The organism is Nonomuraea sp. LPB2021202275-12-8, from assembly GCF_037044575.1.
Classification (GTDB): domain Bacteria; phylum Actinomycetota; class Actinomycetes; order Streptosporangiales; family Streptosporangiaceae; genus Nonomuraea.
The window spans coordinates 1-83,963 of record NZ_JBAHWD010000040.1; the positions used below are offsets into that span (position 1 = coordinate 1).

An 83,963-nucleotide genomic window follows, 5' to 3' on the forward strand; every position below is an offset into this window, starting at 1 on the left:
CGCGAAGCGGACCTTGACGGTGACGCGGGTGGCACGGCGGCCCGCGGCCGCGGTGTCGGCGGCGACCTGCTCGGCGAGGGTGGTGATCGCGGCGGTGATGCCCGCCGGGTCGGTGAGGTCATGGGTGAAGGTGGTCTCGCGGCTGTGGCCTCGGGGGATCCACGGGGTGGTGACGACTTCGGCTTCGCCCTTGCCCAGGGCGAGATAGCGATACCAGGGGCCGTTGGTCGGACCGAAGCGGGCGGCGAGCTCCCGGGGGTCGGCGGCGGCGAGCTGGGCGACGGTGTGCAGGCCGAGGCCGGCGAGCTTCCTCGCGGTCCTCGCGCCGATTCCCCAGAGGGCGTCGGTGGGGCGCTCGTTCATGACCTCGGCCCAGTTCGCGCTGGTGAGGCGGTAGACGCCGGCGGGCTTGGCGAAGTTCGAGGCCAGTTTGGCCTGGTGTTTGTTGTCGCCGATGCCGAGGGAGCAGTCGAGGCCGGTGCGGGCGCGCACGGCCTGCTGGATGGCGGTGGCGAGGGTTTCGGGCTGGTCGGTGCGGGCGCCGATGAAGGCTTCGTCCCATCCCCACACCTCGACGTCCACGGGGAAGTCGTCCAGGGTGGCCATCACGCGTTCGGAGGCGGCCTCGTAGGCGGGCGGGTCGCTGGGCAGGAACACGGCGTCGGGGCAGCGGCGCAGGGCGGTGCGCAGCGGCATGCCGGAGTGGACGCCGTGTTCGCGGGCCTCGTAGGTGGCGGTCGCCGCGACGGTGCGCGGGCGGGTGGGGTCGCCGTCGCCGCCGACGACGACGGGCCTGCCGCGCAGCTCGGGATGGCGCAGGAGTTCGACGGCGGCGATGAACTGGTCGAGGTCCAGGTGCAGGATCCAGTCCCTGGTGGACATGGTTTCCAGTATGCGAGGTCAGGGTGCGGTGGTGTGCAGGAGGTCGTCGCGGTAGATGAGGGCGCGGCGCGGCACCGCCCAGGCCCGGGTGCCGAGGCGGGGTTCGTCGCCTTCGGGGACGACGGTCTGGATGAGCGGGCCGGCGGTTTCGAGGGTGACCAGGGTGCTGGTGCCGAGGTTCTCGAGGACGGAGACGGCGCCGGGGAAGGCGTCGGGGCGTTCGGTGGTGGTCAGGTCGGTGTATTCGGGGCGGACTCCGTACACGATGTCGGTGCCGTCGGGCAGGCCGGTGGGGGAGGGGAGGGTGGCGCCCGCGACGTGGAGGGCGCCGTCGGCGATCTTGCCGGGCAGGAGGTTCATGGGGGTGGAGCCGATGAACGCGGCGACGAAGGTGGTGGCGGGCCGCTGGAAGACGTCGGTGGGGGAGCCGACCTGGACCATGCGGCCGTTGGACATGACGGCGATGCGGTCGGCCAGGGCGAGGGCCTCGGCCTGGTCGTGGGTGACGAAGACGGTGGTGACGGCGAGGTCGCGCTGGAGGCGTTTGAGGAAGGTGCGCGCTTCGAGGCGGAGGCGGGCGTCGAGGTTGGACAGGGGTTCGTCGAACAGGAAGGCCCGGGGGTGGCAGGCGATGGCGCGGGCGAGCGCGACGCGTTGCTGCTGGCCGCCGGAGAGCTGGCTGGGGCGGCGGTCGAGGAGGCCGCCGAGGCTGAGGGTGGCGGCGACCTCGGCGGCTCTGGCGGTGCGCTGGGCGCGGGGGACCTTCTTGATGCGCAGGGGGTAGGCGATGTTGTCGGCGACGCTCATGTGGGGGAAGATCGCGTAGTCCTGGAAGACCATGGCGACGTCGCGGCGGCCGGGCGGCAGCGAGGTCACGTCGGTGTCGTTGATGCGGATGGTCCCCGAGGTGGGGGTCTCCAGGCCGGCGATGGTCCGCAGCAGTGTGGTCTTGCCGCAGCCTGATGGGCCGAGCAGGGCGAAGAACTCGCCGTCGGCGATGGTGAGGTCGATGGCGTCGAGGGCGCGCACGCCGCCGGCGAACACTTTGGTCAGGCCGTGCAGGGAGATCACCGCTTGATCCCTCCGTGGAAGCGGAAGCCGTACCTCTGGGAGACGAACAGGTACATCGCCACCACCGGCAGCGAGTAGAGCAGGGAAAAGGTGGAGATGAGGTCGAGCTTGGGTGCGCCGCCCTCGGTGAAGAGGGTGTAGAGGATGACCGAGCCGGGCGCCTTGTCCGGATCGCGCAGCAGGATGAACTGGAACAGGAAGCCGCCCCAGACGCTGGCGAGTGCCCACACGGCGATGGTGGCCAGGCCCGGCCGGACGAGCGGGACCACGATGTGGCGCAGGATCTGCAGCGGGGAGGCGCCGAAGACGCGCGCGGACTCCTCGTAGGAGGTGGGCGTCTCGTCCATGAAGTCCTTCAGGATGAAGATCCCCGCGGGCAGCAGGCCGCCGGAGACGACGAGGATGACGCCGAGATGGGTGTCGATGAGGTCGAGCCGGGTGGCGAGCTCGAAGACGGGCACCATGGCGGCGGTGCCGGTGACGACCGACGACAGCAGCAGGAGCAGATAGAGCAGCAGGTCGCGGCCCGGGACGCGGACGCGGGAGAGCGCGTAGGCGGCGAGCGCGGCCAGGACGACGACGAGCGCGGCGGCCCCGCCGCCCTGGATGACGGAGTTGCGGATGGAGCCGAGCGCGTAGGGGTTGTCGAGGATGGCGGCGAAGTTGCGCAGCGTGAACTCGGGGATGGAGGTGGTGATGGTCGGTGTCGCGTCGAAGGGGGCGCTGGCGAGCCAGAGCATGGGCAGGGTGAAGAGGGCGAGCGTGACGGCGATGAAGACGGTGGAGGCGAGCCGTCCGATGGTGTGCCGGATCATGGCATGCCGTTCATGCTGGGGGTCCTCCCGCGGCGGCGACCTCCTGCTGTCGCCGCTGGCCGCGCAGCAGCCGCAGGTAGGCCAGGGCGAAGACGAGGTTGATCAGCAGGATGAGGAAGGAGATGGCGGCGCCGACGCCGAGTTCGCCGCCCCTGAGCGCGACGTTGTAGACGTAGATCGGCAGGATCTCCGAGCGGCCTTCCGGCCCGCCGCCGGTCAGCACGAACGGCGTGAAGTCGTTGAACGTCCACAGGCTGATGAGCAGCAGGTTCGTCAGGATGTGCCGCCGGATGAGCGGGAAGACGACGTCGCGGAGCTGCTGTGGCACGCTCGCGCCGGCCAGGCGGGCGGTTTCCAGGTGGGAGGGCGGCACGTTCTCCAGCGCCGCCGAGTAGAGCATCATCGAGAAGGCGGTGCCGCGCCACACGTTGAAGACGATGATCGAAAGTAGCGGGTGGTCGAGCAGCCATGCCATGCCCGGGGTGTGCAGGAGCGCGTTGAGCGTGCCGTCGTCGCGGTCGAGGAGGGCGAACCACAGGAACCCGACGACGGTGCTGGGCAGGATCCACGACAGCAGCACGACGCCCTCCACGGCGCGCCGCACCCAGCCGGTGCGGGTGCGCAGGATCCAGGCGAGACCGAAACCGAGCCCGGCCTGTCCGAGGATGGCCGAGCCGCCGACGTAGGCGAGGGTGAGCCAGAGCGAGGTGAGGAACTCGGGGTCGGTGAGCGCGCCGACGTAGTTGTCGAGGCCGACCACCTGCGGGTTGGCGGCGGCCAGGCCGGTGAGCCTGTAGTCGGTGAGGCCCAGATAGATGGTCCACAGGGCGGGGAAGACGAGGAAGACGCCGATGAGGACGAGGGCGGGCAGGACGAAGCCGATCGCCCTGCCCCTGCCGAGCCCGGCGGCGTCAGCCGGCGATGTTGGCCGCACCACCGACCAGCCCCTCCAGTTTCGCCTGGTAGGCGGCGGCCGCCTCGTCGGCGCTCTTGCCGCTGACCACGTCGGCGGTGGCCTCCTGGAGCAGGACGGAGACCTGCGGGTAGACGGCCAGCCCCGGCCTGTAGGCGGTGATGGGCAGCACCTCGTCGGCGATGTAGCGCAGCATGGGATCGCCGGTGAGCACCTCGTCGTTGACGTCGGTGCGGGAGCTGATGCGCACCTGCCCGGCGAGCTGCGAGGTGGTGGCGGCGGCCGTGTGCATGAAGGCGAGCAGTTCCCAGGCGAGCCTGGGGTTCTTGGAGAACGGGTTGAGCACGCGGACGGCGCCGCCCGACATGCTGGCGTGGTCCTGGCCGCGGATGCCGGCACCGGGCGTCTTGGCGGGGATCCTGGCGTAGCCGACGGCCTGGTCGCGGTTCTTCATGGGCGCGACGCCGGCGTTGGGCTCGATCACGGAGCGCCAGAAGTAGTCGCTCTCGGCCAGGATGGCGATCTTGCCCTGGGCGAACTGGGCGAAGGACTTGTCGCGGCCCTTGGCCTCCTGCTGGAGCTTGGGGTCGCCGAGGCCGCTGCCGCCGTAGATCTGCTGGTAGAAGCCGAGCACGTCCTTCATGGCCTGGTTGGCGCCGGTCCACTTGTCCTGGGTGTAGATCTCCGCCCCGGCGCCCGCGAGCAGGGGCAGGACGCCCTGCATGGTGGTGGCCTCGCCCATGGCGCTGCCGGCGTTGATCTGGATGGGGGTGGGCACGCCCGCGGCCTTCAGCTTGGTGCCGGCGTCGATGATGTCCTGCCAACTGGTGGGCTGCCAGGTCTCGGGCAGGCCGGCCTTGGCGAACAGGGTCTTGTTGTAGAACAGGACGCGGCCGTCGGTGCCCTGCGGCAGGCCGTACTTCTTGCCGTCGAAGATGCCCAGCCCCTGCACCGCCTGCGGGATCTGCGACCAGCCCTCCCAGGAGTCGACGGCGGCCCCGCCGACCTCCGCCAGCGGCTTGATGTAGCCGGCCTGGGCGAACTCGCCGACCCAGATGCCGTCGACGTCGATCACGTCGGCCCCGGTCTTGGACTTGAGATCGAGCGCGAGCTTCGTCTTGTACTGCTCGTCGTCGACGCCGCTCGGCTGGAAGAGCACCTTGACGTTGCGGTGGGTCTTCTCGAACTCGGGGATGACCCACCGCTTGATCCAGTCGGCGGACTCGGAGTTCTTGCCCCCGGAGATGGAGTTGGCGGCGATGGTGAGGGTGATGCTTCCGCCTTCGGAGGGGGTGCCGGTTCCGCAGGAGGTGAGCGCCAGGGCGGCGATGGCCGCGATCAACGCAGGTCGGCTGGGGAGTCGCATGTCGGCCTCCTGTGCAGGACGTGCAGACATACCGACAATCGCACGGGCGGTCGTGGGCGTAAAGAAACGATCTGGTGAACGGTTCGCCGTGAGCTGATCGTGGGAAGTGCAGACAGCGACGCAAGAACAGTAGGGTCGCCCTAGGGACACTGACATTTGGAGGGAGTCGCGTGGCATCGCACAGGGATCTGCCCGCCGGCTTGAGACACCAGCTTTTCCAGAACACAGGGAGTTCCTCGTTCACGGATTTCGTCGGCTCATATGCGCCCGAGCTGCTGCCGCTGCGGAATGAGGTGCTGGCCACGCCGATCGGTGACCAGGTCCCGCACGCGACGACGATCGTCGCCGCTTCCTTCGCCGGTGGCGTGGTGATGGCGGGCGACCGGCGTGCGACGTCGGGCAACATCATCTCCCAGCGCGACATCGAGAAGGTGTTCCGCACTGACGACTACTCCTGCATGGGCATCGCGGGCACGGCCAGCACCGGCATCGAGATGGCCAGGCTCTACCGGGTGGAGCTGGAGCACTACGAGAAGCTGGAAGGCCGCACGATGTCGGTGGCCGGCAAGGCCAACCGGCTGGCGACCATGATCCGCGGCAATCTCGCCATGGCGATGCAGGGTCTGGTGGTGGTGCCGTTGTTCGCCGCCTATGATCCCGCCGTCGACGGAGGCCGGATCTTCAGCTACGACGTGGCGGGCGGGCCCTACGAGCGCGACCGGTTCGACGCGATCGGCTCGGGTTCGATCTTCGCCCGGGGCTCGTTGAAGAAGCTCTACCGTGACGCCGCCTCGGCCGACGACATGGCGATGACGCTGATCCAGGCGCTGTACGACGCGGCCGACGACGACTCGGCGACCGGTGGTCCCGACGTGACGCGGAAGATCTGGCCGATCGTGTCGGTGATCGACGCCGACGGTTACCGGCGCCTGAGCGATGAGCAGGTGACCGGCTACGTCGAGCAGATGCTCGAGGCTCGCCTGATCTCCCCTGACGGCCCCATCGCTCCGCTGCGCTAGAAAGGACCACCCCACGTGTCGATGCCTTTCGGATATGCGTCCCCAGAGCAGATCATGCGGGACAAGGCGGACTACGCGCGCAAGGGGATCGCGCGGGGCCGCTCCGTCGTCGTGCTGCAGTACGTCGACGGCATCCTGTTCGTCGCGCCCAACCCCTCCAAGGCGCTGCACAAGATCAGCGAGATCTACGACCGCATCGGGTTCGCCGCCGTCGGCCGCTACAACGAGTTCGAGGAGCTGCGGCTGGGCGGCATCCGCTACGCCGACATCAACGGCTACACCTACGACCGCTCCGACGTGACCGGCCGCGGCCTGGCCAACCTGTACGCCTCCAACCTGGGCCGGATCTTCACCGATTCGATCAAGTCGCTGGAGGTGGAGGTCGTGGTGGCCGAGGTGGGCGACGAGCCCGAGGGCGATGCCATCTACCGGTTGACGTTCGACGGCTCGGTGTTCGACGAGCACGGCTTCGCGGCGATGGGCGGCCAGGCGGACGCGGTGTCGACGCGGCTGAAGGAGCGCTACCAGGAGTCGATGTCGCTCTCGGCGGCGCTGAAGGTGGCGCTGGCGGCGCTCACCGAGCCGGGCGGCGAGCAGCCACCGGTGGCGCAGCTGGAGGTGGCGGTGCTCGACCGCAACCGGGAGCACCGCAAGTTCCAGCGCCTGACCGGGCCGCGCCTGGAGCGCCTGCTCTCCTCGGCGTCGCCCGCTCCGTCCGCGCCCGCGGAGCCGTCCCCGGAGCCGTCCCCGGAGCCGTCCCCGGAGCCGGACGAGAAGCCGGACGAGAAGCCGCCTCCCACCGGCCCCGACGGTGACGTGGACGACGGCTCCTCGCCGCTGTAGCGCGCGCGGCCGCCGGCGCCTGCGCGCGCCTGCGGCCGCCGCCTATCCGCCGGTGCCGCGTGGGTGCGTACGCGGTGCCGGTGTGCGGCACGTGGACGGAGTCCGTACGGGGAGGCTGACGTGCGGCGATAGCCGACACCCTGTTGGGTGTGATTTGTATCACTATGCTCCCCCTGAACTCCGGACCATGACCACCCATCGAATGTTCCGTGAACACACTCATGCGCAGCCTCCTGGCGAGCGGTGCCGCCGCGGCCGTGGTCCTGACGTCCGGCGCGGCGGCCGACGCCGCCGCGCTGCCGAAGTACAAGGCCCCGAAGACCTTCGGGACCACCTTCCAGGCGGATCCCCGGCACGACTTCACCAAGCGCATCCACTCCCGGCACAACGGCATTCTGCGCGGGTGGATCACCCACGTGAGCGGCTCCGTCGCCGAGTACGAGCCGATCAGGTGGAAGAAGGGCACCGTGACCGAGGGCCGGTTCGTCGGCCCGCCCGAGGGCGACGCGCGCGCCTACGCCTCGCCCATCGCCAAGAACGTGGTCTTCCTGTCGGCGCTCGGCTGCGGGTCGAAGATGACCGGCCTGACGGTGAACCGCAACACAGGGCTGGGCAGCAAGCGCTGCTCCAGGACGGACCTGATCAAGCGGTCCAAGGGCTTCCAGCGGCCCGCGCTCATCACCGTCCACAAGAGCAAGATCGTCAAGGTGCAGGAGATCTACACGCCCTGACGCGGGCCGCGCCCCACGCGCCGGGCAGGGCCGCCCGAGGGCGCGGAACCAGCAGGTGAGCAGGGGTGCGCGGAAAACACCCGAAGAGATCTCTCCCGTTGGCCGATCCGTGGGCATAGTGTGAGGTGATGGATCGTCGCATCTTCGGGCTGGAGAACGAGTACGGCGTGACCTGCACGTTCAGGGGACAGCGCAGGCTGTCTCCGGACGAGGTCGCGCGCTACCTGTTCCGGCGGGTCGTGTCCTGGGGCCGATCGAGCAACGTCTTCCTCCGCAACGGCGCACGCCTCTATCTCGACGTGGGCAGCCACCCTGAATACGCAACCCCTGAATGTGACAACGTCATCGAGCTCGTCACCCATGACAAAGCCGGTGAGCGCATCCTCGAGGGCCTTCTGGTCGACGCCGAGAAGCGGCTGCGCGAAGAGGGCATCGCCGGGGACATCTACCTGTTCAAGAACAACACCGACTCCGCCGGCAACTCCTACGGCTGCCACGAGAACTACCTGGTCGGCAGGCACGGCGAGTTCGGCCGCCTGGCCGACGTGCTGATCCCGTTCCTGGTGACGCGGCAGATCATCTGTGGCGCCGGCAAGGTGCTGCAGACGCCGCGCGGGGCCGTCTACTGCGTGTCGCAGCGAGCAGAGCACATCTGGGAGGGCGTCTCGTCCGCCACCACCCGCTCCCGGCCGATCATCAACACCCGCGACGAGCCGCACGCCGACGCCGAGCGGTTCCGCCGCCTGCACGTGATCGTCGGCGACTCCAACATGAGCGAGACCACGATGCTCCTCAAGGTCGGCGCCACCGACCTGGTGCTGCGCATGATCGAGGCGGGCACGGTGATGCGCGACCTGTCGCTGGAGAACCCGATCAGGGCCATCCGCGAGGTCTCCCACGACATGACGGGCAGGCGCCGCGTGCGTCTGGCCAACGGGCGCGAGGCCTCCAGCCTGGAGATCCAGCAGGAATACCTGTCGAAGGCGCAGGACTTCGTCGACCGGCGCGGCGGCGACGCGATCGCCCGCCGGGTGCTGGAGCTGTGGGAGCGCACGCTGCGCGCGGTCGAGACGGGCAACCTGGACCTGGTGTCGCGCGAGATCGACTGGGTGACGAAGTACCAGCTGATCGAGCGCTACCGCAAGAAGTACGACCTGCCGCTGTCGTCGCCCAGGGTGGCGCAGCTCGACCTCGCCTACCACGACGTGCACCGCAAGCGCGGCCTGTTCTACCTGCTGCAGAAGCGCGGCTCGGTGGAGCGGGTGGCATCCGACCTGAAGATCTTCGAGGCCAAGTCGGTGCCGCCGCAGACGACCAGGGCGCGCCTGCGCGGCGAATTCATCCGCAAGGCGCAGGAGAAGCGGCGCGACTTCACCGTCGACTGGGTGCACCTCAAGCTCAACGATCAGGCGCAGCGGACGGTCCTGTGCAAGGACCCGTTCCGTAGTGTGGACGAAAGGGTCGACAAGCTCATCGCAGGCATGTAAAGAAGCGGGTTTACCTCGGCCCTACCGGGAGTCAGATAGTGTTGCGCGAATCTGACGTCTTTCCGAGGGAAATCCATGCGCCGCGCTCTGGCCGTCCTGGCCGCCGTGCCTTTGATCTTCTTCGCCGCCGCGTGCGGCTCCGACACCCCGGCGGCTCCGGCCGCCGGGGGCGCGTCCGCGTCCGCGGGCGCGGGGGTGAAGGTCACCGGCAATGTGGGCGCCAAGCCCACGGTGACCTTCCCCTCCGGCTCGCCCGCCACGAAGTCCTCCTACGAGGTGCTGACCGCGGGGACCGGCCCGGCGGTGAAGTCCGGCGACAAGGTCATCGTCAACCTCACCGTCTACAACTGGGACGGTAAGGAGAACGCCTTCCAGGGCTCCTCCTACGACACCAAGGCTCCCGAGACCATCCCGGTCAACGAGCAGCTCCCGCAGGTGCTGCGCGACGGCTTCACCAAGGTGAAGCACGGTGGCCGGCTGCTGGCGGTGATGGCCAGCGACTCCGCGCCCCAGCAGCAGCAGGCCCAGCCGGCCCAGCCGACGAAGGTGTTCGTGCTGGACGTGGTCGGCGCGCCGCCCGAGCCGCTGAAGGCCGCCACCGGCAAGGCGACCGACCAGAAGCTCAAGGGCGTCAAGGTGGAGAGCCCGGGCGGCGACAAGGCGCCCACGCTGAGCACCAAGACGAGTGACAAGCCGTCGAAGGAACTCGTCGTCAAAACGCTGATCGAGGGCACCGGCCCGAAGGTCCAGCCGACGCAGACGCTCACCGTCCACTACACCGGCAAGATCTGGGGCACCGACAAGGAGTTCGACTCCAGCTGGGCCCGGGGCGAGCCGGCGGCGTTCCCGCTGGCCAACGTCGTCCAGGGCTGGCAGAAGGGCCTGGCCGGGGTGCCGGTCGGCAGCCGGGTCGTGATGAGCATCCCGCCGGACCTCGGTTACGGAGCCCAGGAGCAGCAGGGCATCCCCGCCAACAGCACGCTCGTGTTCGTGGTGGACGTTCTGTCGGCTTACTGACCTTCGCTCCCATGGCGCGGTAGCATCGCGAGGCCCGGTGGCGTGACGCCGCCGGGCCTCGCCGCATGGGAGGACGCCGATGCGCCGCCACACCATCGCGCTGCTGCTGGCCCCGCTGCTCATGCAGGCCGCTTGCACCGGATCGGATGCGGCTGATCCCGCGCTGAGGGTGGGCGGCGCGTTCGGGGCCAGGCCCACGGTCGACTTCCCCGACGGCAGGCCACCGGCCGGGCTGCGGATCGACGAACTCGCCGCCGGGCGGGGCGCGGCGCTGGAGACCGACGACGTGGCGATCGTCGAGTACACCGCGCACGTCTGGGACGGCGGCGACAACCGGCTCGTGGACTCCACTTTCACCCGCGGCGCCCCCGCTGCCTTCCCCGTCGGCCATCTGCCGCCCGGCCTGGACCGGGCGTTGCGGGGGCGCAGGGTGGGCAGCCGCGTCATCGCCGCGATCCCGCCCGGCGACAGCTACGGCGCCCATCCGCCGAAGGGCGTCGGCCCGGGCGACGAGCTGTTCTACGTGGTGGACATCCTCGGCGCGCACGGCAGGGGCGCCGCGGTCGAGGCGGCCGGCGGCTCGCTGGCGGGCGTGCGCGTCACCGGCGCCGCCCGGCCGCGGTTGTCGGTGCCGCGCACCGCCGCCCCGCCCCGGTTCGCCGCCAAGGTCCTGTCCCGCGGCTCCGGCCGTGAGACGGAGGCAGGCCGGCTCCTGGTCGTCCAGTACGAGGGCGTGATCTGGAACGGGCGGCGCGTCTTCGACTCCACCTGGAGCTCCGGCAGGCCGGAGGCGTTCAAGATCGGCGACGGGAGTGTGATCAGAGGGTGGGACCGGGCGCTGCTGGGCGTGCCCGTGGGCAGCCGCGTCCTGATGATCGTCCCGCCCGCCGACGGCTACGGCACCTCCGGTCACCCGCCGTCCGGCGTCCGCCCCGGCGACACCCTCGTATTCGTCGTCGACATCCTGGCGGCGTACTGACCGGCCGGGCAGACGATCCCCGCGAGCAGGCGGGTTGATCGGCCCTTGCACCGGTCGTGCTGATCTGGTTCCAATGGACGGCATGATCCGTGCCTTATCAGCATTTGTCGCCATCTGTGGCCTCTTGTTTGGCCTGACGCCCGCGGCCTCGGCCACCGCCCGGGAGGCCGTCGCGGGCCCCGTCGCGGGCTCCTTCTCGGCGCCGCCGCCGTTCTGCCAGAAGGTGCGCTCGTGCGTGGTGGGCGGGGACACGGGCTGGACGTGGGTGCACGCCGCCGCCTCCTCTGCACGCAAGGGCCGGTCGGTGGCCGCGCGCCTGGTCCGCAACGCCAAGGCCGTGCACGAACGGTACGGCGCGCCGGTGGGCGTCTCCATCTACGTGATCAAGAAGGGCGCCTGCTGGAGCAAGTACGGCAGGTCGGAGCGGCCGCCGAGCCGCGCCTGCACCCTGAAGCGGGTCGTCAAGAGGTTCTGACGTTCCGCGGAGCGAGACCGCGCGCCGCCCGTCCTAGACTTCGATCGTGAGCGAAGACGACCTCCAGGCGCTGGCGCCGCTGCACGATCCCGTCCGGCGGAGCCTGTACGAGGCCGTGGCGGCCCATGGCGGCGAGGTGGGCAGGACGGAGGCGGCCGAGGCCGCCGGGGTGTCCAGGACCCTCGCCGGTCACCACCTGGACAAGCTCGTCGAGGCCGGGCTGCTGGAGGGCGGCTTTCGGGCGCCGGAGCGCAAGGGGCCGGGCAGCGGCAGGCCGGCCAAGGTCTATCGCCGGGCCGGCGGCGAGGTGTCGGTGAGCCTGCCGCCGCGTGACTACCTCTCGATCGCCTCGGTGCTGGCCGACGTGGTGGACGCGCTCGGCGCCGAGGAGCAGGCCGAGCAGGCGGCCCGCTGGGCGGGGGAGCGGCTGGCCAGGCGGCATGGCGGCGAGCCGGTGGAGTCGGTGCTGCGCGGGCGCGGCTACGAGCCCTATGCCGCCGACGACGGCGCCCTGCGCATGCGCAACTGCCCCTTCCACGTGCTGTCGCACGAGCAGCCGCTGCTGGTGTGCTCCATGAACCTGGCCCTGTGCCAGGGGCTGCTGACCGGTCTCGGCGACGACTCGGACCGGGTGCGGCTGGATCCGCGCCCGGGGGAGTGCTGTGTCACCCTTTCTAAAACAAATGTAGATTGACATAGAAGCGATGGGGGTGATCTGCTGAGCGTCATGCATCTCGCCCAGCTCAACATCGCGCACCTGCGCGCGCCCGTCGACTCGCCCGAGCTCGCCGAGTTCGTGGCCCTGCTCGAGCCCATCAACGATCTCGCCGACCGGTCGCCCGGCTTCGTGTGGCGGCTCAAGGAGAGCGAACTGGACCCGACCGCCACCGTCGTGCACGACTACGGCGACCACCTGCTGGTCAACTTCTCGGTCTGGGAGTCGCTTGACGCGCTCTGGAACTACGCCTACCGCAGCGGCCACCTGGAAGTGCTGCGCCGCCGCAGGGAGTGGTTCCACCGGACTGCGGAGCCGTACATGGTGATGTGGTGGATCCCCGAGGGGAGCATTCCGACGCTCGCCGAGGCGATGCGGCGGCTGGAACGCCTCAGGACCGACGGGCCGAGCCCCGAGGCCTTCACCTACAAGGACTCCTACGCCAGCAGCGAGGCGGCGAACCTGCCCGCCGCCGCCGAGGCGAGGAAGTAGGCCAGGTCCTCCTCCAGCCCCCTGCCCATCGTCGACAGCCTGACCGGCGAGGCGCGCAGCGCCTCGTGCAGGCCGTCGACCGGGACGGCCACCAGCTCGTGCCGGACTGCCAGCAGCTCCGCCTGGTCCCTGACCCGCTCGCCGAATTCGCCCGGCAGCATCGGCACCGGCACCTGGGCGCGTGTCAGCGCCACCCGGCCGTAGGCGGTCAGCGAGTGGTGGGAGACGCCGAGATGGCGCTCGCGCCGGTCGCCCTCGCTGACCCGCAGAGCCGCCACCGGCCGCCCCAGCAGCACGGACGCCGCGTTGATCGCCTCGCCGGCCGACACCCCCGAGAACCCCCAGCGGGTGCCGGTGCCCAGGTTGCCCGGCCCCTGGGTGACGATCGCCACGTCCGCCTCCAGCACGTGCCTGGCCGCCAGCAGCCCGGTGTGGGTGGTGACCGCCTCGACGTCGCCGCCGAACGCCTGGCCGACCGTGACCACCCCGGACAGCCAGCCGATCTCCCGCAGGCGTGCGGCCGCCATGGAGAACCAGGCCGGCAGCGCCCCGCCGTCCAGCATCACGTACGCCACCCGGACGTCGCGGGACGCGGCCTCGTACAGCCCGCACAGGATCGGCGGCAGCGCCGAGTGCAGGTCGGCGACTACCACCGGCATCCCGTCGACCGAGTCCGCCTCGCGCAACCGGTCATGGAAGGGGGAGTCCTGCTCGTCCGCGCCGAGCACCGTGGCCTGCAACGGCGTGTAGCGGGCCTTCACCAGGTGCCCGGGGCCCTGCGGATCTTGCGGCAAACGGTTCGGTACGGCCACCACCATGGCGTAACCTCCCGTACCGAGACCCATCGCGAGTGCCGTCGTGTTGAGCAGCACCTCGTCGCCGGGCTCCGGGCGGCCCACCAGTGCTGGATAGGCCAGTGCCCGGTACAACGCGCCAGGCTCCGCGCCCGGCGCGTTGTCCCCCTCGGGGACGGCGACCTCCAGCTCCATCGCTCCCGGCCACTCGCGCCGGATCCGCACAACCTCGCCCTTGCGCCATCTGATCACGGGGGCAGGGTAGCGTCGTTGAAGGAGGAGTGAGCAGATGTCGCGCCGTAAGACCGAGCGGTTGCTGAACCTGGTGATCTGCCTGCTCGCCACCCGCCGCCCGCTGTCGGCCGAGCAGATCCGGCACGCCGTCCCCGGCTACGACCGCGACGGCGACGAGGCGTTCCAGCGCATGTTCGAACGGGACAAGAACGAGCTGCGCGAGATCGGCATCCCGATCGACGTGGTGCGCGATCCGTGGGAGGACGAGCCCGGCTACCGCATCGAGCGGCAGTCCTACGAGCTGCCGGAGATCGTGCTGGAGCCTGACGAGGCCGCCGTGCTGGGCGTCGCCGCGCAGGTGTGGCAGCGGGCCAGCCTGGCCGAGGCGGCCTCGGGCGCGCTGCTGAAACTGCGCGCCGGCGGGGTCGCCACCCATGAGACCGTCGGCGGCGGCGTCGGGGGAGGGGCGTTGGAGCTGCGGGTCGACACCCGCGACCCGGCCTTCCCGCCGCTGTGGGAGGCCGTGCGCGACCGGCGGGTGGTCCGCTTCGACTACCGCAGCGCGGGCAGCGAGAACACGCACACCCGCACCGTGGAGCCCTGGGGAGTGGTGAGCCGCCGCGGCCGCTGGTATCTGGCCGGGTTCGACCGTGGGCGTGACGCGCCGCGGGCCTTCCGGCTCAGCCGCATCACCGGCCAGGTCTCCTCCGTGGGCAAGGCCGGCGCCGTCGAGGTGCCCGAAGGCGTCGATCTGCGGGCCATGGTGGGCTTCCCTGACGAGCCCGCGCAGATGCGCACCGCGCTCGTCAGGGTCCGGCGAGGCGCCTGCGAGGGCCTGCGCCAGCTGTCGGCCGCCGTGCACGCGGGCACCGACGGGTGGGACGAGGCGGAGCTGCCCTTCACCGACCCGGACCGGCTGGCCGGATGGATGGCCAGCCTGGGAGCGGACGTCGAGGTGGTCGAGCCGCCGGACGCCCGCGAAGCCGTCATCCGCCGACTGAAGGGAGCCCTGGCATGAGCGGGTCCGCCGACCGGTTGCCGAGACTCCTCGCGCTCGTCCCCTACCTGATGTCGCACCCCGGCGCGCAGGTCGGCGAGGTGGCCGAGGTGTTCGGGCTGAGCGAGAAGCAGCTCATCGACGACCTGCAGCTCGTGTGGATGTGCGGGCTGCCCGGTCACACCCCCGGCGACCTCATCGACGTGTCCTGGGACGGCGGCGAGATCGTCATCGACAACGCCGACACCATCGCCAGGCCGCTGCGGCTGGGCATCGACGAGGCCAGCGCGCTGCTGGTGGCGCTGCGCATGCTGGCCGCCACCCCGGAGCTGGCCGAGGTGCGCGGCGACGCGCTGCCCAGGGTGGTGGCCAAGCTGGAGCAGGCCGCCGGCGAGGGTGCGGCCGTGGTGAGCAACCAGGTCGCGGTGGACGTGGACGCCGCCCCCGACGCGCTGCCGCGGGTGCGCGAGGGCCTGACCAGGCGGCGCAGGCTGTCGCTGCGCTACTACGTGCCCGGACGCGACGAGGTGACGCCGCGCGAGGTGGACCCGATGCGGATCGTGATCGCCGACGGCCGCAGCTACCTGGAGTGCTGGTGCTACCGGGCCGAGGCGATGCGGCTGTTCAGGCTGGACCGGATGCTCGGCGTGGAGGTGCTGGACGTGCCCGCCGACCCGCCCGCCGAGGCCGAGCCGATCGACGTGGCGCAGGGGGTCTTCCGGCCGTCGCCGACGGACGAGCTGGTGGAGCTGGAGGTCACCCCCGCTGGGCGGTGGGTAGCGGAGTACTACCCGTGCGAGCAGGTGACCGAGCTGGGCGAGGGCCGGCTGCGGATCGCGCTGCGCGCCCGCGACCAGGACTGGATCGTCAAGCTGGCGCTGCGCCTGGGCGACACCGGCCGGGTCGTGGCGCCCCCCGCGATGGCCGTCAGGGTGCGCGAGGAGGCCGACAAGGCGCTGTCCCTGTACGCTCACCGGGCATGACGTGGATCCTGTTGTCGGGCGGGCTCGGGGTGGCCGGGCTGGCCGTTCTCGCGATCACCGGACGCCGCGTGGCGCTCGCGGCACGTAGTCTGGACAGGGAAATCGCCGAGGCGCGTGCCCAGCTCGAGCCGAGGCAGGCCAGATTGCGAGGCCCTGGGGGGTGAGACCATCGCCCGGGCAGCGTACGATCGTGGCTGAAAGAACAGTCGCACCAAAAAGGACGTTCCATGTCGATGCCCGGAGCCACTGAACTCATCATCATCGCAGTCGTGCTCGTCCTGTTGTTCGGTGCCAAGAAGCTGCCGGAGATGGCCCGCGGCATCGGCAGGTCGATGCGCATCCTCAAGTCCGAGACCTCGAAGCTTCGCGACGACGACGATGACACGACCGTGCAGGCCCAGCCGATCGCGGAGCCCACCGCGCAGCCCCAGCCCCAGCAGCAGGTGACCCCGCAGTCGATCCCGCCCGCGCCCGCACTCTCGGCGGAGGAGCAGGCCCGTCTGCTCGAGGAGCAGGCGGCCAGGCTGCGCGCCAGTGCCGGCCAGGCCAACAAGCAAGCCTGACCTATTCCTCCTCCTCACCTGGACCGCTAGATGGCGCTGCTCAAACGGTCGAGTAACCAAGGCTCAGCCTCCGCCGACCCCGAGGGTCGCATGCCGCTCATGGAGCACCTGCGTGAGCTGCGCAACCGGCTGCTCATCGCGTCGGTCGCGGTCGTGGTCGGCATCATCATCGGCTGGTTCGTCTTCGACCCGGTGTGGGCGTTCATCAAGGCGCCCTTCTGCGAGACGCCGCAGGCCCAGCAACTGCGCGACGGCACCTGCACGCTCACCTACGGCGGCATCTTCCAGTCGTTCTTCCTGACGTTGAAGGTGTCGGCCATGGTCGGCCTTCTCGTCTCCTCGCCCGTCTGGCTCTACCAGGTCTGGGCGTTCGTCACCCCCGCGCTCTACCGCAACGAGAAGCGCTACTCGCTGACCTTCATGGCGCTGGCGATCCCGCTGTTCATGGTCGGCGCGGTGCTGGCGTACCTGATCATGGACACCAGCCTGGCGCTCATGCTGGGGTTCGCGCCGAGCGACGCGGTGGCCACGATCCAGATCGACGAGTACGTCGACTACGTCCTCATCATGCTGGTGATCTTCGGCATCTCGTTCGAGCTGCCGTTGCTGCTGGTGTTCCTCAACATCATCGGTGTCCTGTCGCGGGCCACCGTGACGAAGCACCGGCGCACGATCATCTTCGCGATGTTCGCGTTCGGCGCGGTCATCACGCCAGGCGGCGACCCGTTCGCCATGGTCGCCCTCGCGGTCCCGATGATCGTCCTCTACTTCGCCGCGGAGCTGTTCATGTACATCCGCGAGCGGCGCGCCCCCGACCAGGAGGACTTCTCCCACCTGGACGACGACGAGGCCTCGCCACTAGAAGAGGATTCCAGTTCTGCCCGATAGGCGATAAGTTCCGGGCGTGGCCCCTCAACTAGCCCTGCTCGTCAACCCCACCGCCCGTGGCGGCAGGACACTACGCCTGCTCGAACCCGTGGCCCGCCGCCTGCGGGCGGGCGGGGCCGAGCTGTCGGTGATCGTCGGCGAGGACGCCGCCGACGCCCTCGAACGGGCCTGCGCCGCCGTGGCCGAGCGTCCCGACGCGCTCGTGGCCTTCGGCGGCGACGGCCTGGTCCACCTGGCCGTGCAGGCCGTGGCGGGCACCGACGTGCCGCTCGGCATCATCCCCGCCGGGACCGGCAACGACATCGCCACCGCGCTGGGCGTGCCGCGCAAGGATCCGATCGGCGCGGCCAGGACCGTGCTGCGGATGCGGCCGCGGCTGGTCGACGCCGCGTGCATCCGCTCCGGCGCCGCGGAGGAGCTGTTCGCCGGGGTGGTGTGCTGCGGGTTCGACTCGCGGGTGAACGAGCGCGCCAACCGGCTCACCTGGCCGCCCGGGATGGCCCGCTACCTGGTCGCCACCGCGCAGGAGCTGCGCGCGTTCGAGCCGATCCCGTTCCGGGTCACGCTCGACGGCGGGGAGCCGATCGAACGGGAGGCCATGATGGTGGCGGTGGCCAACACCTGCTCCTACGGCGCCGGCATGATGGTGTGCCCCGACGCGCGGCCCGACGACGGGCTGCTGGACGTGGTGATGGTGGAGGCGCTGTCCAAAAGGGAGTTCCTGCGGGTCTTCCCCAGGGTCTACCGGGGCACCCACGTCACCCACCGGGCCGTGTCGGTGCGGCGGGCCAAGACCGTCGTCCTGGAGGCGCCCGGCGTGGTGGCCTACGCCGACGGCGAGCGCGTCGGGCCGGTCCCGGTCACGTGCGAGATCCGGCCGGGGGCGCTGCGCGTCCTCACCTGAGCCGCCCTCGGTGAAGGCGCCTGGACGGGATGATCTCGGCAGGACGGCAGGGGCGGACCGGAATGGCGATTTCGGTAGGCTGACGGTTATGACAACGCCAGCGGAACGCTACGCGGCCTTCCGTCAGAAATACGCGGACGACGGGGCCGCTCTCAGGTCGTTCCGGGGCCTGTACGACTTCGAGCTCGACGACTTCCAAATAGACGCCTGCCGGGCCCTCGAAGCCGGCGACGGCGTCCTGGTGGCCGCCCCCACCGGCTCGGGCAAGACGGTCGTCGGGGAGTTCGCCGTCCACCTCGCCCTGGAGCAGGGCCGTAAGTGCTTCTACACCACCCCGATCAAGGCGCTGTCCAATCAGAAGTACAACGACCTGGTCAAACGGTACGGCACCGCCAAGGTCGGGCTGCTGACCGGCGACAACAGCGTCAACGGCGAGGCCTCGATCGTCGTCATGACGACCGAGGTGCTGCGCAACATGCTCTATGCCGGCTCGGCCACGCTGGCCGGGCTGGGTTTCGCCGTCATGGACGAGGTCCACTACCTGGCCGACCGGTTCCGCGGCGCGGTGTGGGAAGAGGTCATCATCCACCTGCCCGAGTCGGTCAGGCTGGTGGCGCTGTCGGCGACGGTGAGCAACGCCGAGGAGTTCGGCGAGTGGCTCGGCGAGGTGCGCGGCGACACGACCGTCATCGTCGACGAGCACCGGCCGGTGCCGCTGTGGCAGCACATGATGATCGGCAACCGGATCTACGACCTGTTCATGACCGACGACGAGACGCCGCGCATCAACCCGACGCTGATGCGGGTGACGAGCGACGCCGAGCGGCTCACCGCGGGCCGGGGACGGCGCGGCTACGGCAGGCCCTCCAGGTCCCGGCCGCCGGACCGGGCCCAGGTGATCGAGAAGCTCGACGGCGAGGGGCTGCTGCCGGCGATCACGTTCATCTTCTCGCGGGCGGGCTGCCAGGCGGCCGTCCAGCAGTGCCTGTACGCCGGGATCCGGCTCACCACCGAGCGGGAGCAGCACGAGATCCGGCAGCTCGTCGACGAGCGGACCGCGCATCTGCCGGACGAGGACCTGGCCGTGCTCGGCTACCTGGAGTGGCGCGACTGCCTGGAGCGCGGGCTGGCGGCGCACCACGCGGGCATGCTGCCCGCCTTCAAGGAGGTCGTCGAGGAGCTGTTCACCCGTGGCCTCGTCAAGGCGGTGTTCGCCACCGAGACGCTGGCGCTGGGCATCAACATGCCGGCTCGCAGCGTGGTGATCGAGAAGCTCGACAAGTGGAACGGCGAGACCCACGCCGACCTCACTCCGGGCGAATACACCCAGCTCACCGGCCGGGCGGGGCGGCGCGGCATCGACGTCGAGGGGCACGCCGTGGTGCTCTGGCAGCCGGGCATGGACCCGCTGTCGGTGGCGGGCCTGGCGGGCACCCGCACCTACCCCCTGCGCTCCAGCTTCCAGCCCTCCTACAACATGGCGGTCAACCTGGTCGGCCAGTTCGGCCGCGAGCGTGCCAGGGCACTGCTGGAGGAGTCGTTCGCGCAGTTCCAGGCCGACAGGGCGGTCGTCGGGCTGGCCAAGCAGCTGCGCAAGCACGAGGAGGCGCTGGAGGGCTACCAGGAGGCGATGACCTGCCACCTGGGCGACTTCACCGAATACGCGGGGCTGCGCAGGCGGCTGTCCGACCGCGAGACGGAGCTGTCCAAGCAGCGCGGGGCGGCGCGCCGGGCGGCGGCCGTGCGGTCGCTGGAGGCGCTGCAGCCGGGCGACGTGATCCGGGTGCCCGGCGGGCGCAGGGCCGGGCTGGCGATCGTGCTCGACCCGGGCCGCAACCCCCGCGGTTACGGTCCCAGCCCGCTGGTGCTCACGATCGGCAAGCAGGTCAAGAAGCTCGACCCGGCCGACTTCCCGGTGCCGGTCGAGCCGATCGAGAAGCTGCGCATCCCGAAGAACTTCAACGGCCGCTCGCCCAAGGAGCGCGCCAACCTCGTCTCCACGCTGCTCGCCAAGCTCGGCGACCGGGACCTGGGCAAGCCGGCCAGGGCGCGCGACCACGCGGTGGAGGACGACGAGATCAACGACCTGCGCCGGCGCATCCGGCAGCATCCGTGCCACGGCTGCGACGAGCGCGAGGACCACGCGCGGTGGGCCGAGCGCTACTACAAGCTGCTGCGCGAGACCGAGGGACTGCGCCGCCGCGTGGAAGGCCGCTCGCACGTCATCTCGCGCACCTTCGACCGGATCTGCTCGGTGCTGGTGCAGCTCGGCTATCTGGAGGACGAGACCGTCACCGACGAGGGCCGCCGGCTGGGCCGCATCTACACCGAGCTGGACCTGCTCACCGCGGAGTGCCTGCGCAGCGGGCTGTGGGAGGATCTCGACCCGGCGGAGCTGGCGGCGTGCGTGTCGGCGCTGGTGTTCGAGTCGCGCCAGTCGGAGGACGCCAGGCGGCCGAAGCTCCCGGCCGGCCGTGCCCAGGACGCGCTGACGGCGATGATTCGGCTGTGGGGGGAGCTCGAGGGCATCGAGTCCGACCATGGGCTGTCCACCATCCGCGAGCCCGATCTCGGCTTCGCCTGGGCGGCGTTCCGCTGGACCAAGGGGCACAACCTGGACGCCGTGCTGATGGACGGCGTCAACGGCAACGAGCTGGCCGCCGGCGACTTCGTACGGTGGATCAAGCAGCTGATGGACCTGCTCGGCCAGCTCGGCAACGCCGCCCCGCAGGGCAGCAAGATCAGGCAGACGGCGACCAAGGCCATGGACGGGATGCGCCGGGGCGTGGTGGCCTACTCGTCGCTGACCTGAGGCTCACCGTGCCAGCCGCTCGGTCTGGCGTTGAGCACCGCGATCGTCCGGGTGATGTAGTCGGCGATCGCGGCGAGCTCGCGCTCGTCGTAGCGGGTCATGAAGGCGGTCATCTCCTCGCCCAGCTCGGCGAAGATGCCGGCGAGGAGTGGCGGCCGAGGAGCGGCGCGAGCTCGTCATGGCGGTGCTGGTCTCGGTGAAGAACCCCACCGTCATCGCCTTCACCTTCATCTGGATGATCGGCGTGGCGCGCCGCCTCATGCTGGACGGCACCCCGCAGATCAACGAGCCGCGCGCGGCTCGTTGACGCGGGTGCGGTCGCTCAGACGGACCAGGAGGCGCGCTCGTTCAGCGTGGCCGGGTCGAAACCGGCCATCTGCTTGTAGCGCAGGGCGATCTCCTCGAGCTCGGACAGGGGCATGACCTGCTCGATGTCGTCGAAGCCGCCGGGGGCGCGCTCGTGGGCCAGCCGCATGACGACCTCCGGGCCGTCCTTGCGGTTGGCGTGCACGATCTCGGTGCACATGGGGCGGCGCCGGCTCTCGTAGAACTCCAGACCGCGGCCGGTGGCCAGGGCGTTGGCCAGGACGCGGGCGTCCACGATGGACTGGGTGCCGCCGTTGGAGCCCGTGGGGTACATCGGGTGGGCGGCGTCGCCGAGCAGCGTGACCCTGTCGGTCGACCAGCGCGGCAGCGGGTCGCGGTCCACCATCGGATACTCGTAGACGGCCTGGGCGCTGGAGACCATGCCGGGGATGTCGAGCCAGTCGAAGCGCCAGTCGGCCACGTGGTGGAAGAACGTGTCGATGGCGACCTCCCTGTTCCAGTCGCCCCGCGGGACCGTCTCCGGGCCCTGGCGCTGGATGGCCCAGTTGATGAGCACGTTGCCGTCCTCGTCCGGCGGCGCGATGGGGTAGACGACCACCTTCTGCACGTCGTCACCGGCCATCAGCATGGACCTGCCGGTCATGAACGGCTTGCCGATGGTGGTGCCGCGCCATAACACCTGGCCGCTCCACAGAGGCTCGCCCTCCTCGGGGAACATCGCGGCGCGCACCGCCGAGCGGATGCCGTCGGCACCCACCAGCAGGTCGGCGTCGTGGTCCAGCCCGGTGACCGGCGAGCCGGTGACGACCGAGTCCGGCCCGAGCCGCTCCTTGACGGCCTCCAGCAGCATGAACTGCAGCCGTCCCCGGTGCACGGAGTACTGCGGCCAGCGGTAGCCGGCCGCCACGCCGCGCACCTCCGACCAGATGGGCTGGCCGTAGCGGTTGACGAAGGTGAGATCCGCCGTGGCCACGCCGATGGCGGCCATACGCTCGCCGAGGCCGAGCTCGGTGAGCTCGCGCACGGCGTGCGGCAGGATGTTGATGCCGACGCCGAGCGGCCGGAGCTCCTGGACGGACTCGTGGACGACGACGTCGGTGAAGCCGGCGGCATGCAGGCTGAGGGCTGTGGTCAGCCCGCCGATTCCGGCTCCCGCGATGAGAATACGCATGAGATGGACCTCCCGTTGAGACGGCCACGACATTGCCGTAATCGGCGGGAGGAGCACAAGACCTTGATCAGGAGAGCGTGAAACGGACCTCGCGGGTCGCCGGGTCCGCCTGGACGAGCCGCACGGTCACCTGCTCGCCGAGCGGCAGCTCACCGTCACAGCGCGCGATCACCGCGGGATCGGCGAGCTGCACCAGCCCGCCGCCGCGCTCGGCGTCGGTGTCGATCACCATCGCGCCGAACGCCTGCCCGACCCGCTCGCGCAGCACGAACGCCTCGACCAGGTCCACGCACGCGCGCTCGGCCGCCCCCGCCCGGCGGCCACTCGCCGACATCACCTCCGGCAGTGCCGCCAGCGCCGCCCGCACGTCGGCCGGAACCGGCTCCCCGGCCGCGACCGCCAGGCACACCTCCGTCGCGTAGCGGTCCACCAGCCGCCGCAGCGGCGCCGTCACATGCGTGTACGGCGCGGCGACCGCGGCGTGGTCCGCCAGCTTCGGCGGCGCCCCGTCGAAGGCCACGTAACCGGCGCCGCGCAGCAGCACCCTCGCCTCGTGCAGGAACGCCGCCTGCTGCGGGACCTTCGCGTCCAGGCCGTGCACCACCGCGCCGTAGGAGGCGCCCTCAGGCCAGGGCACCTCCAGCGCCTCGGCCACCCGCCGGACCTTGGCCAGGTCGCCGGAACGCGGTGCGGGCAGCACCCGCAGCACGCCGATCTCCGCGTCCAGCATCATGGCGGCCGCGGCCATGCCGGTGAGCAGGGAGATCTGGGCGTTCCACGCCTCGGCCGGCAGCGGCAGCCGGTATTCGAGGCTGAACCCGCCGTCGGCGGGCACCATCTCCTGCTCCGGCGTCGGCAGCGTGACGCCGCCGCGCTCGCGCTCCAGCTCCAGCCTGAGCCGGCCGATCTCGGCCAGCAGGTTCAGCGTGCCGTCGGCGGTGCCGGTGTCGACGGCCGCCTGCACATAGTCGTAGTCGAGCCGCTCGCGGCTGCGTACCAGCGCCCGCTGCACGTCGGCGCCCACCGTGACGCCGTCGGCGTCGAGGTCGATCCGCCACACCACGGCGGGCCGGGTCGCGCCGGGCAGCAGGCTGGCCGCGCCCTCCGACAGCACCCGCGGGTGCAGCGGCACGTTGCCGGTCGGCAGGTAGATCGTCGCGCCGCGGGCGCGGGCCTCGGCGTCGATCACACCGCCCGGCCGCACGAACGCGCCCACGTCGGCGATCGCGTACCAGACGCGGTAGCCGCCGTGCAGCCGCTCGAGGTGCAGGGCCTGGTCGAGATCCATCGAGCCGGGCGGGTCGACGGTGATGAACGGCAGGTCCGTCAGGTCCTTGCCGCCGGGTCTCGGCACCTCGGCCACCCACTCGGCCTCGTCGAGCACGGCCTGCGGGAACTCGCCGGGCAACTTGAGCTCGCGGCGGATCCGGTCGAAACCGTCTTGGAGGCGGGCGGGAACCTCGCCAGGGACCTGAATGCTGGTACTCGACACGCGCTCAACCTACAGCCGGATCACCGCCGCAGTACGTCAAGCAGGCGGTTGAGCGGGCTGTCCAGGCCGTAGCGGTCGGCGAGCCGCACCAGTTCCTCGGGGTCGCGGGGCTTGGCGGGCAGAGTCAGATCGGCGGACGGCAGCGGCGCGTCGGGCGCCACCTTCACCACCGCCGGGGCCACCGTCAGATAGTCGCGGGAGGCGGCCAGCTTGCTGCGGCTGCCGGCGGGGAAGCCCTCCGTGACGCCCTCGTCCAGCGCGGCCAGCAGCGCTTCGAGCGAGCCGAAGCGGGTGATGAGCGCGGCCGCCGTCTTGTCACCCACCCCCGCGACGCCGGGCAGGCCGTCGCTGGGGTCGCCGCGGAGCGTGGCGAAGTCGGCGTAGGCGCGGCCGGGCACGCCGTACTTGGCCGTCACGAACGCCTCGTCCACCAGCTGCAGGTTGCGGAGGCCGCGCACGGTGTAGAGCACGCGGACCGGGCGGGCGTCGTCGACCAGCTGGAACAGGTCGCGGTCGCCCGTCACGATGTCGACCGCGCCCGGCGCCTGGTGGGTGAGGGTGCCGATGACGTCGTCGGCCTCGTAGCCGGGCGACTCCAGCCGGGCGATGCCGACCGCGTCGAGCACCTGCTCGATCACCGGGATCTGCGGCACCAGCGTGTCGGGCACCTCCTCGGTGTGGCCGTGCGCGACCCGGTGCGCCTTGTAGGTGGGGATCGCCGCCACCCGGAAGGCGGGCCGCCAGTCGGCGTCCATGGTGGCGGCCAGCTCGCCGGGCGAGTGCTGCCGCACCAGGGTGGCGATCATGTCGATGAGGCCGCGCACGGCGTTGACGGGCATGCCGTCCGGGGCGGTGATCGACTCCGGGATGCCGTAGAAGGCCCGGAAGTACAGCGACGGGGTGTCCAGAAGCATCAGCACTAGCCCAGTATGCCCACCGCCAGCAAGCACGCGTCGTCTTCCGGATTGGGGCCGCCGATGTCGGCCAGGAGCTGGTCCAGCCCTTCGTCGAGATCGCAGCCCGGCAGCTTGCAGGCCGCGGTCATGGCCAGGTCCAGGCCCTCGTCGATGTCGCGGTCACGCCGCTCGACCAGCCCGTCGGTGAACATCAGCAGCAGGTCGCCGTCGCGCAGCTCGGTCGTGGCAAGGTGGTACGGCCGGTCGCTGGCGGCGCCGAGCAGCACGCCCCTGGGCGGGCAGAGCTGGGCCGCCACGCCGTCGCGCACCAGGATCGGCGCCAGATTGCCCGCCTGCCCCCAGGTGAACACCCCGGTGGCGGTGTCGAGGTGCCCGATGATCGCTGTGGCCGTGGTGTCGGCCAGCCGGTGCAGCACCAGGTCGTTCAGCCAGGCCATCAGCTGGTTGGGCGGCGCGCCGGTCATGGTGAGGCCGATCAGGGCGTGCCGGAGCTGCGCCATGTGCGCGATGGCGGGCAGGCCGTGACCGGACACGTCGCCGATGGCCAGCAGCGCCCGGCCGTCGGGCAGCGCCGCGGCCTCGAACCAGTCGCCGCCGAGACTGGCCGTCTTCTCGGCCGGGACGTACCGCACGGCGATCCGGGTGCGCGGCAGGTCGAGGCAGCCGACCGGCTCGGGCAGGATCGCCTCGCGCAGCGCCAGCATCACGTGGCGCTCCTCGGCCGCCTGCACGCGCGCCTCCAGGAGCTGGCGGCGCGACTCGGACATGATGCGCTCGGCGCGGCGGCGGCCGGTGATGTCCTGGATGACGCCGTGCACGCCGGTCGGCCCGCCGGGGGCCATGAGCGGCTCCAGCACCATGCGCAGGCTGCGCACGTCGCCGGCGCCGCGCCGGATGCGGAACTCCGCCTGCACCGGCTCCACGCCCTGCGTGACCGTCCACAGCAGCTCGTCCAGCGCGGCCAGGTCGGCGGGCTCGACATGGTCGGCCAGCTCGGCCAGGCGCAGCGGCCCGTCGCCCGGATCGCGGCCGAAGATGGCGTAGACCTGCTCGGACCAGATGATGCAGCCGGTGCGCAGGTTCCACTCGGCCCAGCCCATGTTGCCCAGCCGCTGGGCGTGTGCCAGCCGCACCGCCAGCAGCTCGGCGTCGATGTGGCCACCGACCCCCGCCGCCGGGCTCATCGGACGATGCTGGTGACCTCCGATGACATCGACCATGGTCTCACTCTCGTACGGCGCGGGAACGGGACAATTAACCCCACAATACGTGATCGATCGTGAACGCAACGTAGCTATAGCTTGCCGTGTTGTGAGACCTTTTCGCGGATTTTAGGCGGCGTGATCCGAGTAGATTGTGCCTGTGACGTCCTCAGACTTGTACCCCGTGTCCCGCCTCGCCGCCGTCCAGGAGGCCACCGCCAAGGCCGGCATCGACGCGCTGCTGCTGACCCCCGGCCCGGATCTGCGCTACGTCAGCGGCTACGACGCCAAGCCGCTCGAGCGGCTGACGTGCCTGGTGGTGCCGGCCGCCGCGGAGCCGTACATGATGGTGCCCCGCCTGGAGCTGCCGGCCGCGCAGGCCTCGCCCGCCTCCAGGCTCGGTCTGGACTTCGTGGCGTGGGACGAGACCGAAGACCCCTACCGGATCGCCGCCCGCCGGCTCGGCGACGTGGCCAAGGTGGGGCTGGCCGACCGGATGTGGGCGATGTCGTCGCTGCGCTTCCGCGACGCGCTGCCGGGCGCCGAGCAGGTGCTGGCCGGCAGCGTGCTGCGGGAGCTGCGGATGCGCAAGTCCCCGGCCGAGGTGGCGGCGCTGCGTGAGGCGGGGGAGGCGATCGACTCCGTGCACCGGCAGGTGCCCGGCCTCCTGCGCGCCGGCCGCACCGAGCGGGAGGTGGCCCGCGACATCGCCGAGGCCATCCTGGCCAGCGGCCACGACACGGTCGACTTCGTCATCGTCGCCTCCGGCCCCAACGGCGCCAGCCCGCACCACGAGGTGTCCGACCGGGTCATCCAGGCGGGCGAGCCGGTCGTCGTCGACATCGGCGGCCAGCTCCACAACGGCTACTGCTCCGACTCCACCCGCACCTACAGCGTCGGCGAGCCGCCCGCCGACTTCGCCGCCTACTACGAGGTGCTGCGCCGCGCCCAGGCGGCCGCCTGCGACGCGGTGCGGCCCGGCGTGCCGTGCGAGTCGATCGACGCCGCCGCCCGCGAGATCATCGCCGAGGCCGGCCACGGCGAGCTTTTCATCCACCGCACCGGCCACGGCATCGGCATCGAGACGCACGAGGAGCCGTACATCGTCGCCGGCAACGGCGAGCCCATGGAGGCCGGCTTCGCCTTCTCCGTCGAGCCCGGCATCTACCTGGCCGGTCGGCACGGCGCCCGCATCGAGGACATAGTCGTGTGCACCGAGTCCGGCGGGGAGCGGCTCAACAACACCACGCGCGAGCTGGTGATCGTCTAGCCGGTCAGATTGTCGGGGGCGATCGCTAGCGTCCCGGGCATGTCCGTTGCCGCCCTGGCGCGCCCAGCGCCCGGTGCGACCCCTCAGCGGCGGACACGGCGGAGGTGGCGGCGTGAACCCGTGGCAGGAGGTCCTCGAGCGGATCGAGGCCGGGGCCAACCAGGAGCTGGCGGAGTTCGTCTCGACGCTCGGCGAGCTCGGCCGCAAGGCGGTGGCGGTGCAGTTGCCCGGCCATGTGGCCGGGCGGCTCGGCGAGGGCATGGACGGCCGGCGGGAGATCGAGGACCAGGCGGCCGGGCTGCGCATCGCGGGCGCCGCCTGCCTGGGCGGGGCGGCGCAGGTGGCCGCCTGGCTCAATCGGCGGGAGTTGCGCCGCGTGCTGGGGCCGCGGACCGACGCCGCGCGGATCCTGTCACTGATCAGGGACCGGCCCGCCCCGTGGCGCAGGGAGCTGGCCGTGCGGCTCGTGGGGCGGCTGCGCCAGACGCGCGGCACGGGCGTCGGCGCACGCGTCGAGGTGGGCACCGAAGCGGTCCCCGGCTGGCACGTCGCCGCCGGGCTGGTGGCGGAGACGGGGATCGAGCCGCCGGACGGCGACGCGTTCGTGGCCGGATGGGCGTGGCAGCTCGCCGAGGCGCACCGGTGGGAGCAGCCGCCGCCGCTGTGCGAGGACCCGCTGCTGGACGTGATGGTTCCCCGGTTGTTCCGGTCCGCGGGGGTGGCCGGCGCGCTGGCCTGGAGCGAGCGCCGCAAGCGCGGCGTCTCGGCGATCGCCTCACTGGCCGCCCTGGCCTCGCAGGGGCGGGTGCCGCGCGAGGTGCTGCTCGGCGGTTGCGCCGGGCGGTTCGTGGCAGGGGGAGTCGCCGGTGAGCTGACGCCCTTCGTGGAGCTGTGGCATCAGCTGCGGCCGGAGCCGAGCGAGATTCCGGTGCTCGGCTTCGTCCGGCTGCTGCCGTCGGCGCCCTCGCCGCTGGTGCGGCTCGCGATCGAGGAGCTGCGGCGCGCCGACGAAGCCGGGCTGCTCGACGACGAGCTGTTCGCCGACGCCGTACGGTCGCTGGCGTTGCGGCCCGAGAAGAGGTACGTCTCCGCGGCGCTGCAGTGGATCGCCGAGGCGGGGCGTTCCAGGGCCGACGGCGCCCTGGTGGCACTCGCCACCGTGCTCGGCGAGGACTCGCCCGCGCTGCGGGATCGGGCGGCCCGCTTACGTTCACGGTGACGGGGGCCGCTCGCGCGGCCTACGCCGGATTCCTGCTTCGCATGGGGTGGTGTCGGGTTCCTGCTCCGCTCGGGCCCGTGCACCTTGGTGGTGCTGGCGCTGGTTGTGCCGGGCACGCCAGGGTGTCCCGGCCTCTTCTGCGACGTCGATGTATCAAATCCGTCGCCGCGCCCTCTGGGAGTGCAAGGGGCAAGGGAGGGAGACGGGATGTTCGTCGGGAGGATGGCGGAGCTCGCCTTGCTACGCGCGGAACTGAGCCTGGCGCGCGTCGGGCCCGCTCGCAAGGTGGTGATCGAAGGGCCGGAGGGGATCGGCAAGACGGCCCTGATCCGCCATGTCCTCGACGAGGCCGCCGATGTGCGGGTGCTCGCCGCCAGCGGGGAGGAGAACGAGCGGCAGCTCAGATTCGGCCTCGTCCGCCAGCTGACGGACGAGGTGGCGGGGCAGGACACGTGGACCGTCGGCCAGGCCATCTGCGACGTGATCGAGCGGTCGCAGGCCGGCGGGCCCGTCGTGGTGCTCGTGGACGACGCCCAGTGGGCCGATCGGCCCTCGCTGCGAGCGCTCGGCTACGCGCTGCGCCGCCTGCGCGGCGGGCGCGTGCTGGTGCTGATCGCCTGCCGGGACATCGCCGACCCCTGGCTGCCGGAGGGGCTGCGGCGGCTCCTGGCGGCCGACGCCACCCGCCGGCTCTGCCTCGGCGGCCTGTCCGCGGGCGAGCTGGCCCGGCTCCCGGTGCTGGGGCGGCCGGGCGCCGGGGTGATGGCGCAGGCCTGGTCCGATGGCGCGGGGTGGGGGACCCGCGACCGGTTCGGCGACGCGGGGGCGCGCCCGCTGGACTGGCCGGGGGGCGTTGGTGCGGGTTCGCTGGACTGGCCGGGGGGCGGCGGAGCGGGTTCGCAGGACGGGCTCGGCGGCTCGGAGCGGGTGGCGGGCGCCGGATCACCGCCTCGAGGGGACGGGGCGGGGCCGGGGGAGCCGGCGCGCGAAGGAGGCGGCTCCGGGCAGGCAGGCGGCCACGGGCGCGAGGGTTCCGGGGAGCCGGGACACGACCCGTCGGCGGGTGTGCCGGAGCCGTCGCGGGCAGGGTCGGCGTTCTCCGGGCGGCCGCTGTCCGAACGGGCCGCGGCGCGGTTGCACGCGCACACCCTGGGCAACCCGCTGCACGCCCGTGCGATGCTCGCCACCTTCCCGGTCTCGCTGCTGGCGGATCCGGGGACGAGGCTGCCGGCGCCCGAGACGTACGCCCGCCCCTTCATCCGGCGCCTGCGCTCCTGCGAGGACCGCACGCGCGCGCTGATCGCGGCGTGTGCGGTCCTCGACGGGCACTGCACCCTGTTCGCGGCCGCGACGGTGTCACGCGCGCTGCCCGGCACGGCGGCGAGGGGCCGGCCCGGCCACCCGCGAGGGGGGACGGCGAGCCGCGGGACGAGGCTGGTGGCGAGGGTGGGCGCAGAGCTGGGAGACGAGTCGGAGGCGGGGATCGCGGCCGAAGGGGATCCGGTGGCCGGAGGCGCGGGAGCGGCGGCGAGTGCCGGGGACGAGGTGCTGGACGCACTGGAAGAGGCGGTGGCCGCCGGGCTGCTCGTGGAGCTGCCCGGGCGCGTGATCGCCTTCCCCGACCCGCTGGCACGGGCCGCCGTCTATGGCCGGCTCGGCGCCGGGACGCGCGCCCGCCTGCACCTCGCCGCCGCCCGGTTCGTCGACGACACGGGTACGGCGCTGCGGCATCGGGCGGCGGCGGCCGGAGGTCCGGACGAGGTGCTGGCCGAGGAGCTCGGCAGGTTCGCGGCCAAGGAGGCGCAGCACGGGCTGTGGCACGACGCCGCCACCCACCTGGAGCTGGCCGCGGGGCTCACCGAGTCGGCGGTCAGGCGCGACGAGCTGAGGACGGCGGCGCTGGAGCATGTGCTGCTCGGCGGCGATGCCGTGCGGGCGGCCGAGCTGGCGGCCGCGCCGAACGTGGACCCGCGGCCGGTGCGCCGGTACGTGCTGGGGCGGCTGGCTCTGGCGTGGGGGCGGCTGGATGAGGCCGGACGGTTGCTGGCCGACGCCTGGCCGCATCGGGAGCCGGGGTTCGCGGCCGACACCGCGGAGCAGCTCGCCTGGCTGCACCTGCTCAGGCACGACAGACAGGAGGCGGCCAGGTGGGCGCGGCTCGCCATCGAGCAGCCGATCCAGGGGGCCGCGGCCCGCCCGTTCGACGTGCTCGCGCTGAGCGGCGAGCCGTGCCCTGGGGCGCCCGCCGACAGCGTGGCCAGGGCGGTCGGGCTGCTGCGCGACGACCACGTCGACGAGGCGCGCGCGGTGCTGGGCCGGACCGTGGCGGCGCTGGGCAAGGCCGGGCTGCCGCACCACCGGCTGCTGGCCGTCGCGCTGCTGGCGGTGGCGGAGTATCGCGACGGGCGGTGGGCGGACGCCGTGGAGCGGGCCGAGCGGGCCGTCGCCGAGGCGGGCGAGCTGGGGCAGCGCTGGCTGCTGCCGTGCCTGCGAGTGGTGTGCGTGGCACCGCTGGCGGCGCAGGGCGAGCAGGAGCGGGCGCTCGCGCACGCGGGCGCGGCCCGGTCGGTGGCGCGCCGCCAGCACAACGCCCTCGGGGAGGCGCAGGCCGATCTGGCGATGGCGCTGCTGGGTGCGGGCGCGGCGGCGCCTGCCGTGGCCGACGCCTTCGCGCCGGATCCGAGGCCGCAGCTCGTGGAGACGTTCGTGGCCGAAGGGGCGCTGGACGAGGCCGAGGCCGTGCTCGCCGGGATGGACGCCGCCGGCGCGGGGCCCCGGGCGCGTGCCCAGCGGGCCAGGCTGGGCGGCCTGCTGCTCGCGGCGCGGAACGTTCCAACGGACGCGGAGGAGAGTTTCGCCGCCGCGCTGGCCCTCGTGGAGGCGGGGGCGTGCCCGATGGAGGAGGCGCGCGTGCTGCTCGACCTGGGCCGTCTGCTGCGCCGTACGGGCAGGCGGAGGGCGGCGGCCGAGCGCCTGCAGGCGGCTCGGGCGATCTTCGCCTGGCTGGGCGCCCGCCCGCTCGTCGCGCGGTGCGCCCAGGAGCTGGAGGCGTGCGGGCTGGAGCCGGCCGTGACGGCGCGGCTGGGGCTGACGCCGCAGGAATTCAGCACCGCCACGCTGGTGGCCGACGGCCTGACCAACCGGCAGATCGCCCGGGAGCTGCTGATCAGCGTCAAGACCGTCGAGTACCACATCGGCAAGATCTACATCAAGCTGGGGATCGGCTCCCGCGTCGCGCTGGCGGCGAAGCTGGCCGAGTACGGGGAAAACCCTAGGTCGCACCCTGGCGCGGCCGGCGGGCCGCTCTCGTAACGTAGAGACGATCAACGGCGCCGCGCCGGAGGAGGGGACCGGCGCGGCGGGGGTGCCCCGGCTCGCGTTCCAGGCCCGGAACGGGGACGCGAGCCGGCAGGCGAGGTCGCGGAGCGTGCGCGCCGTTCGCGCGTACGGTCCGGGCACGTGCGCGACGCCGCCACGCGCGTGCCCGGATTGGCCGCGCGGGGTCCCTCGACACGCCGCGGAACCAGACGCGGCGAGACAGGTGCGGACCTCAGCATGGCCAGGGAGCACCTGCGGGGCAGGGCGCGGTGAGGCACGGGCCGCTCTCGTGAGGCCGTCAGATGCGGATCCACGACGTGACCACGGGACCGCCACGGCGCGGGGTGACGCGCAGCCGCAGCGGGCCGGGGGAGAGCGCGTCGGTGGTGAAGCGGCCCAGCTCGTCCGAGCGCAGGCGCGTCTCGGAGTCACGCCGCTGGACACCGATCTCGGCGGGCTCGCCGGGCTGCACCCGCCCCACCAGCCGCGCGCCGGTCACCTCCAGCTCGACCACCACCTCGGCCGCCCGGAACGTGAGCAGTCGCGGCCGGCCGTGGCCCCGCACCCGGGTGGCGCTCTCCTCCTCCCAGGAGTCGAAGGCGAGCAAGGCCAGCTCGGCGTCGAGGGTCCTGAGCGTGAACGCCTGCATCGCGTCATCGAGCAGTTCCGGCGGCACGGGGTCCAGCAGGTCGGCGATGGCGCGCAGCTCGTTCTCCAGGCCGAAGTCGTCATCCATGTCGTTCACCCCGAACTCCCCGTCACTCCGCGGCGCGCGAGCAGCACGCCGAGCCGCCTGAGGCAGCGGCCCCGCATGGGGCCGACGCTGCCCACCGCGATGCCGAGGCCGGTCGCGACCTCCTGGTAGGTGGGCCTGGGCGAGGCGATGAGGACGCGCAGCAGGCGGCGGCAGCGCTCGGACAGCTCCTGGAAGGCCGCCCACACCTCCTGCGCCCGCTCGGCGTCGGCGACGGCCTCCTCGGCCTCCAGCAGCGCGTGCTCCGGCGAGCGCTCGTCCACGTCCAGCCCCATCAGGCCCACGTCGCTGACCGGGATGGACCTGCCGCTGGTGCGGATGACGCGTAACGCCTCGTTCCTGGCCGTGCTGGCGAGCCAGGCTCCGGCCTTGCCGGGGTCGCGGATCCGGGTGAGGTGCTCGGCGAAGCGGAACCACGTCGTCTGCGCCACGTCCTGGGCGTCGGCGGCGCCGGGCAGGTAGGCGCGTGCCACCGACCAGACCAGCCCGCTGTAGCGCTGGTAGAGCTCCTTCCACGCGCCGGCATCCCCTCCCGCGGCTGCCCCCACGAGTGCTGCGGTGTCGTCCACGGCGGTCCTTCCCTGTCCAGGGGCGGAAGCCTCATGATATTTCGTGAGACGCTCCAGGACAGGGGGCTGGTGCCTCACCGGGGGTAACCGCTGAGATCCGGTACGGCCAGACGCCCCTCCACGAGCTGCCGGGCCGCCTCCCGCGAGGAGATCCGGGCCTGCGACATCCGGGCGGCGATGAGCCCGGCGATGATGGGGGTGGCGAACGACGTGCCGCTCCACTGCGCCAGGCCGCCGAAGGTCGCCTTGTCCCCGTCGTGCATCGGGGCGACGCAGGCGCAGCCGGGATAGAGGCCGTGGGCGTGGAACCGGCAGCCGGTGCGGTGCGGGTAGCCGTACTCGTACGGCCCGGAGGTGAAGGCGTTCACCAGGCGCTCGCCGGGAGCGTAGAGCGTGACCCAGCTCCCGTGGTTGCTGAAGCAGGCCCGGCCGAGCCCGTCCTCGCGCAGCGCGCCGACGGAGATCACCATGTCGCCGGAGGCGTTGATCGGCTGGCCGGCGTACGCGGCGGGCCAGAACGGGTCCGTGACGCCGTCGTTGCCCGCGGCGGCGACCAGCACCGTGTCCGGGTGCCGGGCCAGCTCCGCCATGAAGTCGGCCAGGCCGAGCAGCGCCCGCGCGTTCTCGGTCCTGGTCCCGGCCGACAGCGAGATGACGTCGGGCCAGCCGTGGGTGTCGAGCGCGTCGCGGATGACGAGGCCGAGCTGGTCCTCCATGACGGCGCCGCCGTAGGGGAAGGCGTTGAGGACGCGCACGTCGGCGCTCGGCGCGGTGCAGCGCACGATCCCGGCGATGAACGTGCCGTGGCCGACGTACGGCTTGATCAGGCCGTTCGCGTCGAGCTCTTCGCCCGCGGAGGTGACGTCGCCGTCCACCTGGGGGATCTCCGGCACGCCGGAGCTGCCCGCGAGCCACTGGTGGTCGAGGTAGTCGTGGACCAGGCCGGTGTCGATGACCGTGACCCGTGCGCCTTCGCCCAGGTCGTGCGCGGCTCTCGGCGGTCTCAGCGGCTCGGCGCTCGGGACCGGCTCGTCGCCGGGGCAGAGGTTGACCCCGGCCACGGTCACGAAGTGCACCGGTGTGGCCCGTACCTGCCGTCGGGTGAGCTCGTCGGCGACCAGCCGGGGGCTCCTGTCGCCGACGTACAGCCTGCGGACCGAGACCCGGCCGGCGTCCTGCTCGGGAGGCCAGGTGACGCGGAGCTCGGCGTCGCCCGGAACGAGTTCCTGGACGAGGTCGGCGGCCTGGTCCAGGTCGGCGGCCGGGACCAGGACGTGTTCGTCGAGGTGGGCGAACTCCGGCAGGACGGATGAGTCCGGCGCGGCGCCCCGCGGACCGGCCACCGCCCGCATGCCGTCGGGCAGTGCCGCGTTCAGCATCTCGAGCTGGGCCCAGAAGCGGGTGTCGCGCTCCGGTGTGCTCATCGTCGCTCCTCCTGGAAGAAAAGGGCCTATGCCTGTATGAGCAGCCGGGGAGGCGGATGATACATCCGTGGACGTGAGGGGGCCTCGGACCTACCATCGATGGGTGTCCGGAGCCCGGGTTCCCGACGATCCGCACGACGTGCTGGCCATGGTGTTCGCGCGCCCCCAGGAGGCACTGAAAGCGGCCAGGGCCATGCTGGCGAGCGGGCGCGGGCCGTACGACTCCTCGATCGCCCGGCAGGCGATCGGCATCCTGCACCGGGAGTTCGGCGATCTGCGGGCGGCGATCCGCGAGCTGCGGCAGGCCGTACGGCTGGCGCGGCTGGCCGGCTCGCCCGACCGGGAGGCCGACGTGCTGGCCACGCTCGGCATCGCGCTGGTGCAGCACGGCAGGACGCGTTCGGGCCTGGCGGCGCTGGACACCGCGGTCTCGCGCGCGAACGGCACCACCCGCGCCCGGGTGCTGTTCCGCCGCGCCGGAGCGCGCTGGATCCTCGGCTGGCACCGCGAGGCGCTCGGCGACCTCAGGCTCGCCGCCCCCGCGCTGCGCAGGGCCGGCGACACCGTCTGGGCGGCCCGGGCGCTGACGCTGCGCGGGCACGTACAGCTCGCCCTGGGCTCGGTCGAGGGCGCCGACGCCGACTTCCGCACAGCTCAGGGGATGTTCGCCACCACCCGGCAGGAGCACGACTCGGTCGTCGCCGTCCAGAATCGCGGGGTGGCCGCCTTCGTGGCCGGTGACCTGCCGGCCGCGCTGGACCTGCTCGACCAGGCCGACGAGGGGTTCCAGAAGCTCGGCACGCCGATGCTGGACCTGGTCGCCGACCGGTGCGCCGTGCTGCTCGCGGCCGGGCTGGCGCGCGAGGCGCTGGAGCACGCCGACGGCGGGCTGCGGCTGCTCGCCCGGCTGCGCGGCCAGGCCACCCGGCGGGCCGAGCTGCTCCTTCTCGCCGCGCGGGCCGCGCTGCTCGCCGCGGACCCGGCCACCGCCCGCGAACGCGCCGCCGAGGCTCGCACGCTGTTCGCGGGGCAGCGGCGCGAGTGGTGGGCCGAGCACGCGCGGCTCATTCTCGTGCAGGCCTGGCTCGCCGAAGGGCAGGCGACGCCGCGGCTGCTGGCCACCGCCCGGAGGCTGGCGACCCGGCTGACCGAGCTTGGCTCGCCCGAGGTGTGGCAGGCGCACCTGCTGGCCGGGCGCACCGCGCTGAGGCTCGGCGACCACGGCGTGGCCGAGCACCACCTGGCCGCCGCCGCGCGGGCCCGGCACCGCGGGCCCGCCACGTCCAGGGCCGGCGGCTGGCTGGCCGAGGCGCTGCGCGCCGACGCGGCCGGGCAGCCGCGCCGCCTGCTGCACGCCTGCCGGTCGGGGCTGGACCTCATCGAGGAGCACCGGCTCACCTTCGGCTCGTCCGAGCTGCGCGCGCTGGTCACGGCGCAGGGCGTCGAGCTGGCCAGGCTCGCCCTGCGCCACCTGCTGCACGCCGGCCGCAGCCGGGAGCTGCTCGCCTGGACCGAGCGGTGGCGCGCCACCGCGCTGGCCGTGCCCCCCGTCCGCCCGCCGCACGACCAGGAGCTGCTCGGCAGGCTCGCCGCCCTGCGCCGGCTCGACCACCTGCTCGCCACGGCCCGCTCCGGCGGCGCGGCCTCGGCCGTCACCCTGGAGCGCGACCGTGGGCGCCTGGAGGCGCAGGTGCGGGCCAGGACGCTGCGCATGCGCGGCCCCGGCGAGCGTGAGGATCGCGCGCCCGGATGCGCGCAGATCCCCGCCGCGCTGGGCGCCGGCGGCGTGCTCGCCGAGCTCGTGGTGATCGACGGCACGCTGCACGTGCTGCTGTGCGCTCGCGGGCGGGTGCGCAGGCACGAGGTGGGGCCGGCCTCGGACGCGGTCGCCGAGATGGAGTTCGCCCGCTCCAGGCTGCGCCGCCTCGCCTACGAACGCCACCCCGACCAGGCCGAGCTGGCCGAGCTCGGGCACCGGCTGGAGGCGGCCGTGCTCGGGCCCGTCGCCCGCCGGCTCGGCGGCGGGCCGTGCGTGGTGGTGCCGCCCAGCATCCTGCACGCCACGCCGTGGGGGCTGCTGCCGTCACTGCGGCGCACCGCCTTCAGCGTCGCGCCGTCCGCCGCGGCCTGGCTGCGCGCCCGCGCCGCGGCCCCGCCGCCTTCCGGCGGCGTCGTCCTGGTCCGCGGTCCGGCCGTGGCGAACGCCCCGGCCGAGGTGCGCGCCATCGCCGAGCTGTACGGCGGCTCCGGCGCGGAGCCCGACCACGGCCTTCCCCCACAGGCGCGCAGTGAGGCTGACGGCCGGACCGGCTCGCTCGCCCCGGTCACGGTGCTGGCCGGTGGGGCCGCCACCACGTCGGCCGTGCTGACGGCCATCGACGGCTGCCTGCTGGCGCACCTGGCCGCGCACGGCACGTTCCGGTCCGACAGCCCGCTGTTCTCCTCGCTGCACCTCGACGACGGGCCGCTCACCGTGTATGACCTGGAGCGGCTGCGCCGCGCCCCCTACCGGCTGGTGCTGTCGAGCTGCGACTCGGCGCAGATGGCCGCCGTCGGCGCCGACGAGCTGCTCGGCCTGGCCACCGCCCTGCTCCACCTCGGTACGGCCGGCATCGTGGCGAGCGTCGTGCCGGTGAACGACGAGATGGCGGTGCCCGTCATGGTCCGCCTGCACGCCGGCCTCAGACGTGGTCTCACGCTGGCCGAGGCGCTGTGCGAGGCCCGGGGCGACGACGTGTCGTTCGTCGCCATCGGAGCGGGCTGACCGGGGCCACGCTGCTGTACCTTGATCGGATGCTCGTGATCATGTGACAATTCACCACACAGGGGTAACCGCGGGTATTGGGGGAGTCCTCGCTCATGATCCGAGTGCCGATCGAGCGGACCTAGGGATGCCGGGCGGCGAGCCGGACATGGCGTTCGAGCTGGGCCGGACCTGTGCGCTGGCCGCCGAGTGCGGCAGGGACCTGCGGCGTTGCGCCCAGATGTACGGCGGGCTGTTCCCGGCCGCGGCCTTCGACGGCGACTTCTACACCGCGCGGTCGCTGGCCGCCGCGTTCAGCGCCCCCTGGGCCACGGCCGACAGGTTGAAGATCGCAAACCGGACGGCACTGTGGGTGCTGGCCCTCGACCGGCTCGTGGACCACACCGCCTCCACCCGCGACCAGGTGAACGCGCTGATCCGGGACTGCCTGTCGGTCGCCGACGGCGCGGCGCCGAGGACGGCCGTGACCCGTTTCCTGGCCGACCTGCGTGACGAACTGGCCACGGTCAAGGAGTTCGGCGACCTGCGCTGGCTCTGGCGGGACCAGCTCGCCAGGATGCTCGCCGGGATGGCCAGGGCGTGGGTGTGGCGTGACACCGGGGCCGAGGTCACGCTCTCGCGCTTCGTGGACAACGCCGACAGCCGCGGCAGCTGCTTCGTGGATCTGTCGCACTGGATCTACGCCGGCGACGGGTGGTCCAGAAGCCATCTGGAGGAGCTGCGCACGGTCAGCGGGCACGTGCAGCGCTACCTGCATCTGCTCGGCGACCTGGCCTCCTACCGGCGGGATGTGAGCTGGGGCGACCTCAACGTGCTCATGCTCGGCGTCAGCAGGGGCGAGGTGACCGAGGCGATGGCCGACCTGGCGGGCGAGGCGGGCGAGCTGATCGGGCGGGTGCGGGGACGCAGTCCGCGCGCGGCTGACTACTTATGGCGACAAATGGGTTTTAACGCTGGTTATCACAATATTTCCGGCTATTCGGGCTCTTCAGGCTATGGGCGTCATGAGTAACGAGAAGGTCAGATAGCATGACAAGCTAGCTTTACTGCTGCCAGAATCCTGGGCGACGAATGAGGCTATAAGCGTCAAACGGTGACATGTTGATTTCTGAGGATGTCTGGCGCTTGAGTGGAATTTGTGGCATTGCTAAGGTGTCTCGATGCCAGGCAGGTGGATCAATTTTGCTCGACGCCTTGACAGGAGCCACTGACTGCGGCGCCGCGGGCTGAGAGTGCCGGCGCGGAAGGAAGTACAGGCGGTGCTGGATGGATTTCGGTCGCTCTGAACGGTGGCGGCTGCCCACCCCGATCAAGATTCTGATCGCGGGTGGCTTCGGCGCGGGCAAGACCACCATGGTGGGGGCCGTGTCGGAGACCCGGCCGCTGCGCACCGAAGAGGCGCTCACCCACATGGGCCTGCACATCGACGACCTGGCCGGCGTCGAGGCCAAACCGACCACCACCGTGGCCATGGACTTCGGCCGCATCACCATCCGCGGCGACTACATGCTCTACCTGTTCGGCACCCCCGGCCAGGAGCGTTTCCTGTTCGTCTGGGACGACCTGGCCCTCGGCGCGCTCGGCGCCGTGGTGCTCGCCGACACCCGCCGCCTGGCCGACTGCTTTCCGGCCATCGACTACTTCGAAAAGCGCCGCCAGCCGTTCGTGGTGGCGCTCAACTGCTTCGACGGCGCCCGTCCCTTCACCGTCGGCGAGGTGCGCCAGGCGCTGGGCCTGGAGCCGGGCGTCCCGATCGTGCGCTGCGACGCCCGCAGGCGCGACTCGAGCAGGGACGTGCTCGTCACACTCGTGGAGCACGCCCTGCGGATGGGCGCCTCCCCGGTCGGGACAATGTCGTGACCTCTACCGGCTACCTTTGACCGATGGAGGAGATCGACCGCCGGATCGTCACGCTGCTGGCAGAGGACGGCCGGATGAGTTTCACCGACCTGGCCAGGGAGACCGGGCTGTCGGTGTCGGCGGTGCACCAGCGGGTGCGCCGCCTGGAGAAGCGCGGCGTGCTGCGCGGTTACTCCGCGATCATCGACTACGACGCGATCGGGCTGCCGCTCACCGCGTTCGTGTCGATCAAGCCGATCGACCCGGCCGCGCCCGACGACGCCCCCGACAGGCTGGCCCACCTGACGGCCATCGAGGCATGCCACAGCGTGGCGGGCGACGAGAGCTACATCCTCAAGGTGCGGGTCGCCTCGCCGGTGGCGCTGGAGGAGCTGCTGCAGCAGATCCGCGCCGCCGCGAACGTCTCCACCCGCACCACGGTCGTGCTCAGCACCCCGTACGAGCACCGCGCCCCGGACGTGAAAGGAACGGGCGAGCCGGCCGCCGCCGAGTGAAGCCCCGGCGCTCTCCGGCCGGCTGCGGTCCCGCCTCCCCGCCTCCAGGGGCGGCGCGCGGTACGGGTTGACCATCCGGGCCTCATGAGCCGCCGGCGGCCGACCTCTCCTTGCGTTCGCGGAGCATGTCCAGGCGGTCCATGGCGGGGGTGGCGGTGACGCCGTGCAGCACGACCGAGGCCAGCACGGTGAATCCGACCACCGCCCACAGCTCCTCGGCGGGGACGCCGAAATCCGCCTGGCCCAGCGCATAGGCGAGATAGAACAGGGAGCCGATGCCGCGGATGCCGAAGAACGAGATCACGACACGCTCCCGCGGCCCGGCGGAGCCGCGGAGCTGGCTCAGCCAGCCCGCCAGCGGGCGGATCACGAGCAGCAGCAGGACGCCGACGGCCGCGCCGCGCCAGGTGAGCGCCGCCAGGCCGCCGCTCGCGACGAAACCGCCGAGCAGGAGCAGCAGCCAGGCGGTCAGCAGCCGCTCGATCTGCTCCACGAAGCCGTGCAGGATGTTGTTGTAGCCGTGGCCGCGCTCGGCGTTCCTGATGGTGCACGCGGTGACGAACACCGCGACGAAGCCGTAGCCGTGCGCGAGCTCCGTCAGGCCGTACGCGAGGAACGTGGCGGCCAGGGCGACGAAGCCGTCGCGGTGCTCGGCCAGCCGCAGCTTCTCCTCGCCGGCATGGAAGAAGAGCCGACCGAGCAGTTTGCCCAGCAGCAGGCCGCAGATCACCCCGGCGGCGGTCCTGTAGAGGACGTCCACCAGGGCCCATTCGCCCACCCAGCCCGCGCCGCCCACCGTCGCTACGGCGATGGCCGCGTACACGATCGGGAAGGCCAGCCCGTCGTTCAGGCCCGCCTCGGAGGTCAGCGCGAAGCGGACCTCGTCGTCGGCGTTGGCCGCGTCGACCGGTTCGCCCACGCTGACGTCTGAGGCGAGCACCGGGTCGGTGGGCGCCAGCACCGCGCCGAGCAGCAGCGCCGCCCCGAGCGGCCAGCCCAGCAGGAAGAAGGCCACGGCGGCGACCGCGGCGACGGTGAGCGGCATCGCCCAGCCGAGCAGCCGCCAGGTCGTGGCCCAGCTGTGCAGCCCCGCCCGCCGGTTGATCGCCAGCCCCGCCCCCATCAGGGAGATGACGACGCAGAGTTCGGTGATGTGCTCCAGCGCGACCCGGTGCGCGATCGGGTCGGGCTCAGGCAGCCCGATCGGCAGCATGAACAGCAGAACGCCCGCGACCAGGTAGGTCAACGGCAGGGAGACCGCCCGCCGGGCGATGATGCCGGGCAGCAGGGCGGCGAGGAGGGCGGCGGCGCCGCCGATGGCGAGGAGGAGATCGGGTGTGGACATCGATGACCTAGTGCCCCATAGATCACCCCGCATCCCATTCGATAAGAGATTTTGACGCGCCTTCCGGAACCGGTCAGCCGCGGGGCTCGCCGAACGGCCTGCGGGGCGCGGCGGCGACCCCCCAGCGCCTCGATCATCGACGTCACGGTACGGGCCGCGGCCCGCCTCCGATCACAGCCAGTCTCAGCTCTTGTCTCCCTGTCATCGCGAGTCGAAGACCTCGTCCCGGACGGTTCTCAGGGCGAGGTCGAGCGCGCCGGCGAGGACCGGGTTGCCCTCCAGGTCCGAAAGGCGCACCCGAGGGCGGGGGATGGTCAGGGTGTGCAGCTCGTCCTCGATCAGCTCGCGCAGCACCTCGCCGCCCGACAGGGCCACCCCGCCGGTCAGCACGATCAGGCCCGGATCCACGACGGAGGTGATGGTGGCCAGCCCCATCGCCATCCGCGCCGCGACCTCACGCAGGGCCGCCCCGGCCTCGGCGGCGTGGGCGCCGGAGCCCGCCACGGCGGACACCGCGTTCGCGACCGCCTGGCGCGGGTCCGCGCCCGCGACGCCGTGCGCCCGCAGCACGCCCAGCACGGCCGATCCGCCGGTGAGCGCCTGGTAGCCGTGGTCGGCGTACCGGCCGGTCTCGCGGGCGGTGGGCGCGCCCGGCGTGGGCATGTAGCCCACCTCGCCGGCGCCTCCGGTGGCGCCGCGGTGCATCCGGCCGCCGAGCACGATGGCCGCGCCGATGCCGTCGTCCGCCCACAGCAGCACGAAGTCGGGCACGCCGCGCGCCGAGCCGTGCGCCTGCTCGGCCAGCGCCACCAGGTTGACGTTGTTCTCCACCGAGACCGGTACGCCGAGGCCCTCGCCGAGCGTCCGCTCCAGGTCGTCGATGTGCCAGCCGGGCATGTCCTCGGCGGTGGCGTAGCCGAGCCTGCCGGACGCGGGGTCGAGCGCGGCCTGGACGCCGATCACCACCCGGCGCGGCGGCTCGGGCGGGCGCGCGCCCGCCAGCGCCGCGCGCAGCCGCTCGGCCAGCGTGCCCCGGGGCCGCGGCGTGGTGGTCAGCGTGTACTCGCCGACGACCGTGCCGGCCAGATCGGCCACCCGGGCCTCGATGCGGGTGGAGGTGACGTCGAGCGCGGCCGCGTACGCCGCCTCGGGGTTGATGCGGTAGACCTCCGCCGTACGGCCCGGCAGGCCCTCCCTCACGCCGTCGAGGACCACCAGGCCCGCCTCCCGCAGCCGGGACAGCAGCTGGGAGGCCGTCGGCTTGGACAGGCCCGTCAGCGTGCCGATCTCGGGGCGGGTCAGGGGGCCGCGCTCGAGAAGTACGCGCAGTGCGGCGCGATCGTTGATGGCGCGTAGCAGACTGGGAGTGCCCGGCACGGGATCGCTCACTGTCACCTCTTCACCCCAGCAGTTAGGAAACTTTCCTAACTGAAGGAACGTAAGGAGGTGAGGGGTATTCGGTCAAGAGTCGAAACCGAGCCGTGATCGTCGCGGGGAAGGGGGATCACGCGGAAGAGTGGGAGTGCCTCGACAGGCATGCTAATGTCGTCGTTTGTCGTAACAACAAGCAGAATGGCCCGGAGTGTCCCATTAACCACATTAATGGTCAGGCGGCAACGCGTCAAACAGAGCTCGCCAAGGAGCAGACGTACGTCACCCGTCTCTACGACCGTCTCGACGTGCTGCGCGAGCGTACCCAGGGACAGCTCAAGGAAGTGCTGGCGGCCGGCGCCGTCGGGACGATGCAGAACCGGTCGGAGCGCGACACCTTCGCCGAAATGTACGCCACCAGGCTGGCCCGGCTGTGGGCGGTGGAGCGCGGACTGGTCTTCGGCCGGCTCGACCACGCCGACGAGGGCCGGCTCTACATCGGCAAGCTCGGCCTGACGGACGACGAGCAGGAGCGGCTGCTGATCGACTGGCGCGCCCCCGTGGCGCAGCCGTTCTACCGTGCCACCCCCGCCGCGCCGATGGGCGTGACCAGGCGCCGTCATCTGCAGACCAAGGGGCGCGTGGTGAAGGTCGTCGAGGACGACCTGCTCGACTTCGACGCGCTCACCGACGACGACCGCGCCACGCTGAACGGCGAGGCCGCGCTGCTGGCCGCGCTGGACGAGCGGCGCACCGGCCGGATGCGCGACATCGTCGCCACCATCCAGGGCGAGCAGGACCGCGTCATCAGGTCGGACCTGAGCGGCGTGCTGGTCGTCCAGGGCGGCCCCGGCACCGGCAAGACCGTCGTCGCGCTGCACCGGGCCGCCTACCTGCTCTACACGCACAGGGAGCGCCTGGAGCGCCGCGGCGTGCTCATCCTCGGCCCGAACCTCACCTTCCTGCGCTACATCGAGCAGGTCCTGCCCTCGCTCGGCGAGACGGACGTGCTGCTGTCGACGGTCGGCGAGCTCTACCCCGGCCTGACCGCCACCGCCAGGGAGCGGCCCGAGGTGGCCGCGCTCAAGGGCGACCTGCGCATGGCCGAGGTGCTCGCCAGGGCCGTCCGCGACAGGCAGCGGGTCCCGCGCAAGCCCGTCGAGCTGAACCTGGGCCGCTACACCCTCACCATCGACCGCAACATGCTCGAAGCGGCGCGCAACAAGGCCACCCGCGCCCGCCGCCCGCACAACCAGGCCCGCACCACCTTCGTCAGGTCCCTGCTCAACGCCCTGGCCAGGCAGGTGGCCAAGAAGCTCGGCAAGGGGCTGATCGACGAGGACGAGCTGGCCGACCTGCGCGAGGAGCTGCGCACCGAGCCGGTCGTCAGGTCCGCCCTGAACCGGCTGTGGCCCTACCTGACCCCGCAGCGCCTGCTGCTGGGCCTGTACGGCTCCGCCGAGCGGCTCGACCACGCCGCCTCCGCGCTCTCCCCGGCGGAGCGGGCGCTGCTGCGCCGCGACGGAGCCGGCGAATGGACCGAGTCCGACGTGCCGCTCCTCGACGAGGCGGCGGAGCTGCTCGGCGAGATCGACGAGCAGGTGCTGCGCGCGACCGCGATGCAGGCCGAGGAGGAGCTCGCCGCGGCCAGGCAGGCAGAGGAGCACGAGCGCGAGGCCGAACTCGCCTACGCCCGCGAGGTTCTCGAGCTGACGGGCCTGTCGGACGTCATGGACGCCGAACGCCTCGCCGAACGGCATCGCGGCGAGGGCCCCTATCTCACCACCGCCGAGCGGGCCGCCGCCGACCGCAACTGGGCCTACGGCCACGTGATCGTGGACGAGGCGCAGGAGCTGTCGCCGATGGCCTGGCGCTCGGTCATGCGCCGCGTCCCCACCCGGTCGATGACGATCGTCGGCGACATCGCGCAGACCGGCTCGACCGCCGGGGCCCGATCCTGGGGCGAGGTGCTCGACCCGTACGTGGCCGGGCGCTGGCGGCAGGAGCGGCTGACCGTCAACTACCGCACGCCGGTGGAGCTGATGGCGCTCGCCTCCCGGGTGCTCGCCACCATCGATCCCGCCCTTGAGCCGCCCGCCTCGGTGCGCGAAGGCGGCGTCGAGCCCTGGGCGGCGCCGCTTGCGGCGCTGCCCGAGCTGGTCAAGGCGGAGGTGGGCGAGGGCGGCAAGGTGGCCGTGGTGGTGCCCGACGCGATGCTCGCCGAGCTGGGCGAGACGGTCCGCGGCGCGATCGAGGGCGCGGTGGTGATCGCCCCGGGAGCCGGCCGGGCCCGCGGCGCGGCGGCGCTGGACGCCCCCGTGGCCGTGCTCGCGGTGGCGGACGCCAAGGGACTGGAGTTCGACTCGGTGATCGTCGCCGAGCCCGACCTCATCGCCGCGCAGTCGCCACGCGGACCGAGCGACCTCTACGTCGCCCTCACCCGTGCCACGCAACGGCTCGGAGTCGTCCACGAACGGCCCCTGTCCGAGGCGCTGAGCGGCTTGCCAAGCCACTCGTCCGGTCCGGCAAATGGGGTTTAGCGCGCTTTAGCCGGGCCGGCCAGGACGCGCCCACCTGCGAAAACTTGATGTTCTTGCTGATCGGGACACGGTTGACATCTGAGGTGGAGTCGGTAGTTTGCTGCCCAGTCCAGCACGGGACTTGGCCGGTTGGCCGTCTCTGACATCGTCGGATCCTGCGCCCGTGACGGAGCGAAACTCCGTCCACACAGCCAGGTGCAGGGCCGTCGGTCCGTCGAGTCGGGGCACCCCAACCGGGCGGGGGGTTGGACCCGGGACGGGCCCGGGAGCCCAGTAGACAACGGAATTCCGCGCTCGCCGCCGACGAGACGGATCCGGTCCGAAGGGTTTCCGGGCCCTCTTCCCGCTCTCGTGCGCAGGATCGGCAGTGCGCCGGGTGGTCTCGTCGGCAACGGGATCACCCTGCCGCGCTCCCGCCCGGCAGACGGCGTGATCACCTCCGCCGCGCCGTGACCCGATCGCGCCCCCGGGGCGGTAGCGTTTCGCAAGGAAGGCGTGCGAAAACGCGAGGAGAACCCGCAGTGGTGCAGGAAAAGACGGGCACATCGCCCACCCCCGCGCGCGACTCGGCTGCTCCCGAGCCGGTCGCGCCCGAGACGCGGCGGATCCTGCTCGCCCGGGTGGCCGCCGCCGTCGCCGGCGGCGTGCTGCTCTACCTGTCCTTCCCGCCGCTCGGCTGGTGGCTGTGCGCGCCGCTCGGGCTCGGGCTGGTCGTCGCCTCCCTCTACCGCGCCCGTCCCCGGCGGGCCGCCTGGGTGGCGTACGTGGCCGCGGTGGCGTTCCTGCTGCCGGCGCTGGCCTGGGTGCGGACGATCGGCGACGACGCCTGGCTGATGCTGGTGGGCATCGAGAGCCTGTTCTACGCGGCCCTGGCGGTGCCGGTGTCGCTGGTGTTCAGGCTGCGCCTGTGGCCCGTCTACTTCGCCGCGCTCTGGGTGGCCATGGAGTGGCTGCGCAGCCTGGTGCCGATCGGCGGCTTCCCGTGGGCGCGGGTGGCCTTCAGCCAGGGCGAGTCGGTGTTCACCCCCTACGCGGCGCTGGGCGGCGCGCCGCTGGTGTCGTTCGCCGTGGCCCTGTGCGGCGCCCTGCTCGCCTACGCGCTGCTGCGGCCCGCCGCGGGGATCAGGCAGGCGATCCCGCTGGCGCTCGCGTTGGCGGTGCCCCTGCTCGGCCTGGCCGTGCCGAGGCCGGCCGACGAGGGACGCACCGTCAACGTGGGCATCGTCCAGGGCAACGTGCCCGGCCGGGGCATGGACGTCCTCGGCGACGAGCCCGCCGTCGTGCTGAAGAACCACGCCGACGAGACCAAGCGCCTGGCGCAGGCCGTGCGCGACGGCAAGCTGCCCAAGCCCGACGTGGTGGTGCTGCCGGAGAACTCCACCGACATCGACCCCTACCGCGACGCCTCCGCCTTCCAGACGATCGACGAGTCGGTCAAGGACGTCGGCGTGCCGACGCTGGTCGGCGCCGTGGTGGCCATCGGCGACGAGCACCGCGCCACCCGCAGCCTGGTCTGGGACCCGGTCACCGGCCCGGGCGCCTACTACGACAAGCAGCGGCTCGTCCCGTTCGGCGAGTACACCCCCTTCAAGGACCTCGTGCTGGCCCTGTACGACCGGGCCGCGCGGGTCGGCAGGCAGTCCGTCCCCGGCGACCGGCCCGGCGACCTGAAGCTGGGACCGGTCACCATCGGCGCGGTCAACTGCTACGAGGTGGCCTACGACGACACCGTGCGCGGCACCGTACGAGCCGGAGGCACGCCCGTCGTGGTGCAGACCAACAACGCCTCCTACGCGCTGTCCAACCTGCCGGCGCAGCAGCTCGCCATGTCCAAGCTGCGGGCCGTGGAGCACAACAGGGCGTTCGTCACCGCCGCCACCACTGGCATCTCTGCATTTGTCACGCCTGACGGTAAGGTCTCCTGGCAGACCCGCGAGCTCGTCGCCGACATGACAGTGGTGACGGTGCCGGTGCGCACCGAGCAGACGATCGCCACCAAGGTCGGCGCGGCGCCCGAGTGGGCTCTGATGGTTTTGGGAGCGGCGGCGGCCTTCGCCGCCGTGTGGCGCAGGCGGCGCGACGACCGGATGGGGAATGGCTGACGATGGAGACTCTTGGGCGGGTGCTGGTCATCGTCCCGACCTACAACGAGCGCGACAACCTGCCGAAGATCACCGAGCGGCTGCGGGCCGCGCTGCCCACGGCGCACCTGCTGGTGGCCGACGACAGCAGCCCCGACGGCACCGGTGACATCGCCGACGAGCTGGCCGCCGCCGACGACCATGTCCACGTCCTGCACCGGCCGGCCAAGCAGGGGCTGGGCGCCGCCTACATCGCGGGGTTCCGCTGGGGTCTGGCCGAGGGCTTCGACGTGCTGGTGGAGATGGACGCGGACGGCTCCCACCAGCCCGAGGAGCTGCACAAGCTGCTCGGGGCGCTGGCCGACGGCGCCGACCTGGCGATCGGGTCGCGTTACGTGCCCGGCGGCCGGGTGACCAACTGGCCGGCCTCGCGCGAGTTCCTGTCCAGGGGCGCCAACCTCTACACGCGGATCATGCTCGGGCTGCCGGTCCGCGACGCGACGGCGGGCTTTCGCGCCTACCGGGCCGCCACGCTGGAGAAGGTCGGGCTGGCCGACGTGGAGTCGCAGGGCTACTGCTTCCAGGTCGACCTCACCCTGCGTACGGCCCGGCACGGGCTGCGGGTGGCCGAGGTGCCGATCACGTTCGTGGAGCGCACGATCGGCACCAGCAAGATGGACGGCCGCGTCATGGCCGAGGCGTTCTGGCGCGTCGCCCAGTGGGGGATCACCGGCCTGCCGGCCAGGCTGCGCAGGCGGCGCGGCTGATCGGCTCCTGTCCCGGGAGCGGAACGCATCGGCCGCACCGGGCGTTGTCCTAGCTGTAGACGCGTGCTGAATCGAGGGAACGATGCGGCTCCTGCTTTTCCTGGCCTTCCTGCTGGTCCCCGTGCTGGAGATCTGGCTGCTCATCCAGGTGGGCTCGGTGATCGGCGGCTGGCCGACCGTGGGCCTGCTGGTCGTCATCAGCCTGCTGGGCACCTGGCTGATACGGCGCGAGGGGCGCAGAGCGTGGCGCAACCTCCAGGACTCGCTGCAGTCGGGCAAGGTGCCCGACCGCGAGCTGGCCGACGGCGGGCTCATCCTGGTGGGCGGCGTGCTGCTGCTGACGCCGGGGTTCTTCAGCGACGTGCTCGGGCTGATGTGCATCCTGCCGTTCACCCGGCCGGCGATGCGGCGGCTCGGCACGTGGTTCTTCGACCGGAGGGTCAAGAAAATGGCGGCGGCCTCGCCGTACGCGAACCTCTTCCCGGCGCCGCCCGGCGCGGCGGCGCGGCCGGACGCGCCGCAGGCCAGGGTCGTGCACGGTGAGGTCATCCGCGAGGACCCCGACGCCTAGCCGGCGCGGCTCCATCCGGACAGAGAAAAACCCCCGGGCCATCAGCCCGGGGGTTTTCACCGTGAGATTTCGTCAGGCGCTCTTGCGACGCTGGGCCCGCAGGACCGCCAGCCTCTCGTTGAGCACCTCTTCCAGGTCCTCGATGGACCTCCGCTCCAGGAGCATGTCCCAGTGTGTCCGCGGGGGCTTGGTCTTCTTCGACTCCGGTTGCTCGCCGTCCACCCGCACCGCGGTCACGCCGCACATGCGGCACTCCCAGGTCGCGGGGATCTCGGCCTCGGCGGCAAGCGGAACGTCGAAGCGATGGCCCTTTGGGCAGGTGTAGGACACCTCCTGGCGGGGGGCCAGATCCGTGTTACGGTCGTTCTCGTAGCTGGTTGCCCCGAGCCGGGTGCCACGAAGCGCGCGCTCGCCCATGTTTAAATGCCTCCTACAGGGCCCCCATGCGTGGGGGGTCTGTCTCCCACGGTGTGTAACGCTTGGTACCGTGATGGGATTCCCATCTGCGGCGTGATCCAATCGCACTACCGGCGAGCAGTTGGCGGCACGTGCGTCTCAGGGGTCAGGAGCCGCGGTTGGCCAGCAGGGGGACGAGCGTGCGATCGCCGATCCGGGTCATCGCCGCCAGCGGCTTGACCGCCGCCCCGACCAGCAGCGGCAGGCCGCGCCTGCCCGTCGCCCGCGCCAGGCCGGTGCCCAGGGCGGCCATCATGGCAGTGAGGGCGGGCAGTGGCCGGATCCACAGCGTGATCTCCTCGACCAGGCCATGCTCGTCAAGGCGGACGAGCGCGGACTCCTCGAGCTCCTGACGGCCCACCCGGGCGGTCGCGGCCAGCATGCGGGTGCGGTCGTCGCCGACGTCGGTGTGATAGCGCAGGTCGCTCACCACGTCGAAGACGACCGCGAACAGCCCGCGCAGGGCTCGATCGCCCTCGAACCGCGCGGTGGCGCTCAGCGGGGAGTGGAACACGACACCGGGAGCGAGCGTGTCCATGAGCGCGTCGAGATCCTTGGCCTCGCCCGCGTCGCGGTAAGCCCTGACCGGTGAGTCCTGAATGTGAACTGACATGAGTTCACTTTATCAACCCACTATGCTGGGTCCATGAACAGGTTCGGGGAGATGCACTGCTCCATCGCGCAGGCCGTCGGCGTGGTCGCCGAGCCCTGGACGCCGCTCATCCTGCGTGACCTGTTCCTCGGCGTGCGCCGGTTCGACGACCTCGCCGAGGACCTAGGCATCTCCCGCAACCTGCTGACCCGGCGGCTGGACCACCTGGTGACGGCCGGCGTGGTCGAGAAGCAGCCCTACCAGGAGCGGCCGGCGCGCTACGAGTACGTGCTCACCGAAGCCGGGCGCGACATCGTGCCCGCCCTGCTCACGCTGATGGCCTGGGGCGACCGCTGGGCCACCCCGCCCGGCGGCCCGCCGGCCCTGCTCGTGCACTCCTGCGGCGAGCAGTTCACCCCGGTGGTCACCTGCCCGCACTGCGGCGGTGAGGCCAACGCCGAGACCGTCCTGGCGGTCCGGGGCCCCGGAGCAGCCCAGGGCCCCGGCACGATGGTCCTGGCGGCCTCCTGAGTCCCGCTTCAGATTCCCTTCGGGACCTCGTTGCCGGCGGCGCGGATGGCCTTGGGAAGGTTGACCAGCGCCAGGAGGACGAAGCCCGCCACGAAGAAGACGATCATGGACAGGATCGCGATCCGGAAGCTATTGGTGAGCTGCAGCGCGATCGTCACCGTGAGCGAGCCGATGAAGGCCGAGCCCTTGTCGCTGATCTGCAGCAGGCTGAAGTACTCCGCCTCCTTGCCCTTTGGGATGACCTGGGAGAACAGCGAGCGCGACAGCGCCTGGCTGCCGCCGAGCACGATCGCGATGGCGAACGCCATGAGGTAGAACTGCACCGCGTCACCCTCCCGCACGAACAGCGCCATCACCACGATCACCGTCCACAGCACCAGGCTGCCCAGCACGGTGCGCTTGGTGCCGAAGCGGCGGGCCAGCGAGCCCAGCAGCAGCGCGCCGAAGAACGCCACGAACTGCACCATCAGGATCGCGGTGATCTGCACGGTCCGGTCGAGCTTGAGCGCCTCGGAGGCGAAGGCGGCGCTGTTGCCGATGACGGTCTGGATCCCGTCGTTGTAGACCAGGTAGGCCACCAGGAACAGCAGCGTCAGCGGATACTGACGCAGCCCCTTGAGCGTGCGGCCGAGCTGGCGGAAGCTGCCGCCGACCGAGGCGAGCGCGGTGCGCTCGTGGGCGGGGACGGGCCGGTTGCGCAGCCGCAGGAGCGGGACGACGGTGAACGTCGCCCACCACAGCCCGGCCGACATCATGCTGATGCGCACCGAGTCGCCCTCGGACAGGCCGAGGCTCTCGTGGCTGAGGTAGAGCGCCAGGTTGAGCGCGAGCAGCAGCCCGCCGCCCAGGTAGCCGATGGCCCAGCCGCGCGAGGAGACGTGGTCGCGCTCCTGCGGGGTGGAGATCTGCGGCAGGAAGGAGTCGTAGACGACGATGGAGGAGCCGTAGGCCAGGTTGGCGATGACGAACAGCACCCCGCCCAGCATGTAGCGGTCGCCCTCGACGAAGTACAGGCCCATGGCGGCCAGCGCGCCGACGTAGGCGAAGACGCCGAGCAGCTCCCTCTTGCGGCCGGTGTGGTCGGCCAGGGCGCCGACGATCGGCAGGAAGACGATCTGCAGCAGCACCGCCGCCGTCATCATCAGCCCGAAGAAGGCGGCGGGCCTGATGTCGGCGCCGAGCACGTCCACGTAGCCGAGACCGGGGTTGTCGGCTGCCAGCCGGTCGAAGCCGTCGACGCAGGTGGCGGCCGCGATCTGGGGGAAGTCCTTGGCGCAGGCGGCGGTCTTGGCGACCGGGATGATGTACGGGCCGAGGAAGACCGAGATGACCGTGGTGTAGAAGGCGGAGTTGGCCCAGTCGTAGACGTACCAGCCGCGCTGCTCGCGCCTGCGGGCCTCGGGGGAGCCGAGGGAGGAGTCGTCGGTGGGGTCCGCGGGGGGTGCGGGAATGGGCATGTGTCGAGTCGCTCCTAGGCGGCCATGCGGCCGGGATGCCACTGGCCGCGCCGTTCCAGCACGTCGCGCAGCCCGGTGATGTTGTCGGTCATGATGCCGTCGACGCCCAGATCGAGCAGGTGCTCCATCTGCGGGGTGTCGTTGATCGTCCACACGTGCACCTGTATGCCGACGGCGTGCGCCGTGCGGATCAGGCTGCGGGTGGTCACGCGCAGGCCGCGAAAGCCCACCGGGACCTGCGCGCAGGGGATGCCGGCACGCGACAGGCGGGCCAGCATGCGGCCGTAGCCGGACGTGGTGGCGGCGGCGCGCAGGGTGGCGACGCCGCGCGGCCCCAGCGCCGAGCAGACCTCGCGCCCGAGCGCCGCCCTGGCCAGCACCAGGCGCTCGTCGGAGAAGGAGGTCAGGCAGATCCGGTCGTAGGAGTCGGTGCGCCTGATCGCCCCGGCCAGCGGCGCGATCGCGGCGGCCTCCTTGACGTCGATGTTGAAACGGATCTCCGGCCAGCTGCCGATCAGGTCCTCAAGCAGCGGGATCTCGTGCCGGCCGCCGATGCGGGCCTGCTTGACCGCGCTGTAGGGCAGCTCGGAGATGCGGCCGCGCCGGTCGGTCACCCGGTCGAGCGTGTGGTCGTGGAAGGCGAGCAGCACTCCGTCGGCGGTGGCGTGCGCGTCGGTCTCCAGGAAGGTGTAGCCGAGCCGCACGGCCCGCTCGAACGCCGCCGCCGAGTTCTCGGCTCCTTCGGCGGCGCCTCCCCGGTGGGCGAAGGCCAGCGGGCCCGGATGGTCGAGAAAGGCGAATCGACGGCTGAGCACGGTGTGAAGTATGCCTTCCGCGCGCGAACATTGTGGTTACGAATCGGGGAGATTCTGCCATTCCTGGCGGCGCGCCTCAGCCAACGCGATGGCCGCGGCCACCGAGACGTTGAACGAGCCGACCCGCCCGACCTGGGGGATGTAGCAGACGCCGTCGGCGGCGTCCAGCAGGGCGGGGGAGCAGCCGTGGTCCTCGCTGCCGACCACCAGGCACACGTCGCGGGCCAGGTCGGCCCTGTGCAGCGGCACGGCGTCCCCGGTGAGCTCGATCGCCAGCACCGTGTAGCCGTCGTCCCTGGCCGCCTTGACGGCCTCGGTGGCCGGCACCGGATCGTGCCAGGTGACCAGCCGCTCGGTGCCGAGAGCGGTCTTGCCCGCCTTGGGGTTGGTCGGCGGGGTGGCGTTGCCGGCCAGCCAGATCGACTCGACGCCGAACGCGGCGGCGCTGCGGAAGATCGAGCCGACGTTGAACGGGCCGGTGACCGACTCCAGGATCAGCGCCAGCCGGTTTCCGGTGCTCCTGCGCCAGGTGCGGTTGAGCCGCTTGACGTCGGTGGGGCGCAGCTGCCTTCTCATCGTTGCACCTTCAGGATTCGGTAGGCGGCCCGGGAGGCCTCGCGGGAGGCCTGCCACCCCTGCTCGCCGAGCCAGCGCTGCAGGGAGTCGGAGCCGAGGTGTTTCTGGACGACCAGGTGGGCGACGCCGTCGGGCGCCAGCCGCGACAGCCATCTGGTGAGCATGTCGTGCAGGGCCGCCTTGCCGATGCGGATGGCGGGGTTGGACCAGATGGCCTTGAACGTCACGTCGGGGGGCATCTCGTCCACATGCACGGACCGTACTTTGTAAAGGCGGGCGGTCTGCGCGTTGCGCGCCGTGAGCTCCAGGCTGCGGCGGTTGACGTCCACGGCCCAGACGGTCGCCTCGGGGGCCCGCGAGGCCATGGTCAGCGCGATCGGGCCGTAGCCGCAGCCCAGGTCGAGCAGGTCGCCGCGCTGGGGCGGCGGCGGGACCGTCTCCAGCAGGACACGGGTGCCGAGGTCCACCCGCTCCGGCGAGAACACGCCCCTGTCGGTCTCCAGCCGCAGGTGCAGGTCGGGCAGGACCAGATCGACCGAGCCGGGTCTGCTCGCGGTCTTCGGATCCTCGGAGAAGTAGTGGGCCACGTGGGAAAACGTTACGGGATCCGGGTACCGAACAGGACCGCGGCGCCCGCCACCAGCAGCCCGAGGATGATCGCGGCCACGATGAACAGCTGCGTGATCTCCTGGTTGACCAGCTTGAACCCGAGCGAGGTGCCGATCTGCTCGTAGACGTCGCGCAGTTCGCTGCCCGACTCGGCGCTGTAGGCCCGGCCGCTGGTGCCCTCCGACAGCGCCTGCAGGGTCTGCTTGTTGACCGGCACGTTGACCGGCCTGCCGTCGATGGAGACAGTGCCCTCCTGCGTGCCGTACGCGATCGTGTTGACCGGCACGCGGGCCTGCTGGGCGGCGTCGGTGGCCTCCTTGACCGAGCGGCCGGAGGTGTTGTCGCCGTCGGACAGCAGCACGATCGCGGCGGGCGGCGGGTCGGTGGCGGCGTCCTGGTCGAAGGAGCGCACCGAGTCGAGCGAGTTGAAGACCGCCTCGCCGATCGCGGTGCCGGGCCGGGTGGTCAGGTTGCCGATGGCGGTCGCCACGGCCTGGTGGTCGGTGGTGGGCGAGATGACCACGTTGGCCGAGCGGGCGAAGGAGACGACGCCGACGTTGAACCGGTCGGGCAGTTCCTCGACGAAGGACTGGGCCGCTGCCTTGGCGGCGGTGATGCGGTTGGGGTCGACGTCGCCCGCGTCCATGGACAGCGACACGTCGAGCGCGATCATGATGGTGGCCCGGTCGCGCGGCACGCGTACCTCGTCGGCGGGCTTGGCTGCGCCGACGACCAGCAGCGACATCATGAGCAGGAACAGGATCGGCGGCACGTGCCGCCGCCAGCCGGGGCCGGCCGGTGCGACGAGGTTGAGCAGGGCGAGGTTGGTGAAGCGCACGGTGTAACGGCGCCGCGCGAACTGCGCCGCGACGTACCCGGCCACGACCAGCCCCACCAGGGCGAACAGCCAGAGCCAGGCAGGCGACAGAAAAGTCACGGGGTCACCTTCCGGGGTGCCAGGTGGCGGGTGCGGCGCTGGCGCAGGACGAACTGCGCGATGTCGAACACCCAGTCCCGGTCCGTGCGCAGCACGAGGTGGGCGACTCCGGCGCGGCGCAGTGCGGCCCGGGTGCCCTCGCGCTGCAGCGCGGCCGCCTCGGCGTAGTCGCGGCGGACTTTGGGTGAAAGGTGCACTTCGCGTACTTTCCCGGTCTCGGGGTCGGCGAACGCGACGCGGCCCACGTCCGGCAACTCCAGCTCACGCGGGTCGATCACCTCCACCGCCAGCACCTGGTGCCGGGCCGCCAGCCGCCTGATCGGCCGCTCCCACGGGCGCTCGGACGCCGGGTCCAGGTCCGGCCGGGCGTCGATGAAGTCCGACACCACCACCCGCATGCCGCGCCGCCTGCGGGTGGCGGCCAGCACGTCGATGCCCTCGGCCAGGTCCGGGGGGTCGGGCACCACCCGGCCGCGCGGCGCGTCCATCAGCGAGTGCAGCAGCCCGTACAGCGCCGGCCTGCCGGTGCGGGCCGGCATGCGGTGCACGAACTCGTCGTGCAGCACCAGCGCCCCGAACCGGTCGCCCATCCTGCTGGACAGGAAGCCGAGCGCGCCCACCGCCGCCACCACCAGGTCGCGCTTGTCGCTGTCGGCGGTGCCGAAGTCCATGCTGGGCGACAGGTCGGCCAGCGCCCACGTCTCCAGCTCGCGGTCGGCGATCAGGTCACGCACGTGCGGCACGGTCGTGCGCGCGGTGACCGCCCAGTCCATGCGGCGCACGTCGTCCTCGCCCGGCACGTAGACGCGGCTGTCGCCGGCCTCGCTGCCGGTGCCGGGGAGCAGGCCCTGGTGCGCGCCGTGCAGCAGCCCGTCCAGCCGCCTGGTCACCACCAGTTCCAGCCGGCGCAGCGCCTGCTCGGCGGTGTTCACCTGCCGCTCACCGGCTCTGGTTCCAGACGACGAGGGGCGGCGGGACGGCGTGCAGGATCTGCTTGACGACCTGCTCGGGGTCGACACCGTCGGCCAGCGCGTCGAAGGTGAGCATCAGGCGGTGCGACATCACGTCAACGGCCACGTCGCGCACGTCGTCGGGCAGCAGGTAGTCGCGCCCGCGCAGCACGGCCAGCGCGCGCCCGGCCGCGACCAGGCCCAGCGTGGCGCGCGGGCTGACGCCTATCTCGATGGTGTCGGCGAGGTCGGCCAGGCCGTACTCGGCGGGGGAGCGGGTGGCCATGACCATGCGCACCACGTAGTCGGCGACGAGCTGGTGCACCGAGACCCGCTCGGCCGTCTCCTGCAGCGCCATCAGCTGCTGCGGGTCGAGGACGCGCGCGGGAGTGGGCGGGGTGACGCTCATGCGGTGCAGGATCTCCAGCTCCTCGTGCGCGCTCGGGTGCGGCACCCGCACCCTGAAGAGGAAGCGGTCGCGCTGCACCTCAGGCAGAGGGTAGACGCCCTCGGACTCGATCGGGTTCTGGGTGGCCAGCACGATGAACGGCTTGGGCAGCGGGTGGGTGACCCCGGCGAGGGTGACCTGCCGCTCGGCCATGACCTCGAGCAGCGCCGACTGGACCTTGGCCGGGGCGCGGTTGATCTCGTCGGCGAGCAGGAAGTTGACGAACACCGGGCCCAGCTCGACGTCGAACTTCTCGTTGGAGGGGTGGAAGACCCTCGTGCCGACGATGTCGCTCGGCACCAGGTCGGGAGTGAACTGGATGCGCGCGAACGTGCCGCCGACGACGGTGGCCAGGGTGGACGCGGCCAGCGTCTTGGCGACGCCCGGGACGCCTTCCAGCAGGCAGTGGCCGCGCGCCAGCAGCGCTACGACCAGCCTCTCGACCATGTGGTCCTGCCCGACGATGACACGCCGGACCTCGTCGAGGGTTTGACGCAGCACAGCCGCGTCCGTTCCGCCTGGCTGTTCTTCGGCGACGCTCATGACGCTATTCCACCAAAGGTGCCGCAAACGTGCACGACGCCACGTCTGTGCTTTCATGGCAGATGTGGCCAGTCCGCTCCAGTTCGGTGATCCGCCACGGCTCGGGCCGTTCGTGGTGCAGGCCCGTCTGCACTCCGCCCCGGCCGGCTTCGTCTATCTCGGCCAGGCCCCGGACGGCCGGGCCGTCTCGCTGGCCGTACTGACCAGAGGGGCGGCGGTCGACGCCGCCGCGCGGGACAGGTTCGTGACCGCGCTGCGGGAGGCCGCGGCGACGGACCGCACGAGCGTGCGGAGCTGGCTCGGCTGGACCTCGAAGACGCAGGCCTCCGTCGTCGAGGACGTGCCGCCGGTGCTCGGCATGAACACCGGGCACGCGCCCTGGGTGGCCGTCCCGTACGTGCCGGGCAAGCCGGGCGCCGAGCGGTTCCTGGAGCCGGTGATGGTGGGCGGGACGCTCATCGGGCTGGCGCACGGCCCGGACTTCGTCCCCTACTGGCTCACCGACCGGGCCCCCGCGCTGGCTCCGCCGCGGCTGCGCAGGCCGCTCACCGAGACGCGGCGGCGGGTGCTGATCGCCGCGGCCGCGCTGCTGGTGCTGCTGGTGCTCATGGCGACGATCGTGCTGCTGATGCTGCTGCTGGGCAGGTCCAGCGGCGATCCGATGCCGAGGCAGCTGCCGCCGACCGTGTTCCAGCCGACGGCGCCGCCGACCCCGGCCACGCCCGAGCCGCGGGAGCCGACCCCGTCGCCGACCCAGTCGCCCTCCCGCAGCGGCGAGGAGACCCCCGGACGGTCGCCGGGCGACGACTCCTCGCAGGAACCGCAGCTGTGACTTGAGCCTGACGTGACGTGAGGCTCTAGCGTCCCGCGGTATGAGATTCATCGTTCACGACACCGTCACGGCCATGGCCGAGCTGCTGCGGCAGCCGCTGGAGCGGCGGCCCGACGGGCTGCGGGAGCTGCTCGCGCCGATCCGCTCCGCCATCCCGATGCCGGGAGACATCGTCGGCATCCACCACCAGGGCGGCGGTTTCCGCGTCGACGCCGACGACCCGCGTTACCTCGACGCCCTCGAGCGGCTGGCCGCCGCCGACGTGCTCGGCCAGGTCGAGCGGGAGCTGACCCGCGCCTCCGCGGCGCTCGGCCACCTGGAGCAGGCCGAGTCGCTGCAGGTGATGTTCGTGATGGGGAATCCGGACGACGAGCACCTGATGAAGGTCACCGGCGGCTACTACGGCATGGGCGGGGCGCCCGGCTGGCTGTATGTGCTCGCCTGGCCCGACGAGGACGTCATCGGCAGGATCGCGCACTGCGCCGTCCACGAGTTCCACCACAACGTGCGCTACACCAACGTCGAGTGGGACCCGGCGACCGTGACGGTCGGCGAGCACGTGGTGGGGGAGGGGCTGGCGGAGGCGTTCGTCCGGGAGCTGTCCGGGCCCGAGGCCATGGGACCGTGGTCGGCCATGGTGACCGGCAAGGAGTTCGACCTGGCCCACGAGCGGATCATGGCCGACTTCGACCTGGAGGGCATGTGGCACACGCCCGCCTACGTGCTGGGCGACAGCGTCATGCGGCGGCTCGGGCAGGAGCCGAGGGGGATCGCGGACATGGCGGGCTACGCGGTGGGGTTGCGCCTGGTGGACGCGCATCTGGCGGCCACCGGCATGACGGTGGCCCGGTCCACGGGGATCCCGGCCGCCCAGCTCGTGCCGAGATAGCTCGCCTTTCGGCGGGACGGTCAGCGAGGTGAGACGAAGCCCGACTCGTAGGCGGCGATGACCGCCTGGGTGCGGTCGCGGGCGTCCAGCTTGGTGAGCACGTTGCCGACGTGCGTCTTGACGGTCTCCGGGCTGACCGTCAGCTCGGCGGCGATCTCGCTGTTGGACAGTCCTCTGGCCATCAGGCGCAGCACGTCACCCTCGCGGCCGGTCAGCCGGCCGATGCCCGGCACCGCGGCGACGGGCCGTCGACCGGCGAGGGCGCGGATGGCGGCGGGGAACAGGAGCGACTCCCCGGATGCCACCAGCTTGATCGCCCGCACCAGCTCGTCCGGCCGGGCCCGCTTGAGGAGGAAGCCGCTGGCGCCCGCCCGGAGCGCGTCGTAGACGTGGTCGTCGTTCTCGAAGGTGGTCACCACCAGCACCTTCGGCGCCTCCTCCAGCGCCACGAGCCGGTGGGTGGCCTGGATGCCGTCGACCGCCGGCATCCGCACGTCCATCAGCACCACGTCGGGCCGCTCGCGGCGTACCACGGGCAGCACCGCCGCGCCGTCGGCGGCCTCGCCGACCACGCTCAGGCCTGGCTCGGAGTCGATGATGACGCGCAGGCCGGTGCGGATGAGGGCCTCGTCGTCGGCGATCACGACCCTGATTGTCATGAGGACGACCGTAGCGGGAGCCGCACCGACACCTGCCAGCCGCCCTCGACAGGTCCGGCGTCCAGCTCGCCGTGCAGCAGCCGGACGCGTTCGGCCATCCCGGCCACCCCTCTGCCGCCCCCGCCCGCCCCGTGCCCGCCGTCGCGGGCGCCGGTCCGGTTGGTGACCTGGAGGTCCAGCACGTCATCTCGGACGCCGGCCGCCAGGTCCACCGGCCCCCGGCCGTGTTTGATCGCGTTGGTGAGGGCCTCCTGGACGATGCGGTAGGCCTCCCGCGACACCATGGCGGGGATGCCGGACAGGTCGCCCACCTCGCGCCGCACCTCGGCGCCCGAGGCGGCCACCAGCGCGTCGAGATCGCCGAGCGTCGCCTGCGGCGTCCTGCCGTCTCCCGCGATCGCGGCGCCGTCCCGGCTTCTCGCGTCGCCGGGTGTGCCGCCCCGCCCCTCGCCTTCACGCAGTACGCCCAGCACGTGGTCGAGCTCCTCCAGGGCGGCGCGGGCGGACTGCTCGATCGCCGCCAGGGCCGATCTGGCCGTGGCCGGGTCGTGGTCGAGGACCCTGCCCGCGGCGGCGGCCTGCAGGGTGACGACGCTGAGCGCGTGGCCGACCGAGTCGTGCAGCTCCCGCGCCAGCCGGTTGCGCTCGGCCAGGGTGCGGGCGTGCTCCTCGGCGGCGGCGAGCCGTTCGGCCGGCGTGGGGCCGAGCAGCCTGGGGGCGAGCCTGGCCAGCAGCTCCCCGGCCCCGGCCGCCACCGCGACCAGCAGGGCGAGCGCCGCCAGCCCCGACATCGCCCAGCCGATCGCGGGCCACCCGGGCTCCACCGTGATGCCCAGCATCTCCGTCGGGGCGCCGGTGAACGGCAGGGCCAGGCCGAACACGGTGAACGGCACGACCGCCAGCGTGAATCCGCTGACGATGCCGCCGATCGCCAGGTGCAGCGTGAACCAGGCGGCCGTGCGCCGCCGCTCCTGCCAGGACCGGCGGGTGTGCCCCGGGCCGGCCGGCGCGGTCTCGACGCGGGCGCCCAGAAGCCCCTGCGCGGCGTTCACCTCTAGGGAGCGCACCGGCAGGAACAGCCCGGTGAGGGCGATGACGGGCAGCATCGCGCCGAAGACACCGATCTGCACGGGCAGCAGCAGGTTGGCCGACTCGCCCTGCGCCACCCCCGAGATCAGCACGCCCGTCATCATGTACGGCATCAGCATGGCCCCGCCCAGGATCAGGCACGCCCACCGCCGGGCCAGCGACCGGTTCAATCTCACACCCGCGATTGTATGTCGACCTTTATTCGCTCACGGAGGAATGCGCCTTCAGAGAAATGCGCCCCGAGCGAAAAGATTCCTTAATTCGCGACGGTCGCGACTAGCGTCGTCGGGGAAATAGGTTCGACAGAAAGGCGACGCCCATGACGGAGACTCAGCGCACGCAGTGGCCTGACCAGCTCAGCCAGCGACTGCTGCAGCAGCGCATCCTCGTCCTCGGCCAGGAAGTCGACGACGACATTTGCAACCGGCTGTGCGGCGAGCTCCTTTTGCTGGCGGCCGAGGATCCCAAGCGGGACATAACTCTGTACATCAATTCACCGGGCGGTTCCGTGCACGCCGGCATGGCGCTGTACGACATGATGCAGTTCATTCCGTGCGACGTGGCGACGGTCGCGATGGGCTTCGCCGCCTCCATGGGCCAGTTCCTGCTCTGCGCCGGCGCCCCGGGCAAGCGCTACGCCCTGCCCAACGCCCGGGTCGTCATGCACCAGCCGCTCGGCGGCATCGGCGGCTCGGCCACCGACATCCAGATCCAGGCGGAGAACCTCCTCTTCACTAAGCGCCGGATGGCCGAGATCATCGCCCGGCACACCGGCCAGCCGCTGGAGCGCATCCAGGCCGACTCCGACCGGGACCGCTGGTTCACCGCCCAGGAGGCCCTCGACTACGGCTTCGTCGACCACATCGCCGAAGGGATGAACTGACATGAGCGGACGCTACGTGCTGCCCTCCTTCACCGAGCGCACCTCCTACGGCATCAAGGAGATGAACCCGTACAACAAGCTCTTCGAGGACCGGGTCATCTTCATCGGCACCCCCATCGACGACACTTCAGCCAACGACGTGATGGCGCAGCTCCTCACCTTGGAGTCGATCGAACCCGACCAGGACATCAACATGTACATCAACTCGCCCGGCGGATCGTTCACCGCGATGACGGCCATCTACGACACGATGCAGTTCGTCCGGCCGGAGATCCACACGGTCTGCATCGGCGAGGCGGCCTCGGCGGCGGCGGTCCTGCTGGCCGCGGGCACCCCCGGCAAGCGCGCGGCACTGCCGCACGCCCGGGTCCTCGTCCACCAGCCGGCCACGGAAGGCGGCCGCGGTCAGTCCAGCGACATGGAGATCCACGCCAGGGAGATCCTGCGGATGCGTGACCAGCAGGAGGAGATCCTCGCCCGGCACACCGGCCGGACGCCGCTGGAGATCAGGAAGGACATCGAGCGTGACCGCATCTTCACGGCGGAACAGGCCCGCTCCTACAACCTGATCGACGACATCTACGCCTCGAGAAAGCGCACCCTGACGACCACCCGCTGACCCCGCCGCGTGGGCCCCGCCGCTCAGCGCGGGCGGCGGCCTACCTGGAGCCGGACGTGGGTGGCGAAGGCGTGCAGTGCCATGCCGTGCTCGGCACCGTCCCCGGGCCGCCGCCGCGCACCATCAGCACCCGGCACGCGTTGAGGACGCCGTAGCAGGGGGACTCCTGGAGGCCGCCGTCCAGCACCTGGGCGAGGTCGTCCAGGATCGCCGCCAGATAGTCGGTGTGCGGCACCGGCGCGAAGACGGCGGCGGCCGGCGGGCCGAGCAGGGTGACACCCCGCCGGCGGGCGACGGTGATATGGGCGGCCAGGTCGGGGTCGGAGCGGGTCGTGCCGTGGTCCACCGCGCCGGCGAAAGGCCCGCACGGTCGCGGGCGGTCAGGTGGAGGTGCGGCGGCGGAAGAGCAGTGCCGCGAGCGGCAGGCTGATCACGACGGCCGCGGCGAGCCAGACGGCGGACAGCCGACCGGCGTCGCCCATGGGCTGGTCGAGCAGGAGGGCGCGGAGCGTCTCCACGATGGGGGTGGTCGGCTGGTACTCGGCGAAGCCGCGCAGGAGGGGCGGCATGGTCTCCGCCGGGACGACGCCGTCCGAGAGGTAGGGGAAGAAGATGACGGCGAAGCTGAACGCGCCGGCCGCCTGGGAAGAGGTGACGAGCAGCCCCCACACCATCGCGATCGAGGACACCGCCAGGATGTAGCCGGAGACGAGCGCGAGCACGAGGGCCCATTCGGCGATGGTGGCGTCCGGGCGGAAGCCCAGCGCGACGGCCACGGCCAGGGCGATGGCGGTGGCCGCCACGTTGCGGACCAGTGAGGCGACGACGTGGCTGGCCGGGACGGTCCAGCCGCTGATGGGCAGGGTGCGGAAGCGGTCGATCATGCCTCCGGTCAGCTCCTCGGAGATGTTCACCGCGGACAGCGCGGCGCCGTAACCGCCGGCCATGAGCAGGACGGTGGGGACGACGAAGTCGATGTAGTCCAGGCCGCTGGAGCCGGTGGTGATCGCGCCGCCGAAGACGTACACGAACACGATCATGATGAGGACCGGCAGGGCGATGTTCACCAGGAGGGCGTCGAGCGTGCGGGCCTCGTGGCGGAGCGCGCGGGTGATGAGGCGACCCAGGTCGGCGAGGGCCGTCGCGGCGGACGGGGGGCGGACCGCGCGGGTGGGCGCCGGGGTGGTGCTGGTGGTGGTCATGCGGTCACCGCCGTGAGTTCGAAGAAGACGTCGTCGAGGGTGGGGGTGCGCAGCTCCGTCCGCTCGACCGGGATGCCCGCCCGGTGCAGGAGGTCGAGTGCGCGGCGCAGGTGGTCGGGGTCCTGGACCGCGAGGACGATCTCGCGCGCGTCCGGGTCGAGGTGGGGGCCGGCGTCGCCCGTCGACAGGGCGGCGGCGGCGCGGGGGAGGTCGTCGGCGCGGGCGAGGCGCAGGGCCAGGCGTTCGGAGCCCACCTGGCGCTTGAGCGCGGCCGGGGTGTCGTCGGCGACGACGCGGCCGGCGTCGATCACCGCGATGCGGTCGGCGAGCTGGTCCGCCTCCTCCAGATACTGGGTGGTCAGCAGGATGGTCGTGCCGGAGGCGAGCAACTCGCGGATCACCGACCACAGCTCCGCCCGGCTGCGCGGGTCGAGGCCGGTGGTGGGCTCGTCGAGGAAGAGGATGCGCGGCGCGGCCACCATGCTGGCCGCGAGGTCGAGGCGGCGGCGCATGCCGCCGGAGTAGGTGGCGACCCGGCGGTCGGCGGCGGCGCCGAGGTCGAAGCGGTCGAGCAGGCCGGCCGCCCGGCGGCGGGCCTCGCGCCTGCCCAGGTGATAGAGGCCGGCGAACAGCTCCAGGTTCTCCCTGCCGGTGAGCAGGCCGTCCACGGTCGCCTGCTGGGCGGTCAGGCCGATGTCACGGCGCACCGCGGCTCCCTCGCGCGTGACGTCGTGGCCGCCGACCGTGGCGGTGCCGCGGTCGGGCGCGAGCAGGGTGGTCAGGATCCGGACCGTCGTGGTCTTGCCGGACCCGTTCGGCCCCAGCAGGGCCTGGAGGGAGCCCGCCGGGACGGTCAGCTCCACGCCGGTGAGCACATGGGTGTCGCCGAAGGATTTGTGCAGGTCGCGGGCGTGGATCGCGATCCCATCTTCTGCGTGCGCCGTACTGTGTATCGCATACATAGTTATTACGCTATATCACGTACACAGTTATGGGAAGGGAGTCCGATGGCGGAGGAGCTGGCGCTGCCGACCGTGGTGGCGCGCATGTGGGGGCGCGAGCCGGTGACGCGCAGGGGGCCGCGACCGCGGCTGGACCTGGCGCGGATCGTCGCCGCCGCCATCGAGATCGCCGACGTGGAAGGGCTGGCCGGGCTCTCCATGGGCAGCGTCGCCGCCCAGGTGGGCGTGGCGACCATGGCCCTGTACCGGTACGTCGGCAGCAAGGACGAGTTGCTCGTCATGATGGCCGACGGCGCCGTGCCGCCGCCGCCTGAGCGGGGAGACCTGGCCTGGCGCGACTACCTGGCCGTCTGGACGCGGGCCAACCGCGACTTCCTGCTCGGCCGCCCGTGGATGCTGTCCGTCGACCGCCTCACCCCGCCGATGGGGCCGAGGCGCATGCTGTGGCTGGACCGCGTGCTGGCCGCCCTCGCCGACACCGCGCTCGACGAGGGGGAGAAGATCAGGGCCGCGACCGCGCTCACCGGCTACGCGCTGGCCGACGCCTCCCTCGTGCTCGGGATGCGGCCGGCGGACGCCGAGGACGGGGTCGGCGGCGCGGCCGGGTACGGGCGGGTGCTCGCCGAGCTGCTCGAGCCGGAGGCCTATCCCGCGCTGTCGGGGGCGGTGCGCTCAGGTGTCTTCGAGGGGGTCGAGGGCTGGACGGAGGACAGCGACTTCGTGTTCGGCCTCGACCTCCTGCTCGACGGCATCGAGGCGCTGAACGCGCGACGGTCGTAGGGGCGGTAACCGTACAAACGAGGAGGAGTTATACGCTTCTTCCGTTTGTCGGGGGAATCTGGGGAGCCGCGTGCCGCTGGAACAGGTGCTCATGTTGCTGGTGGCGGCGGCGGGGGCCGGATGGGTGGACGCCGTCGTGGGCGGCGGCGGGCTGCTGCAACTGCCCGCGCTGATGGTGGCCGGGATCCCGCCCGTGCAGGCCATGGCGACCAACAAGTTCTCCTCCGTCTTCGGGACCGCCTCGGCGGCCGTCACGTACGCGCTGACCACCAAGTTCGACCGGCAGGTGGCGCTGCCCGGGGCGGCGCTGGCGGTGCTGAGCGCCGGCCTCGGGGCGTCGGCCGCGGCGGCGATCTCGGCAGAGGTGCTGCGGCCCGCGGTGATGGTGATCCTGCTGGGAGTGGCCGCCTTCGTGACGCTGCGGCCCGCGCTCGGCGCCGTGGGGCATCCGCACCTGCGCACCAACGCCAGGGTCGCTGTCGCGGTGGCCGTCGCCGGCGTGGGCATCGCGTTCTACGACGGCATCATGGGGCCGGGTACGGGGACGTTCCTGATCATCGCGTTCACCACGATCCTCGGGCTCGACTTCGTGTCCGCGTCCGCCTCGGCGAAGATCATCAATACGGGCACGAATCTGGGGGCCCTGTTCGTGTTCGGCTGGCAGGGGCACGTGCTGTGGGGGCTGGGGCTGGGCATGGCCGCGTGCAACGTCGCGGGCGCCCAGCTCGGCGCCAGGATGGCCATCAGACGAGGTGCGGGGTTCGTCCGGATCATCCTGCTGTGCGTGGTGGTGGTGATGGTGATCAGGCTCGGCTGGCAGCAGTTCGGCTGAGCGCTCAGGCCGGTGCGCGCGTGCGCAGGGCGGTGGCGGCCAAGGCCACGAAGGCGGCCAGCAGCGCGGGCAGGGCCAGCGCTCGGGGCAGGCCGGTGAGCTCGGCGGCGGCGCCGATGAGCACCGGGCCCGACAGGAAGCCCAGGTAGCCGATGCTCGCCGCCCTGGCCAGCGCCCGGCCGGCGAACGCCGGGTCGCGGTGGCCGGCGGCGGAGAACACCTGGGGGACGATGCATGACAGCCCGGCGCCGAAGCAGCCGAACCCGACCACCGCCGCCACCGGATGCCCGACGAGCAGGGACACCCCGAGCCCGCAGGCGGCCAGCAGGCCGCAGCCCCGCACCAGCCGCACCGGGCCGAACCGCGCCGCCAGCCGGTCCCCGGCCAGGCGGCCCGCGGTCATCATGACGGAGAACGCGGCATAGCCGGCGGCGGCGAACCCGGCGGAGGCGGCCAGGTCCTCGCGCAGGTAGACCGAGCTCCAGTCGGCCGCCGCGCCCTCGCCCACCAGGCAGCAGAAGGCGAGCACGCCGAGGAACACGATGCCCCTCGGATGCCCGGCCCGCCCGCCTGCCCTGGCCGCGTGCGCCGGCGGTGAGCGCAGCGCCCACCGCGCCGCCCACGCGGCGAGCCCGGCGATCATCACACCGACCGACCAGAACGTGGCGGCGGGCGACAGTTCCAGGTGCGCGAACACGCCTCCGACCGTGGCGCCCGCGAACCCGCCGATGCTGAAGACGGCGTGGAACGACGACATCATCGGCCGTCCCCACGCCCGCTCCACCTCCACGGCGTTGGCGTTCATGGACACGTCCAGCACCCCGTGCACGATGCCGAAGCCGAACAGCGCCAGCGCCAGCGTGAGCAGGTTCGGGGCGTACGCGATCGGTACGAGCACCACCGCGTGCAGCAGGGCGGCGGGCAGCATGACACTGCTGCTGCCGTAGCGGTCCACGAGGGGACCGACCGCCTGCATGCCGGCGACGGCCCCGGCGGCGATGGCCAGCAGGGCAAGGCTGAGCTGCCCGTCGCCGAGCCCGAGGTTCTCCTTGATGGCCGGGATCCGGGCCGTCCAGGTGCCGACGGCCGCCCCGGCGAGCAGGAAGAGCAGGTAGACGGCGACGCGGGCGCGGGTCACGCCGGCTCCTTGACCAGGCGTACGGTGACCCCGGCGGCGAGCAGGGCGTCGTGCTGGTCCCGCGGGACGGCGTCGTCGGTCACCACCACGTCCAGCCGCGAGATGGGGCACACGGCGCCGAACGCCGTCCGCGAGAACTTGCCCGAGTCGCAGACCACGATCACCCGGCGGGCGGCGGCGATGGCCGCCTGCTTGACCGCCACCTCGGGCAGGTCGTGCGCGGTCAGGCCGTGCTCCGACGACAGCCCGCAGCAGCCGATGACGGCCGTGTCGAAGCGCAGCGCCCTGATCGAGGTCTCGGTGAGCGGGCCCATGAAGTTCAGCTCGCCGGGGCGTACCTCGCCTCCCGGCAGCACGAGCCGCACGCGCGGCGCGGACGCCAGCAGCGACACCGCCTGCAGCGCCAGCGGCAGCACGGTCAGGCGGCGGGTCAGCAGGCTCCGCGCCACCTCCAGGGCGGTCGTGCCGCCGTCGAGGACGACCGCCTCCCCGTCGGCGATCAGCGCGGCCGCCTCGGCGCCGATCCGCTGCTTGGCCTCGACGGCCTCCCGCTCGCGGATGCCGAACGGCGGCTCCTCGCCACGCAGCAGCAGCGACAGCGCGCCGCCCCGGATCCTGCGGACCACCCCCTGCTGGGCGAGCTCGTCGAGGTCGCGCCTGATCGTCATCTCGGACACGCCGTGCTCCTCGGCCAGGTCGGCGACGGAGACGCTGTCGTTGGCGCGCAGGGTGTTCATGATGCGATGTAAACGGTCCATATGTTCATTCAAACATGGTCAATGTGCGCAATACAATTGCCTCATGCGTGCCAGCCGCCTGCTCTCCCTCCTGCTGCTTCTGCAGACGCGCGGCCGCATGACCGCGACCGAGCTGGCCGAGGAGCTCGAGGTGTCGGTGCGGACGGTCTACCGCGACGTGGAGGCGCTGTCGTCGGCGGGAGTGCCGGTCTACTCCGACCGCGGGCCGGCGGGCGGCTACCAGTTACTCGACGGCTACCGCACCCGGCTGAACGGCCTGACGGTGGAGGAGGCGTCGTCGCTGTTCCTGGCCGGGTTGCCCGGACCCGCCGCCGAGCTGGGGCTGGCCGAGGTGGCGGCCAACGCCGAGCTGAAGCTGCTGGCCGCGCTGCCGCCGGAGCCGCGCTCGCACGCCTCGCGGATGCGCGAGCGGTTCCTGCTGGACGTGCCCGGGTGGTATCGCAGCGCCGACGACGTGCCGCACCTGGGCGAGGTGTCGGAGGCCGTGTGGGAGCAGCGGCCGCTGCGGATGACCTACAGGCGCTGGGGTCAGCAGGAGGTCGAGCGGCTGGTCCACGCCTACGGGCTGGTGCTCAAGGGCGGCTCCTGGTACATGGTCGCCGCCCCGCCCGGCGGCGCCCCGCGCACCTATCGGGTGGCGCGCGTCCTCAGCGTGCGCACGCTGCCCGGCCGCTTCGACCGGCCGGACGGGTTCGACCTGGGGGAGTTCTGGCGGGCGTACGCGGTGGAGTTCCGCGAGCGGATGTACACCGCGAAGGCGGAGATCAAGGTGGCCCCCGGCATCGAGGAGCTGCTCGCCTACACGCTGGGCGCCGACGTGGTGGCGGCGGCGCTGGCCGAGGCCGCCGAGCCCGACGCGGAGGGTTGGCGGACCCTGACCGTGCCCGTCGAGTCGATCACCTACGCCCGCTGGCTGCTGCTGCGCCTCGGGGCGAGCGTGGAGGTCCTCGGACCGCCGGAACTGCGCGTCCTCATGGCGGAGGCGGTCGCTGAGCTGGGGAAAATGTATAGATGAAACCCGGCGTCGTCTGACACCATGCCCGGCATGACGATCTGGTTTGAGCAGGCGGGTTCGGGCGAGGCGGTGGTGCTGCTGCCTTCGAGCGCGGCCGACGCGGGCATGTGGGACGCGCAGTGGGAGCCGCTGGCCGAGCGCTTCCACGTGATCAGGGTGGACTACCGCGGCTTCGGCCACACCCCCTACGCGGCGGAGCGGCCCTACAGCGACTCGGGCGACGTCGCCGAGGTCCTCGCCGAGCTGGGCGTGACCAGCGCCACGCTGGTCGCCTCCTCCTACGGCTGCCGCGTCGCCCTGGAGCTGGCGCACCTCGCGAGCCGCCTGGTGCTGATGAATCCCGGCTCCGACCTGCCCAAGACGTCCGACGTGAAGGCCTTCGGCGAAGAGGAGGACCGGCTGCTGGAGGCGGGCGACGTCCAGGCCGCGGCCGAGCTGAACGCCCGCACCTGGCTCGGCCCCGCGGCGGACGACGCCACCAGACGGCGGGTGACCGCCATGCAGCACCACGCGTTCACCGTGCAGCTCGCCGCCGACCCCGAGCCGTCACAGTTCGCCCCCGGCCACACGCTCGCCGAGATCCAGGTGCCCGCGCTGGTCGTCACCGGCCCGTACGACCTGCCGTACTTCCGGCAGAGCGCCCGGCACGTGGCCGCCGAGCTGCCGCGGGCCGAGCTGGTCGAGCTGGACTGGGCCGGCCACCTGCCCGCGCTGGAGCGGCCGCAGGAGGTCACGAAGCTGCTGCTGGACTACCTTTAGAGCATGACGAGCGATCTGGCGACGCTGATGCGGCAGGCGCAGGACGACGATCCGCTGCGCGCGCTGGAGGCCACCACGGCGCTGCGCCACGAGATCGAGCGCATGGAGGCCGTCCACGTGCGGCGGGCCAGGGTGGCGGGCCTGCCGTGGGCGCAGATAGCGCACGCGATCGGGGTGACCAAGCAGGCCGTGCACAAGAAGTACGGCAAGCGCTAACCCCACTGCTCGGCGAACCAGCGCAGCGCGATCTTCCAGGAGTAGCCGCGCCGGATCCGGCCCGCCACGGCCGGAGGCAGCGTGTCCAGCCCCCGGTGCTCCAGCAGGACCTGGGTGCCACCGTCGACGGCGGCGAACGCCACCTCGATCTCCATCCGGCCGGTCGGGTTGAGCAGGTCGGCCCAGACGAGGCGGCGCGGCGGCTCCCAGGCGAGGATCCTGCCGGTGTCCACGTGGCCGCCGTCGGACCACACCTCGCGCAGGAAGCCGTCCTCGAACCGGATCGCCACCGCGCGGTCCGGGTCGACCCAGCTGTGCGGGCCGCGCACGTACCAGCGGTCGATCTCGTCGGTGAAGACGCGGAAGGCGGTGCCGGGGTCGACCGGAACGGTGATGCTGGCCTGGACCGCGTTCACCGCGGATCACGTCCCTGGGTGCCCTCGACATGGTCCTTGAACGAGCCGAGCTGTTCGGCCCAGAACGCCTGCACCTGGTCCAGCCACGCCTGCAACGCCGTGAACGGCTCCTGCCGCAGGGTGTAGAGGCGCAGCCGGGCGTCGTCGCCGCCGGCCTCGGCCCGCACCAGGCCGGTCGCGCGCAGCACGCGCAGGTGCCTGCTCAGGGCGGGCGCGCTCATCTGCACGGCCTGGGCCAGCTCTCCGGCGGGCCTGGGCCCGTCGCGCAGCAGGTCGACCACCCTGCGCCGGGTGGGATCGGCCAGCGCGGCGAGTGTCGCGTCCAGATCGTTAACGTTGCTGTTAATCTTTGACCACTTCCGTTATGCTGTTAATACTTAACGATAGCGCCAAATATTGCGGAGGTACGGATATGGCCGTCCAGCTCGGTTACTACACCCTGTCCGTCGGCGACCTCGACCGGGCGGCCGCCTTCTACGGCGCGCTGTTCGGCTGGGAGTTCAAGCGGGAGCACGAGACCTACCTGCATGTCACCAACACGGCGGTGCCGATGGGATTCACCTCGGGCGGCCCGTCGTCGCAGCCCGAGCTCTACTACTCCGTCGACGACGTCGACGCGGCCGCCGAGCAGGTGCGCAAGCTCGGCGGCTCGACGGGGGAGATGCTGGAGAGCAAGTCGGGGCGTGGCTGCACCTGCACCGACGACCAGGGCACCGTCATCAGCCTCTGGCAGTCCGCCCCCGGCTTCTGACGGCTCAGTCGGGGACCTTCACGGTCGCGATGCCGAGGGTGCTGGTCATCGGCAGCAGGCCCGCCCCGAAGACGGCGCCCAGGAACGGGCCGGCGAGCTGGACCAGCCGCTGGGCGCGCTCCTCGCCCAGGGCCCGCCAGGGCTCGGCCGCCAGCTCGTCGGTCATCCGCTCCACCTGGTCGCGCAGAGCCCGGCCCCGCTCGGTGGCCTGTCCCGAGGCGTCGACGAGGCCGCGGGCGATCAGCCGCTCCTGGGCGGCGGCCCACTCCTGCTCACTCCAGCCGCGCCCGGCGAAGTTCGCCACGGGGGCCGCGCCGATCGCGGCGAAGGAGACGAGTGACTCGCAGGGGTCGAGGTCCGCCGTCAGCAGCGCGGCCAGGTGGCCGTCGCCGCGGTGCTCGCGCAGCACCGTGGCGGCGTGCCAGAGCGCCAGGTGCGGCTCCTCGGGCCAGGGCAGGTCCAGGTTGGCGGCGGCGAACGGCCGGGCGGCCACGGTCACGCTCTCGGCGGCCCGCCTGGCCAGCTCGGCAGCCTCCGTCACCTCCGGGCCCGCCACCCGGTCGCCGAGCAGGGCGCGGTAGGTGCGGTCCACCGCCGTCAGCCTGGCTGCCAGAACCTGCCGCGGGGTCGCGGTGTCCCAGATGGTGGCGAAGTGCTCGGCGATCATGCTCGGGCTGAAGCTGTAGTAGGCGGCGGTGGCCAGCCTGGTGCCCGCCGTGCCCAGCGGGGCGGTGCGGTAGGCGAAGTAGCTGGGCCAGCGCGACTCCACGTCATAGCCGAGCGCGGCCGCCTCCTCGAAGGCCTCGGGCGAGAAGTACAGCACCGCGTGGATGGGCTCCATCTGGTGCCACATGCTGCGTGCAAGCCGGGAAATGGCAGACATGGCGAAAAATCCTCACTGTCTAGATAAGCTATGACAGTGACGATAGAGGCATGGCGCATCACTGGTCAATCCCAAATAGACAGTTATGTTGGCCGTTGGGCCGAGCTGGCGGTCATCCTGGTGAACGAACTGGCCGTGGACCGGGCGCGGGGCCGCCGCATCACGCCCCCCACCGACGGCCCGGCCCGCGCGGCCGCCCTCAGAGCCGTCGACGGCACCCCGGCCTCTCCGCTGCGGCCGGGCCGTGAGCTGACCGGCGAGGACGCCGATCGGCTGGCGGAGGTGGCGGCGGAGCTTCGGCCGGTCTTCGGCCGGGACCCGGCGGCCGCCGCCCTCGTGAACGCGACGCTGATCCGGCACGGCGCGGTCCCGCACCTGTTCGGGGACCCTCCGGTGCTGGCCTTCCACCGCGAGGACGCCGACCTGGTCGACGGGTGGGCCGCGAGCGCGGCCACCGCTCTGGCCATGGTGATCGGCGTCGGCCAGGGGGTGCGGCTCCGCTCGTGCGAGGCGGACGGGTGTGACCTGGTCTTCTTCGACGTCACCCGCAACGCGTCCCGCAGGTTCTGCGGCCTGTCGTGCCAGAACCGCGCCAAGGCCAGCGCCTACCGCGCCCGGCGCCGAGCCTGACGCCTCTGGAGGGAGACGGGCCGTCTCACGGTGCGGGCCAGGCCGCACGCTGCAGGCGGGCGGTCAGCGTGCGCAGGTGCTCGACCAGCTCGGGCGGCTCGCGGACGTCGAAGTCGAAGCCGAACGCCGCCACCCACACCGCGAGATGGTCCAGGCTGTCGGAGCCGATGCGCAGCGTGCAGGTGCGCTCGTCGACGGGCTCGACGACGCCGAGCGTGGGCGGCACCTCGCCGGCGACCTCGTCGGCCGGGCCGTGCATGGTCAGCACCGCCTGATAGCGGTAGCGGCCTGCGGTCATGCTCGCGGCCAGATAGCGGGCCACGTCCTCGTCGGGCAGCGCCCGCCCCTCGAAGCGGGGACCGCGCGGCACACGCAGGCCCAGGCGGTCCGCCCGGAACGTCCGCCAGTCCGACCTGCCCATGTCCCACGCGAACAGGTACCACCGCCGGCCGCCGCTCACCAGCCGGTACGGCTCCACGTCCCGCGCGCTCGCCGTGCCGTCGTCGGAGACGTAGTCGAAGCGCAGCCGCTCGCGGTCGCGCACGGCCGAGGCGATCGCGGTCAGCACCGACGGGTCGACGGTGGGGCCGGCGGCCGGCATGATCACCAGGGCCGAGCTGAGCGTGCCCACCTGATAGCGCAGCCGTGCGGGCAGCACCTGGTCCAGCTTGGCCAGCGCCCGCACGGACGTCTCGGCGATGCCGGTGATCGCGCCGCCCGCCGCGGTGCGCAGCCCGACGGCCACGGCGACCGCCTCCTCGTCGTCGAGCAGCAACGGAGGCAGCGAAGCCCCGGCGCCCAACTGGTAGCCGCCGCCGACGCCGCCGGTCGCGTCGATGGGGTAGCCGAGACCGCGCAGCTTGTCGACGTCACGCCGTACGGTCCGCGGGCTCACCCCCAGCCGGTCGGCCAGGTCCGTGCCGGACCAGTAGCGATGGGCCTGCAGCAACGCCAGCAGGCGGAGCAGCCGCGCGGAGGTCTCCAACATGGGTTCGATTCTGCCGCCGCTCGCGGACAGGAGCTGACCGCGGTCCCTCCTAGCGTCTAAGTCAAACGGAAGGAGATCATCATGACCATTCTTGTGGCGGGCGCCACCGGCAACGTCGGACGCCCCCTCGTCGAACAGTTGCTGGCCGCCGGGCACCGGGTCCGCGCCCTCACCCGCGACCCCGCGCGGGCGGACCTGCCCGCGGGCGCGGAGGCGGTCGCGGGCAACCTGGCCGACGCCGCCAGCCTGTCCGCGGCCTTCGCCGGCGTCAGCGCCGCGCACCTGATCAGCTTCGACGCCGCGGACTTCGCCCCGCTCCGCAACGGCCCCGACATCGTGGCGCTGGCGGTGAAGTCCGGCGTGCGCAAGGTGACGGTGCTCAAGGGGGATGTGGCCAAGAGCCCGCTGGAGGAGGCCGTCGAGGTCGGCGGCCTGGAATGGACCCATCTGGCGCCGGTGGAGTTCATGTCCAACGCGCTGGAGTGGGCCGAGTCGGTCAGGGCCGAGGGCGTCGTGCGCGAGGCGTTCCCCGACGCCAAGAGCGCCATGATCCACGAGGCGGACATCGCCGCGGTGGCCGCCGCCGCGCTGACCGGTGACCGGCACGCGGGTCGGGAGTACTGGCTGACCGGGCCCGAGGCGCTCACCCCTCCGGAGAAGGTGCGCACCATCGCGGAGGTCCTCGGCCGTGAGGTGCGTTATGTCGAGCTGAGCCGGGACGAGATCGTCGAGGAATGGCGGCGGGCGGGCTACTCGGACGCGGACGTCGAGTTCTTCCTGACCATGCGCACCGACCCGCCGGCGGCCGGCTACACCGTGCTGCCGACGGTGGAGGAGGTCACCGGCAGGCCGGCGCGGACGTTCGCGCAGTGGGTGCGGGAGCACGCCGCGGCCTTCGGCGGCTGATCAACACCGAAGGCCACTGATCAGAGCCCCCGCCCGGTGATGCCGGAGGGGAACTCGCCGGCCGGCGGCCCCGGCGTCGGGACATGGACAGCGCCGTCCGCACCGTACGGATCGCACCGCTCCAGCTCGGCGGCGGCATGCGCCACCGGGCGACCGTCGAACACGACACGACGGACCAGCAGGCATCTGCCATGAAACGTCAGCCGGGCGTTAGCGTGACCCATCAAGACCTCCGTGCAGTGGTGAAGTCGGCAACTCCACCACGCCCGGAGGTCTTCTTGATGATCAACTACCTGCGACCGCGTGTCACCAAGATCTTGGCCGAGTACAGCTAGCTCGGCGCGCGGTCGAGCCGCCATCGCCCACCGACGGTGATGACGACCTTGGGCGGCAGCGGCAGCTCGTGGAAGCGCGACTCGTTGGAGTCCATCTGGTAGCCGGCGGTGTTGGGATAGACGAGCAGGTCCCCTGCCCCCGGCCGGCCGGGCAGGGCGATCCTGCGCCAGGTGAGCATGTCCGGTTCCAGGCAGCTCGCGCCGCCCACACAGCTCTCGAACGGCCCGCCCGGCCTGACCGGCACGGGCGCCCTCCTCGGCGCAGCGTTCGACGAAACAGGCCGCCTTCTTGGCGTAGTGGATCTGGCCCTCGACGCCGTCGAGGGCCGCGCGAAAGGCGCGCAGGTTGGCCGAGAAGCGGTCGGGGAACAGCACGTGGAACGGGCCGCGCAGGCCGTAGGCCAGCTCCTCCAGCAGCCCGCCGCCCTGCTCCAGCAGTGTCCGAGCCTGGCGCGACAGCAGCGCCGTCACCGCCACAGCTCGATCACCTGCCCCAGCCCGCGCTCCTCGGCCGCCTCGGCGAAGCGGTGGCCGAGCGACAAAATTAGGCAGGCTAACCTAAGTTGTTGGACGGTGTTCTTGCGAATTCGCGGACGGTGACCTGCGGATACGTCCCGCACCCGGCCCCGCCGAAAAATGCAGGAGCGCGCGCGTGGCCCGCCGTGATCATGGGCGGTCGCGACCTGGAGCTCGTCGCCCGCCACTGCGCCATCGAGGACGGCAGGCCCGGCTGGGCAGGCGATGCCGCCGCTCTCGGCGCCCGCGGATGATCGGCCGGATTCGGCCGTCCGAGGCATAGGAGGGGGCCTGGTGGGTACTAGGGCCGCTACCCCTTCAACCCAAGGCGCATCACGATGGCTTCGAAGCGGCAGGCAGGACAGAACGGTTCCCGGGTCGCCCTGGTCTCACTGGGCAGCGACCTGGTCCGGTGCGGGTTACGCACCATGCTGCGCGAGCTGGAGGCGCTCGACGACGTGCTCGACAGCCCCGACTTCGACCAGAGCATGGAGCTGCTGCACTCGGGCAGGATCACGCTGCTGGTCCTGAGCAACGGCACCGAGCCGCGGCAGCCCGAGACGCTCGCCCGCGTGGCCACCGATCGCGGAGTGCGGGTGCTGCTGCTGTTACGGACGGCCAGCGACCAGGCGCTGGCCCAGGTGGCGCCGATCCCCGCCGACGGCTACCTGCTGGAGAACGCGCTGACCCACGAAGCGCTGATGAGCGCGCTGGGCGACCTGGACAGCGGGCTGGTGCCGATGCCCGGCCCGGTGGCCCGCAAGCTGATGGACCAGGTCAGCTCGGCCGGCCCGGACGAACCCCAGCCCTCCGCCGAGCCCCGTGCGCGCGAGAACGCCACCCCGCTGACCTGCCGCGAGCTGGAGGCGCTGACCCTGATGGCCGAAGGGCTCAGCAACAAGCAGATCGCCCGCCGCCTCGGCATCTCCGAACACGGCGCCAAACGGCACGTCGCCAACATCCTGGCCAAGCTCAACTGCTCGAACAGGACGCTGGCGACGACGGTGGCGCTCAGTCGCGGACTGGTTCCCGAGCCGGGGACGGCCCGGCGGGCTCGCCGCTGAGCCCGCGCTCCAGGGCCGCCACCCCTCGCAACGGCGCCCTGGCCTTGAGCAGCATCTCCTCGAACTCCGCCTCGTGCTCGGAGTCCAGCACGATGGCGCCGCCCGCGCCCACGGACAACCAGCCCCGGTGCGCCACCGCGGTGCGGATCACGATGTTGAGATCCGCGGTGCCGTCCAGGCCGAAGAAGCCGATCGAGCCCGAGTACACGCCGCGCGCCCGCCCCTCCAGCCGGTCGATGATCTCCATCGTGCGCAGCTTAGGCGCCCCGGTCATCGAGCCACCCGGGAAGCACGCCCGCGCCGCCTGCACGGCGCTGACGCCCTCGTGCAGGTGGCCGCGGACGGTCGAGACGAGCTGGTGCACGGTCTCGTACGACTCCACGGCCATGAACCGGGGGACGCTCACCGATCCGATGTCGCTGATGCGGCCCAGGTCGTTGCGGAGCAGATCCACGATCATGAGGTTCTCCGCCCTGGTCTTGTCGGAGGTCGCCAGCTCCTCGCGCAGGGCGGCGTCGTGGCGCGGCTCGGGGTCGCGCGGTGCGGTGCCCTTGATCGGCTTGGATTCGGCGATCCGGTCCCTGCCGACCTTCAGGAAGCGCTCGGGGGACGAGCACAGCACGTGCATCTCGCCCAGGCGCAGGTAGGCGGCGTAAGGGGCGGGATTGAGCCGCCGCTGGGCCAGGTAGAGGTCGTACGGGGAACCGTCGAAGGGGATCTCCGCGGTGTCGGTCAGGCAGATCTCGTAGCTCTCCCCGGCACGCAGCAGCCGCAGGCACTCCTCGATGTCGGCCAGATAGCGCCCGCGCGGCCGCACCAGCCACGGCTCCGGATCGAACTCCAGGTTGGGCCGCGTGGCCGGCCGCGCGACCTGCCCGCGCTTGCGGCAGACGGCGGCCGCCTCGGCCACCCAGGCGCGGGCCGCGGCCCGGCTGTCATTCCCGCCGTCGGTCAGCGCCACCGCCCAGGTCTCGCCGCTCTCGTGGTCGATCGCCACCAGCCTGGTCGCGGACATCCACACCGCGTCGGGGAAGGGCGAGACGTGCGCGGCCGACGCGCCGCAGTCACGCTTGAGCTCGTAGCCGAAATAGCCGACATATCCGCCGTTCAGATCGAACGGCAGCGCCGGATCGCTCGGCATGGCCCGTGCCTTCAGACGGGCGTCCAGCACGTCGAAGACCGAGGAGAAGACGGCCGAATCGACGCCGCCGGAGCGCACCAGCACGCTGTCGGATCCCGGCCGGCAAGACAGGATCTCGCCGTGCGGGCCGCCGGCGTCGCCGAGATAGGAGAAGCGGGCCAGCCCCGGCTCGGCCCGGCTGCTGTCCAGCCAGAAGGAGTACGGCTCGGCCGCGAACAGATCGCCGAAGACCTCCTCGGCGTCAGAGGCGCCGTAGACCCGCTCGGCCTCCAGCGACCAGCGCGACCCTCCCGCGGGCCGCGACGCCGGGACGGCCACGCCGGTCCCGGCGGTCCCGGCGTGCTCCGCCGCCAGGTCGCGGAAGTTGCGCATCAGCGTGGGCCCGTACTCGGTGGAGATCGACTCCGGGTGGAACTGCACGCCCCACCAGGGCATCGTGCGGTGCCGCAGGCCCATGACGACCGAGTCGGCGGTCCACGCGGTGATCTCCAGGTCGTCCGGCGCGGGCGTGGCCACGCAGAGCGAGTGGTAGCGCACCGCGTGGAAACGCTGGGGCAGGTCGCGGAACAGATCGCGGCCGCAGTGCCTGATCTCCTCCACGTAGCCGTGGATCGGCGCGGGCGCGGGCACCACGTCGGCGCCCGACAGCCAGGCCAGCGCCTGATGGCCCAGGCAGACGCCCAGCACGGGCAGCCCGGAGTCACGGATCAGCTCGAGCGCGCAGCCGACGTCGCGGCCCTGCTGCGGGCGGCCGGGGCCGGGGGAGACGATGAGCGCGTCGAAACGGCTCAGGTCCAGATCCGCCCAGCCGGGGTCGTCGTTGGTCAGCACCACCGGCTCCACGCCGTACGCCTGGGCGGCGAGCTGGAAGAGGTTGTAGGTGTAGGAGTCGTAGTTGTCCACGATCAGGGTGCGCACGGCGACTCCAGCAGGTGGCGGGCGGGCAGGACGGCGCGGTGCCGCACGGCCTGCCGCCACTGCGCGGTCCGCGCCGGCGCCGCGAGCCTGGCGGGCGTCGAGCGGCCGCCGGCGTCGACCCAGGCGCGCACCGGGCGCAGCCCGTGCAGGGCGTTGACGGTCCAGGCCTCCAGCCGCGTCAGCTCGGCCAGGCTCACCCGCTCACGCCTGATCGGGCAGCGCCAGTCGTCGGCCAGCCGTTCCAGATGGATCCTGGTCACCGACGGCAGCACGGGCAGCCCGGCCTCGGGCACGCACAGCGTGCCGCCGCGCCACCACACCAGCGCGCTGTGGGCGGTCTCCAGCGCGGTGCCGTCGCCGTCGTAGAGCACGGCGTCGTCCGCGCCCGCCGCCCTGGCCCGATCCCGCAGCCCGGCCAGGACCCGCAGATCCGGGCCCTTGACCGTGGGCCGCGAGCGCGGGTCGGGCTCCGGCGGGATCCAGAGCGTCACGTCCTCGTCGGACGGCCCCGGCCACGCTCTGGGCCACAGCGCCAGCCGGGGCTCGGCCCCGCCGTACGCCTCGATCCGGGGGAACCAGAGGCCGTGCTCGGGCAGCCAGAGCCGCACCGCGTCCAGGAACCGGTCGATCGTGGTCAGCTCGGGCACCAGCTCCGCGCAGGAGCACAGGAACCGCCGCTCGTGCAGTCCCAGCCCGCGTACCCGCCCCTCGGCGACCAGCCAGGAGTCGACGACCGAGGGCTCGCCCGGCCGCCACCACGTGGCGGAGGTCAGGCCGGACGACTCGTTCCAGACCATGCGCTCGCTCGTGCGCTCGTCGGCGCGGACAGTCATGCGCTCACCACTCTCCCTCGCGCACCGCGAAGCGGCGCAGCTTGCCTGTCGGGGTGCGCGGCAGCCGCGGGCAGAACCGCACGCTGCGCGGCACCTTGTACGGAGCCAGCCTGCGCCTGGCCAGGCCGATCAGCTCGCTCTCCAGTCCGATGGCGTTCTCCGGCCGGATGACACCTACCCCGTCCGCCTGAGAGGGCACCGCGCCCGGCCGGGGCGCCGCGTCCGGCTGGGCGGGCACCACGAAGGCGCGTAGTTTGCGCGCGCCGCGCTCGTCGGGGATGACCGCCACCGCGACCTCGGCCACCGCCGGGTGCTCGGCCAGCACCCGCTCGATCTCGATGGGGGAGACGGTGATGCCGCCCACCATCTCCATGTCGTCCACGCGCCCGCAGTGTTTCAGCGCGCCGCCGTCCACGTATTCGGCCAGGTCACCGGTGCGCAGCCAGCCGTCGCGCAGCGCCCGGGCGGTCTGCTCGGGACGCCCCAGATATTCGGTCATGACCGAGGCGCCGCGCACCCAGATCTCGCCCTGGCCCAGGGTGACCCGGGCGCCGTTCCTGCCGCGCAGCACGATCTCGTAGCCGGGCAGCGGGCGGCCGATGGTGCCGGGCTCGTCGCGCCAGGCGGTGTTGGAGCAGTAGGCGTGGCCGACCTCGGTCGAGCCGAGCTGGTCCAGCACCGGAGCGGAGAGCAGCTCACCGACCCTGGCTCCCAAGGTGGTGGACAGAGGCTCGCCCGCCGAGACGGCCAGCCGTACCGAGGAGAAGAGCTCAGGCGGGCACTCGGCCAGCAGGTTGGCGTAAGCGCTCGGCACCCCGTACAGCAGCGTCACGCCGTGGCGCGCGACGATCTCCGCGGTCTCCGCCGGAGCCGTCCGGTGCGGGACCAGCACCGCGGAGGAGCCGGAGAAGAGCGGGAAGACCAGCGCGTTGCCCAGGCCGTAGGCGAAGTAGAGCTTCGAGATCGACAGCGTCACGTCGTCGGGGCGCACGCCCACCACGCCTTCGCCCGCCGCCCGCTGGTAGCGGGCGAGGTCGGCGTGGCGGTGCAGCGCCGCCTTGGGCAGGCCGGTCGTGCCGGAGGTGTACTGCGCGTACAGCGGTGTGTCGCCGGTGACGCACGCGGCCGGTCCGGTGGGGGCGCTCGCGGCCAGCCGGATCAGCCGCTCGCCCGTCAGCACCGCGGGGCCGTCGAAGCGGCCGGTGAGACGCTCTTCCGTCACCACGAGGCCGGCCCGGCAGTCACCGGCCATGAAGGCGTGGTCGTCCGGGGACAGGTCGGGATTGATCGGGATCGCGACCGCGCCGAGCCGGGCCGCGGCCAGGAACGCCGTCACCCACGCGATGCCGTCCTGCATCGCGATCAGCACCCGGTCGCCGGGCCGGACGCCGTGGTCGACGAGGACGGAGGTGGCGCACGCGGCCAGCGTGTGCACGTCGCCGTGGGTCCAGGAGCGCTCGGCGGTGTGGAAGGCGGGCCGCTCCCACCAGCCCTCGCGACGGGCTTTCGCGGCCAGGTGGATCGCGCAGTTGGCGGTCCCGGTCGGCGTGCCCTTTCCGGCGTCCTTCGCGGCGGCCGGCAGGTGAACGGGTTCGCGGCCGGGCAGGACCTCAGCCATGACGGGACCTCCCCGGCAGATCGCGGGAGTCTTCCGGCGGGACGCGGGAGATGGGCGGCGTGCCACGGGGGCGGCCCGGCAGGCCGAGCGGGGCGACGAGGAGGGCGCCGTCCACGGGGCCGACCGGCCACCAGCCGTGGCCGACCAGGTCGGCGAGCGCGTCGTCACGGTCGTCGGCCAGCGAGGTGGCGACCAGGGTGCCGAGCAGCCACAGGATCGCGCCGGACATCGCCAGCGCGTCGCCGTCACCGGGCTCGGCGGGTTCGAGGCGCGGGGTGGCGACCAGCATCGCCACGTGCTCGGCCAGCTCCAGCCGGTCCTCGCGGCCGTCTGCGACCAGCCGCGCGCGAGCCTCCGAACGGCGGCTCTCCAGCCATGCCAGCCAGCCGGGATCGACCCGATCGAGCAGTGCGGCGGGCACGTCCTCCACCTGCCGCACCGGCATGCCCTCCACCTCGCCCGGCGTGTGGCTCCCGCTCGGCGGGCGGGCGGACAGGGCGTGCAGCAGGGCGGCGACGCGGTGGCCGCCTGGACCGAGGTCGGCGGCGAGTCCTTGGGGCGGGGCGCTCAGCTCGAAGTACCGTGCCATCGCGTCTCCACCTCCGGAAAGTCCAGCCCGAGCTCGTCGCAGAGCAGCACCCGGGTACGACGGACGAACTCCGCGCGCGACTCGTCGTTGGTCAGCCGCTTGATGCCCCACCTGCGGAAGATCTCGTTGTTCCTGGAGTCGCTACGCCCGAAGAAGGGCAGCGTCATCTCGATGAGATGGTGCGCCGACGAGCGCAACCGCTCGTGGACGGCCGGATCGGCGGCCAGCTGCTTTGCCGTCGTGGCGCCGAATCCGACGTGAAAGCGCTCCTCGGGCATCAGCGACCGGCACAGCTTGCGCAGCGGCAGGTACGAGCATTCGCACAGGTCTTCCATCAGCACGACCTCGGCCAGGTCCACGATCGCCTTGGTCATCACGTATCCGGTCCACGACTCCACCTGATAGTCGAAGACCGACAGCGGTGCGCGATTATGCGCGTCCGCCAGGCCGAGCTCGTTCGCGAGTTTGTTGAACTTCAGATGATGGCCGTACTCCTCCATGGCCATTCTGCAGGCGAGCCATTTCTCGCGCGGGGTGGGCGCGAGTGAAATGGAGGGCTCGTCGAACACCGCCGCGCCTGCCGCTTCGTTGCGGACGTGGCTGGTGATGATCTTGCCGAGAGCGGTGACGTACTCCTCGCCGAGCGCGTGCGCCGCGGCGGCGTCGGGGACGTCCTGCGTGAGCGTCTGCGGCACGTCGCCTCCCTTCCAGACTTACCGGTGGAAGCTAAATGCGCACCTGGAGCACGGGCAAGTGCCCGGATGGCCACCTCGAAAGAGGGGGCCCGACTTCGCCTCGCGGATCGAAAGGGCACGTTTATCGTGTCTCCGCTGAACAGCCGTTTCCGGTCGGGCAGCAAGGTAAGGCGAACCTAAGCACAGAATGGCTAGTGGGCAGGCTTAGTCAGAAATTTCGAGATTTGTCGGCCGTTGGCAGGCATGCCAGCGTTATATGCCATGACGGAAACGGCGATGCGTCAGCACCATGTGCCCGTGCAAGGCAGGGTGCTTCCGGCCGAGGATCTGGAAGCGCCGGTGAGCGAGCTGACCGGGCTGCCCTGCCGCGCCATCCAGACCGTCCAGGGCGGAGGCCTGATCCTGCTGGCGGAGGCCGCCCCCGGAGCCGAGCCGCCGGCGCGCCGGGTGCGGGCCGCCGTCCTGGACGCCTGCGGCGCGGTGGTGGAGACGGTGGTGACGACCGATCCGGGGTCGCTGACCGGCGACCGGGCCGAGCTGGTGACCCGGTACCGGCGCAACCTGCTGCCGGTGCGCGCCGTCGACACGCTGACGATCCCGCCCGGCGCACCGGTGCCCGACACCCGGGACCGCCGCGCCCGCGATCTTCCGGCCGCGCAGGCCCCGCGCGAGGCGCGGAACGCCCGCCCCGCCGCGGCCTCGCGACCCGTCCTCAGCCTGGAGGAGATCGCACGCGCCGCAGCCGAACTCCTCGGCATCCCGCCGGAGGACGTCGACCCCCACGAGGACCTCATCGCCCAGGGCATCGACTCCATCCGCGTCATGCAGCTCGCCAACGACTGGCAGCGCCAGGGCATCAAGGTCAAGTTCGCCGACCTGGTGGAGTCTCCCACGGTCGCCGCCTGGCACGACCTGCTCCGGTCGAGCGGCAGCACCGCCCCGCCGCCCCCGGAGGCCGAGCCGGTCGACCGCCACGCGCCGTTCGGTCTCACCCCGCTCCAGCACGCCTACTGGTTCGGCCGCCGCGACCGCCAGGTGCTCGGCGGCGTCGGCTGCCACTTCTACGTCGAGTTCGACGGTCACGACATCGACCGCGACGCCCTGGAGGGCGCCGCCCACGCGCTGTTCGAGCGGCACGACCTGCTGCGCGCACGCTTCCTCGACGACGGCACCCAGCAGATCCTGCCCCGCCACCCGTGGCCCGGCCTGACCGTCCACGACCTGCGCACCGCGCGGGACACCGAGGCACGCCTGCTCGGCCTGCGCGAGCGCCTGTCGCACCGGCGCCTCGAGGTCGAGCGCGGCGAGGTGCTCGATCTGACGCTCTCCCTGCTGCCGGACGGCGCCTACCGCCTGCACGTCAACGTCGACCTGCTCGTCGCCGACGTCCGCAGCATCCAGATCCTGCTGGAGGACCTGGCCGGCCTCTATCGGGGCGCGGACCTGCCTCCGCTGGCCTACGGGTTCCCCGACTACCTCGCCGAGCGTGATCGGCTGCGCGCGGACGACCGTGAGGCCGACCGCCGCTACTGGGCCGGCCGGCTGCCCGAGCTGCCCCCCGGCCCGCGCCTCCCGCTGGCCGTCGAGCCAGAGAAGGTGGCCCGGGTACGGGTCGTCCGCCGCGAACGCAGGCTCACCGCCGAGGAACGGGAGCGGCTGGCCGGGCGGGCCCGCGCGCACGGCGTCACGCTGCCAATGGTGCTGGCGGCCGCGCTGGCCGAGGTCGTCGGCACGTGGAGCGGCGAGCCACGGTTCCTGCTGAACGCCCCGCTCTTCGACCGGCAGGTGCTGCACCCCGACGTGGAGCGCATGGTCGCCGACTTCACCAACCTCATCCTGCTGGAGGTGGACCTGTCCCGGCCGCAGACGTTCGCCGAACGGGTGGCGTCCTTGCAGGCCCGCTTCCAGCGCGACATGGCGCACTCGGCCTACTCCGGCGTCGAGGTCCTGCGCGACCTCGGCCGGGGCGGCCGCCACGACCGGGTGACCGCGCCGGTGGTCTTCACCAGCGCGCTCGGCATGGGCGACCTGGTCGGCTCGGACGTGCAGCGCAGCCTGGGCGGCCTGGGCTGGATGCTCTCGCAGACGCCGCAGGTCTGGCTGGACCACCAGGTGGTCGAGGTGGACGGCGGTCTGCTGGTCAACTGGGACGCCGTCGAGGAGCTCTTCCCGCCCGGCGTGCTGGACGGCATGGCGGACGGCTACGACCACCTGCTCGGCTGGCTCCTGGAGCACGACTGGGACGCACCCGCACCGCCGCTCGTGCCGTCGTCGCGGCTCGGAGCCCGGACGGCCGCCAACTCCACCGCGGCGCCGCTGCCGGAGGGCGCGCTGCACGCGCGCTTCTTCGAGCGTGCCCGCCGCGATCCAGCTCGTGTGGCGATATGTCCGGATATCACGTATGGCGAGCTGGCCGAACGGGCGTTGCGCGTGGCGGGTTACCTGCGCGGCCGTGGCGTACGGCCCGGTGAGGCGGTCGCCCTCTGCCTGCCGAAGGGGCCCGATCAGGTGGCGGCGGTTCTGGGCGTGCTCGCCGCCGGCGCTCTCTATGTCCCCGTCGGTCTCGACCAGCCCGAGGCTCGCAGGGAGCAGATCATGCGGCGCGCCGAGGCTCGCCTCCTGCTGACGGACCTGCCCGATGCGGCGCCGTTGGTGGGTCCGGTGGAGGTGGATCCGGGGGCGGGGGCGTATGTGATT

86 protein-coding genes and 1 pseudogene are annotated in these 83,963 nt (G+C 72.2%); 44 read left to right on the forward strand and 43 right to left on the reverse strand.

What is annotated here, in order from left to right; translation table 11 throughout:
* The 5 genes from V5E28_RS41820 to V5E28_RS41840 all read right to left on the reverse strand — a co-directional run.
* Positions 1-882: DNA polymerase IV (locus V5E28_RS41820; protein ID WP_336215481.1), on the reverse strand; the 882-nt coding region annotated here is incomplete at its 3' end.
* Between the two features lie 18 nt (positions 883-900).
* Complete coding sequence (locus tag V5E28_RS41825) at positions 901-1,953, reverse strand: ABC transporter ATP-binding protein (RefSeq protein ID WP_336215483.1); 1,053 nt, start codon at positions 1,951-1,953, stop codon at positions 901-903.
* The gene (locus tag V5E28_RS41830) at positions 1,950-2,768 is read right to left on the reverse strand and encodes a carbohydrate ABC transporter permease (RefSeq protein ID WP_336215484.1); all 819 of its coding nucleotides are present in this window, start codon (positions 2,766-2,768) and stop codon (positions 1,950-1,952) included. Before V5E28_RS41830 ends, V5E28_RS41825 begins: the two co-directional genes overlap by 4 nt.
* 10 nt (positions 2,769-2,778) lie before the next feature.
* Complete coding sequence (locus V5E28_RS41835) at positions 2,779-3,705, reverse strand: carbohydrate ABC transporter permease (RefSeq protein WP_336215485.1); 927 nt, start codon at positions 3,703-3,705, stop codon at positions 2,779-2,781.
* On the reverse strand, positions 3,680-5,047 hold the full coding sequence (locus V5E28_RS41840; RefSeq protein ID WP_336215486.1) for an extracellular solute-binding protein: 1,368 nt from the start codon (positions 5,045-5,047) through the stop codon (positions 3,680-3,682). The genes V5E28_RS41835 and V5E28_RS41840 overlap by 26 nt, the downstream gene beginning before the upstream one ends.
* Positions 5,048-5,217: 170 nt before the next feature.
* On the opposite strand from V5E28_RS41840, the gene prcB reads away from it, so the two are divergent.
* The 9 genes from prcB to V5E28_RS41885 all read left to right on the forward strand — a co-directional run bounded on the left by prcB (position 5,218) and on the right by V5E28_RS41885 (position 12,805).
* Positions 5,218-6,066: a proteasome subunit beta gene (gene prcB, locus V5E28_RS41845; protein ID WP_442945954.1), complete on the forward strand. Its 849-nt coding sequence runs from the start codon at positions 5,218-5,220 to the stop codon at positions 6,064-6,066.
* A 21-nt stretch (positions 6,067-6,087) separates the two neighbouring features.
* On the forward strand, positions 6,088-6,909 hold the full coding sequence (gene prcA, locus V5E28_RS41850; RefSeq protein WP_336215599.1) for a proteasome subunit alpha: 822 nt from the start codon (positions 6,088-6,090) through the stop codon (positions 6,907-6,909).
* A gap of 209 nt (positions 6,910-7,118) precedes the next feature.
* Positions 7,119-7,640, forward strand: a complete 522-nt coding sequence (locus V5E28_RS41855; RefSeq protein ID WP_336215488.1) for a hypothetical protein — start codon at positions 7,119-7,121, stop codon at positions 7,638-7,640.
* 128 nt (positions 7,641-7,768) lie between these two features.
* Entirely contained in the window at positions 7,769-9,127 is a 1,359-nt protein-coding gene (gene pafA / locus V5E28_RS41860; RefSeq protein ID WP_336215489.1) for a Pup--protein ligase, read from the forward strand.
* A gap of 75 nt (positions 9,128-9,202) precedes the next feature.
* Entirely contained in the window at positions 9,203-10,144 is a 942-nt protein-coding gene (locus tag V5E28_RS41865; RefSeq protein WP_336215490.1) for an FKBP-type peptidyl-prolyl cis-trans isomerase, read from the forward strand.
* Positions 10,145-10,223: 79 nt separating this feature from the next.
* On the forward strand, positions 10,224-11,123 hold the full coding sequence (locus V5E28_RS41870) for an FKBP-type peptidyl-prolyl cis-trans isomerase (RefSeq protein WP_336215491.1): 900 nt from the start codon (positions 10,224-10,226) through the stop codon (positions 11,121-11,123).
* Positions 11,124-11,247: 124 nt separating this feature from the next.
* A complete protein-coding gene (locus V5E28_RS41875) occupies positions 11,248-11,598 on the forward strand; it encodes a hypothetical protein (RefSeq protein WP_336215493.1) in 351 nt (116 codons plus the stop codon).
* 46 nt (positions 11,599-11,644) lie between these two features.
* A complete protein-coding gene (locus tag V5E28_RS41880) occupies positions 11,645-12,292 on the forward strand; it encodes a helix-turn-helix transcriptional regulator (RefSeq protein ID WP_336215494.1) in 648 nt (215 codons plus the stop codon).
* Positions 12,293-12,325: 33 nt separating this feature from the next.
* The gene (locus V5E28_RS41885; RefSeq protein ID WP_336215495.1) at positions 12,326-12,805 is read left to right on the forward strand and encodes a DUF3291 domain-containing protein; all 480 of its coding nucleotides are present in this window, start codon (positions 12,326-12,328) and stop codon (positions 12,803-12,805) included.
* On the opposite strand, the gene V5E28_RS41890 is transcribed toward V5E28_RS41885, so the two are convergent.
* On the reverse strand, positions 12,751-13,851 hold the full coding sequence (locus tag V5E28_RS41890; protein ID WP_336215497.1) for a DUF3866 family protein: 1,101 nt from the start codon (positions 13,849-13,851) through the stop codon (positions 12,751-12,753). The genes V5E28_RS41885 and V5E28_RS41890 overlap by 55 nt on opposite strands.
* A gap of 37 nt (positions 13,852-13,888) precedes the next feature.
* On the opposite strand from V5E28_RS41890, the gene V5E28_RS41895 reads away from it, so the two are divergent.
* From V5E28_RS41895 to V5E28_RS41925, 7 genes are all read left to right on the forward strand, one after another.
* A complete protein-coding gene (locus V5E28_RS41895) occupies positions 13,889-14,851 on the forward strand; it encodes a helix-turn-helix transcriptional regulator (RefSeq protein WP_336215498.1) in 963 nt (320 codons plus the stop codon).
* Positions 14,848-15,813: a helix-turn-helix transcriptional regulator gene (locus V5E28_RS41900; protein ID WP_336215499.1), complete on the forward strand. Its 966-nt coding sequence runs from the start codon at positions 14,848-14,850 to the stop codon at positions 15,811-15,813. Before V5E28_RS41895 ends, V5E28_RS41900 begins: the two co-directional genes overlap by 4 nt.
* On the forward strand, positions 15,810-15,977 hold the full coding sequence (locus tag V5E28_RS41905) for a hypothetical protein (protein ID WP_336215500.1): 168 nt from the start codon (positions 15,810-15,812) through the stop codon (positions 15,975-15,977). Before V5E28_RS41900 ends, V5E28_RS41905 begins: the two co-directional genes overlap by 4 nt.
* Before the next feature lie 63 nt (positions 15,978-16,040).
* On the forward strand, positions 16,041-16,376 hold the full coding sequence (gene tatA / locus V5E28_RS41910) for a Sec-independent protein translocase subunit TatA (protein ID WP_336215501.1): 336 nt from the start codon (positions 16,041-16,043) through the stop codon (positions 16,374-16,376).
* Positions 16,377-16,475: 99 nt separating this feature from the next.
* Positions 16,476-17,264, forward strand: coding sequence for a twin-arginine translocase subunit TatC (gene tatC / locus V5E28_RS41915; RefSeq protein ID WP_336215502.1), 789 nt, complete (start codon positions 16,476-16,478; stop codon positions 17,262-17,264).
* A gap of 16 nt (positions 17,265-17,280) precedes the next feature.
* Positions 17,281-18,168, forward strand: a complete 888-nt coding sequence (locus V5E28_RS41920; protein ID WP_336215503.1) for a diacylglycerol/lipid kinase family protein — start codon at positions 17,281-17,283, stop codon at positions 18,166-18,168.
* A gap of 88 nt (positions 18,169-18,256) precedes the next feature.
* Entirely contained in the window at positions 18,257-20,980 is a 2,724-nt protein-coding gene (locus V5E28_RS41925) for a DEAD/DEAH box helicase (protein ID WP_336215505.1), read from the forward strand.
* On the opposite strand, the gene V5E28_RS41930 is transcribed toward V5E28_RS41925, so the two are convergent.
* Positions 20,962-21,093, reverse strand: coding sequence for a hypothetical protein (locus V5E28_RS41930; protein WP_336215506.1), 132 nt, complete (start codon positions 21,091-21,093; stop codon positions 20,962-20,964). The genes V5E28_RS41925 and V5E28_RS41930 overlap by 19 nt on opposite strands.
* Before the next feature lie 35 nt (positions 21,094-21,128).
* Here V5E28_RS41930 and V5E28_RS41935 point away from each other — a divergent pair, with 35 nt between their 5' ends.
* Positions 21,129-21,287, forward strand: a complete 159-nt coding sequence (locus V5E28_RS41935) for a hypothetical protein (protein WP_336215507.1) — start codon at positions 21,129-21,131, stop codon at positions 21,285-21,287.
* Between the two features lie 15 nt (positions 21,288-21,302).
* Here V5E28_RS41935 and V5E28_RS41940 read toward each other — a convergent pair whose 3' ends face one another.
* The 4 genes from V5E28_RS41940 to V5E28_RS41955 form a co-directional block, all read right to left on the reverse strand.
* Positions 21,303-22,478, reverse strand: coding sequence for a flavin-dependent oxidoreductase (locus tag V5E28_RS41940; protein WP_336215508.1), 1,176 nt, complete (start codon positions 22,476-22,478; stop codon positions 21,303-21,305).
* A 67-nt stretch (positions 22,479-22,545) separates the two neighbouring features.
* The gene (locus V5E28_RS41945) at positions 22,546-23,970 is read right to left on the reverse strand and encodes an RNB domain-containing ribonuclease (protein ID WP_336215510.1); all 1,425 of its coding nucleotides are present in this window, start codon (positions 23,968-23,970) and stop codon (positions 22,546-22,548) included.
* Positions 23,971-23,990: 20 nt separating this feature from the next.
* Positions 23,991-24,884 (reverse strand): 5'-3' exonuclease, encoded by an 894-nt coding sequence (locus tag V5E28_RS41950; protein WP_336215600.1) that lies wholly within the window; start codon positions 24,882-24,884, stop codon positions 23,991-23,993.
* 5 nt (positions 24,885-24,889) lie between these two features.
* The gene (locus V5E28_RS41955) at positions 24,890-26,071 is read right to left on the reverse strand and encodes a PP2C family protein-serine/threonine phosphatase (protein ID WP_336215512.1); all 1,182 of its coding nucleotides are present in this window, start codon (positions 26,069-26,071) and stop codon (positions 24,890-24,892) included.
* Between the two features lie 193 nt (positions 26,072-26,264).
* Between V5E28_RS41955 and V5E28_RS41960 the strand changes: the two genes are divergently transcribed.
* The 3 genes from V5E28_RS41960 (at position 26,265) to V5E28_RS41970 (ending at position 31,890) form a co-directional block, all read left to right on the forward strand.
* The gene (locus V5E28_RS41960) at positions 26,265-27,359 is read left to right on the forward strand and encodes a M24 family metallopeptidase (RefSeq protein WP_336215601.1); all 1,095 of its coding nucleotides are present in this window, start codon (positions 26,265-26,267) and stop codon (positions 27,357-27,359) included.
* Positions 27,360-27,471: 112 nt separating this feature from the next.
* Positions 27,472-28,578 carry a hypothetical protein gene (locus tag V5E28_RS41965; RefSeq protein WP_336215513.1) on the forward strand — a complete coding sequence of 369 codons (1,107 nt, stop codon included), beginning with the start codon at positions 27,472-27,474 and terminating at the stop codon, positions 28,576-28,578.
* 207 nt (positions 28,579-28,785) lie between these two features.
* On the forward strand, positions 28,786-31,890 hold the full coding sequence (locus V5E28_RS41970) for a LuxR family transcriptional regulator (RefSeq protein ID WP_336215515.1): 3,105 nt from the start codon (positions 28,786-28,788) through the stop codon (positions 31,888-31,890).
* Positions 31,891-32,194: 304 nt separating this feature from the next.
* Here the strand turns inward: V5E28_RS41970 and V5E28_RS41975 are convergent, their stop codons facing one another.
* The 3 genes from V5E28_RS41975 to V5E28_RS41985 all read right to left on the reverse strand — a co-directional run bounded on the left by V5E28_RS41975 (position 32,195) and on the right by V5E28_RS41985 (position 34,643).
* Positions 32,195-32,641, reverse strand: a complete 447-nt coding sequence (locus tag V5E28_RS41975; protein WP_336215517.1) for a hypothetical protein — start codon at positions 32,639-32,641, stop codon at positions 32,195-32,197.
* Complete coding sequence (locus V5E28_RS41980; protein WP_336215518.1) at positions 32,638-33,219, reverse strand: RNA polymerase sigma factor; 582 nt, start codon at positions 33,217-33,219, stop codon at positions 32,638-32,640. Before V5E28_RS41980 ends, V5E28_RS41975 begins: the two co-directional genes overlap by 4 nt.
* A gap of 74 nt (positions 33,220-33,293) precedes the next feature.
* Positions 33,294-34,643, reverse strand: coding sequence for a S8 family peptidase (locus V5E28_RS41985; protein ID WP_336215521.1), 1,350 nt, complete (start codon positions 34,641-34,643; stop codon positions 33,294-33,296).
* A 103-nt stretch (positions 34,644-34,746) separates the two neighbouring features.
* On the opposite strand from V5E28_RS41985, the gene V5E28_RS41990 reads away from it, so the two are divergent.
* The 4 genes from V5E28_RS41990 to V5E28_RS42005 all read left to right on the forward strand — a co-directional run bounded on the left by V5E28_RS41990 (position 34,747) and on the right by V5E28_RS42005 (position 39,761).
* Positions 34,747-37,407: a CHAT domain-containing protein gene (locus V5E28_RS41990; RefSeq protein WP_336215522.1), complete on the forward strand. Its 2,661-nt coding sequence runs from the start codon at positions 34,747-34,749 to the stop codon at positions 37,405-37,407.
* 148 nt (positions 37,408-37,555) lie between these two features.
* Positions 37,556-38,419, forward strand: a complete 864-nt coding sequence (locus V5E28_RS41995) for a terpene synthase family protein (protein ID WP_336215524.1) — start codon at positions 37,556-37,558, stop codon at positions 38,417-38,419.
* Between the two features lie 254 nt (positions 38,420-38,673).
* Positions 38,674-39,267, forward strand: coding sequence for a GTP-binding protein (locus tag V5E28_RS42000; protein WP_336215526.1), 594 nt, complete (start codon positions 38,674-38,676; stop codon positions 39,265-39,267).
* A 23-nt stretch (positions 39,268-39,290) separates the two neighbouring features.
* A complete protein-coding gene (locus tag V5E28_RS42005; RefSeq protein ID WP_336215528.1) occupies positions 39,291-39,761 on the forward strand; it encodes an Lrp/AsnC family transcriptional regulator in 471 nt (156 codons plus the stop codon).
* Between the two features lie 82 nt (positions 39,762-39,843).
* On the opposite strand, the gene V5E28_RS42010 is transcribed toward V5E28_RS42005, so the two are convergent.
* The gene (locus tag V5E28_RS42010) at positions 39,844-41,106 is read right to left on the reverse strand and encodes a cation:proton antiporter (protein WP_336215529.1); all 1,263 of its coding nucleotides are present in this window, start codon (positions 41,104-41,106) and stop codon (positions 39,844-39,846) included.
* Between the two features lie 201 nt (positions 41,107-41,307).
* Entirely contained in the window at positions 41,308-42,495 is a 1,188-nt protein-coding gene (locus V5E28_RS42015; RefSeq protein ID WP_336215531.1) for an ROK family transcriptional regulator, read from the reverse strand.
* Positions 42,496-42,848: 353 nt separating this feature from the next.
* Here V5E28_RS42015 and V5E28_RS42020 point away from each other — a divergent pair, with 353 nt between their 5' ends.
* The 4 genes from V5E28_RS42020 to V5E28_RS42035 all read left to right on the forward strand — a co-directional run bounded on the left by V5E28_RS42020 (position 42,849) and on the right by V5E28_RS42035 (position 48,436).
* The gene (locus tag V5E28_RS42020; protein ID WP_442945956.1) at positions 42,849-45,017 is read left to right on the forward strand and encodes a HelD family protein; all 2,169 of its coding nucleotides are present in this window, start codon (positions 42,849-42,851) and stop codon (positions 45,015-45,017) included.
* Positions 45,018-45,541: 524 nt separating this feature from the next.
* Positions 45,542-47,119, forward strand: coding sequence for an apolipoprotein N-acyltransferase (lnt, locus tag V5E28_RS42025; RefSeq protein WP_336215535.1), 1,578 nt, complete (start codon positions 45,542-45,544; stop codon positions 47,117-47,119).
* Positions 47,120-47,121: 2 nt separating this feature from the next.
* Complete coding sequence (locus tag V5E28_RS42030) at positions 47,122-47,865, forward strand: polyprenol monophosphomannose synthase (RefSeq protein ID WP_336215537.1); 744 nt, start codon at positions 47,122-47,124, stop codon at positions 47,863-47,865.
* Positions 47,866-47,947: 82 nt separating this feature from the next.
* A complete protein-coding gene (locus V5E28_RS42035; protein WP_336215539.1) occupies positions 47,948-48,436 on the forward strand; it encodes an FxsA family protein in 489 nt (162 codons plus the stop codon).
* Positions 48,437-48,508: 72 nt separating this feature from the next.
* On the opposite strand, the gene V5E28_RS42040 is transcribed toward V5E28_RS42035, so the two are convergent.
* Entirely contained in the window at positions 48,509-48,853 is a 345-nt protein-coding gene (locus V5E28_RS42040) for an RNA polymerase-binding protein RbpA (RefSeq protein ID WP_336215540.1), read from the reverse strand.
* A 145-nt stretch (positions 48,854-48,998) separates the two neighbouring features.
* The gene (locus V5E28_RS42045) at positions 48,999-49,505 is read right to left on the reverse strand and encodes a nuclear transport factor 2 family protein (protein WP_336215542.1); all 507 of its coding nucleotides are present in this window, start codon (positions 49,503-49,505) and stop codon (positions 48,999-49,001) included.
* A gap of 33 nt (positions 49,506-49,538) precedes the next feature.
* Here V5E28_RS42045 and V5E28_RS42050 point away from each other — a divergent pair, with 33 nt between their 5' ends.
* Positions 49,539-50,015, forward strand: a complete 477-nt coding sequence (locus tag V5E28_RS42050; RefSeq protein ID WP_336215543.1) for a winged helix-turn-helix transcriptional regulator — start codon at positions 49,539-49,541, stop codon at positions 50,013-50,015.
* An 8-nt stretch (positions 50,016-50,023) separates the two neighbouring features.
* Here V5E28_RS42050 and V5E28_RS42055 read toward each other — a convergent pair whose 3' ends face one another.
* The 7 genes from V5E28_RS42055 to V5E28_RS42085 are packed head-to-tail and all read right to left on the reverse strand — an operon-like array spanning position 50,024 to position 56,350.
* Positions 50,024-51,472 (reverse strand): MFS transporter, encoded by a 1,449-nt coding sequence (locus V5E28_RS42055; protein WP_336215544.1) that lies wholly within the window; start codon positions 51,470-51,472, stop codon positions 50,024-50,026.
* A 14-nt stretch (positions 51,473-51,486) separates the two neighbouring features.
* Positions 51,487-52,287, reverse strand: coding sequence for a glycerophosphodiester phosphodiesterase family protein (locus tag V5E28_RS42060; protein ID WP_336215546.1), 801 nt, complete (start codon positions 52,285-52,287; stop codon positions 51,487-51,489).
* Between the two features lie 36 nt (positions 52,288-52,323).
* Positions 52,324-52,863 carry a TrmH family RNA methyltransferase gene (locus V5E28_RS42065; protein WP_336215547.1) on the reverse strand — a complete coding sequence of 180 codons (540 nt, stop codon included), beginning with the start codon at positions 52,861-52,863 and terminating at the stop codon, positions 52,324-52,326.
* A complete protein-coding gene (locus V5E28_RS42070) occupies positions 52,860-53,450 on the reverse strand; it encodes a class I SAM-dependent methyltransferase (RefSeq protein ID WP_336215548.1) in 591 nt (196 codons plus the stop codon). The genes V5E28_RS42065 and V5E28_RS42070 overlap by 4 nt, the downstream gene beginning before the upstream one ends.
* Before the next feature lie 11 nt (positions 53,451-53,461).
* Positions 53,462-54,409, reverse strand: a complete 948-nt coding sequence (locus tag V5E28_RS42075; RefSeq protein ID WP_336215550.1) for a VWA domain-containing protein — start codon at positions 54,407-54,409, stop codon at positions 53,462-53,464.
* Positions 54,406-55,341: a DUF58 domain-containing protein gene (locus V5E28_RS42080; protein ID WP_336215551.1), complete on the reverse strand. Its 936-nt coding sequence runs from the start codon at positions 55,339-55,341 to the stop codon at positions 54,406-54,408. The genes V5E28_RS42075 and V5E28_RS42080 overlap by 4 nt, the downstream gene beginning before the upstream one ends.
* 7 nt (positions 55,342-55,348) lie before the next feature.
* Positions 55,349-56,350, reverse strand: coding sequence for an AAA family ATPase (locus V5E28_RS42085; RefSeq protein ID WP_336215553.1), 1,002 nt, complete (start codon positions 56,348-56,350; stop codon positions 55,349-55,351).
* A gap of 55 nt (positions 56,351-56,405) precedes the next feature.
* On the opposite strand from V5E28_RS42085, the gene V5E28_RS42090 reads away from it, so the two are divergent.
* On the forward strand, positions 56,406-57,182 hold the full coding sequence (locus V5E28_RS42090; RefSeq protein ID WP_336215554.1) for a hypothetical protein: 777 nt from the start codon (positions 56,406-56,408) through the stop codon (positions 57,180-57,182).
* A 40-nt stretch (positions 57,183-57,222) separates the two neighbouring features.
* Positions 57,223-58,071, forward strand: a complete 849-nt coding sequence (locus V5E28_RS42095; protein WP_336215556.1) for a DUF2268 domain-containing protein — start codon at positions 57,223-57,225, stop codon at positions 58,069-58,071.
* Positions 58,072-58,091: 20 nt separating this feature from the next.
* Here the strand turns inward: V5E28_RS42095 and V5E28_RS42100 are convergent, their stop codons facing one another.
* Both V5E28_RS42100 and V5E28_RS42105 read right to left on the reverse strand, forming a co-directional pair.
* Entirely contained in the window at positions 58,092-58,730 is a 639-nt protein-coding gene (locus tag V5E28_RS42100) for a response regulator transcription factor (protein WP_336215557.1), read from the reverse strand.
* Positions 58,727-59,995: a sensor histidine kinase gene (locus V5E28_RS42105; RefSeq protein ID WP_336215558.1), complete on the reverse strand. Its 1,269-nt coding sequence runs from the start codon at positions 59,993-59,995 to the stop codon at positions 58,727-58,729. The genes V5E28_RS42100 and V5E28_RS42105 overlap by 4 nt, the downstream gene beginning before the upstream one ends.
* 143 nt (positions 59,996-60,138) lie before the next feature.
* Here V5E28_RS42105 and V5E28_RS42110 point away from each other — a divergent pair, with 143 nt between their 5' ends.
* Positions 60,139-60,702, forward strand: a complete 564-nt coding sequence (locus V5E28_RS42110; RefSeq protein ID WP_336215560.1) for a ClpP family protease — start codon at positions 60,139-60,141, stop codon at positions 60,700-60,702.
* Between the two features lies 1 nt (position 60,703).
* The gene (locus V5E28_RS42115) at positions 60,704-61,321 is read left to right on the forward strand and encodes an ATP-dependent Clp protease proteolytic subunit (RefSeq protein ID WP_336215561.1); all 618 of its coding nucleotides are present in this window, start codon (positions 60,704-60,706) and stop codon (positions 61,319-61,321) included.
* Positions 61,322-61,361: 40 nt separating this feature from the next.
* Here the strand turns inward: V5E28_RS42115 and V5E28_RS42120 are convergent, their stop codons facing one another.
* Genes V5E28_RS42120 through V5E28_RS42130 form a run of 3 tightly spaced genes read right to left on the reverse strand, consistent with a single transcriptional unit; the run spans position 61,362 to position 63,485 of the window.
* Positions 61,362-61,667, reverse strand: coding sequence for an aminoglycoside adenylyltransferase domain-containing protein (locus V5E28_RS42120; RefSeq protein ID WP_336215563.1), 306 nt, complete (start codon positions 61,665-61,667; stop codon positions 61,362-61,364).
* A gap of 34 nt (positions 61,668-61,701) precedes the next feature.
* Positions 61,702-62,523 (reverse strand): ABC transporter permease, encoded by an 822-nt coding sequence (locus V5E28_RS42125; RefSeq protein ID WP_336215564.1) that lies wholly within the window; start codon positions 62,521-62,523, stop codon positions 61,702-61,704.
* Positions 62,520-63,485, reverse strand: coding sequence for an ATP-binding cassette domain-containing protein (locus tag V5E28_RS42130; protein WP_336215566.1), 966 nt, complete (start codon positions 63,483-63,485; stop codon positions 62,520-62,522). The genes V5E28_RS42125 and V5E28_RS42130 overlap by 4 nt, the downstream gene beginning before the upstream one ends.
* 45 nt (positions 63,486-63,530) lie before the next feature.
* Between V5E28_RS42130 and V5E28_RS42135 the strand changes: the two genes are divergently transcribed.
* Complete coding sequence (locus V5E28_RS42135; RefSeq protein ID WP_336215567.1) at positions 63,531-64,265, forward strand: TetR/AcrR family transcriptional regulator; 735 nt, start codon at positions 63,531-63,533, stop codon at positions 64,263-64,265.
* Positions 64,266-64,335: 70 nt separating this feature from the next.
* Entirely contained in the window at positions 64,336-65,097 is a 762-nt protein-coding gene (locus V5E28_RS42140; protein ID WP_336215568.1) for a TSUP family transporter, read from the forward strand.
* Between the two features lie 4 nt (positions 65,098-65,101).
* On the opposite strand, the gene V5E28_RS42145 is transcribed toward V5E28_RS42140, so the two are convergent.
* Together V5E28_RS42145 and V5E28_RS42150 are read right to left on the reverse strand one after the other, a co-directional pair.
* Positions 65,102-66,235, reverse strand: a complete 1,134-nt coding sequence (locus tag V5E28_RS42145) for an MFS transporter (protein ID WP_336215569.1) — start codon at positions 66,233-66,235, stop codon at positions 65,102-65,104.
* Positions 66,232-66,993 carry a DeoR/GlpR family DNA-binding transcription regulator gene (locus tag V5E28_RS42150; RefSeq protein ID WP_336215570.1) on the reverse strand — a complete coding sequence of 254 codons (762 nt, stop codon included), beginning with the start codon at positions 66,991-66,993 and terminating at the stop codon, positions 66,232-66,234. The genes V5E28_RS42145 and V5E28_RS42150 overlap by 4 nt, the downstream gene beginning before the upstream one ends.
* A 43-nt stretch (positions 66,994-67,036) precedes the next feature.
* Here V5E28_RS42150 and V5E28_RS42155 point away from each other — a divergent pair, with 43 nt between their 5' ends.
* Genes V5E28_RS42155 through V5E28_RS42165 form a run of 3 tightly spaced genes read left to right on the forward strand, consistent with a single transcriptional unit; the run spans position 67,037 to position 68,983 of the window.
* On the forward strand, positions 67,037-68,008 hold the full coding sequence (locus V5E28_RS42155; RefSeq protein WP_336215572.1) for a helix-turn-helix transcriptional regulator: 972 nt from the start codon (positions 67,037-67,039) through the stop codon (positions 68,006-68,008).
* 30 nt (positions 68,009-68,038) lie between these two features.
* Positions 68,039-68,767, forward strand: coding sequence for an alpha/beta fold hydrolase (locus tag V5E28_RS42160; protein WP_336215574.1), 729 nt, complete (start codon positions 68,039-68,041; stop codon positions 68,765-68,767).
* 3 nt (positions 68,768-68,770) lie between these two features.
* Positions 68,771-68,983, forward strand: a complete 213-nt coding sequence (locus V5E28_RS42165) for a hypothetical protein (protein WP_336215575.1) — start codon at positions 68,771-68,773, stop codon at positions 68,981-68,983.
* Here the strand turns inward: V5E28_RS42165 and V5E28_RS42170 are convergent.
* Both V5E28_RS42170 and V5E28_RS42175 read right to left on the reverse strand, forming a co-directional pair.
* Complete coding sequence (locus tag V5E28_RS42170; protein ID WP_336215577.1) at positions 68,980-69,399, reverse strand: SRPBCC domain-containing protein; 420 nt, start codon at positions 69,397-69,399, stop codon at positions 68,980-68,982. The genes V5E28_RS42165 and V5E28_RS42170 overlap by 4 nt on opposite strands.
* Positions 69,396-69,746 carry an ArsR/SmtB family transcription factor gene (locus V5E28_RS42175; RefSeq protein ID WP_336215602.1) on the reverse strand — a complete coding sequence of 117 codons (351 nt, stop codon included), beginning with the start codon at positions 69,744-69,746 and terminating at the stop codon, positions 69,396-69,398. The genes V5E28_RS42170 and V5E28_RS42175 overlap by 4 nt, the downstream gene beginning before the upstream one ends.
* Positions 69,747-69,811: 65 nt before the next feature.
* Here V5E28_RS42175 and V5E28_RS42180 point away from each other — a divergent pair, with 65 nt between their 5' ends.
* Positions 69,812-70,150, forward strand: a complete 339-nt coding sequence (locus V5E28_RS42180) for a VOC family protein (RefSeq protein ID WP_336215578.1) — start codon at positions 69,812-69,814, stop codon at positions 70,148-70,150.
* A 4-nt stretch (positions 70,151-70,154) separates the two neighbouring features.
* On the opposite strand, the gene V5E28_RS42185 is transcribed toward V5E28_RS42180, so the two are convergent.
* Positions 70,155-71,033 (reverse strand): SCO6745 family protein, encoded by an 879-nt coding sequence (locus V5E28_RS42185; RefSeq protein ID WP_442945955.1) that lies wholly within the window; start codon positions 71,031-71,033, stop codon positions 70,155-70,157.
* Between the two features lie 120 nt (positions 71,034-71,153).
* On the opposite strand from V5E28_RS42185, the gene V5E28_RS42190 reads away from it, so the two are divergent.
* Positions 71,154-71,663, forward strand: a complete 510-nt coding sequence (locus V5E28_RS42190) for a CGNR zinc finger domain-containing protein (RefSeq protein WP_336215581.1) — start codon at positions 71,154-71,156, stop codon at positions 71,661-71,663.
* A 25-nt stretch (positions 71,664-71,688) separates the two neighbouring features.
* Here V5E28_RS42190 and V5E28_RS42195 read toward each other — a convergent pair whose 3' ends face one another.
* Positions 71,689-72,651, reverse strand: coding sequence for a helix-turn-helix transcriptional regulator (locus V5E28_RS42195; protein ID WP_336215582.1), 963 nt, complete (start codon positions 72,649-72,651; stop codon positions 71,689-71,691).
* An 81-nt stretch (positions 72,652-72,732) separates the two neighbouring features.
* On the opposite strand from V5E28_RS42195, the gene V5E28_RS42200 reads away from it, so the two are divergent.
* On the forward strand, positions 72,733-73,557 hold the full coding sequence (locus V5E28_RS42200) for an NmrA family NAD(P)-binding protein (RefSeq protein ID WP_336215584.1): 825 nt from the start codon (positions 72,733-72,735) through the stop codon (positions 73,555-73,557).
* Positions 73,558-73,679: 122 nt separating this feature from the next.
* Here the strand turns inward: V5E28_RS42200 and V5E28_RS42205 are convergent.
* Together V5E28_RS42205 and V5E28_RS42210 are read right to left on the reverse strand one after the other, a co-directional pair.
* A pseudogene (locus V5E28_RS42205) lies at positions 73,680-73,781 on the reverse strand (IS481 family transposase); the annotation flags it as partial.
* A gap of 107 nt (positions 73,782-73,888) precedes the next feature.
* Positions 73,889-74,137: a hypothetical protein gene (locus V5E28_RS42210; RefSeq protein ID WP_336215585.1), complete on the reverse strand. Its 249-nt coding sequence runs from the start codon at positions 74,135-74,137 to the stop codon at positions 73,889-73,891.
* A 321-nt stretch (positions 74,138-74,458) separates the two neighbouring features.
* On the opposite strand from V5E28_RS42210, the gene V5E28_RS42215 reads away from it, so the two are divergent.
* Both V5E28_RS42215 and V5E28_RS42220 read left to right on the forward strand, forming a co-directional pair.
* The gene (locus V5E28_RS42215) at positions 74,459-74,662 is read left to right on the forward strand and encodes a hypothetical protein (protein WP_336215586.1); all 204 of its coding nucleotides are present in this window, start codon (positions 74,459-74,461) and stop codon (positions 74,660-74,662) included.
* Between the two features lie 84 nt (positions 74,663-74,746).
* Positions 74,747-75,472 (forward strand): response regulator transcription factor, encoded by a 726-nt coding sequence (locus V5E28_RS42220; RefSeq protein ID WP_336215587.1) that lies wholly within the window; start codon positions 74,747-74,749, stop codon positions 75,470-75,472.
* Here the strand turns inward: V5E28_RS42220 and pabB are convergent.
* The 5 genes from pabB to V5E28_RS42245 are packed head-to-tail and all read right to left on the reverse strand — an operon-like array spanning position 75,420 to position 81,266.
* Positions 75,420-77,531 carry an aminodeoxychorismate synthase component I gene (pabB, locus tag V5E28_RS42225; protein WP_336215589.1) on the reverse strand — a complete coding sequence of 704 codons (2,112 nt, stop codon included), beginning with the start codon at positions 77,529-77,531 and terminating at the stop codon, positions 75,420-75,422. The two genes, V5E28_RS42220 and pabB, sit on opposite strands and share 53 nt — an antisense overlap.
* Positions 77,519-78,364 (reverse strand): aminotransferase class IV, encoded by an 846-nt coding sequence (locus V5E28_RS42230; protein WP_336215590.1) that lies wholly within the window; start codon positions 78,362-78,364, stop codon positions 77,519-77,521. The genes pabB and V5E28_RS42230 overlap by 13 nt, the downstream gene beginning before the upstream one ends.
* Before the next feature lie 4 nt (positions 78,365-78,368).
* Complete coding sequence (locus V5E28_RS42235; RefSeq protein ID WP_336215592.1) at positions 78,369-79,982, reverse strand: AMP-binding protein; 1,614 nt, start codon at positions 79,980-79,982, stop codon at positions 78,369-78,371.
* Positions 79,975-80,571 (reverse strand): hypothetical protein, encoded by a 597-nt coding sequence (locus V5E28_RS42240; RefSeq protein ID WP_336215594.1) that lies wholly within the window; start codon positions 80,569-80,571, stop codon positions 79,975-79,977. The genes V5E28_RS42235 and V5E28_RS42240 overlap by 8 nt, the downstream gene beginning before the upstream one ends.
* The gene (locus V5E28_RS42245) at positions 80,550-81,266 is read right to left on the reverse strand and encodes a Phenylacetic acid catabolic protein (RefSeq protein ID WP_336215595.1); all 717 of its coding nucleotides are present in this window, start codon (positions 81,264-81,266) and stop codon (positions 80,550-80,552) included. Before V5E28_RS42245 ends, V5E28_RS42240 begins: the two co-directional genes overlap by 22 nt.
* Before the next feature lie 297 nt (positions 81,267-81,563).
* Here V5E28_RS42245 and V5E28_RS42250 point away from each other — a divergent pair.
* Positions 81,564-83,963 (forward strand): condensation domain-containing protein (locus V5E28_RS42250; protein ID WP_336215597.1); only part of this gene is annotated, 2,400 nt, incomplete at its 3' end.

Coding starts and splice junctions, on each gene's coding strand:
- V5E28_RS41840 (WP_336215486.1), bottom strand. CDS start 5,047: ATGCGACTCCCCAGCCGACCTGCGTTGATCGCGGCCATCGCCGCCCTG.
- V5E28_RS41970 (WP_336215515.1), top strand. CDS start 28,786: ATGTTCGTCGGGAGGATGGCGGAGCTCGCCTTGCTACGCGCGGAACTG.
- V5E28_RS42030 (WP_336215537.1), top strand. CDS start 47,122: ATGGAGACTCTTGGGCGGGTGCTGGTCATCGTCCCGACCTACAACGAG.
- V5E28_RS42125 (WP_336215564.1), bottom strand. CDS start 62,523: ATGACCACCACCAGCACCACCCCGGCGCCCACCCGCGCGGTCCGCCCC.
- tatC (WP_336215502.1), top strand. CDS start 16,476: ATGGAGCACCTGCGTGAGCTGCGCAACCGGCTGCTCATCGCGTCGGTC.
- V5E28_RS41925 (WP_336215505.1), top strand. CDS start 18,257: ATGACAACGCCAGCGGAACGCTACGCGGCCTTCCGTCAGAAATACGCG.
- V5E28_RS42130 (WP_336215566.1), bottom strand. CDS start 63,485: ATGTATGCGATACACAGTACGGCGCACGCAGAAGATGGGATCGCGATC.
- V5E28_RS42090 (WP_336215554.1), top strand. CDS start 56,406: ATGGCAGATGTGGCCAGTCCGCTCCAGTTCGGTGATCCGCCACGGCTC.
- V5E28_RS41885 (WP_336215495.1), top strand. CDS start 12,326: ATGCATCTCGCCCAGCTCAACATCGCGCACCTGCGCGCGCCCGTCGAC.
- V5E28_RS42185 (WP_442945955.1), bottom strand. CDS start 71,033: ATGTCTGCCATTTCCCGGCTTGCACGCAGCATGTGGCACCAGATGGAG.
- V5E28_RS41985 (WP_336215521.1), bottom strand. CDS start 34,643: ATGAGCACACCGGAGCGCGACACCCGCTTCTGGGCCCAGCTCGAGATG.
- V5E28_RS41940 (WP_336215508.1), bottom strand. CDS start 22,478: ATGCGTATTCTCATCGCGGGAGCCGGAATCGGCGGGCTGACCACAGCC.
- V5E28_RS41955 (WP_336215512.1), bottom strand. CDS start 26,071: ATGAGCCCGGCGGCGGGGGTCGGTGGCCACATCGACGCCGAGCTGCTG.
- V5E28_RS42235 (WP_336215592.1), bottom strand. CDS start 79,982: ATGGCTGAGGTCCTGCCCGGCCGCGAACCCGTTCACCTGCCGGCCGCC.
- V5E28_RS42040 (WP_336215540.1), bottom strand. CDS start 48,853: ATGGGCGAGCGCGCGCTTCGTGGCACCCGGCTCGGGGCAACCAGCTAC.
- V5E28_RS42160 (WP_336215574.1), top strand. CDS start 68,039: ATGACGATCTGGTTTGAGCAGGCGGGTTCGGGCGAGGCGGTGGTGCTG.
- V5E28_RS41870 (WP_336215491.1), top strand. CDS start 10,224: ATGCGCCGCCACACCATCGCGCTGCTGCTGGCCCCGCTGCTCATGCAG.
- V5E28_RS42220 (WP_336215587.1), top strand. CDS start 74,747: ATGGCTTCGAAGCGGCAGGCAGGACAGAACGGTTCCCGGGTCGCCCTG.
- V5E28_RS42050 (WP_336215543.1), top strand. CDS start 49,539: ATGAACAGGTTCGGGGAGATGCACTGCTCCATCGCGCAGGCCGTCGGC.
- V5E28_RS42065 (WP_336215547.1), bottom strand. CDS start 52,863: ATGAGAAGGCAGCTGCGCCCCACCGACGTCAAGCGGCTCAACCGCACC.
- prcA (WP_336215599.1), top strand. CDS start 6,088: ATGCCTTTCGGATATGCGTCCCCAGAGCAGATCATGCGGGACAAGGCG.
- V5E28_RS42020 (WP_442945956.1), top strand. CDS start 42,849: ATGCAGAACCGGTCGGAGCGCGACACCTTCGCCGAAATGTACGCCACC.
- V5E28_RS42230 (WP_336215590.1), bottom strand. CDS start 78,364: ATGACTGTCCGCGCCGACGAGCGCACGAGCGAGCGCATGGTCTGGAAC.
- V5E28_RS41895 (WP_336215498.1), top strand. CDS start 13,889: ATGTCGCGCCGTAAGACCGAGCGGTTGCTGAACCTGGTGATCTGCCTG.
- V5E28_RS42155 (WP_336215572.1), top strand. CDS start 67,037: ATGCGTGCCAGCCGCCTGCTCTCCCTCCTGCTGCTTCTGCAGACGCGC.
- V5E28_RS42200 (WP_336215584.1), top strand. CDS start 72,733: ATGACCATTCTTGTGGCGGGCGCCACCGGCAACGTCGGACGCCCCCTC.
- V5E28_RS42240 (WP_336215594.1), bottom strand. CDS start 80,571: ATGGCACGGTACTTCGAGCTGAGCGCCCCGCCCCAAGGACTCGCCGCC.
- V5E28_RS41830 (WP_336215484.1), bottom strand. CDS start 2,768: ATGATCCGGCACACCATCGGACGGCTCGCCTCCACCGTCTTCATCGCC.
- V5E28_RS42005 (WP_336215528.1), top strand. CDS start 39,291: ATGGAGGAGATCGACCGCCGGATCGTCACGCTGCTGGCAGAGGACGGC.
- pafA (WP_336215489.1), top strand. CDS start 7,769: ATGGATCGTCGCATCTTCGGGCTGGAGAACGAGTACGGCGTGACCTGC.
- V5E28_RS42195 (WP_336215582.1), bottom strand. CDS start 72,651: ATGTTGGAGACCTCCGCGCGGCTGCTCCGCCTGCTGGCGTTGCTGCAG.
- V5E28_RS42045 (WP_336215542.1), bottom strand. CDS start 49,505: ATGTCAGTTCACATTCAGGACTCACCGGTCAGGGCTTACCGCGACGCG.
- V5E28_RS42085 (WP_336215553.1), bottom strand. CDS start 56,350: ATGAGCGTCGCCGAAGAACAGCCAGGCGGAACGGACGCGGCTGTGCTG.
- V5E28_RS42150 (WP_336215570.1), bottom strand. CDS start 66,993: ATGGACCGTTTACATCGCATCATGAACACCCTGCGCGCCAACGACAGC.
- V5E28_RS41900 (WP_336215499.1), top strand. CDS start 14,848: ATGAGCGGGTCCGCCGACCGGTTGCCGAGACTCCTCGCGCTCGTCCCC.
- V5E28_RS41950 (WP_336215600.1), bottom strand. CDS start 24,884: ATGCTTCTGGACACCCCGTCGCTGTACTTCCGGGCCTTCTACGGCATC.
- V5E28_RS42115 (WP_336215561.1), top strand. CDS start 60,704: ATGAGCGGACGCTACGTGCTGCCCTCCTTCACCGAGCGCACCTCCTAC.
- V5E28_RS41995 (WP_336215524.1), top strand. CDS start 37,556: ATGGCGTTCGAGCTGGGCCGGACCTGTGCGCTGGCCGCCGAGTGCGGC.
- tatA (WP_336215501.1), top strand. CDS start 16,041: ATGTCGATGCCCGGAGCCACTGAACTCATCATCATCGCAGTCGTGCTC.
- V5E28_RS41905 (WP_336215500.1), top strand. CDS start 15,810: ATGACGTGGATCCTGTTGTCGGGCGGGCTCGGGGTGGCCGGGCTGGCC.
- V5E28_RS42135 (WP_336215567.1), top strand. CDS start 63,531: ATGGCGGAGGAGCTGGCGCTGCCGACCGTGGTGGCGCGCATGTGGGGG.
- V5E28_RS42010 (WP_336215529.1), bottom strand. CDS start 41,106: ATGTCCACACCCGATCTCCTCCTCGCCATCGGCGGCGCCGCCGCCCTC.
- V5E28_RS42180 (WP_336215578.1), top strand. CDS start 69,812: ATGGCCGTCCAGCTCGGTTACTACACCCTGTCCGTCGGCGACCTCGAC.
- V5E28_RS42100 (WP_336215557.1), bottom strand. CDS start 58,730: ATGACAATCAGGGTCGTGATCGCCGACGACGAGGCCCTCATCCGCACC.
- V5E28_RS42055 (WP_336215544.1), bottom strand. CDS start 51,472: ATGCCCATTCCCGCACCCCCCGCGGACCCCACCGACGACTCCTCCCTC.
- V5E28_RS41930 (WP_336215506.1), bottom strand. CDS start 21,093: ATGACCGCCTTCATGACCCGCTACGACGAGCGCGAGCTCGCCGCGATC.
- V5E28_RS42095 (WP_336215556.1), top strand. CDS start 57,223: ATGAGATTCATCGTTCACGACACCGTCACGGCCATGGCCGAGCTGCTG.
- V5E28_RS42110 (WP_336215560.1), top strand. CDS start 60,139: ATGACGGAGACTCAGCGCACGCAGTGGCCTGACCAGCTCAGCCAGCGA.
- V5E28_RS41865 (WP_336215490.1), top strand. CDS start 9,203: ATGCGCCGCGCTCTGGCCGTCCTGGCCGCCGTGCCTTTGATCTTCTTC.
- V5E28_RS42035 (WP_336215539.1), top strand. CDS start 47,948: ATGCGGCTCCTGCTTTTCCTGGCCTTCCTGCTGGTCCCCGTGCTGGAG.
- V5E28_RS42000 (WP_336215526.1), top strand. CDS start 38,674: ATGGATTTCGGTCGCTCTGAACGGTGGCGGCTGCCCACCCCGATCAAG.
- V5E28_RS42165 (WP_336215575.1), top strand. CDS start 68,771: ATGACGAGCGATCTGGCGACGCTGATGCGGCAGGCGCAGGACGACGAT.